The 115343-nt window shown below is 36.3% G+C and carries 111 protein-coding genes, 1 other RNA gene and 1 riboswitch (2 of these 113 running past the window's edge); of the genes, 86 read left to right on the top strand and 26 right to left on the bottom strand.

Annotation, left to right across the window (positions count from 1 at the left end):
- The 8 genes from truB to AC6UDE_RS03615 all read left to right on the top strand — a co-directional run.
- Positions 1–597: the 3' portion of a tRNA pseudouridine(55) synthase TruB gene (truB, locus tag AC6UDE_RS03580; RefSeq protein WP_500695581.1), read on the top strand. 315 nt of this gene lie to the left of the window's left edge; only the last 597 of its 912 coding nucleotides appear in the window; its start codon lies off the left edge, out of view; it ends in the stop codon at positions 595–597.
- Between the two features lie 8 nt (positions 598–605).
- Positions 606–1556 carry a riboflavin biosynthesis protein RibF gene (ribF, locus tag AC6UDE_RS03585; RefSeq protein WP_500696630.1) on the top strand — a complete coding sequence of 317 codons (951 nt, stop codon included), beginning with the start codon at positions 606–608 and terminating at the stop codon, positions 1554–1556.
- 90 nt (positions 1557–1646) lie between these two features.
- Complete coding sequence (gene hrcA, locus AC6UDE_RS03590; RefSeq protein WP_500693835.1) at positions 1647–2690, top strand: heat-inducible transcriptional repressor HrcA; 1044 nt, start codon at positions 1647–1649, stop codon at positions 2688–2690.
- Positions 2687–3268: a nucleotide exchange factor GrpE gene (grpE, locus tag AC6UDE_RS03595; RefSeq protein ID WP_500696779.1), complete on the top strand. Its 582-nt coding sequence runs from the start codon at positions 2687–2689 to the stop codon at positions 3266–3268. Before hrcA ends, grpE begins: the two co-directional genes overlap by 4 nt.
- 39 nt (positions 3269–3307) lie before the next feature.
- Complete coding sequence (dnaK, locus tag AC6UDE_RS03600; protein ID WP_500693834.1) at positions 3308–5167, top strand: molecular chaperone DnaK; 1860 nt, start codon at positions 3308–3310, stop codon at positions 5165–5167.
- Positions 5168–5264: 97 nt separating this feature from the next.
- A complete protein-coding gene (dnaJ, locus tag AC6UDE_RS03605; protein ID WP_500696631.1) occupies positions 5265–6410 on the top strand; it encodes a molecular chaperone DnaJ in 1146 nt (381 codons plus the stop codon).
- A 115-nt stretch (positions 6411–6525) separates the two neighbouring features.
- A complete protein-coding gene (lepA, locus tag AC6UDE_RS03610) occupies positions 6526–8364 on the top strand; it encodes a translation elongation factor 4 (RefSeq protein ID WP_500693832.1) in 1839 nt (612 codons plus the stop codon).
- 29 nt (positions 8365–8393) lie between these two features.
- Positions 8394–8879: a GNAT family N-acetyltransferase gene (locus tag AC6UDE_RS03615; RefSeq protein WP_500695587.1), complete on the top strand. Its 486-nt coding sequence runs from the start codon at positions 8394–8396 to the stop codon at positions 8877–8879.
- Positions 8880–9691: 812 nt separating this feature from the next.
- Here AC6UDE_RS03615 and AC6UDE_RS03620 read toward each other — a convergent pair.
- Entirely contained in the window at positions 9692–9961 is a 270-nt protein-coding gene (locus tag AC6UDE_RS03620) for a hypothetical protein (protein WP_500696632.1), read from the bottom strand.
- Positions 9962–10255: 294 nt separating this feature from the next.
- On the opposite strand from AC6UDE_RS03620, the gene pnuC reads away from it, so the two are divergent.
- A complete protein-coding gene (gene pnuC, locus AC6UDE_RS03625) occupies positions 10256–11020 on the top strand; it encodes a nicotinamide riboside transporter PnuC (protein ID WP_500693829.1) in 765 nt (254 codons plus the stop codon).
- A 45-nt stretch (positions 11021–11065) separates the two neighbouring features.
- Here the strand turns inward: pnuC and AC6UDE_RS03630 are convergent, their stop codons facing one another.
- Positions 11066–11848 carry a DNA/RNA non-specific endonuclease gene (locus AC6UDE_RS03630; protein ID WP_500695589.1) on the bottom strand — a complete coding sequence of 261 codons (783 nt, stop codon included), beginning with the start codon at positions 11846–11848 and terminating at the stop codon, positions 11066–11068.
- A complete protein-coding gene (locus AC6UDE_RS03635; protein WP_500696633.1) occupies positions 11845–12294 on the bottom strand; it encodes a sunset domain-containing protein in 450 nt (149 codons plus the stop codon). Before AC6UDE_RS03635 ends, AC6UDE_RS03630 begins: the two co-directional genes overlap by 4 nt.
- Before the next feature lie 129 nt (positions 12295–12423).
- Between AC6UDE_RS03635 and AC6UDE_RS03640 the strand changes: the two genes are divergently transcribed.
- The 10 genes from AC6UDE_RS03640 to AC6UDE_RS03685 all read left to right on the top strand — a co-directional run bounded on the left by AC6UDE_RS03640 (position 12424) and on the right by AC6UDE_RS03685 (position 20437).
- Positions 12424–13722 carry a Y-family DNA polymerase gene (locus AC6UDE_RS03640; protein ID WP_500696634.1) on the top strand — a complete coding sequence of 433 codons (1299 nt, stop codon included), beginning with the start codon at positions 12424–12426 and terminating at the stop codon, positions 13720–13722.
- On the top strand, positions 13715–14029 hold the full coding sequence (locus AC6UDE_RS03645) for an acetyl-CoA carboxylase (RefSeq protein ID WP_500693825.1): 315 nt from the start codon (positions 13715–13717) through the stop codon (positions 14027–14029). Before AC6UDE_RS03640 ends, AC6UDE_RS03645 begins: the two co-directional genes overlap by 8 nt.
- A 20-nt stretch (positions 14030–14049) precedes the next feature.
- Positions 14050–14412, top strand: a complete 363-nt coding sequence (locus tag AC6UDE_RS03650; RefSeq protein WP_500696635.1) for a hypothetical protein — start codon at positions 14050–14052, stop codon at positions 14410–14412.
- Positions 14413–14509: 97 nt separating this feature from the next.
- Positions 14510–14896 carry a VOC family protein gene (locus tag AC6UDE_RS03655; RefSeq protein WP_500693823.1) on the top strand — a complete coding sequence of 129 codons (387 nt, stop codon included), beginning with the start codon at positions 14510–14512 and terminating at the stop codon, positions 14894–14896.
- Positions 14897–15048: 152 nt separating this feature from the next.
- Positions 15049–15372, top strand: a complete 324-nt coding sequence (locus AC6UDE_RS03660) for a hypothetical protein (protein ID WP_500695594.1) — start codon at positions 15049–15051, stop codon at positions 15370–15372.
- 36 nt (positions 15373–15408) lie between these two features.
- The gene (gene prmA, locus AC6UDE_RS03665; protein WP_500696636.1) at positions 15409–16365 is read left to right on the top strand and encodes a 50S ribosomal protein L11 methyltransferase; all 957 of its coding nucleotides are present in this window, start codon (positions 15409–15411) and stop codon (positions 16363–16365) included.
- Positions 16366–17109 (top strand): RsmE family RNA methyltransferase, encoded by a 744-nt coding sequence (locus AC6UDE_RS03670; protein ID WP_500696637.1) that lies wholly within the window; start codon positions 16366–16368, stop codon positions 17107–17109.
- A 6-nt stretch (positions 17110–17115) separates the two neighbouring features.
- Positions 17116–19341: a RelA/SpoT family protein gene (locus AC6UDE_RS03675; protein WP_500696638.1), complete on the top strand. Its 2226-nt coding sequence runs from the start codon at positions 17116–17118 to the stop codon at positions 19339–19341.
- A gap of 6 nt (positions 19342–19347) precedes the next feature.
- Entirely contained in the window at positions 19348–19803 is a 456-nt protein-coding gene (gene dtd / locus AC6UDE_RS03680; protein WP_500696639.1) for a D-aminoacyl-tRNA deacylase, read from the top strand.
- A 1-nt stretch (position 19804) separates the two neighbouring features.
- A complete protein-coding gene (locus AC6UDE_RS03685; RefSeq protein ID WP_500696640.1) occupies positions 19805–20437 on the top strand; it encodes an HAD-IA family hydrolase in 633 nt (210 codons plus the stop codon).
- On the opposite strand, the gene AC6UDE_RS03690 is transcribed toward AC6UDE_RS03685, so the two are convergent.
- The gene (locus AC6UDE_RS03690; protein WP_500696641.1) at positions 20426–21274 is read right to left on the bottom strand and encodes a fructosamine kinase family protein; all 849 of its coding nucleotides are present in this window, start codon (positions 21272–21274) and stop codon (positions 20426–20428) included. The genes AC6UDE_RS03685 and AC6UDE_RS03690 overlap by 12 nt on opposite strands.
- Positions 21275–21287: 13 nt before the next feature.
- Complete coding sequence (locus tag AC6UDE_RS03695; RefSeq protein WP_500696642.1) at positions 21288–22139, bottom strand: N-acetylmuramoyl-L-alanine amidase family protein; 852 nt, start codon at positions 22137–22139, stop codon at positions 21288–21290.
- 348 nt (positions 22140–22487) lie between these two features.
- Between AC6UDE_RS03695 and aspS the strand changes: the two genes are divergently transcribed.
- From aspS to AC6UDE_RS03725, 6 genes are all read left to right on the top strand, one after another.
- Positions 22488–24266, top strand: a complete 1779-nt coding sequence (gene aspS, locus AC6UDE_RS03700) for an aspartate--tRNA ligase (protein WP_500696643.1) — start codon at positions 22488–22490, stop codon at positions 24264–24266.
- A 101-nt stretch (positions 24267–24367) separates the two neighbouring features.
- Positions 24368–25246, top strand: a complete 879-nt coding sequence (locus AC6UDE_RS03705) for a YitT family protein (protein WP_500696644.1) — start codon at positions 24368–24370, stop codon at positions 25244–25246.
- Positions 25247–25403: 157 nt separating this feature from the next.
- Entirely contained in the window at positions 25404–26471 is a 1068-nt protein-coding gene (locus tag AC6UDE_RS03710; protein WP_500696645.1) for a CDP-glycerol glycerophosphotransferase family protein, read from the top strand.
- A gap of 27 nt (positions 26472–26498) precedes the next feature.
- Positions 26499–27308, top strand: coding sequence for an ABC transporter permease (locus AC6UDE_RS03715; protein WP_500693811.1), 810 nt, complete (start codon positions 26499–26501; stop codon positions 27306–27308).
- Positions 27309–27319: 11 nt separating this feature from the next.
- On the top strand, positions 27320–28543 hold the full coding sequence (locus tag AC6UDE_RS03720; protein WP_500696646.1) for a CDP-glycerol glycerophosphotransferase family protein: 1224 nt from the start codon (positions 27320–27322) through the stop codon (positions 28541–28543).
- Positions 28536–29471, top strand: coding sequence for a deoxyribonuclease IV (locus tag AC6UDE_RS03725; protein WP_500696647.1), 936 nt, complete (start codon positions 28536–28538; stop codon positions 29469–29471). The genes AC6UDE_RS03720 and AC6UDE_RS03725 overlap by 8 nt, the downstream gene beginning before the upstream one ends.
- On the opposite strand, the gene AC6UDE_RS03730 is transcribed toward AC6UDE_RS03725, so the two are convergent.
- Positions 29452–30270, bottom strand: a complete 819-nt coding sequence (locus AC6UDE_RS03730) for a pyruvate, water dikinase regulatory protein (protein ID WP_500696648.1) — start codon at positions 30268–30270, stop codon at positions 29452–29454. The two genes, AC6UDE_RS03725 and AC6UDE_RS03730, sit on opposite strands and share 20 nt — an antisense overlap.
- 143 nt (positions 30271–30413) lie before the next feature.
- On the opposite strand from AC6UDE_RS03730, the gene rpsU reads away from it, so the two are divergent.
- From rpsU to pepT, 14 genes are all read left to right on the top strand, one after another.
- Entirely contained in the window at positions 30414–30611 is a 198-nt protein-coding gene (rpsU, locus tag AC6UDE_RS03735; RefSeq protein ID WP_039142968.1) for a 30S ribosomal protein S21, read from the top strand.
- Between the two features lie 54 nt (positions 30612–30665).
- Entirely contained in the window at positions 30666–31109 is a 444-nt protein-coding gene (locus AC6UDE_RS03740; protein WP_500696649.1) for a GatB/YqeY domain-containing protein, read from the top strand.
- A 116-nt stretch (positions 31110–31225) separates the two neighbouring features.
- A complete protein-coding gene (locus tag AC6UDE_RS03745; protein ID WP_500693806.1) occupies positions 31226–32200 on the top strand; it encodes a PhoH family protein in 975 nt (324 codons plus the stop codon).
- Positions 32201–32202: 2 nt separating this feature from the next.
- On the top strand, positions 32203–32685 hold the full coding sequence (ybeY, locus tag AC6UDE_RS03750) for an rRNA maturation RNase YbeY (RefSeq protein WP_500696650.1): 483 nt from the start codon (positions 32203–32205) through the stop codon (positions 32683–32685).
- Positions 32669–33064, top strand: a complete 396-nt coding sequence (locus AC6UDE_RS03755) for a diacylglycerol kinase family protein (protein WP_500693804.1) — start codon at positions 32669–32671, stop codon at positions 33062–33064. Before ybeY ends, AC6UDE_RS03755 begins: the two co-directional genes overlap by 17 nt.
- A 10-nt stretch (positions 33065–33074) precedes the next feature.
- Complete coding sequence (era, locus tag AC6UDE_RS03760) at positions 33075–33983, top strand: GTPase Era (RefSeq protein ID WP_500693803.1); 909 nt, start codon at positions 33075–33077, stop codon at positions 33981–33983.
- A gap of 8 nt (positions 33984–33991) precedes the next feature.
- On the top strand, positions 33992–34765 hold the full coding sequence (recO, locus tag AC6UDE_RS03765; protein ID WP_500696651.1) for a DNA repair protein RecO: 774 nt from the start codon (positions 33992–33994) through the stop codon (positions 34763–34765).
- Between the two features lie 280 nt (positions 34766–35045).
- Positions 35046–36014 (top strand): glycine--tRNA ligase subunit alpha, encoded by a 969-nt coding sequence (gene glyQ, locus AC6UDE_RS03770; RefSeq protein WP_500696652.1) that lies wholly within the window; start codon positions 35046–35048, stop codon positions 36012–36014.
- Complete coding sequence (glyS, locus tag AC6UDE_RS03775) at positions 36015–38093, top strand: glycine--tRNA ligase subunit beta (protein WP_500696653.1); 2079 nt, start codon at positions 36015–36017, stop codon at positions 38091–38093.
- A 45-nt stretch (positions 38094–38138) separates the two neighbouring features.
- Positions 38139–39959: a DNA primase gene (dnaG, locus tag AC6UDE_RS03780; RefSeq protein WP_500696654.1), complete on the top strand. Its 1821-nt coding sequence runs from the start codon at positions 38139–38141 to the stop codon at positions 39957–39959.
- Between the two features lie 26 nt (positions 39960–39985).
- On the top strand, positions 39986–41251 hold the full coding sequence (rpoD, locus tag AC6UDE_RS03785; RefSeq protein ID WP_500693798.1) for an RNA polymerase sigma factor RpoD: 1266 nt from the start codon (positions 39986–39988) through the stop codon (positions 41249–41251).
- A gap of 57 nt (positions 41252–41308) precedes the next feature.
- A complete protein-coding gene (locus tag AC6UDE_RS03790) occupies positions 41309–42013 on the top strand; it encodes a tRNA (adenine(22)-N(1))-methyltransferase (RefSeq protein WP_500696655.1) in 705 nt (234 codons plus the stop codon).
- Positions 42000–42812 carry a Nif3-like dinuclear metal center hexameric protein gene (locus AC6UDE_RS03795; protein WP_500696656.1) on the top strand — a complete coding sequence of 271 codons (813 nt, stop codon included), beginning with the start codon at positions 42000–42002 and terminating at the stop codon, positions 42810–42812. Before AC6UDE_RS03790 ends, AC6UDE_RS03795 begins: the two co-directional genes overlap by 14 nt.
- Positions 42813–42823: 11 nt before the next feature.
- Positions 42824–44062, top strand: coding sequence for a peptidase T (pepT, locus tag AC6UDE_RS03800; protein ID WP_500696657.1), 1239 nt, complete (start codon positions 42824–42826; stop codon positions 44060–44062).
- A 45-nt stretch (positions 44063–44107) separates the two neighbouring features.
- On the opposite strand, the gene AC6UDE_RS03805 is transcribed toward pepT, so the two are convergent.
- Positions 44108–44284: a YjzD family protein gene (locus AC6UDE_RS03805; RefSeq protein WP_500693794.1), complete on the bottom strand. Its 177-nt coding sequence runs from the start codon at positions 44282–44284 to the stop codon at positions 44108–44110.
- 126 nt (positions 44285–44410) lie between these two features.
- On the opposite strand from AC6UDE_RS03805, the gene dnaE reads away from it, so the two are divergent.
- The 17 genes from dnaE to AC6UDE_RS03890 all read left to right on the top strand — a co-directional run bounded on the left by dnaE (position 44411) and on the right by AC6UDE_RS03890 (position 63076).
- Positions 44411–47761: a DNA polymerase III subunit alpha gene (gene dnaE / locus AC6UDE_RS03810; RefSeq protein ID WP_500696658.1), complete on the top strand. Its 3351-nt coding sequence runs from the start codon at positions 44411–44413 to the stop codon at positions 47759–47761.
- A gap of 115 nt (positions 47762–47876) precedes the next feature.
- Positions 47877–49637, top strand: coding sequence for a pyruvate kinase (gene pyk / locus AC6UDE_RS03815; protein WP_500693792.1), 1761 nt, complete (start codon positions 47877–47879; stop codon positions 49635–49637).
- A gap of 90 nt (positions 49638–49727) precedes the next feature.
- Positions 49728–50597: a CvfB family protein gene (locus tag AC6UDE_RS03820; RefSeq protein WP_500693791.1), complete on the top strand. Its 870-nt coding sequence runs from the start codon at positions 49728–49730 to the stop codon at positions 50595–50597.
- A gap of 6 nt (positions 50598–50603) precedes the next feature.
- Positions 50604–51491, top strand: a complete 888-nt coding sequence (gene xerD / locus AC6UDE_RS03825) for a site-specific tyrosine recombinase XerD (protein ID WP_500693790.1) — start codon at positions 50604–50606, stop codon at positions 51489–51491.
- A gap of 42 nt (positions 51492–51533) precedes the next feature.
- Positions 51534–51914 (top strand): riboflavin biosynthesis protein RibT, encoded by a 381-nt coding sequence (locus AC6UDE_RS03830; RefSeq protein ID WP_500695617.1) that lies wholly within the window; start codon positions 51534–51536, stop codon positions 51912–51914.
- Entirely contained in the window at positions 51883–52605 is a 723-nt protein-coding gene (locus AC6UDE_RS03835) for a segregation and condensation protein A (protein ID WP_500696659.1), read from the top strand. Before AC6UDE_RS03830 ends, AC6UDE_RS03835 begins: the two co-directional genes overlap by 32 nt.
- Entirely contained in the window at positions 52605–53177 is a 573-nt protein-coding gene (scpB, locus tag AC6UDE_RS03840) for an SMC-Scp complex subunit ScpB (protein ID WP_500696661.1), read from the top strand. The genes AC6UDE_RS03835 and scpB overlap by 1 nt, the downstream gene beginning before the upstream one ends.
- Positions 53170–53895 (top strand): pseudouridine synthase, encoded by a 726-nt coding sequence (locus AC6UDE_RS03845; protein WP_500696663.1) that lies wholly within the window; start codon positions 53170–53172, stop codon positions 53893–53895. Before scpB ends, AC6UDE_RS03845 begins: the two co-directional genes overlap by 8 nt.
- A 6-nt stretch (positions 53896–53901) precedes the next feature.
- Positions 53902–54022: riboswitch (FMN riboswitch) on the top strand.
- On the top strand, positions 54017–54661 hold the full coding sequence (locus AC6UDE_RS03850) for an ECF transporter S component (protein WP_500696664.1): 645 nt from the start codon (positions 54017–54019) through the stop codon (positions 54659–54661). (Overlaps the previous riboswitch by 6 nt.)
- A complete protein-coding gene (locus AC6UDE_RS03855) occupies positions 54658–55740 on the top strand; it encodes a helix-turn-helix domain-containing protein (protein ID WP_500696665.1) in 1083 nt (360 codons plus the stop codon). Before AC6UDE_RS03850 ends, AC6UDE_RS03855 begins: the two co-directional genes overlap by 4 nt.
- The gene (locus tag AC6UDE_RS03860; RefSeq protein WP_500696666.1) at positions 55718–57145 is read left to right on the top strand and encodes a RecQ family ATP-dependent DNA helicase; all 1428 of its coding nucleotides are present in this window, start codon (positions 55718–55720) and stop codon (positions 57143–57145) included. Before AC6UDE_RS03855 ends, AC6UDE_RS03860 begins: the two co-directional genes overlap by 23 nt.
- A 58-nt stretch (positions 57146–57203) precedes the next feature.
- Positions 57204–57866, top strand: coding sequence for a LysM peptidoglycan-binding domain-containing protein (locus AC6UDE_RS03865; protein WP_500696667.1), 663 nt, complete (start codon positions 57204–57206; stop codon positions 57864–57866).
- Between the two features lie 30 nt (positions 57867–57896).
- Positions 57897–58598, top strand: coding sequence for a (d)CMP kinase (gene cmk, locus AC6UDE_RS03870; RefSeq protein ID WP_500696668.1), 702 nt, complete (start codon positions 57897–57899; stop codon positions 58596–58598).
- A 64-nt stretch (positions 58599–58662) separates the two neighbouring features.
- Positions 58663–59883 (top strand): 30S ribosomal protein S1, encoded by a 1221-nt coding sequence (gene rpsA, locus AC6UDE_RS03875; protein WP_500696669.1) that lies wholly within the window; start codon positions 58663–58665, stop codon positions 59881–59883.
- A 66-nt stretch (positions 59884–59949) separates the two neighbouring features.
- Positions 59950–61257 carry a ribosome biogenesis GTPase Der gene (gene der / locus AC6UDE_RS03880; protein WP_500696670.1) on the top strand — a complete coding sequence of 436 codons (1308 nt, stop codon included), beginning with the start codon at positions 59950–59952 and terminating at the stop codon, positions 61255–61257.
- A 209-nt stretch (positions 61258–61466) separates the two neighbouring features.
- Positions 61467–61742, top strand: a complete 276-nt coding sequence (gene hbs / locus AC6UDE_RS03885) for a non-specific DNA-binding protein Hbs (protein WP_010021419.1) — start codon at positions 61467–61469, stop codon at positions 61740–61742.
- A gap of 68 nt (positions 61743–61810) precedes the next feature.
- The gene (locus AC6UDE_RS03890) at positions 61811–63076 is read left to right on the top strand and encodes a tetratricopeptide repeat protein (RefSeq protein ID WP_500696671.1); all 1266 of its coding nucleotides are present in this window, start codon (positions 61811–61813) and stop codon (positions 63074–63076) included.
- Positions 63077–63114: 38 nt separating this feature from the next.
- Here the strand turns inward: AC6UDE_RS03890 and AC6UDE_RS03895 are convergent, their stop codons facing one another.
- Positions 63115–63933, bottom strand: coding sequence for a site-specific integrase (locus AC6UDE_RS03895; RefSeq protein ID WP_500693777.1), 819 nt, complete (start codon positions 63931–63933; stop codon positions 63115–63117).
- A gap of 114 nt (positions 63934–64047) precedes the next feature.
- Between AC6UDE_RS03895 and AC6UDE_RS03900 the strand changes: the two genes are divergently transcribed.
- The 13 genes from AC6UDE_RS03900 to AC6UDE_RS03960 all read left to right on the top strand — a co-directional run bounded on the left by AC6UDE_RS03900 (position 64048) and on the right by AC6UDE_RS03960 (position 77659).
- Complete coding sequence (locus AC6UDE_RS03900) at positions 64048–65256, top strand: CCA tRNA nucleotidyltransferase (RefSeq protein WP_500696672.1); 1209 nt, start codon at positions 64048–64050, stop codon at positions 65254–65256.
- A gap of 20 nt (positions 65257–65276) precedes the next feature.
- Complete coding sequence (locus AC6UDE_RS03905; protein ID WP_500696673.1) at positions 65277–67196, top strand: ABC-F family ATP-binding cassette domain-containing protein; 1920 nt, start codon at positions 65277–65279, stop codon at positions 67194–67196.
- A gap of 30 nt (positions 67197–67226) precedes the next feature.
- The gene (locus AC6UDE_RS03910) at positions 67227–68177 is read left to right on the top strand and encodes a thymidylate synthase (protein ID WP_500696674.1); all 951 of its coding nucleotides are present in this window, start codon (positions 67227–67229) and stop codon (positions 68175–68177) included.
- A 9-nt stretch (positions 68178–68186) separates the two neighbouring features.
- Positions 68187–68681: a dihydrofolate reductase gene (locus AC6UDE_RS03915; RefSeq protein ID WP_500693773.1), complete on the top strand. Its 495-nt coding sequence runs from the start codon at positions 68187–68189 to the stop codon at positions 68679–68681.
- An 11-nt stretch (positions 68682–68692) separates the two neighbouring features.
- The gene (locus AC6UDE_RS03920) at positions 68693–68914 is read left to right on the top strand and encodes a YozE family protein (RefSeq protein WP_500693772.1); all 222 of its coding nucleotides are present in this window, start codon (positions 68693–68695) and stop codon (positions 68912–68914) included.
- A 17-nt stretch (positions 68915–68931) separates the two neighbouring features.
- Entirely contained in the window at positions 68932–69807 is an 876-nt protein-coding gene (ylqF, locus tag AC6UDE_RS03925; RefSeq protein ID WP_500696675.1) for a ribosome biogenesis GTPase YlqF, read from the top strand.
- Positions 69797–70561, top strand: coding sequence for a ribonuclease HII (gene rnhB, locus AC6UDE_RS03930; protein ID WP_500696676.1), 765 nt, complete (start codon positions 69797–69799; stop codon positions 70559–70561). The genes ylqF and rnhB overlap by 11 nt, the downstream gene beginning before the upstream one ends.
- A gap of 38 nt (positions 70562–70599) precedes the next feature.
- Positions 70600–71472: a DNA-processing protein DprA gene (dprA, locus tag AC6UDE_RS03935; RefSeq protein ID WP_500696677.1), complete on the top strand. Its 873-nt coding sequence runs from the start codon at positions 70600–70602 to the stop codon at positions 71470–71472.
- 89 nt (positions 71473–71561) lie between these two features.
- Positions 71562–73691, top strand: a complete 2130-nt coding sequence (gene topA, locus AC6UDE_RS03940; protein WP_500695636.1) for a type I DNA topoisomerase — start codon at positions 71562–71564, stop codon at positions 73689–73691.
- Between the two features lie 76 nt (positions 73692–73767).
- Complete coding sequence (gene xerC, locus AC6UDE_RS03945) at positions 73768–74694, top strand: tyrosine recombinase XerC (RefSeq protein WP_500696678.1); 927 nt, start codon at positions 73768–73770, stop codon at positions 74692–74694.
- A 20-nt stretch (positions 74695–74714) separates the two neighbouring features.
- Entirely contained in the window at positions 74715–75257 is a 543-nt protein-coding gene (gene hslV, locus AC6UDE_RS03950; RefSeq protein WP_500696679.1) for an HslVU peptidase proteolytic subunit, read from the top strand.
- 16 nt (positions 75258–75273) lie between these two features.
- Positions 75274–76728 carry an ATP-dependent protease ATPase subunit HslU gene (hslU, locus tag AC6UDE_RS03955; RefSeq protein ID WP_500696680.1) on the top strand — a complete coding sequence of 485 codons (1455 nt, stop codon included), beginning with the start codon at positions 75274–75276 and terminating at the stop codon, positions 76726–76728.
- A 46-nt stretch (positions 76729–76774) separates the two neighbouring features.
- On the top strand, positions 76775–77659 hold the full coding sequence (locus tag AC6UDE_RS03960; RefSeq protein WP_500696681.1) for an aldose 1-epimerase family protein: 885 nt from the start codon (positions 76775–76777) through the stop codon (positions 77657–77659).
- 40 nt (positions 77660–77699) lie between these two features.
- On the opposite strand, the gene plsY is transcribed toward AC6UDE_RS03960, so the two are convergent.
- The gene (plsY, locus tag AC6UDE_RS03965) at positions 77700–78347 is read right to left on the bottom strand and encodes a glycerol-3-phosphate 1-O-acyltransferase PlsY (protein ID WP_500693763.1); all 648 of its coding nucleotides are present in this window, start codon (positions 78345–78347) and stop codon (positions 77700–77702) included.
- A gap of 172 nt (positions 78348–78519) precedes the next feature.
- On the opposite strand from plsY, the gene parE reads away from it, so the two are divergent.
- From parE to AC6UDE_RS04010, 9 genes are all read left to right on the top strand, one after another.
- A complete protein-coding gene (parE, locus tag AC6UDE_RS03970) occupies positions 78520–80481 on the top strand; it encodes a DNA topoisomerase IV subunit B (protein WP_500693762.1) in 1962 nt (653 codons plus the stop codon).
- Positions 80482–80496: 15 nt separating this feature from the next.
- Positions 80497–82959: a DNA topoisomerase IV subunit A gene (gene parC / locus AC6UDE_RS03975; protein ID WP_500696682.1), complete on the top strand. Its 2463-nt coding sequence runs from the start codon at positions 80497–80499 to the stop codon at positions 82957–82959.
- 65 nt (positions 82960–83024) lie between these two features.
- A complete protein-coding gene (locus AC6UDE_RS03980) occupies positions 83025–84056 on the top strand; it encodes a LysR family transcriptional regulator (RefSeq protein ID WP_500695642.1) in 1032 nt (343 codons plus the stop codon).
- Positions 84049–84987: a manganese-dependent inorganic pyrophosphatase gene (locus AC6UDE_RS03985; RefSeq protein ID WP_500696683.1), complete on the top strand. Its 939-nt coding sequence runs from the start codon at positions 84049–84051 to the stop codon at positions 84985–84987. Before AC6UDE_RS03980 ends, AC6UDE_RS03985 begins: the two co-directional genes overlap by 8 nt.
- Positions 84988–85095: 108 nt before the next feature.
- Positions 85096–85533 (top strand): peptide-methionine (R)-S-oxide reductase MsrB, encoded by a 438-nt coding sequence (msrB, locus tag AC6UDE_RS03990; RefSeq protein ID WP_500693758.1) that lies wholly within the window; start codon positions 85096–85098, stop codon positions 85531–85533.
- Between the two features lie 30 nt (positions 85534–85563).
- Positions 85564–86091, top strand: coding sequence for a peptide-methionine (S)-S-oxide reductase MsrA (gene msrA, locus AC6UDE_RS03995; protein WP_500696684.1), 528 nt, complete (start codon positions 85564–85566; stop codon positions 86089–86091).
- Positions 86092–86231: 140 nt separating this feature from the next.
- Complete coding sequence (locus AC6UDE_RS04000) at positions 86232–87185, top strand: Dyp-type peroxidase (protein ID WP_500696685.1); 954 nt, start codon at positions 86232–86234, stop codon at positions 87183–87185.
- A 403-nt stretch (positions 87186–87588) separates the two neighbouring features.
- Positions 87589–88722 carry an N-methyl-L-tryptophan oxidase gene (gene solA / locus AC6UDE_RS04005; protein WP_500696686.1) on the top strand — a complete coding sequence of 378 codons (1134 nt, stop codon included), beginning with the start codon at positions 87589–87591 and terminating at the stop codon, positions 88720–88722.
- A gap of 376 nt (positions 88723–89098) precedes the next feature.
- Entirely contained in the window at positions 89099–89413 is a 315-nt protein-coding gene (locus AC6UDE_RS04010) for a hypothetical protein (RefSeq protein WP_500696687.1), read from the top strand.
- A 308-nt stretch (positions 89414–89721) separates the two neighbouring features.
- Here the strand turns inward: AC6UDE_RS04010 and AC6UDE_RS04015 are convergent, their stop codons facing one another.
- A complete protein-coding gene (locus AC6UDE_RS04015) occupies positions 89722–90585 on the bottom strand; it encodes a DegV family protein (protein ID WP_500695648.1) in 864 nt (287 codons plus the stop codon).
- A gap of 14 nt (positions 90586–90599) precedes the next feature.
- Positions 90600–91019, bottom strand: coding sequence for a MarR family winged helix-turn-helix transcriptional regulator (locus AC6UDE_RS04020; protein WP_500696688.1), 420 nt, complete (start codon positions 91017–91019; stop codon positions 90600–90602).
- Between the two features lie 125 nt (positions 91020–91144).
- Here AC6UDE_RS04020 and AC6UDE_RS04025 point away from each other — a divergent pair, with 125 nt between their 5' ends.
- Positions 91145–92881, top strand: a complete 1737-nt coding sequence (locus AC6UDE_RS04025; RefSeq protein ID WP_500696689.1) for an Rqc2 family fibronectin-binding protein — start codon at positions 91145–91147, stop codon at positions 92879–92881.
- Positions 92882–92893: 12 nt separating this feature from the next.
- Here AC6UDE_RS04025 and AC6UDE_RS04030 read toward each other — a convergent pair whose 3' ends face one another.
- From AC6UDE_RS04030 to AC6UDE_RS04060, 7 genes are read right to left on the bottom strand one after another with little or no spacing between them, the layout of a single operon-like run.
- Positions 92894–95413 carry a carbamoyl phosphate synthase preATP-grasp domain-containing protein gene (locus tag AC6UDE_RS04030; protein ID WP_500696690.1) on the bottom strand — a complete coding sequence of 840 codons (2520 nt, stop codon included), beginning with the start codon at positions 95411–95413 and terminating at the stop codon, positions 92894–92896.
- Positions 95414–95417: 4 nt separating this feature from the next.
- Positions 95418–96491 (bottom strand): carbamoyl phosphate synthase small subunit, encoded by a 1074-nt coding sequence (locus tag AC6UDE_RS04035; RefSeq protein WP_500696691.1) that lies wholly within the window; start codon positions 96489–96491, stop codon positions 95418–95420.
- Between the two features lie 12 nt (positions 96492–96503).
- Positions 96504–97040: a bifunctional pyr operon transcriptional regulator/uracil phosphoribosyltransferase PyrR gene (pyrR, locus tag AC6UDE_RS04040; RefSeq protein WP_500693748.1), complete on the bottom strand. Its 537-nt coding sequence runs from the start codon at positions 97038–97040 to the stop codon at positions 96504–96506.
- A 12-nt stretch (positions 97041–97052) separates the two neighbouring features.
- On the bottom strand, positions 97053–97970 hold the full coding sequence (locus tag AC6UDE_RS04045) for an RluA family pseudouridine synthase (RefSeq protein WP_500696692.1): 918 nt from the start codon (positions 97968–97970) through the stop codon (positions 97053–97055).
- Positions 97960–98463 carry a signal peptidase II gene (gene lspA / locus AC6UDE_RS04050; protein ID WP_500696693.1) on the bottom strand — a complete coding sequence of 168 codons (504 nt, stop codon included), beginning with the start codon at positions 98461–98463 and terminating at the stop codon, positions 97960–97962. Before lspA ends, AC6UDE_RS04045 begins: the two co-directional genes overlap by 11 nt.
- Entirely contained in the window at positions 98438–100096 is a 1659-nt protein-coding gene (locus AC6UDE_RS04055) for a formate--tetrahydrofolate ligase (protein ID WP_500696694.1), read from the bottom strand. The genes lspA and AC6UDE_RS04055 overlap by 26 nt, the downstream gene beginning before the upstream one ends.
- A gap of 11 nt (positions 100097–100107) precedes the next feature.
- Positions 100108–100503 carry an EbsA family protein gene (locus AC6UDE_RS04060; protein ID WP_500696695.1) on the bottom strand — a complete coding sequence of 132 codons (396 nt, stop codon included), beginning with the start codon at positions 100501–100503 and terminating at the stop codon, positions 100108–100110.
- A 40-nt stretch (positions 100504–100543) separates the two neighbouring features.
- On the opposite strand from AC6UDE_RS04060, the gene AC6UDE_RS04065 reads away from it, so the two are divergent.
- Positions 100544–100948 (top strand): reverse transcriptase-like protein, encoded by a 405-nt coding sequence (locus tag AC6UDE_RS04065; protein WP_500696696.1) that lies wholly within the window; start codon positions 100544–100546, stop codon positions 100946–100948.
- Here the strand turns inward: AC6UDE_RS04065 and AC6UDE_RS04070 are convergent.
- From AC6UDE_RS04070 to AC6UDE_RS04090, 5 genes are all read right to left on the bottom strand, one after another.
- Entirely contained in the window at positions 100945–102057 is a 1113-nt protein-coding gene (locus AC6UDE_RS04070; RefSeq protein ID WP_500696697.1) for an NAD(P)/FAD-dependent oxidoreductase, read from the bottom strand. The genes AC6UDE_RS04065 and AC6UDE_RS04070 overlap by 4 nt on opposite strands.
- Positions 102058–103206: a THUMP domain-containing class I SAM-dependent RNA methyltransferase gene (locus tag AC6UDE_RS04075; protein ID WP_500696698.1), complete on the bottom strand. Its 1149-nt coding sequence runs from the start codon at positions 103204–103206 to the stop codon at positions 102058–102060.
- Positions 103207–103274: 68 nt separating this feature from the next.
- Positions 103275–103651: RNase P RNA component class B (rnpB, locus tag AC6UDE_RS04080), an RNA gene on the bottom strand.
- A 12-nt stretch (positions 103652–103663) separates the two neighbouring features.
- Positions 103664–104101, bottom strand: coding sequence for a cell division regulator GpsB (gene gpsB / locus AC6UDE_RS04085; RefSeq protein ID WP_500696699.1), 438 nt, complete (start codon positions 104099–104101; stop codon positions 103664–103666).
- Positions 104102–104155: 54 nt separating this feature from the next.
- Positions 104156–104719 (bottom strand): SLOG family protein, encoded by a 564-nt coding sequence (locus tag AC6UDE_RS04090; RefSeq protein WP_500696700.1) that lies wholly within the window; start codon positions 104717–104719, stop codon positions 104156–104158.
- A gap of 107 nt (positions 104720–104826) precedes the next feature.
- Here AC6UDE_RS04090 and recU point away from each other — a divergent pair, with 107 nt between their 5' ends.
- Positions 104827–105453: a Holliday junction resolvase RecU gene (gene recU / locus AC6UDE_RS04095; RefSeq protein ID WP_500696701.1), complete on the top strand. Its 627-nt coding sequence runs from the start codon at positions 104827–104829 to the stop codon at positions 105451–105453.
- A 12-nt stretch (positions 105454–105465) separates the two neighbouring features.
- Complete coding sequence (locus AC6UDE_RS04100) at positions 105466–107772, top strand: PBP1A family penicillin-binding protein (RefSeq protein ID WP_500696702.1); 2307 nt, start codon at positions 105466–105468, stop codon at positions 107770–107772.
- A 166-nt stretch (positions 107773–107938) separates the two neighbouring features.
- Here the strand turns inward: AC6UDE_RS04100 and AC6UDE_RS04105 are convergent, their stop codons facing one another.
- The 3 genes from AC6UDE_RS04105 to AC6UDE_RS04115 all read right to left on the bottom strand — a co-directional run bounded on the left by AC6UDE_RS04105 (position 107939) and on the right by AC6UDE_RS04115 (position 112054).
- The gene (locus tag AC6UDE_RS04105; protein ID WP_500696703.1) at positions 107939–108643 is read right to left on the bottom strand and encodes a DnaD domain-containing protein; all 705 of its coding nucleotides are present in this window, start codon (positions 108641–108643) and stop codon (positions 107939–107941) included.
- Between the two features lie 26 nt (positions 108644–108669).
- Complete coding sequence (locus tag AC6UDE_RS04110) at positions 108670–109173, bottom strand: cell wall elongation regulator TseB-like domain-containing protein (protein WP_500696704.1); 504 nt, start codon at positions 109171–109173, stop codon at positions 108670–108672.
- A 67-nt stretch (positions 109174–109240) separates the two neighbouring features.
- Positions 109241–112054 (bottom strand): helicase C-terminal domain-containing protein, encoded by a 2814-nt coding sequence (locus tag AC6UDE_RS04115; RefSeq protein ID WP_500696705.1) that lies wholly within the window; start codon positions 112052–112054, stop codon positions 109241–109243.
- 163 nt (positions 112055–112217) lie between these two features.
- Here AC6UDE_RS04115 and mvk point away from each other — a divergent pair, with 163 nt between their 5' ends.
- The 4 genes in view from mvk to fni are tightly spaced (at most 16 nt apart) and all read left to right on the top strand, a layout consistent with a single transcriptional unit that may run on beyond the window.
- Positions 112218–113150: a mevalonate kinase gene (mvk, locus tag AC6UDE_RS04120; RefSeq protein WP_500695665.1), complete on the top strand. Its 933-nt coding sequence runs from the start codon at positions 112218–112220 to the stop codon at positions 113148–113150.
- An 11-nt stretch (positions 113151–113161) separates the two neighbouring features.
- Entirely contained in the window at positions 113162–114157 is a 996-nt protein-coding gene (mvaD, locus tag AC6UDE_RS04125; protein ID WP_500696706.1) for a diphosphomevalonate decarboxylase, read from the top strand.
- A gap of 16 nt (positions 114158–114173) precedes the next feature.
- A complete protein-coding gene (locus AC6UDE_RS04130; protein WP_500696707.1) occupies positions 114174–115241 on the top strand; it encodes a phosphomevalonate kinase in 1068 nt (355 codons plus the stop codon).
- Positions 115242–115250: 9 nt separating this feature from the next.
- Positions 115251–115343, top strand: the beginning of a protein-coding gene (gene fni, locus AC6UDE_RS04135; protein ID WP_500696708.1) for a type 2 isopentenyl-diphosphate Delta-isomerase. It continues 933 nt past the right edge of the window; only the first 93 of its 1026 coding nucleotides appear in the window; it begins with the start codon at positions 115251–115253; its stop codon lies beyond the right edge, outside the window.

A 115343-nucleotide genomic window follows, 5' to 3' on the forward strand; every position in this document is an offset into this window, starting at 1 on the left:
AAATCATTTTTGGGGATTTCGACCCAGATTCCTCCCATGTTTTCCGCTGTTAAAGTGAATGGAAGAAGGTTATATGAGTACGCACGTGCTGGTATGAAAGTTGATCGGCCTAAAAGACAAATTAACGTTAGTCAATTTGTTCGTATCAATGCGAGTTCCTACAATCGTGATACTCACACCCAAACCTTTAATTTTGAGGTGAAGTGTGGAAAGGGAACTTATATCAGAACTTTGGCAACTGATTTTGGAAAAAAAGTTGGCATCCCAGCTGTGATGTCAAGTTTAACTCGGACTAAAAGTGGTGGATTTAATCTTTGCGATACAGTAACTTTTAAAGATATTAAAGAAGCCATGAATTCTAATCAAATCAATAAAGTTGTTTTTCCAATTTCACATGCTCTTAAAGATTTTAAGACTATTGTGATTAATAAAGAGCAGTGGAATCGTGTTCAAAATGGCGGTTTTTTAAGTATTGATGAGATCGCTTGTCAAGATGAAGTGATAGTTTTAAAGTATAATAATATTGATCGAGCTTTGTATTATAGAAATGAACAGGAAAATAATTATAAGCCCAAAAAAATGTTTGATTTAGATTAGAGGAAATTATGGAAGTCAATTATTTATCATACCCACTTGATAAGAACGAAAAAAATCGTCCCCAAGTCATTGCCATGGGGTTTTTTGATGGAGTTCACCTGGGACATCAAAAAGTGATTAATCAAGCTAAACAAATTGCTAAACAAAAAAAACTTCCTTTGGCAATTTTAACTTATGATCATCACCCGTCGTTAGTGTACAAGAAGTTGGATGGAAATGAAAAACGTTATTTAACCCCGCTTAACCGTAAATTACATTTATTTGAGCAACTGGGGGTTGATGTGGTCTATGTCATCAATTACAACTTTGCTTTTCAAAATCAAAATCCCCAAGAATTCGTTGATAATTATTTGATTGGATTGAATGCTGATACGGTTATAGCAGGATTTGATCATACTTATGGGGAACAAAATGCGGGCATGAAGGAGCTCCCTCAATATGCCAGGGAGCGATTTGATGTAGTCAGTGTGGCAGCTGATGAAATGGACGACAAGAAGGTTAGTTCTACTAGGATTCGTCGAAATCTTGAACAGGGACATATTCAAACGGTTAACGATCTTTTGGGATATAAATTCGAAAATGACGGAGTGGTTGTGCATGGATTTGCTCGTGGTTGTGAATTAGGCTTTCCCACTGCTAACGTTGAGTATTCGGCAAAACAGCAGTTACCCAAACTTGGGGTGTATGTGGTCCAGCTTGAAGTTAATGGTACGTGGTACAAAGCGATGGCATCAATTGGAAAAAATGAGACGTTTGGAAACGATAATCCAGTTACTTTAGAAATTAATATTTTGGATTTCGATCAAAATATCTATGGTAATCACGTCAGAGTTAGATGGTTGTCGAAAATGAGAGACGAGGTCAAATATCAGGGGCGGAAACCGTTGGTTGATCAATTAAAAATTGATGAAAGTAACACCCGATCTTATTTTAAGAAATACATTAATTCTCACCAGTAAACTTATTTCTTGACGTTCTTTAATACCTTTGGTAAGGTATAAATGTACGTTAGCACTTGATAATAAAGAGTGCTAAAAGGGGTGGTAAGAATGCTCACAAAGAGACAAGATATGATTCTAAAGTACATTGTTGATGACTATACTAACAATGGTGTTCCAATTGGATCAAAACGCTTGGCTGATCAACTCCCAATGAATGTTAGTTCGGCTACCATTCGTAATGAGATGGCAGTTTTAAGTGGTCAAAATTTGATTCAAAAAGTTCATACTTCGTCTGGAAGAGTTCCTTCAAATGAAGGATATCGATATTACATTGATAATTTGGTTAATCCTGTACTGGTTGGCAATGAAGAAAAAAGTTTGATTCATAATGCTCTGGGAGGAACATTTCAACAAATTGATGATATTGTTAAACAATCTGCTGATATTTTGTCCAGCTTGACCGATTATACCGCGATGACTTTGAGTCCAGAACAGACTAATACCGAAACTTTACAACATTTTCAACTAATTAAGTTAGCCGATCACCAAGTGATGGCAATTATGGTGATGAATGATGGGCAAGTTGAAAGTCAGCCCTTTATAACTAATCACCAAATTGATGAAGATAAGTTACTTCAAGTAACTAATTTAGTTAATGACAAGCTTTTTGGTAAGACAATTCCGGAAGTTTTAGAGGCACTTAAAAGTACAATTCCTGACGAAATTAGACACTATTTAACTTCTTCAGAAAACTTTGTTGGAGCCTTTGAATACGTCATTAATAAATCGCTTAAAGACCATTTCTTTGTTAGTGGAAGAATGAATTTATTGGATACAATGGATGATAAGAACGATCTAAAAAATATTAAGCCACTTTATTCAATGTTTGGAAATAACTCGAATATGGCAAAAATTTTAGATAATGAATCCAAGCCCATTTCAGTTATGATTGGTTCTGAGCTACGAAATGATTTATTGAAAAATTATAGTATTATCTCTGGAACTTATGATGTTGGAATTCATGGTGTTGGTAGGATTGCCGTAATTGGCCCTACCAGAATGTCTTATCCTAAGGTTTTGGGTCTAGTTGATGCGTTTAAAGATGAACTTCAGAAACGAATCAATGGATACTATGATAATTATGATAAATAAAAAGGAGGTTCAAAATGGCGAGCGATAAGGAAAAGCAAAGTAAAGATTTAGATGATAAAACGGAAAAGGTTGATGAATCGAGCAAGTCAGAGCAAGAAGTCAAAACGGACAAGAAAGATGATTCTGCAAAAAAGATTGATGAGCTAAATCAACAACTAGATTCAGTTCAAGACAACTACTTACGAGCAGAAGCTGAGATTCAGAACATTCAAAATCGAAACAAAAAAGAGCGTGCTGATTTAGCAAAGTATGGTGCACAAGATCTTGCTAAAGACGTTGTGCCTGTGATGGATGATTTAAAAAGAGCTCTTGACGTTGACGTTTCTGACGAAAACGGTAAGCAACTCAAAAAGGGGATCGAAATGGTCCAACAACATCTTGAAAAAGCTCTGAAGGATAATGATATTTCGGAAATTAATGCTAATGGAGTGGAATTTGATCCTAGTTTTCATCAAGCTGTTCAAACGGTTGCTCCAAGTGATGAACATCCAAAGGGAACCGTAGTATCGGTACTTCAAAGCGGTTATAAAATTGCTGATCGGGTCTTAAGACCAGCAATGGTAGTAGTGGCACAGTAATTAAATAGTTATTAAATATATAAAAAGAAGGTTTAAGTTATGGCAAGTAATAAAGTTATTGGAATTGATTTAGGAACAACTAATTCAGCTGCAGCCGTTATGGAAGGTAATGAACCAAAAATCATTACCAACCCAGAGGGATCAAGAACGACCCCATCAGTAGTTGCTTTTAAAGATGGCGAGATTCAAGTTGGTGAAGTTGCTAAGCGTCAAGAAATTACTAACCCAGATACTGTTGTATCAATTAAGAGTCACATGGGTGAGCAAGGTTACAAAGTAAAGGCAAACGGAAAAGAATATACTCCACAACAAATTTCAGCTATGATTCTTCAATACATTAAAGGCTATGCGGAAGATTACATTGGTGACACTGTTAGTGAAGCTGTTATTACCGTTCCTGCTTACTTTAATGATGCACAACGTCAAGCTACTAAAGACGCTGGTAAAATTGCTGGGCTTGATGTTAAGAGAATTATTAACGAACCTACGGCTGCTTCACTTGCATATGGTTTAGACAAAAAAGATAAAGATGAAAAAATCTTGGTTTATGATTTAGGTGGAGGTACTTTCGATGTTTCCGTCCTTGAATTAGGTGACGGTGTCTTCCAAGTTCTTTCAACTAATGGTGATACTCACTTAGGTGGGGATGACTTTGATAAGAGAATCATGGACTGGTTAATCGATAACTTCAAGAAGGAAAATGGGGTTGACCTTTCGAAAGATAAGATGGCTTTACAACGTTTGAAAGACGCTGCTGAAAAAGCTAAGAAAGACTTATCAGGTGTAACTCAAACTGAAATTTCACTTCCATTCATTTCTTCTGGTGAAAATGGTCCGCTTCATTTACAAACCACGCTTACACGTGCTAAGTTTAACGAATTAACTTCTGACTTAGTTGAAAAGACTAAGGCTCCTTTAGACAATGCTTTGAAGGATGCTGGACTTTCAGCTAGTGATATTGACCAAGTAATTCTTAATGGTGGTTCAACTAGAATTCCTGCTGTTCAAGAGGAAGTTCAAAAGTGGACTGGTAAAGAACCAAGTCATTCAATCAACCCCGATGAAGCTGTTGCTTTAGGTGCAGCTATTCAGGGTGGAGTAATTACTGGTGACGTTAAGGATGTTGTTTTACTTGATGTTACTCCACTATCACTTGGTATTGAAACGATGGGTGGTGTATTCACTAAGTTAATCGATAGAAATACAACCATCCCAACTTCCAAGTCACAGACTTTCTCAACTGCTGCTGATAATCAAACGGCCGTTGACATTCATGTTTTGCAAGGTGAACGTCCAATGGCTGCTGATGATAAATCATTAGGTCGATTCCAATTAACTGACATTCCTGCAGCACCAAGAGGTGTTCCTCAAATCGAAGTTACCTTTGATATCGATAAAAACGGAATTGTAAATGTTTCTGCTAAAGATAAGGGCACTGGAAAACAACAAAAAATCACCATCAAAGATTCCAATGGTCTATCAGACGACGAAATCGATAAGATGATGAAAGAAGCCGAAGCAAATGAAGATGCCGACAAGGAAAAGAAGAACAAGGTTGATCTAGATAATGAAGTTGATCAATTGATCTTCCAGACTGATAAGACATTGAAAGATGTTAAAGGCAAAGTTTCAGATGATGAGATTAAAGCCGCTCAGGATGCAGAAGACGAACTCAAAAAAGCTAAAGAAGATGGCGATACTGATGCAATGAAGACTAAAAAGGATGCTTTGAACGAAAAAGTTCAAGCATTAGCGGTTAAATTGTATCAACAAAACCAAGGCCAAGCTGATCAAGGACAACAAGGTGGAAATAATGCTAACGGTGGATCATCTAATGGAAATGATGATAATACTGTTAATGGTGACTACCATGAAGTTCATGATGATGACAACAAGTAATTGTTGCAATTGATGCTATTAACAATTGATGAAAAGCTAAAGTCAGTTTGATGGGCTTTGGCTTTTTGTTGTATTATTTGAGCTTGGAGGCGAACTAATGGCTAATAAAGATTATTACAAAGTATTAGGCGTGGACAAAAGCGCCAGTGAAGATGACATTAAGCATGCCTATCGAAAATTATCAAAAAAATACCATCCAGATATTAATAAAGCTCCAGATGCAGAGGCAAAGTTTAAGGAAATAACCGAAGCATATGAAGTTTTAGGTGACAAAAAGAAACGAGCCAATTATGACCAGTATGGTTCAGCTGATGGTCCCCAAGGATTTGGAGGCTTTGGTGGCGGAGCCGGTGCTGGTGCAGGCGGACAAGGTGCCGGATTTGGTGACTTTTCTGATATTTTCAATGATATTTTTGGTGGTGGCGGAAGACGTCGTCAAGCTGACCCAACTGCACCACGTCGTGGACGAGATTTGCAATATCAGATGACACTTACATTTGATGAAGCTGTTTTTGGGACTAAGAAGACCATTAAGTATAATCGTGAAGAAACTTGTCCGACCTGCCATGGCACTGGGGCTAAGCCCGGGACTAAACCAGAGACTTGTTCTAACTGTCATGGAAGTGGTTATGTTACTAAAACGGTTAATACCCCGCTCGGTCAGATGCAGACCCAGGAACCATGTCCCGTTTGTGGCGGCACTGGAAAAGTAATTAAAGAGAAGTGCCCAACCTGCGGCGGTACTGGGAAAGTTGAGAAACAACATTCTCTTGAAGTTACGGTCCCTGCTGGTGTTGAAGAGGGACAGCAAATGCACATGCAGGGTCAAGGTGATGCCGGTGAAAATGGCGGTCTTTATGGTGACTTGTACGTGATCTTTAGAGTTCTTCAAAGCAAATACTTTAGAAGAGACGGATCTACCATCTATTTTGATCAACCAATTTCATTTGCCACTGCTGGTTTAGGTGGAGAAATTAAAGTTAAAACCGTTCATGGTGACGTTGATTTGAAAATTCCTGCAGGCACCCAGACTGGGACGGTCTTCCGTTTAAGAGGAAAGGGTGCGCCTAAACTTCATGGAAATGGTAATGGTGACGAAATGGTAAAAGTTAAGGTTCAGACGCCAAAAAAACTTAACTCTAAACAAAAAGTTGCTTTACAAGCTTTAGCTGAAGCTAGTGGTGATACTAATGTTGAAGAAGGCAAGAATTTCTTTGATAAAATGAAAGATGCTTTTAAATAAACAAATAAAGGAGCGGTTTAATAACCGCTCCTTTATTTGTTTGTTATACATATATCGGGTTGTTATAATAATAGTAACGACTTGGACGAATTAATAATGAAAGTAGGAAAATATCGTGGATTATAAAAAAATGAAGGAAAAGCAACGCCGGACGAGAAATTTTGCTATTGTTGCTCATATTGATCACGGTAAGTCAACTTTAGCCGACCGAATTTTGGAGTTGACTGACACTGTTTCTAAAAGGGACATGCAAGATCAAATTTTGGATAATATGGATTTGGAACGGGAACGTGGAATTACCATCAAGTTAAATGCGGTTGAGTTAACTTATCATGGTAAGGATGGGATTGATTATGTATTTCATTTGATTGATACTCCCGGACACGTAGACTTTTCTTATGAAGTTTCTAGGAGTCTGGCTGCTTGTGAGGGTGCCTTACTGGTTGTTGATGCCACTCAGGGAGTCCAAGCGCAAACCTTAGCTAACGTTTATTTGGCTTTGGATGATGATCTTGAAATTATTCCTGTCATTAATAAAATTGATTTGCCTTCAGCAGAGCCCGAGAAAACTAAAAAAGAGATTGAAGATGTGATTGGATTGGATACCTCTGATGCGGTTGAGATTAGTGCTAAGACTGGACTCGGGGTTGAGAACTTATTAGAGGAAATTGTTAAAAAAATTCCTGCTCCAAAGGGGAATATTGAGGGTCCACTTAAGGCGTTGGTTTTTGATTCAGTTTACGATGATTATCGGGGCGTAGTGTTGAGTGTTCGTTTGTACGATGGAGTCGTAAAACCTGGGGATCAAATTCGCTTGATGAACAGTGGAAGTGAATATGAAGTCACAGAAGTTGGTGTTAACTCGCCGAAGCCACTTCAACGAAAGTACTTAATGGCTGGGGATGTGGGATACATTACTGCCAGCATTAAAGATATCACTAAAACACGAGTTGGCGATACAGTTACTGACGCAAACAATCCAACTGATAAAGCTCTACCAGGATATCGTGAAATGATTCCCATGGTTTATGCTGGATTGTATCCAACTGATAATGCGAAGTTTGGTGATTTAAGGGAAGCACTTGAAAAACTTAAACTAAACGATGCTTCACTTGAATTTGAGCCGGAATCGTCTGAAGCACTGGGTTTTGGATTTCGTTGTGGGTTCCTTGGATTACTTCACATGGACGTGGTTCAGGAACGTCTGGAACGCGAGTTTGGGCTGGATTTAATTACTACGGCTCCATCAGTAACTTATCATGTGGATTTAAATGATGGAAGTACACTTGAAGTTGAAAATCCATCTGAAATGCCAGATGTATCAGCAATTAAGGATATTAAGGAACCATTTGTTAAGGCTAGTATCATGGTGCCAAACGATTATGTTGGTGCTGTGATGGAAATGTGTCAAGATCGACGTGGTCAGTTTGTCACGATGGAGTATCTAGACGATGCCAGAGTGAATGTCATTTATCAAATGCCATTATCGGAAATTATTTTTAATTTTTTCGACAAATTAAAATCAAGTACGCATGGTTATGCATCACTTGACTATGAATTATCTGAGTATCGACAAAGTGATCTAGTTAAAGTGGATATTCTATTGAACGGTGATAAGGTCGATGCTTTAAGTTTTATTTCCCATAAACAGTTTGCTGCCGGCCGAAGTCGCGAAATTGTTAAAAAACTCAAGAGTATTATCCCAAGACAAAATTTTGAAATTCCAATTCAAGCAGCAATTGGCGCTACCATTATTGCTAGGACTAATATTAAAGCTTATCGAAAAGATGTGACATCTAGAATTCATACTGGTGACCCTGATCGAAGAGCGAAGTTACTTGAGAAGCAAAAACGTGGGAAAAAGCGGATGAAAGCGGTTGGAAAGGTTGATATTCCCCAAGAAGCCTTCATGGCTGTCTTACAAACTGATGAAGACCAAAAAAGCGACAAATAGTAGTTGCCGCTTTTTTGATACTAACAATTATGGGTTATAATAAGTTAAATTTGATGATTGGAAGTGAATATATGTGGATGGTAAAGTCATTTGATCAATTAACTTTGAACGAATTATTTGATATTTATCAACTGAGATGCGAGGTGTTTGTAGTAGAACAAAAGATTACTTTGCAGGATATTGATGATAATGACAAGAAGGCATGGCATGTTTTTTTGCTTAACGATCAAAATCACGTTATTGCTTATGGTCGAATATATAAACAAGATTACTATATAACTTTTGGAAGAATTGCTGTTTCTGCCGAACAACGTGGGAAACATTTGGGAACAAAATTAGTTCAGAGAGTGATGAGGGTTATTAAAGAAAAATATCCTCATAAAGAGATTATTATTGAGGCACAAAAATACGTTGAAAATTTATATGCTTCATTTGGCTTTCGACCAGAAGGAGAAGTTTTCATGGAGGGAAATGTTGAACATGTAAATATGGCCCACGAACCGCTTTTTAAATAATAATTATGATATTTTAAAAATTAAAATTTATTATTTTATTTAGTATTAAAAACCACTATTATAGAATAGTGGTTTTTTAGTTTAAATGATATTATTCTTTCCGTTAATTGTTAATAAATTTCATGAAATGCCGGTATTATGATTATGAAAATCATTAGTTAATGTTATGGATTACACAATTGGATTGAGTACACTAATGAAGTGATATGACTAACTCTTCCAACTATCAAACGAAAGGGTTCTTTGTTTTTAATTATGAATTGCCACTATTAATCCCGTTGTCATGGGTGTTAAGATATGTGATATGGGAAACAATATAATTGTAAAAATTTCTTAGAAAAATTTTTTATAAGATAAAAATTGCTTTATGATTAGTCTTTGTGTTCTCTTATAAGGAGTATATTTTGATATTTTTTACTTATATACTTGATTAGTAACAGCTAATATAATATACTGTAAAAGTAAGGTAAAGATTAAAGAATTCACGCCAGGGGATTTGAATGTACAAAAAAAGCACTCAAATAGAGTGCTTTCTACGATTAGAGAGGTTCAAGAACTGTAGCATAGTTATGAGAAGTAACAATCTAATAAGTAAAGATCTATGAAATAAAAGAGCACACGTGTCTAAGACTAATAAGCAGTAGGAGTGGAAAGCCTTAGCTGATGTGAATGTTGAGAATGTGACAGAAATTTATTACCTCTCTAATCTACACTCTATATTTAATCACACTTTACGAAATTTTACCAGGGAATTCTCATAATTATGATGCTTATTTACCAAAGAAGTACTATCTGTTAGGTAGTACTTCTTTTTATTTTGGAATTGCCATGAACACAACCGTATTATTTGATGGGAATGAGTTCTTTTCACCGAATTCATCAAAGGAAATACTTTCACCAGGAGCTCCCAATTCATGTTTAGCGTCTTTTGTAATGGTTAAAAGATGTTCATGATCACGATCAATATCGTCAAGGGTGACGGCGTCTAATTCTACTTTTTCACCAGATGGCATTTTTACGGTAACTTTTCTAAGATCATGAACTCCATCGGCTTTGATTGCAAATGGGACATTTACTAGCATGTTATTTCCTCCTTTATACTTCATTATTCATTATACATATTTTTTGTTTGCATTTACAATATCTTTTATATTTTATAAATGATACATTTATCTTAATTTGTCACACTTTGAATTTTTTTATCAATTTCTCTCTTAGGATCGAATAAAAAATGAAGCTATAAAAATAAAAAAATTTTTTTATGGACCAATGTTGGGCCAATTTATAAAAGTTAGGGTTGTTAGCAAATTTGTTTAGAGATTATAAGTGTGTAATGATGAAAAGTGAATTCAAATTTGTCGAAGGGATGATTATTTATGTCAGAGAAAAACAACATTGCGGCTTATGACATATTAAAGCCTAATTGGTATGTCAATCAGATGAAAGGTTGGAGCTTTAAAAGCTATTTGTTGCTCCTATTTGGTTTGGGAGTCATTGCTGGATCAACTGTCACACAACCACTTTCGTTTATTGCGATTATGACGATGTTAGCGGGGATGCTCGGATTTACTACTACCATTTCAATTACTAATACGAAACCATTAAATGGAATTTTTGGTTTGATTAGTGCTTTGATTTATATCTATGTTGCATTCACTGCTAAGAATTACAATGATATTATTCTCCAAACTACATATATTGTACTTTTGGATATTCCGGTCTTGTTAATTCCTAGTTGGGCTACTAATGTTGATGAACATATTAAGAAATTGACTGTTAAGGGTAACCTTAAAAAAACGTTTATGAATTGGGGGTTGACAGCTCTTTTCTTTGTTGTAGTATTAGGAGCTTTATATGCCTGGGAGCATGGATACAGTGATAGCCCTCGTCCTTTTGTAGATAGTTTTGCGGCCACAATTGGAATTACTGGTGCTTTACTTACGACTTTAAGGTTTCGGGATACTTATTATTTCTGGCTTGCCCAGGGGATTTTCTCGATTATTCTGTGGGGCATTACTGCATATCAGGGTGGTGCCAATTGGACGTTATTCTTAACTTACATTTTGTACTTATGTAATGACTTGTTAAGCTTCTTTGACAAAAACATTGCATGGTTCCATACGAAACCAACCAATCATTAATATTTAAATTGAAAGGACAGTGACTAGATGGTCACTGTCCTTTTTTTATGATTTGGTACTGTATCCAGTTTGATAATTAATATTGTATCCTGGCTCGACGTTAAAAATGTACACGTTAAAGTGAATTTGATTACTTCCGACTGATTGGGCTCTCATTTGGACACCACGACTAAGTAATTCATTATTTCGATAAATCGGAGTGACCTGATATCTAACGTAGTTATTTGGATTTTCTTTTAGATAAGTAGCAATATCATCCTCATGATAAAGCATTAATGGGGAATTTAACGTCCTTGTCCCAGTTATTAAGTTTTTGGGATTATTGTTTTCACCACATAGTTGGTAACCAATCAGATGACTTCGGTTATATAACCAACCACTGTTGGTGTGTTTATTGTGCCATCCAGTGGGATTAAAGGTAAGTGGTTCACGTTTCTTAGTGGGCATTGTTTTAACGTTTAACATACCGTTAGCATCGGTGGCTCGATTAAGATGATCAAGGTTACTAAATCGTAACCAGGGGCGTTCATTACGCAATTCTTCAGTAGAAAAATTAGGATTATTGTGATCAACTTCTACTTCTTGATTTCCGTCGTAATTTAAGTCACTTAATTTTAAATCTGGTGCATGCTTCAATTGGTATTGAAGTTTTTTAAGCTTTGATCTTTTAGTGTCAACTTGCCCTTGAAGTTGATTAATGCTTTTTTCAAGTTGCTGGGTACTTTCATTATCATGGGGGCTTTTATGTTCTTTTGAATTGGTTTGTTGTGAACATCCAGCAAGTAATAAGGATAATACCATGATTGGAAATAGCAGGAACTTTTTCATCGTTTAGCCCTCCGATATCCAGCTGCTTGTGCGTCTGCCTCCGAATTAAAGTAGATGACGTTTTGGCTGTTAATTTTGTAACCCGTTTGGCCAGGGACATGATAAATGTGTGAATTTTTATTTCCAACGATTCGCTGAGCGTTTGAAGTATTGATGTCATTGCTATTACTTTGATCTTGATGCTTTGGTGTAGGTTTTGTTTTTAAGGTATCGGAGTCGTTTGTTTTGACATTTGAGACTGGGTTAATCGATACATATCTACTGTTTAGATCATTTTCCGTATGATTGATTTGTTTTGATAGTTGTTGATTCTGTTCAATGAGTGCTTTTTTCTGGGAAATTAATTCTGATCTACTAGATTTTGAAGCAGACAGAATTACTGCCGGAGTAGTGAATAGTAATGAGGTACAGCCGATTAATATTATTGCTTTCTTGATTCGATGCATGGTTATTATGCTCCGTTTCTACTTAATATAATTAGAATATCATAAAAAATAAAAGCAAAAAATTATATTTACAAAGCAAATGAAAGATAGTAATATTTAATACGAACAGATGTTCGGGTAGGTGATATTTTGAATTATGATGATGAACCTCATGGTGTTTACTTTTTCATTGATAATAAGTCTTTTTATGCAAGTTGTGAGAGTGTTAAACGTGGACTTAATCCACTTCGTTCGATTTTGGTGGTTATGTCGGAACAAGCTAATACAAATGGCGGATTAATACTGGCAGCTTCTCCTATGGCAAAAAAGTTATTTGGGATTAGCAACGTTAGTCGTCAGCGTGATCTTCCTGATGATGAAAGGTTGTTGATTGTTCCTCCACGAATGAACTTATACATTAAAAAGAATCTACAAATTAATGATATTTTTGCTGAATTTACTGATGAACATGACATTTTGCCATACTCAATTGACGAGTCATTATTGGATATGACTCATACTTGGAGATTGTTTGGTAGTAGTTTGAGGGAAGTGGCTCTTAAAATTCAAGAGGAGGTCAGAAGCCGTTTAGGACTGTATACAACGGTTGGGATTGGTGACAATCCCGTTCAAGCTAAGCTAGCGTTAGACGTTTATGCAAAGCATGATTACGACCTGATTGGTGAGATTCATTACGAAGATGTTCCTGATAAGATTTGGAATATCAATAGATTAACGGATGTTTGGGGAATTGGAAAAAGAACAAAAGTCCATCTAAAGCGACTTCATATTAATAATATGTATGAATTGGCGCATGCTAACCCGTATCTGTTGAAAGAAAAAATGGGAGTCATTGGATTACAGCTATTTGCCACTGCATGGGGAATTGATCGAAGTAACTTGAGACAACCCCTGCATACTAAAGAAAAAAGTTACAGTAATTCTCAGGTACTTCCACGTGATTACGTTAAGCGGGATGAGATTGAAGTTGTTATTAGAGAAATTGCGAGTCAGGTTGCTTCACGAATTCGTAATCATGGACTGCAAGCCGGATGTGTGACGTTATGGGTTGGCTTTTCTTTTTCAATAAAACAGCTTATTGGTAGCAATGGTTTTTCTCAGTCAATGAAAGTTGAACCAACAGATGATGATCATGACCTTGGTCGTTATTTAATTGAATTGTTTGAAAGAAACTGGCACGGTGAAGTTGTGCGAAATATTGGAGTTGACTACAGTCATCTCTCAAATAAGGTTGGAGAACAATTAAACCTATTTAAGGATAATCAAAATATGATTAAGCAAAATGTGTTAAATAAAACCGGTGATCAAATTCGAAAACGGTTTGGTAACACGGCTTTATTAAATGCCAATAGTTTGTGTGTCGGTGCTACCGCAATTTCAAGATCTAATTTGGTTGGCGGACACAATGGAGGCAATTCTTATGAGTAATGATGTGATTTTTATTGGGAATCAAGTTTTATCCCATATTAATCATCTATTTTTGCGAATTCCTAAGACCCGCTACTGGATGATGATTGTTAATAACACTTTTGATAAAGAGTACGATTGGTTTTTGAGTTCTAAGAAGAAGTATCAACAGGAGCGATCGCAACCAATCTATGTTATTTCTGATTACGACTTGGAACTTTTAGAAAAGGTAGTTAACTATGTAACTGAATATAACCTGTTAACCATTTATTATCGTAATTTTGATGACATGGTTTGGCCTGATTCACAGAAGAAAATTCAAGATTAACTTAAAGTTAGGAGAACGTTATGAACGAAGAAGCTGTACATGATTTTTTTAAGTTTGATTATCATGATCGTGGGATTAAAAAATGGCAGGGTTATTTTTTATCAGATCATACCAGTAAACTAAATCAAATAAAGAAAGAAAAGGATAATGAGCAAACCAGAAAATTAGATGATCAGATGGATCACTCAAAAATTGATGAAATTCTGCACAAATCGTTTGTCAGTCGACTGAGAGTGGAACTACAGTATGCTTATTATGACAAAAACGAACTAAAAGTGGAACAAATTATCGGTAGGATGAAAGGGTATTATAAGAACTTAGTAATTGTGGGAGACCAAATTCTTAAATGGAATGAAATTGTGAGTGCTAAATTAATAAAATAAACTAGGATGATGGCTTTATTATTTATCATTAATGTCTTACAATGTAGTTGTTAGAGATTTCACATATGGTGAAAAATATATCATAAGGAGAATTATTATGGCACTTAGTAATTACTTTACCGGCATCCAACATGTTGGTATTCCAGCAAAAGATTTAGATGAAACGATTGATTTTTATAAGAAGTTAGGTTTTGATAAAGCTGGTCAATTCATGTATCAAGGAAATCGTTGTGCTTTTATGAAGTATGGCAATTTAATGATTGAGACATGGGAGGGCGATCCAGTTGCTGATAAAGATGGCGCTATTAACCATATCTCATTAAACACTACTGATGCTGACGCAGCGTTTAAAGAAGCTAAGAAAATGGGCTTAGATGTTCAGGAAGATGAAATTGATACTCGTCCATTCTGGGATAAGGGAATTCGTTTCTTTAACATTTATGGGCCTAACCACGAAAAAATTGAATTCTGTCAAATTGTTTAGTTTATAGTTTGAATGTTTATATTAAGACGTGGCGATACACGTCTTTTTGTTTGCTGGAAGTTAGATGCTTGCCAATTAAATATATCTCCATTATGATATAGACTAAAGGTTTTAAGAACGAGTTTTATTAAAAATATGAGAGGAGGATGAATATGTTAGATCAAACTAAAAGATTTTTGCGCGATCAAGGATATCATTACAAAAAAACATATATCAGACCGTTAATTACTCCAGATAACGTCTATGTATTTCGCTTCGGTAAAGATAATTTAAATAATCGGCTCATTATTCGTTATGGCCATGGATGGACAGGGCGACAAAGAATTAAGGAAATTGATCTTCGATTGCATAAACAAAAGCATCCTCGGATTTTTAAGACAGAACGAGGATTGCTTAAGTATTTGGCTGGTCATTTGAAACAACACGAGCAGAAGCTTAAAAAAATTGAGGACAATAAAAATAATGCATCCAATTAACGGGTGCTTTTTTTATAAAAAGAATGAGGGGTAACAATGAACTTAGTCGAGATTTCAGTTGAAACCAGTCACGAAGCAGTTGATGCGGTCGCTAATATTTTAATGGACTTTGGAGCAAATGGAGTTCAGATTAATGATAGAAATGATTATGAGGTTTTAAAACGAGAATCTAATTGGGATCAGTATGAATTGGGAGATTCTAAAGCTGATAACGATCTAGTTAACGCTAAAGTAAGTGCTTATTTTCAGGATGATATTGAGGTAGATGCGACCGTAAAAAAGATTCATGAAAAAGTTGCTGATTTAACGCGGTTCGGTTTGAATCCTGGTAAAAATGTGATAAATGTTCATGATGTAAAAGATGAGGATTGGGCGACATCCTGGGAAAAGTATTATCATCCAGAACGGGTGACACGATTTTTAACCGTTGTCCCAAGTTGGGAAGACTATGATGTCAAAAGCTCTGACGAGTTGATGGTAAAATTAGACCCTGGAATGGCATTTGGAACCGGCACCCATCCTACTACTAAACTTGCCATGCAAGCACTTGAGATTGTTATTAGAGGAAACGAAAGAGTGTTTGACGTTGGAACTGGATCTGGAGTGCTATGTATTGCAGCGAGGAAACTTGGTGCTGGCAATATAAATGCTTATGATGTCGATAAGGTGGCCGTTAAATCAGCTGAAAAAAACATTGAATTAAATTCTGGGATGGAGGGAATCAACGTTAGTGTTAATAATTTGTTAAATGGAATCGATGAAAAAGCAGATATTGTGGTAGCTAATATTTTAGCTGAGATTATCATTCCGTTAATCCCGCAAGCAGAACAATGTTTAAATGAAGGTGGCGTGTTCATTACTTCCGGTATTATTGCCGATAAATTAGAGCTAGTGATTGACGCGCTAAAAAAACATCATTTTAAGGTTGATCAAGTTTTAAGTATGGATGATTGGCGATCAGTAATTGCAAAGAAAGATATTGAGGTTAATTAATTGCAACACTACTTTTTAGATAAGCCACTAAAAGTGGGTCAAATTGTTAAACTTCCAAACGATGTGACACATCATTTTGTTGGGGTTATGAGAGCAAAAGCTGGAACCAAGGCGGAGTTTGTTTCTAGCCAAAATATTATTTATATTGGGGAATTAGTTGATGAAAAGTCCTCAACAATTAAGATTGTTGATGTAACTAGTCAAAATACTGAACTTCCGGTTAAAGTAACGATTATTTGTGGAATCCCGAAGGCGAGCAAAGCCGACCTCATCACGCAAAAGGCAACCGAAATGGGGGTCAGTGAGATTATTTTTGTGCCTACTGAGTGGTCAATTGCTAAATGGGGGAATAAGGCACCTAAGAAGATTAAGAGACTTCAAAAAATCGCTCAAAGTGCTGCCGAACAATCTCACCGAAATGTTATTCCAATGGTGAAGTACACCGATTCAATCACTACGGTAAAAAAACTTAGTAGTGATCAAAAAGTTGTGGCCTATGAGGAATCGGCTAAACAGGGTGAAAACAGTAAATTGTATGAATGTGTGTCGAAAATGAAGCCTGGCAAAAGCTTGACCGCTTTTTTTGGACCTGAAGGTGGAATTTCACTTAAAGAAATCGAACAATTAAAGCAAGATGGTTTTGTTCCCGTCGGATTGGGGCCGAGGATTTTGCGAACTGAATCAGCGCCTTTATATTTTTTATCAGCCGTTTCAACTATATTAGAATTAAAACAAGGTGAGTAGGATATAATGTCGAAAATTAAAGAATGGACACCACAAGAAATCTTTCGTGATGCTTCTGAGTATCTTGATGATAGTGATGTTCAAATGATAAAAAAAGCATATAAATTTGCCAAAATTGCTCATGAGGGGCAAGAACGTGCTTCTGGGCAGCCTTATATTAATCATCCTGTTGAGGTGGCAGGCATTTTAACTGATCTTCATATGGATGCAGAAACGATCACGGCTGGTTTTCTTCATGATGTGGTTGAAGACACCGGTGCAACGATTGAAGATGTTACTGAACTTTTTGGTAAACACGTTTCATTAATCGTTGATGGGGTTTCAAAGCTTAGTAAGATTAAGTATAAATCGAGTAAAGAACAACTTGCTGAAAATCACCGGAAACTATTACTAGCAATGTGCAAAGACATTCGAGTAATGATTGTTAAATTAGCGGATCGATTGCATAACATGGAAACGTTAGATGCTCTTCGCCCAGATAAGCAAAAGCGAATTGCTCAAGAAACTTTAGATATCTATGCCCCTTTAGCCGATCGGCTCGGAATTGGAACGATTAAGTGGGAATTAGAAGATCTTTCTTTGCGTTACTTAAAGCCTGATGATTACTATCAAATTGTTGATTTGATGAATTCCAAGCGGAATGAGCGAGTGGCCTATGTTGATAACGCTGTAAAAAAGGTGCAACAAGCGATAAAAGGACTGGGAATCAAAGGAGAGGTATATGGAAGACCTAAACATATCTACTCCATTTATCGGAAGATGCATGACAAACATAAAGACTTTAAAGAAATCTATGATCTACTGGCTGTTCGGGTGATTGTGAAATCAGTAAAGGATTGTTATGCAGTTTTAGGTGCGATCCACACTGAATGGAAACCGTTTCCAGATCGGTTTAAAGATTACATTGCAATGCCCAAACCTAATATGTATCAATCGTTGCATACTACAGTTGTTGGTCCTGAAGGTAAACCTCTTGAAATTCAAATTCGAACTGAAGAAATGCATCGAATTGCTGAGTATGGTGTTGCTGCTCACTGGGCTTATAAAGAAGGGCAAAAGGACGAAGTTAAAAGTAATAAAAACAATGTTCAACTCAATCTTTTTAAAAAGATTATTGAAATTCAAGAAGAGTCAGAGGACGCCTCTGATTTCATGGATAGTGTCCAAGGGGATTTATTTAGCGACCGAGTTTATGCCTTTACTCCATCAGGTGATGTTATTGAATTACCCAAGGGGTCAATTCCGATTGATATGGCGTACTCAATTCATACTGATGTTGGTAATTCAACGACAGGGGCACGAGTTAATGGCAAATTAGTTCCACTAGATTATGAAATTAAGAATGGTGATATTGTTGATATTATCACTTCAAGTAGTTCTGATGGCCCTGGCAAGAACTGGATGGACATGGTTAAAACGCGTCGTGCTAAGCATAAGATTAAGCAATTTTTCAAACGGAGTAGTCATGATGATGACATTAATTCTGGAAAAGAAATACTTGAAAAAGAAATTGTCGATTCTGGATTTGATCCAACTACCATTCTAACTGATGACAATTTATCCCGTGTTATCAATGAAATGCATTATACAAGTATTGATAATTTATATGCTGCCATTGGATTTGGTGACATTCAACCTAACGGAGTTGTTAATCGTTTACTGGAACCCGAAAAAGATGAAATTGAGAAAAAAAGACAAAAAGATGCCGAGCGTGATGTATTAGAGGGTCATAAAACCATTTCACATGAGAGTGATGACGCAGAACAAGGAAAGAAACCTGAAGATAACATCAAGATTGAAGGCGTTGACAATCTATTAGTTCATATCAGTCGTTGTTGTGATCCGGTTCCAGGAGACGAAATTGAGGGATACATCACCATGGGAAATGGTATTTCAGTTCATAGAAGTAATTGTCCCAACTTAATTCAAGCAAAGAATGGTAATAATCGAATTATTAATCTTAGTTGGCGTAAAATTGATAATAACGTTATTACTTATAGTAGTGATTTAGAGATTCAGGGATACAACCGAAGTGGTCTTTTAAACGATATCTTAAAACGAGTTAATTCTGCTACTAAGAATTTGAATTCAGTTGAAGGAAAGGTCATTCACGAGGACCTTGTTTCTATCCGGGTCTCTGTGGGCGTAAGAAATATTCAACAACTAAATCGCATTATTGATAGTGTGAGTGCTGTTCCTGATGTTTATGAAGTTAAACGAACGGAAGGATGAAGAAGATTGAAATTAGTAATTCAACGAGTTAATCATGCAAGTGTGAGTATTGATGGTAAAATAAACGGGAAAATCGGCAACGGATATATGATCTTAGTTGGGGTTACAGATTCCGATGGACAAGATGAAATTGATCATCTTGTTCATAAGGTTGCTCATCTAAGGATTTTTGAAGATGAGAATGGCAAAATGAATTTAAACATCCAGCAAGTTAACGGCTCAATTCTTTCTGTTTCGCAATTTACATTGCTTGCTGACACCAAAAAGGGAAATCGTCCAGCTTTCACTGGAGCTGGTAATCCTGAGCACGCTAAACTCATTTACGAAAAGTTTAATGACGCACTCAGAGAGATCGGATTGAAAGTTGAAACTGGCGTGTTTGGTGCCGATATGAACGTTGATTTAGAGAACCATGGTCCTGCCACATTTATTTTGAATTATCAGAAAAAAGGAAAGATTTAACATGACAAATGCAGTTTGGGATTTTGATGGGACACTTTTTAATACTTACCCGTACATGGTGACTTCGTTTTGTAAGGCGTTAGCTGAGAATGGAGTGAGTGATGTTGACTTTGATCCTGAGTCAATCTACGAAGATATGCGAGTTCATTCATTGGGCTCGGCTGAGACCAAATATTGCGCTGAATTTAATCTTAATCGAGATCAATTTCTAAAAGACTATAAAAAGTTTGAAGTTGATGAAGTTATGTTAGCAAAGCCATTTAAAGGGGTTCAATCTGTTTTGTTAAAAGTTTTAAAAACGGATGGAAAGAACGGACTTTTAACTCATAGAGATGACCAAGCATTAATTCTACTTGATCATTTTGACTTAAAAAGACTGTTTACTGGTTTTGTTACCAGCAAACAGTCTTTTAAAAGGAAACCTGATCCGGGGTCTTTGAATTATTTAATTGAAAAGATGAATTTAGATCGCTCTGATACTTTTATGATTGGTGATCGACGTTTGGATGTTGATGCAGGTCATAATGCAGGAATTAAAACCATCCTTTTCGATCCTGACTACGTAATTGCTGAATCAGGAGACCCAGATTACGTAGTTCATGATTTTAACGATATGTTAAGTTTAATTAAATGAGCTTAGCACGCCGTCTAATAAGGGTCCAAATGTCTCCCCAAATAATACAACGTGCATTAGTGAGTAATAGAAGCGGTACCAACCGACCCGGTTTTCAAAACCCGGTTCAATTGGATAGGTGTCATTGTAACCGCGGTAGAAATCGCGGTTAAATCCACCAAAGACGGTTGTTACACCAAGGTCGTATTCACGGTCGCCGAAATAAACGTCTGGATCAATTAACATCGGCTCATGATTAGCTGTAAAAATAGCATTTCCAGACCAGAGGTCTCCGTGGAGCAGGCTTGGGGTACTGGGATGTTTTGTGTAGTAGTCAATAATTTGTTGTCTCATAACTTGATAATGTTGGTCTCTGGAATCATTCCAGCGGCCTTTTTCTTTTGCTATTTTTACCAACGGATCAATTCGTTGTTCGACGTAGAATTTTTGCCAAGTGTCTTGCCAGGTGTTATTTTTTGGTATTTTTCCAGCATCAAAGTTTTGGTCTAATCCAAACTGATCGTTATGAATTTTATGAATGTTTGCGACCATTTTGCCAAGATCGTATTGGTTTCCAGAACCAACGTCAATCCAGTCTAGGATTAAAAAGCCGTCACCATCAATTTCACCAGATGCTACTACCGTTGGTACGTTGGCCGCTTTCGATAACAAGTGAATTCCTTCAACTTCATGATCAAAGAATACTTTTCCACGATTAGGCTGGACCTTCATAAAGTAAGTTTTATCTGGAGTTTTAACTTGGTACGAGTCATTGATGTCTCCGCCTGAAACCGGAGTTAACGATTCAACGTTCTTTAATGGTAATTGAGTAATCCAATCTTGATTTAATTTTTTCATAGTAAACTCCCTTCTAATAAGTCTTGTTTACATAATTATTGATTCCATTGGTTACATCATTTGCAACGAGATTTTGGTAACTAGCATTTTTAATCTTACTAAAGTCATGGTCATTATTAATGTATCCCATTTCGAGTAAAACCGATGGGATTGAGACATCCCTAATCACTAAATAGTTACCAACTTGGACACCACGATTATTAAGGGGAACATCATCCATATTGGAATTGATGTCAGATGCCAGTTGTTTTGATTTTCCTGAATGATAGTAGTAGCTGGTAAATCCACTTGCGGTGTTATCGGTACTGGATGAATCAAAATGGAAACTCACGAAGAGGTTGGCATGATTATCAGTTGAAAAATCGGGTCGTTTGTATAGGCTAACCGTCTTATCTGAATCCCTTGTCATGATAACATGCGCACCACGATTACGCAGCTTATTTGCGACTTGTTGGGCTAGTTTAAGGGTGTAGTTTTTTTCTTTTTGCCCGCTGGTTGATAGTGCACCCGAGTCACTTCCTCCATGACCAGGGTCTAAGACGATGGTTGTTTCTGATAGTTTAGTGGCTTTATTAAGCTTACGATTATTGACTAACCAAGTAGGTACCCAACCAATCTTTTGATTTTGATATACAACTCTGTACCAGTTGTCTTTTTCACTTAGAATTTGAAGTCTAGTTCCTCGGTTAATGGTTTTGACCGTACGATATTCAATCCCTGGACCGGATTTTATGTCCAGGTTATTAAAGCCAATACTGACATTATTTTTTATTAACATAACTAAAAGGATAATCAAGGTTACGCCCACAATTATCAAAGTAGTGTAAAAACCGCGTTTATTTTTTATGTATAAATTTATATTCATCTTTTCGACCTCATTAATGATACGATTACTCATAATAGTATAACTTTTTGTCTTTTTGTTTAAGCATATAATAAAAATACTCACTAGAATCTTGACAATTTATGTGGGTTTTATTAGTCTTAAAGTGATTTAAAATACTGTTGACGATGAATAGTAACCGTTTAGTGGTCTGAAGAGAACGTCCAAGTGCTGAGAGGGCGTGTCCTATAAATGGTAAAGACGCATCGAGGTAAAATGAATAAACAAAAGAAACTAAAAAAGGTGGTACCGTGCTAATTGCGCCCTTGTGATTACATGGTGCGCTTTTTTTATGCTTTTGACTCAACTAAATGAGAGGAAGATTAGTACATGAAGCGAACAACGTATGCTGGAAACGTTAACGAGGATTATTTAGATCAAGAAGTAGTCTTAGATGGATGGGTTGCTAAAAAGCGTAACTTGGGAAGTCTTATTTTTATTGACTTACGTGATCGTGCTGGGATCGTTCAGTTGGTTTTTAATGAAAAAAATGGCAAAGAAGCCTTTAAAGTAGCCGAATCAGTTAAAAATGAGTATGTTATCCAGATTAAAGGAAGAGTGGTTGCTAGAGCAGAAAAAGAAATTAATCCGGATATCCATACCGGAAAAGTTGAAGTTGATGTTTCTGACGCTAAGGTTTTAAGCACCTCCAAGCAAACCCCATTTGAAATCAAAAATGATATCAATGCGTCTGATGACTTAAGATTAAAGTATCGTTATCTTGATCTTAGACGTCCAGTGATGCAAAAGGGATTATTGATCCGGAATCGGATCTTACAGTCTACTCACAAGTATTTTGACGAAAATGGATTTATCGATATTGAAACCCCAGATCTAACGGTTTCAACTCCAGAGGGAGCAAGAGACTACCTAGTCCCATCAAGAGTATATCCGGGATCATTTTATGCATTACCTCAGTCTCCGCAGCAGTTTAAACAGTTACTGATGGGAGCTGGATTTGATCGCTATTATCAAATTGCACGGTGCTTCAGAGATGAAGACTTACGGGGTGATCGTCAACCAGAATTTACCCAGATTGATATGGAGACTTCATTTCTTTCTGCTGAAGAAATTCAGGAAATCACAGAAGGATTAATTAAAAAAGTCATGAAAGATACGGTTGACGTTGATGTTAATTTGCCCTTTGAGAGGATTACTTGGCAGGAATCAATGGACCGATTTGGTACAGATCAACCGGATACTCGCTTTGGGATGGAATTAAAGGATCTTTCGGACGTAGTTACTGGGTCCGACTTTAAGGTATTTGATTCAGCAATTAAAGATGGTGGTCAGGTTAAAGCCATTGCTATTCCTGGTGGTGCAGCAAAATTTTCAAGAAAAGATATTGATAAGTACGGTGAATACGTAAAGCGTTTTGGCGCTAAGGGACTTGCATGGATGAAAGTCACTGATGATGGATTCTCTGGCCCAATCGCTAAATTCTTTAAAGATCCAGAAATGGTAAGTAAAATTAAAAAAGCCACTGGGGCAAAAGACGGTGACTTGTTATTATTTGCTGCTGATCGGAGTAAGGTAGTGGCTGATACTTTAGGATACCTCCGGGTTGCCATTGCCAATGAGTTAAATATGATTCCAGAAGACAAGTATAATTTCCTTTGGATTGTTGATTGGCCACTATTTGAATATGATGAGGGTGCTGGGCGTTGGGTTGCTGCTCACCATCCATTTACGATGCCAAATGTAGGTGACGAACATTACCTAAATGATGGAGAAGATCCCCACAAAGCGCATGCTCAAAGTTATGATATTATTCTGAATGGACTGGAGCTTGGTGGAGGATCAATTCGTATTCATACCCGTGATCTTCAAGAAAAGATGTTTAAAGCCCTCGGATTTACTAAGGAAAGTGCGGAGAATCAATTTGGGTATTTCCTTAGAGCATTAGATTATGGTTTTCCACCACATGGTGGTTTGGCAATTGGATTAGATCGTTTTGCTAGGTTATTAGCACATCGTGGTAATATTCGAGATGTAATTGCCTTCCCTAAGAATTCAAAGGCAGTTGAACCATTGACTGGTGCTCCTACACCTGTTTCTGACAAACAGTTAGATGAATTAGGCATTTCAGTTGATAAAAGGGATAATTAAATATTAGCTAAAAGTTGTGGTAACCCCACAACTTTTTATTTTTTTTAAATTTTGGAATGGTATACTAGTTATGAATTTCTAAATGATCAGGGGTTACTTAAATGGACGACGTACAGAAAATTTTAAAGCGACATCAGTACATATCTAAGTTCTCGACCGCCTTCGTGTACGGAATCATGGTTTCAATTGCGATGAATTTCTTTTGGACTCCCGGACACATTTATTCTTCAGGAGTTACCGGTTTTGCACAGCTATTGGATACTCTTACAGAACGGTATTTTCCATTTACAATTTCAGCTGCTTTGGGACTTTTCTTACTGAACATTCCAATGTTTATTTTGTCTTGGAAACAAATTGGTCATCAGTTTACCATGTTTACGTTCGTTTCCGTTGTGGTTGCCAGTGTTATGATCAAAATATTACAGCCACTGACTCTGACAACGGATCCATTGATTTGTGCTATCTTTGGTGGTGCCATTAACGGATTTGGAGTGGGTCTGTCGCTTAAAAATGGGATTTCTACTGGTGGGTTAGATATCTTAGGAATTGTTATCCAACGTAAAACCGGTAAATCAATTGGGACAATTAATCTGATATTCAATACTTTTATCATCTTATCAGCGGGATTCTTTTATGGTTGGCCCTATGCCTTTTATTCAGCAATTGGAGTCCTAGTTAACGCGAAAGCGATGGATCTGGCATATACAAGGCAACAAATCGTGCAAGTAATGGTAGTTACTGATCGTCCTAAGACGGTGGTTGATAGTATTCAAAATCACCTTAGGAGAGGTATTACGATTATTCATAATGCTGAGGGAGCCTATAACCATAAAAAAAAGTCGGTTTTGTTCACCTCAATTTCACGATATGAAATGACCGAATTTGAAGCGGCTTTAAATGAATCTGATCCAGATTCATTTGGAGTGGTTGTGGATGTTGATAAGGTACTAGGGAATTTCTATGAAAAGAAGCGAAAATAGCTTATTAAGTTAGAGTGTCCCGGTTTTTTCTTTATGATATAATGTCTCATTGTAATTATTGAAAATGGTGGTTTAAGTGAAAGTCATGTATACATGGTTAATTAAAATAGTTTCCGCAATTTTTTATTTTCGACCAAAGAAAAATATATATTATGTTATGAGTTTCGATAATAACCTTAGGTTGATTAAACAGATTGCCACTAACACGCCCATTGGACAAGAATTAGTCGTATTATACGAACCCGAAATTGAAGCTGCAGCAACTGATTTGAGTGCATTTGGAATCAAGACGATTCCCTTTAATGAAAACGCTAAATTTGCGTTATTTACCGTTCCTCAATTAATGTCAGCTCGAGTTTTGTTCTGTGATAATTACTTCCCATTTTTGGCTGGTTTAGTACGACCAAAGAGTAAGATGAGAATTGTTCAATTGTGGCATGCTGATGGTGCCATTAAATGTTTTGGATGGGAAGATCCCACGACCAAGAAAAGATCGTTTTTCGATAGACTTAGATTTCAAAGTGTATACAATCATTTTGATGACTTTGTGGTAGCTTCAAAAGCGATGGGAAAGATCTTTGAACGCAGTTATCATGAAGTTCCTAGTAAAATGAAATATTTAGGCTATCCACGTTCGGATCGATTGTTTAAGGAACGCTGGAGAAGAGTTGCCAGACATCGTGTTTATCAGGTTGCTCCAGAATTAAAGGGTAAAAGGGTCATTTTGTATGCTCCAACATATCGGGATGGTCTAGAGTTTGAACCTCCAAAAAGTATTGGCGAAGCATTGACCGCTGATCCAAATGCGATTACAGTGGTTAAACTTCATCCCTTACTCAGGGATCAGGAAGCACGTATTAGAAAGTTTTCAAACGGAAATATTCGTTTTTATAATCAACTTTCAACGTCTGATTTACTTTCAGTTTGTGACACACTCGTAACGGACTATTCTTCAGTTGCCTTTGATTTTAGCTTATTGCCACAAGCGCGATCAATGATTTTCTTTATGTTTGATTTAGAACAATACGAAAAAGACCCAGGAATTCAAAAGGATTTCTTACAGTGGTTACCATCTAAACCAATCACTAAGGTTGATCAGTTGAATAAAGCCATTGTGAATAATCAAAAAATTGATTTTACTAATTTTAATAAACACTGGAACACTTATAATGATGGGTATGCAACCGAACGGGTTATTAAAAAGTATGTTTTACAAAATAATTAGATAAACAGAAAAGGGAGAGTGCTGAGCTTGAAGGAAGTTTGGGCCTTACTTAAGGAACAATTTGAAAATTTGGGCATTATTTTTCGAATTTCAAAGTATGAAGATAAGGCTACGTATCAAAGTCATTATTTGGGCTTAGTCTGGGAGTATCTTTATCCGCTGATTCAAATTGCAATTTACTGGTTAGTCTTTGGTGTTGGATTAAAGGGTAGTACCGGACACAACGGCAGTTATCTCCCATGGATGGTCATTGGGATTACTCCTTGGTTTTTTATGAACCGAGTTACACTAGACGCCTCTAAGAGTATTTATCAACGAGCGGGATTAGTTTCAAAGATGAAGTTTCCAATTAGCATTTTACCTTCGATTAAGTTAGTCAGTAACTTGAGTTCTTTTTGGACAATGTTGGCGTTTTCAATTGTAATTGGTTATCTTTATGGAGTTCGACCGAGTTTGTTCTGGTTCCAGTGGATTTATTACTTTATTGCCATGATTGCTTGGTTAATTGCTTTTGGCATTTTTAATTCAACCATTACCGTCTTGGTACGAGATTATCATGTCATGTTGCAATCGTTTATGAGAATGCTATTCTACATTTCAGGAGTTCTATTTAACTTTGAATCGTCTGCGTCATTCCCACCATTTTTAATCAGAATTTTGGAGTTGAATCCGTTTTTTTACATTGTTCAAGGATTCAGGGATTCAATGTTATCGAGTAGCTGGTTTTGGGAGAAGCCACTGTTAACCGTGATTTTTTGGTTGATGACGTTATTTTTCTTTTTAATTGGATCTCATCTTCACTTTAAATTTAGATCGCATTTTGTTGATTTAGTATAGGTAAAAATAACATGAATGGAAAACAAATTAAAAACAAGTTAATTAATGGGATTAAGTTGACTATTCGCACTGGGCTCATCGTTTTAAACGATGGGTTTATTTGTTTACCAACTAAAAAAAATGAAGTAATGTTTGAAAGTTTTAATGGTAGGGATATAAACGATAATCCAGCCGCCATTTACCTTGCGTGGGTGAAGCAACATCCTCATGATGCTAAAAAGGCCTATTTTGGTGTCAAAGCTTCCAAATACAAACAATTACACGAAAAGTATCCCAACATAAAGATTTTACGGCGTTTTTTTCCAAGGTGGGTTTGGCACATTGCTAGGGCAGACTTTTGGGTTTTTAATTCCCGATTTCCGAAGTGGTGGAAAAAGAATAAGCGGACCACCTATATCCAAACATGGCATGGAACCCCGTTAAAAAAATTAGGAATTGATATCAAACACGTTGCAATTCCAGGTATTTCCACTAATCAATACCATAATGATTTTGTCAAAGAAGCTAAGCGGTGGGACTATTTAATTATGCCTAATCAGTATTCAGAACGAATCTTTGATCACGCCTTTGATTTTAGAAATATTCCGTTACGAATTGGTTATCCCAGAAATGATGTCTTATATCATAAAAATACTTCAGGTGAGATTAAAAAATTAAAAGAAAAAATTATTGGTGACTCGACTTCTAAAGTTATTTTGTATGCACCAACTTGGCGTGATGATGATTATCAAAAGAAGGGCAGTTATAACTTTGAGTTACCGTTTTCTTTAAAAGGTTTCTTTAAGCATGTATCTAGTGACACTGTTTTAATTATTCGTCCGCATTACTTAGTCAAGGACCGAATTGATATTTCTGGGTATGAAAAGCGAGTTTACATTGAAGCTGATCGTGATATTAATGAGTTATACTTAATTTCAGATTTACTCATTACTGACTATTCTTCAGTAATGTTTGATTATGCCAATCTAAAACGGCCAATGTTGTTTTATACTTACGACTTAAAGCATTATAAGGATGAACTACGTGGGTTTTATTTTGATTTTCTAAGCGATGCTCCTGGTCCAATTGTTCAAAATCAAAATTCTTTTTATGAAGAGTTGTCTAATTTTAATGAAAATGGTAAGTTTGCTGGGTATCATCAAAAAATGAAGAAATTTTATGGTAAGTTTTGTAGTTGGGAGCATGGAGATGCTTCTAATCAAGTTGTTAAAGTAATGGGGGATAAACATGAGTAATGATGAATTTTTGATTGGTTCACATGTTGCAATGAAAAAGCCAGAGATGATGTTAGGATCCGCAAAAGAAGCCGAACGCGATGGTGAGAATGTCTTTATGTTATACACTGGTGCTCCTCAGAGCTCAAAAAGGACCCCGATTGCAAATCTTAAAATTGATCAAGCACACGACTACATGGCTGATCATGATTTACGTGAGGTGGTAGTTCATGCACCTTACATCATTAACTTAGGTAACACAAAAAAGCCACAAAGTTTCCACTTTGCGGTTGATTTTCTTAAACAAGAGATTGATCGATCTGAAGCAATGGGAGCTGATCAAATTGTTTTGCATCCCGGTGCACATGTTGGTGCTGGCGTTGAAGCGGGAATTAAGCAGATCATTAAAGGGTTAAATGAAGTAATCACCCCAGAACAAAAGATTCAAATTGCACTTGAAACAATGGCAGGAAAAGGGACTGAAATCGGGTCGACTTTTGAACAACTTGCTGAGATTATTGACGGTGTTAATTTGAATGATAAGTTATCGGTTACCTTTGATACCTGTCATACTAGCGACGCTGGTTATGACATTAAAAATGATTTTGATGGGGTTATGGAAGAGTTCGATCAAGTTATTGGTATTAATCGAATCAAAGTGATTCATTTAAATGATTCTAAAAATCCAATGGGATCCCATAAAGACCGTCATACTAACATTGGTTTCGGGACCATTGGATTTGATGCTTTAAATTATGTAGCCCGGTATCCCAAGTTTGATCAAGTTCCTAAGATTTTAGAGACGCCGGTTGTTAAGATTGGGGATGTTAAAATTAATCCTCATCAATATGAAATTAAAATGTTAAAAGAACAAAAGTTTAATCCTGATATGATTGAGGACATTAAAAGAGATTATCAAATTAAAAAGATTAATGATCTTGTTCGTTAATATTAAGACTTTGAGTTATGATGGTGGCCGTTTCTTCAATTGACTTGTTATACACGTTAATTTGAAGACAATTTAGTTTTCGATAAAGTTGCTTGGCATAGTCAAGCTCTTTTTTTATTTGATTTGAGTCCGAGTATGGAGTGTTTGGGTCTAACCCATAAGCAATCATTCTTTCCTGCCGAATCTTTTTTAGATTGGTAACTGAATTGGTTAAACCAAATATTTTATTGTGGTCGATCTGATAAACCTCTTCTGGTAATTGGATGGTAGGACCGATTGGGACGTTTGCTACCAAGAAGTTTTGATTGGCAAGGTATAGCGATAATGGCGTTTTAGATGTTCTTGATATTCCTAAAAGAACGATATCAGCTTTTTTGAGGTCATTAGGTCGTTTTCCGTCATCATTAGCTACCGCAAATTCGATTGCTGAGATCCGTTTGAAGTAGTCTTCATTTAAGTTGTGAACTAGGCCAGGTACCTCTGCAGCAGATTCATGAAGTTTTTTAGAAATGATTTGAATGGGTTTTTGAATGCAGTCAAAACTATAAAGGTTATTTTCTAGTGCAAATTGAGATACCATTTTACTCAGGCTTGGATCAACTAAAGTGTGAAAAATGATGGCGTCCTGTTTTTTAGCAAGTTTGAGTATTCCATCGAGCATGGATTGCGTTTGAGTAAATGGGTATCGTTTAAAATTAGCGTTTGCTTCTGGAAATTGAGAAGCAGCGGTTCGGGCGATCGAAGTTGCCGTGGCACCACTTGAATCAGAAATGATAAATGCATTAAAATTAGTTGCCATAATATTTACCTCCTACTTTGTTAACATTTTATCATATTTCTTGTTCAGACTCGTTGACGGGCTCCGTGCCATAATGTATAATTAATATTGACCGTTAAGGATTACAGACGGTATCATTTAAGCTCGGAGGGAGGGATTTTATCATGTCAAAAACTGTCGTTCGTAAAAACGAATCTCTTGATGATGCTCTTCGACGCTTTAAGCGCACGGTTTCAAAAAGCGGTACCCTTCAGGAATTCCGTAAACGTGAATTTTACGAAAAACCTAGCGTAAAACGTAAATTAAAATCAGAAGCAGCTCGTAAACGTAACAATAAGAAAAAGAAGCGTCGCAGCTTCTAATAGTAAACGCCCCTGATCAGGAGCGTTTTTTATATTGACGAAAAGAGGTCCAATATGACTTTATCAAATGAATTAAATAATGATTTAAAAGATGCAATGAAGAATCATGATAAGACTAAGCTGACAATTATCAGAATGCTTAAGTCGAACTTAATGAATGAAAAGATTAAATTAGGTCATGATCTTTCTGATAGTGAAGAAGCGGCTGTTGTTAATCGAGAAGTTAAACAACACAAAGATTCGATTGCTGAGTTTAAAGATGGTGGCAGGGATGATTTGGTGAAGGAGCAAGAAGATGAGCTAAAGATTCTTGAAAATTATGCCCCAAAGCAAATGTCAGAAGCTGATCTTGAAAAAATTGTTAACGAAACGGTTAAGCAACTTGGTGCGTCAAACAAGAGCGATTTTGGCAAAGTAATGGGTGCTGTCATGGGTAAAGTTAAAGGACAAGCCGATGGCAACACTATTAATAAACTTGTTAATAAAGCGCTTAGTTAAGAAGGGAACTCATTGAATGGTCAATGGGTTCTTTTTGTTCTTTTACTTTGTAAGTGGCAAATTATATGCTAGTATTTTAAGTAAAAGTTGAGTTGATATGAAAGGAACCTGTTTGATTGACAGATAATTTTGAATTTAAAAAAGAATTAACGTTAAAGAATCCAAATGATGAATCAGCTTTATTTGGAGCTCAAGATGCCTTTTTAGATATTCTAGAACAGGGGATGGAAACTTCTATTCGCCATTCTGGTGGTAAGATTACGGTTGAAGGTGACACTCAGAAAGCGGTTCAAAATACCATTGATATTTTAAATGGAATGCTTGAACTTGTTCATTCTGGGATCACTTTGAATGGTAGTGATTTTGTTTCGGCAATGAAGATGGCTGAGAAAGGAACTCTAGGTTTTCTCCCAGAATTATATAATCAAGTCCTTTTAAAGGATAATAAGGGGAAGCCAGTTCGAGTTAAGAATTTTGGGCAGCGTCAGTACGTTCAGTCCATCAAGCATAATGATGTCACCTTTGGAATCGGACCTGCTGGGACGGGAAAGACTTATCTAGCAGTTGTAATGGCAGTTGCCGCTTTAAAAAAGGGTGACGTTGATAAGATTGTTTTAACCAGACCAGCTGTTGAAGCGGGTGAGAGTTTAGGCTTTTTACCTGGCGACCTAAAAGAAAAAGTTGATCCATATTTACGACCACTGTACGATGCACTGAATTCGACCCTTGGATCTGATCACACTGAAAGACTAATGGATCGTGGCGTTATCGAAATTGCGCCATTAGCTTATATGCGTGGTCGGACCCTCGATAATTCTTTTGTTATTTTAGACGAAGCTCAAAACACTACTAATGCTCAGATGAAAATGTTTCTAACCCGGTTGGGTTTTGGTTCTAAAATGATTGTTAATGGTGATATTTCTCAAATTGATTTAAACGGAAGAATCCGGAGTGGATTAGTCACCGCTCCTAAAATCCTGAGAAATATTGATGATATTAATTTTGTAAACTTTAGTGCTGATGATGTAGTTAGACATCCAGTTGTGGCTAAAATCATTAATGCCTACGAAAAAAATGATAATGGGGAATAGATATGGATCTGGAAATATATGATCAAACTAAGGATGGGGTCGACCCCCAAAAAATTGATTTGATTAGAGATATTCTAAATTATGCCGCTAAGTATATTGATTTAAAAAATAATACCGAAATGTCGGTTACTTTGGTCAACAATGATCGCATCAAGGAAATTAACCGGGACTACCGTGGTGTAGATCGGGCCACTGATGTGATTAGTTTTGCGATTGAAGATCAGAGTGATGATGATTTTCCCGTAATCATGAATGATGAAATGAAAAAAGATATTCCTGAAAATATTGGGGATATTTTTGTGTGTGTTGATAAAGTTGCTGAACAGGCTGATTTTTTAAATCATTCAAATGATCGAGAACTTGGTTTTTTAGTTGTACATGGATTTTTGCATCTAAATGGTTATGACCATATGAAGCCTGAGGATGAAGCCATCATGTTCCCACTTCAAAGAAAGATTATGGACTCTTATGGACTCACAAAATAATAAACAGACTGGGAAAAATAAAAATATATTTCAGGCTTTTGGACATGCGTTTGATGGCATTAAATGGGTTTTTGTTCATGAACGAAACTTTAAGTTTGATATAACTAGTGCCATTATTACCCTAATAATTGGTTTTCTTTTGAAAATTAGTTTGGAACAATTTATGTGGCTGTTTACCGCAATTATTTTAGTTCTTGTCGGTGAGATTCTTAACACCGTTGTTGAGAGGATCATGGATTTTATGGCGGACCATCATTACGACGAACGAGTTAAGGTAATTAAAGACGTTGCGGCTGGTGGCGTTGTTTTAACGGCAATTTTTGCGATCATTGTAGGTTTAATTGTTTTCGTTCCAAAAATTATTGATTTAATGAGCTAAAGGGGAAAATATGGCAGAAAAGGCACAGTATAAGTCAGGATTTGTAGCAATTGTAGGACGTCCAAATGTTGGGAAATCAACCTTTTTAAATCGAGTGATTGGGCAAAAGGTTGCGATTATGTCTGACAAGGCACAAACCACTCGTAACAAAATTCAGGGAATTTATACCACTGATGATGCACAAATTGTTTTCATTGATACTCCCGGAATTCATAAACCAAAAAACAAGTTGGATGATTATATGGACGACGCTGCTCTCTCTTCTTTAAAGGAGGTCGATGCAGTCCTTTTTATGGTTAGTGCTACTGAAACTCGTGGTGCTGGTGATAATTACATCATTGATCAATTAAAAAAAGTGGATTGTCCGGTTTACTTAGTTATCAATAAGATTGATGAGGTCAATCCGAACAGTTTATTACCAATCATGGACACGTACAAACGAGCTTATAAATGGGCTGATGTGTTTCCTATTTCTGCTCTTCAAGGGAACAATGTTGATGAATTACTGACTACTTTGGTTTCTAAGTTGCCAGAAGGACCGCAGTATTATCCTGACGATGAAATTACCGATCATCCCGAACGTTTCATCGTTTCCGAATTAATTCGCGAAAAAGTTTTAGAACTAACGAGGCAAGAAATTCCACATTCTGTTGCAGTTGAAGTTGAAAAAATGAAGACCCAAGATAATGGAAACGTTCATATTGACGCTAATATTATTGTTGAACGAAAGGGCCAACGCGGGATCTTGATTGGGAAGAATGGTGGAATGCTGAAAAAGATTGGGACATTGGCCAGAAAAGAGATTGAAACTCTACTTGGAAGCAAAGTTTATCTTGAATTGTGGGTAAAAATTCAACCAAGTTGGCGTGAAAAAGAATCAGCTTTAAGACAATTAGGATATCGAAAAGATAGTTACTAGGTGATATTTTGTCAGTAAATCCAAGGAGTCAAACTTTTCATGGAATTTTATTGTATCGTAAGAACTATCGCGAGCACGATATGTTGGTGAAATTTTTGACGGCAGAAGCTGGGCTCAAAATGTTTTTTATTAGAGGAGCCAATAAAGCGAACTTTAAAATGGCAGGTGATATTTTGCCATTTAGCTTTGGTACGTACGAGGGCACGCTCAAATCAGAAGGATTGTCGTACATTAGTAGTGGTAATGAGGTTAAGCATTTTGAACAGATTGCAAATGATATTTATTTAGATGCATATGCTACTTACATTATGACGTTAGTGGATGCGGCATTTCCTGAGGGAGTTAAGATAAACGATTGGTTTAATCGTTTATACTATGCTTTAAATATGATTAACAGTGGTTTTGATGCTGAAGTAATTACCAATATCATTGAGATTCAACTTCTTCCTGCTTTTGGGGTAGCACCTGAATTTAAATCCTGTGTTATTTGTCATCAAACCAATAAAAAGTTTGATTATTCAGAAGAGTATGGAGGAATTATTTGTGAGGATCATTTTCATCTTGATCCTCATCGAATGCATCTCGATCAAAAAACAATTTACTATCTTCGCTTATTTTCTGCGGTTAACTTAAAAAAGATTGGTAACATTCAGGTTAATAGCAAAACTAAAAAGAAAATTCGCAGTGTGATTGATAAAATTTACGATAGTTCTGTTGGACTAAATTTAAAGAGTAAAAAATTTTTAGATCAGATGAACAATTGGAAAATCAACCTTAATTGATGGTTAACCGTTGACTGTTTTGTGTGATAATTTTATAATTATAGCAGTTAAATAATTGGTGTTGATGAAGGAAGTTTTATGCTTATCACATTTCAGTGAAACCATGTTAGTGGGAAATGGTTAATGTGGGTATAAATTGGCACTTTCGGAGCCATTTAATCTCGAGTTGCTGATTAAGTTCAGAAGTAGGGTGGAACCGCGAATAAATCGTCCCTATGTGAAAGTCATTGTACTTTTGCATAGGTTTTTTTATTTGCTTATTGATTAGGAGGAGAAGTTAATGACAGAAAAACTATCAGTCCAAGATATTATCAGTACTCTAGAGTCATATTGGAGTTCGCTTGGTTGCATGCGGATGCAATCATATGATACTGAGAAAGGTGCGGGAACAATGAGTCCGTACACTTTTTTGCGTGCGATTGGACCAGAGCCATGGAATGTTTGTTACGTTGAACCATCAAGACGTCCAGCTGATGGTAGGTATGGAGAAAATCCTAATCGGCTTTATCAGCATCATCAGTTTCAGGTATTAATGAAGCCATCTCCGGACAACATCCAAGAATTGTACATTAATTCGCTTGAACAACTAGGAATTAATCCACTTGAACATGATATTCGGTTTGTTGAGGATAACTGGGAAAATCCATCAATGGGATGTGCCGGTGTTGGATGGGAAGTATGGCTCGATGGCATGGAAGTAACTCAGTTTACTTATTTTCAGGTTGTCGGTGGATTAACTATGGATCCAGTTGCGGTTGAAATCACCTATGGATTGGAACGGCTTTCTTCGTACATTCAAGACGTCAACAATGTTTTTGACCTGGAATGGGGTAACGGAGTTAAGTATGGTGACATCTTTAAAGAGCCCGAATATGAGCATTCTAAGTATAGTTTTGAAGAATCAGACCAAAAAATGTTGCACGAAATGTTTGATGCTTACGAGAAAGAGGCCAAACGATTAATATCACTTGGACTAGTTCACCCAGCCTATGATTATATTTTGAAATGTAGTCATACTTTTAATCTACTAGATGCAAGAGGAGCCGTATCTGTCACTGAACGTGCTGGTTACCTTTCACGAATTCGAAAAATGGCACACGCGATCGCCAAAGCATTTGTTGCTGAGCGTAAAAAGCGTGGTTTTCCACTTATTAAGGATGAGCAAAAACGACAAGAGCTTTTAAAAGATGATTCAAAAAATAGTAAGAAGAAAAACAAAAAGCATCATGATGGCAAGGGGGATAAGTAGATGGCTAAGACATTTTTGTTGGAGATTGGATTAGAAGAAATGCCCGCTCATGTCGTGACGCCAAGTGTTAATCAATTGGCAGAAAAAGCGGCTCAGTATTTAAAAGATCAAAGAATTTCTTATGACCAAATTAAAAAATTCTCTACTCCTAGAAGACTGGCAATTCAAATTACTGGCTTAGTTAACAAACAACCAGATGTTGATAAAGAGGTTCGAGGTCCGGCCGAAAAGATTGCAAAGGACAAAGATGGCAATTGGAGTAAGGCGGCAATTGGTTTTACTAAAGGACAAGGATTAACGCCTGATGATATCGTCTTTAAGGATGTTAAGGGAACTAAGTATGCTTTTGTTGAAAAACACGTAGCGGGAAAACCAGTTCAAGAAGTATTAAGTGGTCTTAATGATGTTGTAAAATCAATGACTTTTCCAACGTTAATGAAGTGGGGAACCAACAAGTTTGAATTTATTCGCCCCATTAAATGGATTGTGGCTTTACTGGACGATGAAGTGATCCCAATGCAGATTGTTGATGTTCATTCTGGACGGACCACCTGGGGACACCGCTTTCTTGGAAAAGACGTCGAGTTAAAAAATGCCGATGATTATGAAGAAGCTTTAACCAGCCAACACGTGATTGCCGATGCTAACAAGCGAAAAGATTTAATTCGTAAACAGATTGAAGCAATTGCTAAAAAGAACAATTGGAAGGTCAATATTGATAATGATCTTCTTGAAGAGGTTAATAATTTAGTGGAATGGCCAACTAGTTTTGCTGGAAAATTTGACGACCGTTTCTTAAAAATTCCACGTGAAGTATTGATTACTTCAATGAGAAACCACCAACGATTCTTCTACGTTGAAGATCAGGATGGTAATCTTTTACCTTATTTTGTCTCCGTTAGAAATGGGGATGAGAATCATCTTGATAACGTGGTTGCCGGAAACGAGAAAGTTTTGACTGCTAGACTTGATGATGCTGATTTCTTCTATAATGAGGATCAACAGCAATCAATTGACGATTATGTTAATAAGCTCAAAACAGTTAGTTTTCACGATAAGATTTCTTCTGAATACGATAAGATGCAGCGGGTTCAAGTTATTTCCCAGATAATTGGGGAAGATGTTGGATTAGATGAAACTCAATTAAAACAATTACAACGTGCTTCAGAAATTTATAAATTTGATTTAGTTACCGGGATGGTTGGAGAGTTTGCTGAATTACAAGGAGTAATGGGTGAAAAATACGCATTGCTTGCGGGTGAAGATCCGGAAGTTGCTACTGCAATTCGTGAACATTATCTTCCCATTTCATCCGACGGGGAACTTCCCAAAACTAAAGTAGGTGCTGTTTTGTCAGTGGCAGATAAACTTGACAGTGTGATGACCTTCTTTGCTGCAGATATGATTCCTAGTGGTTCAAATGATCCGTATGCATTAAGAAGGCAGGCAGCTGGAATTGTTAGAATTGTTGTTAGTGAAAAGTGGCGAGTACCACTTATGCCATTAATGAATCAAGTGATTGCTGAAGAGAAAGCTAAAGCGGTCTTACCAAAAGTAGATCAAACTAAGATTGTTTCTGACGTGGTTGCGTTTATTAAAGAAAGAATTAAACGACAACTCAAGTCGAAAGATATTCGCTATGATCTAATTGATGCGGCGGTGGGATCAACTGACAGTGATATTTACTTTAACGTTGAAACCGCAATGACATTAAATGATCATAAAGATGATCCTAATTTTAAAGAATCAATTGAAGCACTGACACGAGTGGTTCGGATTGCTCAAAAAGGTCATTTTCCAGCTGGTAGTGTTAAAGTTGATGAAAAGTTGTTTGAAAATGATTCAGAGAAAGTCCTTAATGATAAAATCAAACTTATCAGTCCAAACTTTAATGAATTGAATGCTAACCAAGCTTTTAATGAATTAACTTCTTTAAAGCCACTCATTGATGAGTATTTTGATAAAACCATGGTAATGGCAGACGACACGAAAGTTCGCAATAATCGTCTGGCAGAATTGACTAATTTAGCAAGAATGATTGATCACTTTGCTGATGTCGACGAAATAATTGTTAAATAAAAAAATTAATATTAGAATAGATTTCCGAGAAAGGATGGTGATCTTATGGCAAAAATTCCTGAAACGGTAATTGATGATGTCTTAAGTAAGACCAACATTACTGACGTTGTTAATAAGTATGTCAATCTAAAGAAGTCAGGAAATAATTTATTCGGTTTGTGTCCGTTCCATGAGGAAAGAACACCATCCTTTTCTGTGTCAGAAAGTAAACAGATTTTTCATTGTTTTAGTTGTGGACGCGGTGGAAATGTTTTTAAATTCCTCATGGATTTGCAAGGAATTTCCTTTCCAGAAGCTGTTATTGCTGTGGCAGAAGATGAGGGAATTACTCTTCCTGACTCAGTTCAAAATGATAATAGTAAATCTCCAGTAAATTCAGAAAAGAACAGCCTCATTAATCTTCATGAGGAAGCCAGTAAACTCTATCATCATGTATTGGTTAACACTGAGCTTGGAGTTCCCGCATTAAAATATCTGCATGAACGAAAAATAACGGATGAAATGATTGAAACCTTTAACTTAGGATTTGCCCCTAGCCAAAGACTCTTAAAACCGTTCTTTAAGAACAAAAAAACTGATTTTCAACTTTTACGAAAATCGGGATTGTTTGTTGAAAATTCGAGTGGTGAATTGAATGATCGATTTTCGAATCGGATCATGTATCCTATCAGGGATCCTAATTCTAAGACCATTGGATTTTCCGGTAGAATCTTACATCGAGATCCTGATCTTCCAAAATATTTAAATAGTCCTGAAACTAGCATCTTTAATAAACGAAGGATTATTTATAATCTCGATCTTGCCAAGTCTAGTATTCGAAATGAGCAAAATTTAATTCTGTTTGAGGGTTTTATGGACGTTATTTCTGCTTTTCAGGCCGGGGTTAAAAACGGCGTTGCTTCAATGGGAACGAGTTTGACGAACGAACAAATTTATCAGTTCAATCAGTTAACGAATCAGATATACGTTTGTTATGATGGCGATGAACCTGGACAGAAGGCTACTAAGCGAGCGATTAGCCTTTTAAGTAGTGAAGGTAAGTTTAAAGTTGGCGTGATTCAAATGCCCAACGGGGTTGATCCTGATGAGTATCGACGAAAAAATGGAAATGACAAGTTTAAAGATGCTATCAAAAGTGCTCGAGAAACCACAACTTCCTTTGAATTGCATTTTCTTAAAACGCAGTATGATTTAAGTAATGATGAAGAAAAACTAAATTATGTAGATGAAGCCGTTAATGTGATTGCAAAAATTGACAAACCCGTTGAACGTAGTGTTTATTTAAAACATTTAGCTGATGAGTTTGACTTGGATATCAATGCTTTGTCGGTTCAATGTAAACAAATTCGTTCGACCTTCATCAATAAACAGCAAAGAAAACAAATTCGTAGGTTGAAGACTGACTCATCTCCTGAAGTTTTGAATCGAAATCCAAAGAAGATTACTAAAGTTGAAAGTGCGGAGCGGTTACTTTTGTCACGAATGTTGAATAATCATGATGTTTGGCTAAAGGTGACCGATGATCCTGATTTTAGTTTTGTTCATGATGGGTATCAAACGATTTATTTACTTGCACAACATTATTTTCAGTCGCATGACGAGTACGTTCCTGCTGAATTTAGTGACTTTTTGAAGGAATCTGATTTGCAATCAACTTTCGCTAATATTGAAATGGCTGCTTTATCTAATGAGCCAAGTGAAAAAGAAGTTGACGATTGTGTTAAAATAATAAAGCAGGCTTTAACTGGTGGGGTATCCCTTAAATCAAAGTATCAAGAAATGTTAGATGCAGTTAAACTTGGTGATACTGATAAGGCTGCCCAATTGGGTAAAGAATACCAGGACCTGCAAAAGAAGTATCAATAAGAATACAGTAATGGGAGGCAATTTTTATGGCAGAAAAAGACATTAAGAAAAATGAAGTAAATTCCACAAATAAGACTGCGAAAGCAGCTCCCAAAAAGAGCGGTGCTCCTAAAAATAAGAGCACTAAAAAGACTACTGCAAAGAAAACGACTAAAACTAAGGCAACTAGAGCAAAGAAGACAACGAGTAAAGAAAAATTTGATAAAACTGGATATAAGAAGGTTTTTGACGCCGTTGTAAAGAAGCACAAGAAGGTTGGTCACATCACCTATGGGGTCTTAGAGGAAGAACTCCAGGTTCCATTTAGTTTGAATAAAAAACAAATGAACGAATTGATGGAAAAGGTTGAAGACTCAGGAATAAGTATTGTTGATGAAAGTGGCGAACCAGATCCCAGAGCTTTAAAAGCAGCTAAAAAAGTTACTCAAAAAGAACTAAAAAATGCTTCCAGTTCAAAGGGAGTTAAAATTAATGATCCGGTCAGAATGTACCTAAAGGAAATTGGTCGAGTTCCATTACTTACCGCTGATCAAGAGGTACAATTAGCTCTCAGAATCGAGCAGGGTGATGAAACAGCTAAACAAGAATTAGCTGAAGCAAACTTGCGATTAGTTGTTTCAATTGCCAAGCGTTACGTTGGCCGTGGCATGCAATTTCTTGATTTGATTCAAGAAGGGAACATGGGTTTAATGAAGGCCGTTGAGAAGTTTGATTACCGTAAAGGATTTAAGTTTTCAACGTACGCTACGTGGTGGATTAGACAAGCAATTACTCGAGCCATTGCGGATCAGGCTCGAACCATTCGAATTCCCGTTCATATGGTTGAAACCATCAATAAACTGATTCGAATTCAGCGTCAATTACTCCAAGACCTTGGCAGAGAACCGTTACCATCTGAGATTGGTGCTGAGATGGATATGCCAACTTCAAAGGTTAGAGAGATCCTTAAGATTGCTCAGGAACCAGTTTCACTTGAAACTCCAATTGGTGAAGAAGATGACTCCCACTTAGGTGACTTTATTGAAGATGAAGATGCCACTAGTCCTGCTGATCATGCTGCTTATGAGCTTTTAAAAGAACAACTTGAAAGTGTCCTAGATACGTTAACTGACCGTGAAGAGAACGTTTTACGACTTAGGTTTGGGTTAGATGATGGAAGAACTCGAACCTTAGAAGAGGTTGGAAAAGTCTTTGGTGTCACTAGAGAACGAATTCGACAGATTGAAGCTAAAGCATTAAGAAAACTGAGACATCCATCACGCAGTAAACAATTAAAAGATTTCTTAGATTAAAGATGTGGCAGAGATCCAACTGGATCGCTGCTTTTTTATTGGATTAGGAGGGAAACGATGACGGCAAAAAAGTTATCGCCACGTTTACAAGCAGTTTCTGATTTAGTTCCTAATGGGGCAACAATAGCTGATATCGGTTCGGATCACGCTTATGTTCCGGCTTATTTGTTAAAACGGAATTTGATTAAGTTTGCGATTGCCGGTGAGGTTGCTCCTGGACCACTGCATAACGCAACATCGGAAATGGAAGAACAACACTTAGGTGATAAAATGGTGACCCGGTTGGGAGATGGGCTTAATGTGATTAAATCAAGTGACCACGTGAATGCAATTGTGATTGCTGGGATGGGTGGTGAATTAATCACTCAGATCCTTGAACGTGGCAAAGAGAAACTTTCTAAACAAACGGCCCTAATTCTGCAACCAAACGTTGATGAAATTCGGGTAAGAAGTTGGTTAGTTACAAATCAGTATAAGATTGATATTGAAAACATTGTTTTTGATGCTGGTCATTTTTATGAAATGATCTTGGCAACTCCATCAACGAATCCAGTTAAGTATTCTAATCAGGAACTAAGGTTTGGACCGATTCTTTTAAAACAACAAAAACAAGCATTTCTTGCAAAATGGACTGATCGGATGCGGAAAAATAAGATTGTTTTGGATAATCTGCATAATGCTACTAATCCACCTCTTGAAAAAATTCAACGCATCCAAAAGATTAACGAAGAATTAGAGGAGATTTTAGATGACAACAGTTAATGACTTAATCACTAGATTTGAACGATTCGCACCACTTTCACTTGCTGACCCAAAAGACCCAACTGGATTTCAAATTGGTTCTAAAAAGCGAAGTATTAAAAACGTCATGACCACTTTAGACGTTAGACCTGAAGTGGTTGATGAAGCGATCAACAAGAACGTTGATTTTATTTTTGCCCATCATCCCGTGATGTTTCATCCTGCAAAGAATTTAGATTTAGCTGATCCCCAAAATCAAATGTACGCTAATATTTTGAAACATAATATTACCGTTTATGCGGCTCATACGAACTTGGATAATGCAAATGGTGGAATGAATGACTGGCTAGCAGATGCGATCGGTCTTCAAAATACCGTTGGACTGGTACCCCATTTGGATACTAATGGTTTTCCTACTAATTATTCGATGGGACGCGTTGGCAACTTGAAACAATCAATGAAAATCATTGATTTAGGTCGACTATGTAAACAAGTGTTTGGAATTAGTGGTTTACGAATAGTAACAAATGATGATCAGCAGCGTGTTAAGCGGATTGCTATCTTAGGTGGAGACGGTGGCAAGTTCTATCGACAAGCGATTGAACAAGGCGTTCAAGTTTATATTACTGGCGATTTGTATTATCATACTTCTCAAGAGATGCTTTCAAGTGGTCTGTCTGCGATTGATCCCGGGCACCATATTGAAAGTATATGTAAAAATAAGTTAGCTGAAATGTTTACGCGCTGGTCTGATGAAAATCGTTGGGATATCAATGTATTTGCATCGCAACTAAACACGGATCCGTTTGAGTTTATATAGGAGGAATAGTTATGGCTGATAGCAAGCAGTTACTGGATCGCTTTTTGAAATATGTGAAGGTGAATACGAGATCTAATCCGAATTCTGACACAATTCCGTCTGATCCTAAAGAAGTTGATTTTTTAAACGAACTTTCTTATGAATTAAAGGATATTGGGATGGAAAACGTACGAACCAATGAAAAAAGTGGTTATGTTTTTGCTGATTTACCAAGTAATGTTAAGCAAAAAGTTCCTAAGATTGGATTTATCTCTCATATAGACACTGCAGACTTTAATTCAGAACACGTCAATCCACAAGTAGTTAAAAATTACGATGGAAAATCGATTATTAAACTTGATAAAGATGGCAAATACCAGCTGGATCCGAGCGTATTCCCAACCCTTAAAAAGTATGCTGGTCAAACTTTAATTACTACCGATGGTTCAACTCTCTTAGGAGCTGACGATAAGGCGGGAGTGGCTGAAATTATGACGGCAATGAAATACTTAGTTGATCATCCCGAAATTAAGCATGGCGATATCGTAGTTGGGTTTGGACCAGATGAGGAGATTGGTACCGGAGCCGATCAATTTGACGTTACTGATTTTGGTGCTGATTTTGCATACACGGTTGATGGTGGTCCACTTGGAGACTTAGAGTACGAAACGTTTAATGCGGCGTCTGCCACAATAAAATTCAACGGAACTGATGTTCATCCTGGTGACGCCTATGGTGTGATGGTAAATGCCTCTCAGCTTGCAATTGATTTTCATAATCAATTACCAAAGGACCAACGACCGGAAAATACCAAAGATCGTCAGGGCTTTTATTATCTGCTTGCGATTGATGGGGTAACTGATCATGCTAAATTAGATTACATCATTCGTGATCATGATAAGAGTAAGTTCAACGAACGCAAGCAATTCATTCAAAACTTAGTTAATAAGTTTAATGATAAATATGGTGATGGGAGAGTTGAACTTGAGATGCATGATGAATATTACAACATGGCGGAAATCATTAAGAAAGATATGACACCCGTCGACATTGCTAAGGATGCCATGAATGAAGTTAACATTAAGCCAAATATTTATCCGGTTCGTGGTGGTACTGATGGTTCTAAGATTTCTTTTCTTGGGATTCCAACTCCCAATCTATTTGCTGGACCAGAAAACATGCATGGCCGCTTTGAATATGTGTCGCTTCAAACGATGGAAAAGGCTGTCGATTTAATTATTAAGATTTCAGAGGATGTTTCAAAAGACTAAAAAAATAACCTGCAGGTTCAACCTGCAGGTTATTTTTATTTCTAATTAACGACTAATTAGTTTAATTCCGTTGAAGGCAATAAGGGCAACAACAGCGCCGATTACTCCAACTTGAATCCAATTATAAGGTGCGCCAACCAAGGCCGATCCAATATAACCAATAATTTCGCCATATACAAATCCCCAGAAAGCACCAGTTAAGTTAGCAGCAAACGTCTTCATAATTAACACCTCTCAATACCAGTAGTTTATCACTACAGTAGAAAAAATCAATTACAAACTTCGAATAAAATTTAGCGGGTCCATTTGCTATAATGAATATGAAATTAGGAAAGGAGATGACAAATTTTGGGATACAATCCGTTACAAAACATTACATCGTATAGTTTGCTTCAAAGTACCAATACGGTTCCTAAGTTAATTGAAAAAGCTCGTGCGCGTGGTTATCAAAGTGTGGCACTAACTGATCGGAATGTGATGTATGGGTCGGTAGCTTTTTATAATGAGGCAAAAAAGCAGGGTATTAAGCCAATTATTGGTTTAACGGCAGTTTTGGACGGGATGTTTTTTAAAGAAAACAAGTCCGAATTGATTTTGATTGCTAAAGATCAGGATGGGTACAAGAATTTGATGAAAATTTCATCACTTTTGATGAGTAATGATCAAACTAATGTTATTGAAAAAATCAAGGATAAACTCCACCATCTATTTGTCATTTTTCCAGAGAATAGTGAGTTAAATAAACTAATTGAAGTAGGAAGAATGAGCGAGGTTAAAACCTTAATTGCTAAAGTAAAGAGCGTTAGCGATTCAAATGCAGTAAAAGTTGGAATTAGCTTAAATCGAACTAAGATAATTATAAATGAGCTTAAGAACCTAGGGGTCCAAGCTGATGTTGATTTAGTGGCGCTTAATTCGGTTGAATATCTTGATGCAGATGATTATTTTTCAAATGAAGTTTTAAAGTCGATTGGAACTGGTGACGTGATCAAAAATCCAATGGAAGAACGGCACCAGGTTGGAACAAAATGGTTGAAGGATCGTCATAATATTGAGACTCAGTATCACAATCTAGGGCTTGATCAAGCGGTTTTAAATAACCAGAAAATGGTTGATGAAGTTGACGTAGCGATTCCCAAAGAGCAACCTAAACTACCGACGTTTAAAGCTCCAGATAATCTTTCTTCAATGGACTATTTACGTCAATTATGTGAACTTGGTTTAAAGGAAAGATTGAAGGATGAATCGCATCTTAATCGTAATGAGTATCAGGACCGGTTAGATTCTGAACTAAAAGTTATTAATCGGATGGGATTTGATGATTATTTCTTGATTGTATGGGATGTTTTAAATTTTGCTCATCACCAAGGAATTATAACTGGACCTGGTCGGGGATCTTCAGCGGGATCATTAGTTGCGTACACTTTAAAAATTACCGATGTAGATCCGATTAAGTATAATTTGCTATTTGAACGATTTTTAAACGAAGAACGAGCACAGATGCCGGATATTGATTTAGATATTCCCGATAATCGGCGTGATGATATTTTACAGTATGTTCATCAAAAATATGGAAATGAACATGTTGCTCAAATTGTGACTTTTGGAACGTTAGCTGCCAAACAAGCTCTTCGAGATGTTGGCAGGGTATTTGGAATGACTCCAACTCAAATGGCAAAGTGGTCATCTGCAATTCCAAATCAGCTTCATGAATCCCTGGCTAAGGCCGAATCAGAATCACAGAAATTAAGAAATTTATTAGCTGATAGTAAAACCAATCGGTTGCTATTTGATATTGCTGAAAAACTAGAGGGACTACCACGCCATTTTTCCACTCACGCTGCTGGTTTAATTTTAAGTGAAGATCCCATCGTTGATCGTGCTCCACTTCAATCCGGAAATGATGGATTGTTGATGACCCAGTACTCCAAGTATTATGTTGAAAGCGTGGGGCTCTTAAAGATTGATTTTTTGGGTTTGAGAAACCTCTCTACAATGGCTAACATTTTAGAAATTATTCATTCAAAAGTTGATCGTAATTTTGAAATAACTGACATCAATTTAAATGATCAGGATACTTTGAAGCTTTTTCAATCTGGTAAGACTAATGGGGTTTTTCAATTTGAATCATCTGGGATTCAAAACGTGTTACGTAAATTAAAACCAAATGATTTTGATATGGTGGCAGCCGTGAATGCTTTGTATCGACCCGGTCCCATTAAGAATATTGATATGTTTATTGCCAGAAAGAATGGGACTCAGACGGTTAACTATCCAAATGAAACCATTAAAAACATTTTGGGTTCAACCTTTGGCATTATTGTTTATCAGGAACAGGTTATGCAACTTGCATCGGCAATGGGTGGTTTTACACTGGGACAAGCTGATATTTTGCGCCGTGCGATGAGCAAAAAGCATAAAAAAGAAATGGATAACATGAAGATCCAGTTCATTGATGGCGCTAGTAAAAAAGGATATTCTAAAGACGTTTCAAAGACAACGTTTGACTATATGGAACGATTTGCCGACTATGGATTTAATAAGTCTCACGCAGTTGCATATAGCAAAATGGCGTTTCAGTTGGCCTATTTAAAAGTTCATTTTCCTGGTCCATTTTTTACATCGTTGCTAAATTCGGTGATCGGTAATTCACGTAAGACCAAGAATTACGTTCAAGAAGCCAAAGAATCAGATATTCAAGTTGAGCGTCCTGATATCAATGAGAGTAAAGATGTTTATACTTATCAGGATGGTAAAATCAGGTTTGGACTTCGTACCATCAAAGGATTACGAACCGATTTTATTAAGAATGTTGAGGAAGAACGAAAACAAAATGGTAATTTTCATGATTTACAGGAATTAATCAGTCGAATCGATCCCAGGTTTAGAAAAATTGATCTTTTAAATGCACTTGCTTATTCAGGGGCGCTTGATGGTTTTGGGTATAACCGAAAAGAATTAATTAATGCAATTCCAGAATTTATTAGTTCTACTGAATTAAGTGGAAACTCAATTGAATTAATTCAAGCGTTGGCTCCCAAAATTAAAAGAACTGATGATTTTTCTGATTGGGAGAAACTAAACAAGGAAAATGAGTACCTGGGAACTTACCTAACCGGACATCCAGTTGGTCACTATACTGATTTACAAGAACAAGTGCATGCTTTAACTACTAATGATATTCATGATCCCAGTAAAAACGTGAAAATGATTTTGTTTGTATCTCATGTAAAGACGATCCGAACGAAAAAAGGGCAACTTATGGCTTTCATAGATGGTAATGATCAGTTTGGTGATATTGATGTGACCATTTTTCCTAATCTTTACGCTAAAATTAGTGGATGGATAAAAAGTGGAATAGTGGTTTTGGTGTCTGGAAACATTGAGGTTCAACGAGGACTTCAATTAGTGGCAAATTCAATTGAACCAGCTGCTAATGTCGTTCATCAGTCTTTAAAAAAAGTTGATCATCAAAAAAAGCTTTATTTAAAGATTGCGTTAGATCATGATCGAGATTCAATCTATCAAGATCTAATCCGGATAATAAAAAGATATCCTGGTTCAACACCAATTTTGCTTTATCGAGCTTCCGATGATCGAAAGCAACTATTAGATAAAGCATATAACGTGGCCATTAATTCTGATTTAATGCATGATTTACGTGACATTTTAGGAGTGGGAAACGTTGTTACACAATGATAAATTTTGCCTGTGAAACTAACGACAATCCTTATAAAAAGTGATACAATACACTTGAAATCAAATAATGCTTGGTACGCGGATGTGTGCCATACAAAAAGGAGAGGCTTTACTTATGAAGAGAACAAAGATCGTAAGTACACTTGGTCCTGCAAGTACTGATGTTGATACCATCACTAAGCTTATTGAAGCAGGAGCAAACGTTTTTCGTTTCAATTTTTCACACGGAGACCATGCGGAACATTTAGACCGTATGAATAAAGTGAAAGAAGCGGAAAAGAAAACTGGTAAGGTTGTTGGAATTGTCTTAGATACTAAGGGTGCTGAAATCAGAACCACGGTACAAAAAGACGGAAAGATTGAATACCACACTGGTGATCAATTTAGAATTTCAATGGATGGGAACCTTGAGGGAACCAAAGACAAGATTGCTGTTTCTTACCCAGGCTTGTATGACGACGTTAAAGTTGGCGGACATGTTCTTTTTGATGACGGTCTTTTGGATACCAAGATTGACAAAAAAGATGATGCCAACAAAGAGTTAGTGGTTACTGCCCAAAATAACGGGGTCTTGGGCTCACGTAAGGGTGTTAATGCTCCAGGAGTTTCAATTAACTTACCTGGTATTACTGAAAAAGATACTGATGATATCCTTTTCGGATGTGACCATGGTATTAACTATATCTCTGCTTCATTTGTTAGAAAGCCACAAGATGTCCTAGATATCCGTGCCTTACTTGAAAGCAAGAATATGGAAGACGTTCAAATTTTTCCTAAGATTGAATCACAAGAAGGAATCGACAACTTTAACGAAATCATCAAAGTATCTGATGGTTTGATGGTTGCCAGAGGTGACATGGGAGTTGAAATTCCACCAGAAAATGTCCCAACCGTTCAAAAACATTTAATCAAGATCTGTAATGATTTAGGTAAACCAGTTATCACTGCTACTCAAATGCTTGATTCCATGCAAGAAGAACCAAGACCTACTCGTGCCGAAGTATCTGATGTTGCTAATGCTGTTTATGATGGTACTGATGCAACTATGCTTTCAGGTGAAAGTGCTAACGGTGATTACCCAGTTAAGTCAGTTGCAATGATGAGCAAGATTGATATCGAAGCTGACAAACACTTCTTTGAATTTGGTACTCCACGTCCTAAGTTCGGTACTGGTGACGTCACTGAGTCACTTGGTGAAGCAGTTGCACGGATTGCTAAGGATATGGGAATTCACACGATTGTAGCTGCAACTGGTTCAGGTTACACTGCAAGAATGATTTCAAAATATCATCCAGACGCTGATATTCTTGCTTTAACGTTTAACGATCGTGTTCGTCGTGGATTGACGGTTAACTATGGTGTTCAACCCATCTTAGTTGATAAACCATCAAATCCAGATGAAATGTTCGAATTGGCTGCTAAAAAGTCAGTTGAAACTGGACTCGCTAAGGAAGGCGACATGATCTTGATTACTTCAGGTGTACCATTAGGTGATCAAGGGACTACTAACACAATTCGTGTTAAGTTGATTGGTACTAAATTAGCTCAAGGTCAAGGTGTTGGTGGTGAAACTGTCATTGGCAAGACAGTAGTTGCTAAAGATGCTAAGGAAGCTAACGATAAAGCCGTTGATGGTGGCGTTCTAGTTGTTAAGGATACAAACAAGGACTACTTACCAGCAATGAAGAAGTCAAGTGCAATCGTGGTTGAAAACGGTGGTTTGACCTCATACGCTGCTGTCGTTGGTATATCACTTAATATTCCAGTAATTGTTGGTGCTACTGATGCAGTTGAAAACATCAAAGATGGTCAATTAGTTACTGTTGATGGTCGTCGCGGTGTTGTTTACGCTGGTAACCAATCAAAAGCTAAATAATAATTATTAAGAATGAAGCACCCGATTATTATCGGATGCTTTTTTTATTTGGTATAATATTCATTAAAAGCACTGGGATGGAGAATTAATATGAATGAAGATTTGGGAACCGTAATTACGGGAAAAGTCACTGATGAAAACGATAAGGAGTATTTCATTCAAAATAACGGAATTACCTATTCTTTAAACAAGGGCGAGTTAAAAAAGCCAATTAAATTAGGTGGAAATTTTAAAGGATTTGTCTACGAAAATGAAAAGCATCAAATGAAAATCACGCGAAACGTTCCGGATGTTGGAATTGACAGCTATGCATGGGGAAAAGTGGTTGGAATTAAATTTGGATTGGGAATCTTTGTTGACATCGGTTTACCAGATAAGGATGTTGCTGTTTCTCTTGATGATTTGCCGGATATTAAGTCATTATGGCCAGAAGTTGGTGACCAACTTTTAATTGCTTTAAAAAAGGATAGTAAGAATCGAATCTGGGGTAAATTAGCTGACCCCCAGATATATAAAGCAATTTCTCAGCCAGTTAATGATCCAAAATTGAAAAATCGGGATGTTAACGCTTGGGTCATTAACCCTAAACTGATGGGAACGCAAGTAATAACGGATCACTATAATTTAGGGTTCATTGACAAATCAGAAGAGGAAGAACAACCACGACTAGGAGAGAAAGTAAACGCTAGGATTATTGGAATCCGACCCAATAAAACGCTTTATTTATCACTTAGACCACGATCTTATGAAGTGATTGGTGAGGACGCCAAGATGATTCAGACAATTCTTGAGCATAAGCCTAATAATGAATTACCTTATAACGATAAAAGTGACCCTCAAGTAATTAAGGATTACTTTGGAATCAGCAAATCTCAGTTTAAACGAGCCCTGGGGCATTTATTAAAGGCTCATGTTATTTCCGAAACCCCAGATGGAATTAAATTAACTGAAACGAGATGAAAGTAAGTGAATGATCAAATTGAAGATTATCTCCACTATTTACTAGTAGAAAGAGGATTATCTGACAATACCATTAAAAGTTATCGACAAGATTTAAGGGAATTTGAGTTGGATTTAAAAAAAAATCACATCAGTTCGTTTAAAGATGTCGACCAGTATGCAATTTTAAATTACATGGAAACAATGAAAAATAGTGGTAAGTCTCGTAATACAATCATTCGATTTGTATCAACGCTTCGTAAATTTTTTCAATATTTAATGGAATTTAAGGTGATTAAAAAGAACCCCATGAACAAGATTGATACTCCTAAAAAGGGCAAGCACTTACCCGATGTTTTATCCGTTAATGAAGTTGATCGATTACTTAAAATGCCGGATGTGAACACCAAGTATGGGGTAAGAGATCGAACCATTTTAGAAGTGATGTATGCTACTGGGCTTCGAGTATCTGAATTGATTAATTTAAAGTTATCTGATCTTCATTTAGAAATGAATCTGATTCAGACCATCGGAAAGGGAGATAAGGAACGAATTGTTCCAATTGGAGAAGTTGCTCAGAATTGGCTATTTAAGTATTTAAATGATAGTCGATTACAGTTACTTAAGCACCGGACATCTCCGTACGTTTTTTTGAATGCGCATGGTGGACGAATTAGTCGACAAAGCATTTGGGAAAAGATTAAACGTTACGTTAGTTTAGCTGGCATTAAAAAGAACGTTACTCCACATACATTACGACATTCTTTTGCAACGCACATTTTAGAAAATGGAGCCGATCTTAGAACTGTGCAGGAATTACTTGGACATTCTGATATTTCCACGACGCAAATTTACACTCATATTTCCCACGAGCGGTTAAGTCAGGTGTATGATAAATATCATCCAAGAGCATAAAATGAGATGGAGTAATGACAGCAAGTAATTGAGGTGATGTCGATGCTATTCAGGTATCGAAATGATTATGAAAAGATTGTGATGGGGATGTTGTCACTTTCTAAAAGTAACGATAAAACGAAACATCTTGTGGAAGAAATGAATTGGTATCGAAATGCTGACAATCGTGACATTTTTCTTTGGAAGGATCGATTTGGAAATTGGGCTGGAATTGTAGGAGTTGAAACCAACCCGAAAAACGTGGTTGTTAGAAGGATTACCCTTACGCCAGATGCTAACAATATTTTTAATGAATTTCGAATTCTTGATAGTGTTGAAAATGAATATCCCGACAAAAAAATCATGGGAACGTTTAATACGCAAGATGTCATTAGTAAATGGGAGTTAGGTCATGAACAGAGACAATCTACAGATTCACGTTAATGACTTTGATGGTCCACTAGAGCTTTTACTGCATCTAATCAAACAAGCAAAGATGGATATTTATGATATTGACATTAAGGATATTACTGAGCAATATTTTAAATATTTAAATAAAATGAAACGTTTAAATTTTGATATTGCTGGTGATTTCTTTGTAATGGCGGCTAATTTGATGCGAATTAAATCTAAAATGTTGTTAGCTAAAGAAACTGATGATGAATTAGATGATGATCCACGGGATGATCTGGTTGATCAGTTGGTTGAATATAATCGGTATAAAAAAGCGTCGAAAAAGTTGCAAAAAAAAGAAGTAGAACGAAATCATTATCATTCTAGGATTCGTTCTTTTAATAAGTCGGAGATTGCAATTGGTGAAAATGAGTTTGAAATTAGCTTGTTGGAACAAGCATGGAATAAGATCATTAAACGATATCAGTTAACTTCTAAACCGCCAGTTCAACAAGTTTCAGAATGGAATTTTAGTGTTAATGAGCAAAGTGAAGTAATTATGAGACGAATAAATAGAGCTAGTAGTCATGAAATCTATTTTTCCAAGTTATTTGAGGCCAATTCTCCTTTAGAAGAATTAGTGACCGATTTTTTGGCACTTTTGGAAATGGTTAAACATCATCGTATTATGGTTGTGCAAACCAGTAATGACGGAGAAATCTTATTAAGGAAATCTAATTAATGAATTTAATGGCAGAAATTGAAGCTCTCTTGTATGTTTCGGGAGAGTCTGGAATGACAATTGAACGGTTGAAAAAATTAACTTCCGCAAATGATTCCACCATTCGGAGCTGTATTGCTTCGTTGAGTGAGCGTTATTCAAGTGATCGATTTGGCATCTGCATTTTACAAAATGGTGACATTATCCATATGACAACTAAAAAGGATTATTCAAAAGTAATTCAAAAGTTTGTTAAATCCGATGAAGAGTTGTTAACGCAGTCGGCACTTGAGACGCTTACGATTATTGCGTATAAACAGCCAATAACGCGCGTTGAGGTTGATGAAGTGAGGGGCGTAAATAGTTTGATTTCAATTAGAAATCTTTTGGCACAAAATTTAATTACCATCAAGGGTGAGCGTGATGAACCAGGCAAACCTAAGCTATATGTTACTACCGACCTTTTTTTAAACGCTTTTAACCTTAAAAGCATTAATGATTTACCAGCTTTAGACGCAGAAAGAGATCCAAAAGATTATGGTCAGATGTTTGATGATAAAATGAAACCATTGGAGGATCAGCGAAATGAGTGAAAGATTACAAAAAGTTATGGCGCATGATGGGGTGGCTTCGAGACGAAAGTCTGAGGAACTTATTAGTACTGGACATGTGAAGGTTAATGGTAAGATTGTTAATCAGTTAGGGATAAAAGTTGAACCCACTGACAAGATTGAGGTGGATGGAACATCGTTAAGAAAAGAAGATCTAGTATATTTTGCCCTGTATAAGCCACGTGGGGTAATTTCTTCTGTGAGGGATGAAAGGGATCGAAAGACCGTTTTGAACTTTTTTAAAAAGGTTCCTGAACGAATATACCCGGTTGGACGATTAGATTATGATACGAGTGGGATAATTATTTTAACTAACGACGGAACGCTTGATTTCCAGTTAACTCATCCTAAATATGAAGTAAAAAAGACGTACTTAGTTAAGGTGATTGGGAAACTCGATCACAATGAGTTGAATAAAATTCGAAAGGGTGTTTTAATTAATGGCAAGTATAAGAGTGCACCCGCGGAAGTTGAGGTGATTTATAAGGCTGGTAATTCAAAGAATAATTCGGTGCTACGTTTGACGATTCACGAGGGTAAGAATCATGAAGTTAAAGATATGCTGAAAGCAGTTGGTCATCCTGTTGAAAAATTAAAACGGGAAGAGTTTGCTGGGATCGGTTTAGAAAACTTACAACCTGGTGAGTTTCGTAGGCTCCGAAAAAGAGAAATACGAGATTTGTATGCTTTAACTAAATAATTAATAAAACGTCTTCAAGGTCGGGTGAAATTCCCAATCGGTGGTTACAGCCCACTACCCAATGAAAATTGGTTGAGATGGTGAAATCCCATTGCCGACAGTAAAGTCTGGTATAAAGAAGATGAGTTTTTTTATGGCGCAATTTACCCTAATTGACTTTGAAGAACGTTTAATTGGAGGAATTGTGATGATAGCTAAAAACGATCGAATTAAAAGAATTACTATAACTGCCGTGATTGGTGCGATCTCATTTTTGTTAATGTTGATTTCATTTCCAATCATCCCATACATGAGTTATTTGAAATTGGATTTTTCGGATATTCCAATTTTGATTTGTTTGTTATTATTGGGACCGGGTGCAGCCATTGAAGCTGTGATACTTAAACTATTTATTTACTGGATGGTGATGGGTTTTTCACCACTTGAGTTAATTGGGTTGACCACCTCTCTTTTAGCCTCATTAACAATGATTTTGGTGTTTTACTTTTTGAGAAAATATTTATTTAAAAGTCACTGGATTGACTTTTTGATTGTTTTGGTTGAAACGCTGGCGTTAACAATTGTCATGAGTATTACCAATTTGTTCATTAGTACTCCACTGTATGTGAAACTAACAAATTTAAAGTTAGATTTTTCGCTTGCCAAAACGATTCTTTACGGAGTAGTTCCCTTTAACTTAATCAAGGGTATTGTGATTGGATTGATTTTTGTGATTATTGCAAAACAAATGCAGAAATGGATTAATAAGCGATCTTATCAAAAATGATTAATAATACAAATGAAGCTCTTGGTCTTTTCGTTTTTAGTGCAACCCAAAAACGGAGGGCTCGATTAATTGAAAACTTACTGTTAGGCAAGAAAACGGTAGCCACCTTATACTGGGCGATGAGATATGGTCTTTTAGACCTTCTTGGAGTTGGACGATATTTTAATAAAAACGAATTAGATGTTAAGTCTCTGATTAGTGCGAACTTGCTGGAAGAAGTTGAACATGGTCAGTTTAAATTAACGTCTGAAGGAGAAAAAGAAAGAGCAGAATTAGTTAAAATGATTGATGATTCTAATCTTTCTTTTTCATTACATACTTTTCAAAGGATTGATTTAGTTAGTTTTAAGCAACGATTGCAGTTGTTTGTTCAGATTATCTCAGAGCATGTCCATAACGTTAGACACTATTATCCAGTCAATGTTGATGGAGTGAATAAAGATTTTATTAAAAAATATTATCGACTGATTGATCGCAAGCAAGTTGGCACAGATTTAAAGAAAGAGTTGAAACGATTTTTATCCTTACTCGATCTAAATGACGCTGATTTATTTGCTCAAGGATTAGTTGGATTTAGTACTAATGGATTCACAATCCAGCAGATTGCACATAATTTAAACCAATCGTTAGTCAAAAGTTATATTGCTGATTTTATCAATTATGCAAAATTGGCGAACTTTGTTGAGCAAAGTGATCAATCTGTAATGGTTCCATTACTTAATGGTCTTTTCAAAAATCCAATTTCTGGTAGTGCTAAAAGGACTTTTGATGAATATGAACGATTGGGTAATATAAAAAAGGTTGAACAACTGCGAAATCTACGAGAGTCAACTGTCCTAGAACATCTTCTGGAAGTTGCAATTTACGTTGATTATGACAAGTTTCCTTATCGAAATTTCATTTCCCTTCAAATGGAAAGAAAAGTTAGGCGTATTCTACTTGGAACGGACGTCGATGACTGGGACTATCATCAATTACCAACTGATGTTTTAGAGCAGTTTAGTTTTTTTCAATTTAGATTACTTGAAATCAAACGGACAAAACAGGGAATTAATAATGAACAAGATGAAACTTGCTAAACAAATATTAAAAAACAAGTTTGGCTTTAGTGATTTTAAGCCTGGTCAAGATAAGACCATTTCTGCACTATTAAATGGCGCAAATGTTCTTTCAGTCATGCCAACTGGGGCAGGTAAATCATTAATATACCAGTTATATGGGTATTTAGTTAAGCGGCCGGTTGTGATTGTTTCGCCACTTATTTCTCTTATGGAAGATCAGGTTGGTCGAATGAACTTTATGGGAGAAAAGCGGGTGTGTGCTTTAAATTCAATGAACGATTGGTCGAAGCGACACCGGCTATTGAATCATCTTGATCAGTTTCGTTATATTTTTGTTTCTCCAGAACTATTATCTAATTCTGATGTGCTTAACCGCATTAAGCAATTGAAAATTGGCTTATTGGTGATTGATGAAGCACATTGTATCTCTAAGTGGGGGCTTGATTTTCGTCCTGATTACCTGTCATTAAGACAGGTGATTCGTACGTTAGGACATCCGCAAACGCTAATGCTAACGGCAACTGCTTCAAAAAAAGTTCAAAGAGATATCATTAATTATTTGAAGTTAACTGACGTTCAAGAAATAATTGAAAATGTGGATCGGCCTAACGTTTTCCTTGCGGTTCATAAAAGTTCAAGTGAAAAAGATAAGCAAGCCTATCTTTTTAATTTAATTGAGAAACTCAAGTATCCCGGTATAATTTATTTCTCTAGCCGAGATAAGGCTTCGAAAGTTGCTTTTAAACTTAGAGAACAAACTGATATCAAAGTGGCAGCTTATCATGCCGGTCTTAGTAACGATGATCGGTATCGGATTCAGCATCAATTTATGGATAATGAGCTTCAGGTCATCTGTGCAACCAGCGCCTTTGGAATGGGGATTGACAAATCAGACATCCGATTTGTAGTCCATTATCATATGCCGACTGATATGGAAAGTTATGTTCAAGAAATTGGCAGAGCTGGAAGAGACGGTAAACAGAGTATCGCAGTGTTACTTTACTCTAATGGTGATGAACAAATTGCACAGAGCTTAATTGTTAGGTCCATTCCTAATGATCAACAGATTGATAATTTCTTTTCAAATCCCAAAGCTAAAATGAGCGAGCAGAATAAGAGACTCCTTCAGTTCTATTTAAATCATGGGTATGGTAATGATGACGTCAAACAGATTTTTTCTGAGGTCACCCTTAAAAAGGATCAAAGTTTAAAGCAAGTTGTCCGGTACATTAATCATACTGGCTGTCGGCGAAAACTTCTGCTTTCTTTATTTGATGTGAACTTTGATGACCACACTGATGATTGTTGTGACTTTGGAAGTGAAAAGTTTGATTTAATGAGTCTTGGTTTGTTAAAAGACGTTAATAGTGAAAAGTCCAATTTAGCTGGTACTTGGTATGAGATTTTGGACAAACTTTTTTAATAATAATTAGGCGCAAAAAATGATATAATCACCATAGAAGTTTTGGAGGGATGTATTTATGAGGGACGACAAACATAAAGATAACAAAAAAAATGATCCATGGGATGATTCATTTTCAGATGATACCGATCCAGATGGAAATCTTTCAAGAACCGAGTATCGTAAGCACCATCGTAGTAATTCATTAGTCGTGATTATGCTGGTTTCTGTTATTGTAATTATTGCCCTTGTTGCACTTGTTTTTGGGCTTTCTAAGGAACGTGCGGTTGGAAATGGGAGTGCCAGTCAAAAGACACAGAGTAGTAAGATGCACCACGAAAAACCCAAAAAGAATAAAGATCAGAAATCAAAGAAACCGAAAGCAAACTCAAGTAGTGTTCAAAGTGAGGATACTACAAATGATAATACTGTTTCATCTGGTGCTGGATCTGAAGAGGCTTCATCTTCATCCGTTCAAAACGAAATGGGAAGTAACCAAAGTAGTACGACTCCAAGTAGGGATTCATCATCTACTGCTAATAACTCGCAGCAACAAAAACCAGCCCAAACAACGAATGGCACTGATAATGCTGGTAGTAATGATTACGTTAAGGTTCAAAAAGGTCAGGGAGTTTATCGCGTAGCTACTAATGCGGGTATTAGTATGCAACAGTTATTAAAATTAAATGGACTTAGTTCATCCAGCCAGATTCATCCAGGACAAAGTTTAAGGGTTAAATAATTACAAATAAATGATAAGGATTGATTACATTTGGGTAAGAACGGCTTACAAGTTGCAATCGATGGGCCTGCTTCAGCGGGTAAAAGCACGGTAGCTAAACTAGTTGCAAAAAAATTTCATTACATATATTGTGATACCGGTGCAATGTATCGATCAATTACGTTAAAAGCAATTAGACTAGGATTAGATTTAAATGATGAGAAGACCCTTCTTGATCTTTTAAAAAAAACCACGATTACTTTTGAACCGGGTGATCCAGTTCAAAAGGTCTTTGTTGACGGTAAAGAAGTTACAAATGATATTCGCAGTCCTCAGGTAACTAGCAATGTTTCAGCAGTTTCAGCACTTGGATCAATTCGTTTCGAATTAGTTAAAAGACAACAGGATTTGGCAAAAGATGGTGGAATCGTTATGGATGGTAGAGACATTGGCACGACGGTTCTACCAAAGGCAGATGTAAAGGTCTTTTTAATTGCCAGTGTTACGGAGCGAGCTGAGCGGAGATATAAAGAGGATCAAGCAAAGGGAATTTCGGTTAGTCTCAATAAACTTAAAAAAGATATTGAGGAACGGGATTATAAGGATTCCCATCGAAAGATATCCCCATTAAAAAAAGCATCTGATGCTTTTGAAATTGATACCACTTCAATGTCGATTGATGACGTGGTTGCGGCAATTTCGCAATTAATCGAAAATAAAATTCAACAACTTTCAAATAATAAAGCCGATTAACTGGTATTTTATTTCCAACTAAGATAAAATAGCAATTAGAGTTGTTGCAAGGAGGAAATGTTTGATGAGTGAAAACGATACTAATGCAAACAAAGATTTATTAGCCGCTCTCGATAATATTAAGCAGGTAAACGTTGGTGATGTTGTTAATGGTGAAATTTTGGCCATTGATGATGACCAGCAATTAGTCGTGGGAATCGAAGGCGCTGGTGTTGAAGGAGTTATTCCAAGGAAAGAAATTTCCGCACAAAGGGAAGATAACCCAACTTCAAACTACAAAGTTGGAGACAAAGTTAAGGTTGTTGTTGTATCTCGAATTGGTGATGATAAGGAAGGTGGAAGTTACCTTCTTTCAATCAGAAGACTTGAGGCTCTCAAGGTTTGGGATGACATCAAGGAAAAATCTGATAAGGGTGACACCATCAAAGTTACTGTTACTCGTGCGGTAAAAGGTGGTTTAGTGGTAAATGCTGACGGAGTTCGTGGATTTATTCCAGCTTCCATGATTACTGATCACTTTGTTGATGATTTAAATCAATTTAAAGGTCAAGAACTCGAAGTTAAGATTATTGAAGTTGTCCCTGAAGAGAATCGTTTGATTTTATCACATAGAGCGATTGCTGAAGCAGAACGTAAAGAAGCTCGTGATAGAATTATGAGCACACTAAAACCCGGAGATGTTGTTGAAGGGAAAGTTGCTCGTTTGACTAACTTTGGTGCCTTTGTCGATCTTGGTGGGATTGATGGACTTGTTCACGTTTCAGAAATTTCTTATGAACATGTTAACAAACCAAGTGATGTTTTGAAGGTTGGCGAAGAGGTTAAGGTTAAAGTTCTTTCAGTTGATCCTGATCGTAATCGTATTTCATTATCAATTAAACAAACTCAACCAGGTCCTTGGAGTGACATTGAAGAAAAAGCTCCTAAGGGAAGTGTCCTTGATGGAAAAGTTAAGCGCTTAGTTGATTTTGGTGCTTTTGTTGAAGTTTTCCCTGGTGTTGAAGGATTAGTTCACATTTCACAAATTTCACATAAGCATATTGACAAGCCGAGTGATGTTTTGAAGTCTGGCGAAGACGTTAAAGTTAAAGTCCTTGACGTTCAACCTGAAGAACATCGATTAGCATTGTCAATGAAAGCTCTCGAAAAAGACCCCAGAGATGATCAAAAAACTCCAAAGAAAAATGTGAGTGATAATTCAACTAATAATGCTCCTGAAGAAGAGAATGGTTTTACGTTAGGTGACATTGTTGGAAATGAATTAAATGATGATGACAATGAGTAATTAGAAAATTATCCTTCATATTTATGAAGGATTTTTTTTATTCTCAAAAATAAGAGGTGATATAAAATGGCAAAACCTACTGTAGCAATTGTTGGAAGACCAAACGTTGGTAAATCAACAATTTTTAATCGAATTGCTGGTGAACGAATTTCAATTGTTGAAGATACTCCTGGAGTGACCCGTGATCGTATTTATGCTCATGGGAGTTGGCTTGGTCACAATTTTAATTTGATCGACACTGGTGGAATTGAAGTTGCTGATGAACCATTTATTAAGCAAATTACTGATCAAGCAGAAATTGCGATTGATGAAGCTGATGTAATTATATTTATGGTAAATGGTAAGCAAGGAATGACTGACGCTGATGAAAGAGTGGCCCAATTATTGTATCGATCTGATACGCCAGTTGTATTGGCGGTTAATAAAATTGACAATCCCGAAAGTCGGGCCGACATTTATGATTTCTATGCTTTGGGGTTTGGTGACCCATATCCCATTTCGGGCTCTCACGGACTTGGTTTGGGGGATTTGTTAGATGCTGTTGTTAAGAATTTCCCAGAAAATGCTAACGAAACTGACGATGATAGTATTAAATTTAGTGTGATTGGCCGACCAAATGTTGGCAAGTCATCACTTGTCAATGCTATTTTAGGAGAGAATCGGGTGATCGTATCAAATGTAGCTGGCACTACTCGCGATGCGATTGACACTAAGTTTGAAAATGATGGTCAAGAGTACACCATTGTTGATACCGCAGGAATTCGGAAACGTGGTAAGGTTTATGAAAAGACCGAGAAATACAGCGTAATGCGAGCTATGAGAGCAATTGATGGAAGTGATGTGACATTGATGGTTCTCAATGCAGAAGAAGGCATTAGAGAGCAAGACAAGCGGGTTGCTGGATATGCGCACGAGGCTGGCAAGGGTGTCATCATTGTCGTTAATAAATGGGACGCTTTAAAAAAGGATAATCACTCGCAACAACAATTTGAAGCTGATATTCGTGAGCAATTTCAGTATTTGGCTTACGCACCCATTATTTTTGTATCCGCAACGACCAAACAACATGTTAGTCAGTTACCATCCTTGATTAAACGAGTTAACGAAAACCATCAACGTCGAATCCAGTCGTCAACCTTAAATGATGTTATCATGGATTCAATCGCAATTACTCCAACACCAACCAGAAATGGGAAGCGACTTCGGATTTACTATGCTACCCAGGTTGCTGTTGGACCTCCAACGATTGTCTTGTTTGTAAATGATCCAGAACTACTTCATTTTTCGTACAAACGTTATTTGGAAAATCAAATTAGAAAAAATTTTGACTTTGCTGGGACACCAATTCACTTGATAGCAAGGCGTCGAAAGTAATGAGTAATGGTAACAACCTTCTAATCATAATTATATTAAAATTTTTTTAGTAAATGTTAATTATACTTCCATTATTTGTTGCAATGACACCATTCTTATGCTAAATTAAGACTAGAAATGATGTAGTAGTACATCATTTCCCCTGGCTTAATCTTTAACTTATTGGGTGTTTTTTACATAAAAAACATCTATTCAGGAGGTGAATACACATGGCCAACAAAGCAGAATTAGTTAATGATGTCGCAAAGGCAACTGGTTTAACTAAGAAAGATGCCACCGCAGCTTTGGATGCAGTTTTTGACTCAATCCAAGACAAGTTGACTCACGGTGAAAAGGTACAATTGATCGGTTTTGGTAATTTCGAAGTACGTAATCGTGCCGCTCGTAAGGGACGTAACCCCCAAACTGGTGCAGAAATTCAAATCCCTGCAAGTAAAGTACCTGCCTTTAAACCCGGTAAGGCTTTAAAGGAAGCTGTTAAATAGTTTTATTTAATGGTTTAACCAGTGCGCTTATGCGTACTGGTTTTTTTATTAGTAGGAGGACATGTGTAATGACTTATTCAGAGCAAGCCTTAGACGCCCTAAAAAAGGGTGATATGAGTCAATTTAACGATGACATCAAAAAAGCCAAGGTAAATGATAGTGATGATATGATTTATTCGTTAGCAGAAGAACTTTATTCATTAGGTTTTTTAAACGAATCGATTGATATATATAAAGATCTTTTAAAAAAATATCCTGAGGAAGACGAGTTAAGAACAAGTATTGCAGATATTTTGATTTCTGAAGGCAAGATTGATAAAGCGCTTAATTATTTAAGTGAGATTAAACCTGATTCCCCAAATTATGTTAATGCTTTGATGGTTGAAGCTGATCTTTATCAAACTCAGGAAATGTATAACGTTAGTGAACAAAAGTTACTTGAAGCTGAGAAAATTGATCCAGACGAAAACGTAATTAAATTTGCCCTGGCTGAATTGTATTTTTCTACCGGACAATTTGATAAAGCCATTCCTATATACTTGGGAATAATTAAACAAGGTGTTTTGAACATTTCTTCAGTCAATTTGGTTGAAAGGTTAGGGGTGGCATACGCTAATGCAGGTCATTTTGAGCAGGCTATTGGATACCTTGAACAGATTAAGCCCATTGATATGACGCCAGACGTCAAATTTGAAACGGGTTTTACTTACTTACAGTTGAAAAACTACGCTAAAGCGATTGAGATGTTCAAGCAGTTGCGAGAAGAGGATCCTCAGTATGCCTCACTGTATCCTTACTTAGGGGAAGCATACATTCAAATGAATGAACCTGAAAATGCTTTAAAGGTTTATCAGGAGGGTATGAGTGTTGATCAGTATAATGTCAATATGTACATTAAAGCCGCAGACGTTGCTGCTAAACTTTCAAAAGAAGACCTAGCCCTGAAGTATCTTAATAAGGGACATCAGGTTGATCCGGATAACATGGAATTAATTCTTAAGTTATCTAATTTGTACGTTAAGCAGGGCGAATATCAAAAAAATGTTGATTTTTTGAGCCCATACGTAAAAGAAGAAGAAACCGATCCACAAATTTACTGGAATTTGGCGGTGTCTTATGCTCATCTTGAAAAGTATGATGATGCTCAAAAGTACTATGAGCGAGCTCTTCCGTACTTTGATGATAATCCTGATTTTTTACGTGAGGCGATTTTATTGTTCAGAGAGAATGGTCAAATTAAGGAAACCATTAAACTGTTAAAACATTATGTGAAACTTGTCCCGACTGATGATGAAATGGCATACATGCTTGAAGATTTAGAAGATTACGAGTAACAAAATAAGGATCAGAGTTGGATTTGATACTCTGATCCTTATTTTTGTGCTAATTTTTGATAATAGATTAGTGACGCTGGATCCATTCTTAAATCCTGTGCAAGAGTTTTGTCACTATCATTTGGATGTTGATTGAGGTAGTTAACGACGAATGCTTGGTATAGTGATTTGGGATTAAGATTCATTGCTAGGTATTCACTATCTGGCTTTAAGTATTTGTGAAGACCTGCAGATGTAATATGGCAGTTGGAAGCGATTCTTTGCTTTAAAAAGAGGTCCTTTGAATGATGACGAATTTGAAGCGGGGTAACAAATTTTTGAAAATTAGATAAAAAGGATTTTTCTTCAGGTGAAAAGTCAACGTGGTTTAATTCATGATAAAAGCCAGGTAAGAGAAACTCTGAAGATTGGTATCCCTTACTGATAAGTAACAGCGTCATTCTAGTGTAGTAGTGAACCTCAGGATCTTCGAGGATAGTTGGTAAAGAATAGATCCACTTGGTAATGTATGAATTATGTTCGTTTTTTTCCTTACTTTTAATGTTAATTGTAGGAAGATGGGTATTAAGGTGGTTGTTAAATAAGAATTTAAAATAGACGTTGATCTGAGATAAAACCTTGTTATAGGTATTGTTTCCGTTATTACGCTTAGAAATGATCATATCTAGATATTGCTCGATGTCTCGATCAAAGATTTGACTAACTCGGTGATCCGCTTGGTATCCCACGTTAAAATTAGATAAATAATTAAAAAGATCCGATAAAGTTTTGGAATACTCGCGAATGGTTACATTTGAGAGTTCTTTTTTTCTTAGATAACGTTCAAAATGATCTTGATATGGATAATTGTTACTCATGATTTGTCTCCTGTAATAAGTTACTTTAACTTAATCATAACACAAGAACCAGACACAAGCCTAACTTTTATATGATAATTTTGGTAGAATGAAATCAGTGAAGGTGTGTGGATCATGAAAATAGACAACTTACCAAGTGAATTTGATGATGCTAGAAGGGTTCTTCAGACAATTGAAGAAGCGGGATTTCAAGCTTATTTTGTTGGCGGATCAGTCCGTGACACTATTTTGCATGCACCAATTCATGACGTTGATATCGCAAGTAGTGCGTATCCTGAAGAAATTAAAACCATTTTCAAGAAGACAATTGATACTGGGATTGAACACGGAACCGTCACGGTGGTGCACGATGGTCGATCTTATGAAATCACGACGTTTCGGACTGAATCAGGATACCAAGATTATCGGCGTCCCGATCAAGTTACCTTTGTTCGATCACTTGAAGATGATTTAAAGCGTCGTGATTTTACTATCAATGCGCTTGCCATGAAAGAAAATGGTGAAATCATTGACTTGTTTGGTGGCTTAAATGATTTAAGAAATCATCTAATTAAGGCTGTTGGAGATCCAGAACAACGTTTTAATGAGGATGCTTTACGAATGATGCGTGCTGTTCGATTTGCTAGTAAACTGGATTTTGCAATTGAAAAGAACACTTTTAACGCGATTAGTAAACATAGTTATCTATTAAAAAAGATTGCTGTGGAACGAATTAACGTGGAATTTGTAAAGATGATGCTAGGGATGGCTCCTGGCAAGGGGCTTAAACAGATGATCCAAACGAATTTAATTAAGTATGTTCCCGTCTTGGGTGATTATGTTTCTGAAATAGCTAGGTTAGGGTCACGTCCCATTTCAGAATACATTAATAACGAAGTTCAGGTCTGGTCCTTAATTGCATGTCAGTGCGAATTAAATAGTGAACAGATTGGACATCTGATGAAGAGTTGGAAGGGATCAAATAGGTTAACCGAGAACGTTAAACTAACGGTTAAAGCAACTTACAAGATTGTAAGTGATGTTTTAGATCCAGTAACGTCGTATAAAGTTGGTCGCATCAATCTTGATAACGCATGTCAAGTAGCCATGACCTTAGGTAAGGTAGTCAATATTGGCCAAATAGAAAATGAATATGATCGCCTTCCGATTAAAAGTAAAAGTGAACTAAAAATTAACGGTAAAATGTTGATTGATAGAGGTTTTAAACCAGGTCCATTATTAGGAAATGTTCTTAATCAACTGGAACGTTCCGTTATAAGTGGCCAAATTAAAAATGATTCAGATTCACTACTTTCTGCATCGAAGCAAATAAATAATGATTAAAAATAATTGGAGCAGATATTGTGCAAACATTAAAAGCAGAAAACTTGACGAAGACGTATGGTGAAAAGACTTTATTTAAAAATCTTGACTTTATTATCAATGAACATGACCGAATTGGATTAATTGGAACGAATGGAAGTGGTAAATCGTCCCTTTTAAACACTATTTCTGGAATTGATCATGATGTTAATGGGACAATTACCACTTCTAAGTCGTACACAATTGGATACCTAAAGCAGGTTCCAGATTTAGATGAAAACCTAACCGTTATTGACGCTGTTTTTGCTGGTGATCAAAAGATTTTTAAAATCATCAGATCCTATGAACATGCACTTAAAAATTACTCTAAGCATTCAGAAAATTCAGATTTTGAAAAAAAGTTTGAGAATGCAGAAGCAAAAATGAATGAAGAGGATGCCTGGACGGCGGAAGTGAACGTTAAAAACATCCTTAATCAACTGAAAATTACCGATTTAGATCAAAAGGTGGGTAGCATGTCGGGTGGCCAGCAGAAACGAGTTGGATTAGCTCAGGTTTTAATTCAGTCACCTGATTTACTTTTATTAGATGAACCTACCAATCACTTGGATTTTGACTCGATTGACTGGTTGGAACGGTTTTTGAGTAAATACAAGGGAGCTTTAGTATTTGTTACCCATGATCGTTATTTTTTGGATCAAATTGCTAATCAAATATGGGAATTATCATTTGGTAAACTTTATAAGTATCCCGGTAATTATCAAGATTATGTCCAGAGGAAGGCTGAACTTGATGAAGAGCAAGAGGCTGCCTCTCATAAGCAGCAACGGCTTTACAAACAAGAGTTAAAGTGGATGAAAAAAGGCGCTAAAGCTCGTTCCACTAAGCAACAAGCACGAATTAATCGATTTAACGATTTAAAAGCTGATGTTGATCAGGGCAATCCAATCGATGAAGATGTCGATATTACAATTGGTCAAAAACGGCTTGGTAAAAAAGTGATTGACATTAAACACGCTAACTTAACAATTGCTCATAAGCCAATTCTAAGAGATTTCAGCATGTTAATTCAAAATGGTGCACGAATCGGAATTAGTGGTGAAAATGGTGCCGGGAAATCAAGCTTTTTAAATGTAATTGCTGGAAAGCTTCCACTTCAGTCCGGTACCATTGATATTGGTGAAACCGTTAAAATGGCATATTATACACAAAAAATGGAGAAAATCCCGGAAGACAAACGTGTTATTAGTTATTTAACCGATATCGGTGAAAATGTGGTTGATAAGGATGGAAATAAGGTCAGCGTTACTAATTTATTAGAACAGTTCCTTTTTCCTAAATTTATGCATGGAACTTTGATCCGCAAGCTTTCAGGTGGAGAAAAAAGGCGCCTTTATTTACTGAAATTATTGATGGAGCAACCAAATGTGCTTCTTCTTGATGAGCCAACTAATAATCTCGATATTGGGACCTTAACGGTTCTAGAGGATTACATCAAGCACTTTAATGGGACAACGATTACAGTATCTCATGATCGTTACTTTCTTGATAAAGTAGCTGATCGATTATTGATTTTTGATGGGAATGCTAAAATTGAGCGTTATACTGGTCAATTTACTGATTATCTACAAAAAATGAAAATGCAAAGGAAACAGGTTCATCATGATAGTAAGAACCAAACCAATAGCCGATTAGATGAAGCTAAAGATAGCACTTCCGAGAAAAAAAGCACGAAATCGAAAACCAAGTTAACGTATGCTGAAAGAATTGAGTGGGATAAGATCGATGGTAAGATTAATTCTTTAGATCGCCAGACTAAAGATGTAAAAAAACAGATGCAAGAAAATAGTTCGGATTATGATAAGTTAGCAGAGTTACAACGAAATCTTGATGAATTAAATCAGAAATCGGATCAATTAATGAACCGATGGGAATATTTGAGCCAGTACATTGATGAGTAGTTGTTTTTATTAAAAAAGGAAGAGATTAAAATGTTAGAGGATGCATATTTAAATCTAGAACGTTACGTTTTAGATAATGGTCACAAAAAATCAGATCGAACTGGTACCGGAACCATTAGTACCTTTGGTTATCAAATGCGTTTTAACTTACAGGACGGCTTTCCACTTTTAACCACTAAGGCAGTTCCCTTTCGGTTGATTAAATCAGAATTACTCTGGTTTTTGCGAGGTGATACTAACATTCGTTATTTACTTAAACATAATAATCACATTTGGGATGAATGGGCGTTTGAAAAATGGATTAATTCTGATGAATATCATGGACCAAATATGACTAATTTTGGTTTGCGTTCACAAAGTGATCCCGAATTTAATGAAGAATACCAAAAGCAGAAGAAAATATTTTGTGAACGAGTTTTAAATGACGATGATTTTGCCAAAAAATATGGCGATCTAGGCTTGGTTTATGGGAGTCAATGGCGTAACTGGAAAACGAGCAATGGTAAGGCCATTGACCAGATTAAAAATGTTATTAATACCATTAAAACTAATCCTGATTCTAGAAGAATGATTGTGAGTGCTTGGAATCCAGAAGATATTTCTAGTATGGCTCTTCCACCTTGTCATGTAATGTTTCAGTTTTACGTAAACGATGGCAAGTTAAGTTGTCAACTGTATCAGCGTAGTGGTGATATTTTTTTAGGAGTTCCATTTAATATCGCAAGTTATGCTTTACTTACTAGTTTAATTGCCAAAGAGGTCGGATTAATTCCTGGTGACTTTGTCCATACGTTAGGTGATGCTCATATTTACAGTAATCACATTGATCAAGTCAAAGAGCAGTTAAAGAGAAAGCCACACCCAGCTCCACATCTATGGCTAAATCCCGATAAGGAAAGTATTTTTGATTATGATATGGATGATATTAAGGTGGTTGATTATCACCACGACAAGCCAATTAAAGCGTCAGTGGCAGTATAGGAGATTATTATGTTAGCTTATATTTGGGCAGAATCAAATGGACATGTCATTGGAAAAGATGGTAAATTACCCTGGCACTTGCCGGATGACATGCAATTTTTTAAACGTAATACGATCGATCATCAAATTCTAGCTGGTAGAACCACGTATGACAGTTTTAAAAGACCATTACCAAGACGCAAAAATTTGGTTTTGACTCACCGCCCGCAGAGTGATTTTCCGAGTGGGGTTGTGACCTTTAAAACGGTTGATGAATTTTTGAAGTATGCAAAAAGATACCCTAATGAAATGATTTTTGTGGTTGGTGGAACATCTGTATTTGAAGATTTGTTGCCGTTTGTTGATTATCTGTATCGCACTAGTATCAATCATGATTTTGATGGGGATGTTAAAATGATTGATATTGATTATTCTCAATTTGAATTAGAAAAGAAGATTTCTGGAAAAGTTGATGAACATAATGTTTATCCGCATACTTTTGAGATATTTAAGCGTAAGAAATAAGAGGTAAGAAATTGAGAAAAAGTTTTTATGAATTTTTAATGACTAGAAGACATCCAGGGAGTTCCGATCCGATTGCGGAGTTTGCTAATAATGCGTTCTTTGATCAATTATTTCCAAAGCAAGAGGATAATTTTGAAAGGCTTTCTAAGTACTTGGAGGAAAATGCTGGTTATTTACCATCCATGACAATTTTTGATGATGCATGGAAAGAGTATCTTGCCTACCTCGATTAACGATAAAGGAGCAGTAAATGGGAAGTAATATACAATGGTTTCCTGGACACATGGCGAAAGCTATTCGTCAGTTTGAGGAAAATGTCCACGTTGTTGATATTATTTTTGAATTGGTTGATGCAAGGATTCCGTATTCATCGATTAATCCAGAGATTAAGCGAGTATCAGGTAGTAAACCACGCTTGTTTATTTTAACTAAATCTGATTTAGCTGATCCAAAGATGACTAAAGAATGGTTAGATTACTTTAATAGTATGGGATTATCGGCCATCTCAATCGATTCAAAATCACGTGGAGTAAGAAATAAGATTGAGACTGCTGCTCGGAAAGTTCTGAAGGATAAGTTAGAACAATCGCAAGCAAAGGGATTAAAAAAAGACATCATTAAGGCTGTCTGTGTTGGGGTTCCGAACGTTGGCAAGTCAACTTTGTTGAACCAGTTAGTTAGTAAGAGATCAGCAGCGGTTGGCAATCGTCCGGGAGTAACTAAGGGTCAACAATGGTTAACCTCCAGTAAAACGATGGAATTATTGGATACTCCCGGAATATTGTGGCCAAAGTTTCAAAATCAGGAGATTGCTGATAAATTAGCGTTAACGGGAGCAATTAAGGAGAGTATTTATCATCCTGATGATATTGCTTTATTTGCACTTCATTTTTTTCGTAGTCACCATAGCGACGAGATCTTGAGACGTTATCATTTGGGTCCGTCCGATTTAAATCTAAGTGATGTTGAATTATTACTTAAAATTACTGAAAAGATTGGAATGAAAGACGATTACGACCGAGCCAGCGTCAGGATTATTAATGATGTTCAAAGGGGAAAATTAGGACGTTTTACGTTAGATTCCCTTGAACTGGTGGAAAGAAATGAGCATGGCAATGACGATTAGAGAAATTTCTGAGCGGTTTGCTAACGTTGATAATGTTAGTGATCCGCTTTTTGTCCGCTTTGGGGATGATCCACGAATTGGAGTTCAAAGAATTATTAAGAGAACGTTGAAGCGAATTAATACCCAGACCGAGAAAAAACGTGATTTTTTAATCAGATTTAAATATGAAAAAGAAATATGGCAACGCGGGGTGAAGTATATTGCTGGCGTTGATGAAGTGGGCAGAGGGCCGCTTGCTGGTCCAGTAGTCGCTGGTGCGGCAATTTTACCAGTTGACTTTGATCTTATTGACGTCAATGATTCCAAAAAATTAAGTGATGAAAAAAGACGAGAACTAGTTCCAAAAATCAAAAAGGAAGCGATTGCTTACAACTGTTTTGCGGTTTCAAGTCAGATAATTGATCAAGTCAATATTTATGAAGCAACTAGAATTGCCATGAAAAACGTAATTAGTATGTTAGATCCACAGCCAAATCATATTATTGTGGACTCCATGGCAATTGATGACAGTATTCCGCAGACTAGGTTGATTAAGGGAGACTCAAAATCAGTTAGTGTTTCTGCTGCTAGTATCCTTGCTAAGGTTTTTCGAGACGATTTAATGAACGAATACGCTCGTAAGTATCCTGGATATGGATTCGAACGAAATGCGGGTTATGGAACCAAAGAACATTTACGGGCTTTAGATAAACTTGGTCCGACCCCAATTCATCGCAAGACTTTTTCACCAGTATTAAAAACAATCAATCATTAATTTACGTATTTATCCATAGACAAACCAGGAGGTAGAAAATGGATAAACGGAAATTATTGCTTAGAATCAAGTTATGTCGTGGGATTGGGATTAAAGGCGAAGCAATTCTTGCACGGTGGGTTAAGGGGACTTCAGTTGAAAACATGTCTTTATCTGATGTTGAAGGTGAATTAATCAATCTATTAAAACGTCATCATTTGCAGACAACGAAGTTTAAGAATTCATTTTTAAGTAGTGAGTTAGAGCGATCTTTTCGTTTGAACCAAAAATATCATTGGATGACCATTCTTGATGATGGTTATCCTGAACAACTTGCTGATATTTATTGCGCGCCAATTGTGCTCTTTTATGTGGGTGACGTGTCGTTACTTACAACACGTTCGATTTCTGTGGTAGGTGCACGACAGTGTACAAGTTATTCAATCGCAGCAATTAAGGAAATTATTACACGTCAGGTACTTAAAAAGTTTACGATTGTGTCTGGTCTGGCTAAGGGAGTTGATTGTTTAAGTCATCAGTGTGCTTTAGCACATGATGGCCGTACAATTGCGGTGATTGGAACAGGCCTCGACCGTTTTTATCCCGCTGAATGTACGCAGCTTCAGGATAATTTGATGAGAACCAACCTGGTTATCAGTGAGTATCCATTAGGAAGTAAACCCTTAAAATACCATTTTGTGGAACGAAATCGCATCATTGCTGGTCTTTGCGAAAAATTAATTGTTGTTGAGGCAAAGCAAAGGTCAGGAAGTTTAATTACTGCTAGTTTGGCTTTGACCGAAAATCGGGATGTCCTTGCCATACCAGGTAATATTACTTCTCCACTTTCTAAGGGTTGTAATCTACTAATTGCTTCTGGAGCACGTCCTTGTTTGAGTGATAATGATGTTTTGGAAGATTCTTTAGTTTGACAGGTCTTTAAAACTGCAATATGATATGGAAGAAATTTAAACGGAAATTATCATGTATTAATGAAGAAAAAATAACGAGGATAATTTTAATGGCCACAACTTCTGTAGCAAAGACAAAGAAAACAACTAAAACAAAAAAACGTAAAGCAAGTTCAAGAAAGAAAAAATTAGTGATTGTCGAATCGCCAGCTAAGGCAAAGACGATTCAAAAGTATCTAGGAAGTACCTATAAGGTCGTAGCAAGTAAAGGACACGTTCGTGATCTCCCTAAGAGTAGGATGGGCGTGGACATTGAAGACGATTTTAAACCTGATTACATTTCAATTAGGGGGAAGGGTGACGTAATTAAAATGCTAAAGTCTGAGGCTAAGAAGTCGAAGATGATTTATTTAGCATCTGACCCTGACCGTGAGGGTGAGGCAATTGCCTGGCATGTTTCTCACGTATTGAATCTTGACGTTAATGATCAAAATCGGGTGGTCTTTAACGAAATTACCAAGGATACCGTTAAGGATGCTTTCAAACATCCAAGAACGATTGATATGAATCTCGTGGATGCTCAACAAGCACGTCGGGTTTTGGATCGATTAGTGGGATATTCAATTTCTCCACTGCTTTGGAAAAAAGTAAAAAAAGGATTAAGTGCCGGACGGGTGCAGTCAGTGGCATTGTGGTTAGTGATTGATCGGGAACGTCAAATTAGAAAATTTGAGCCAGAAGAATACTGGACAATTGATTCTGAATTTAAGTCTGGACGTTCAAAGTTTAAAGCTAGTTTCTACGGTCTTAATGGCAAGAAAGCGAAACTTGCGAATAATGATGATGTGCAAAAAGTTTTAAAACAAATTGATCCAAAAGCTGATTTTGATATTACAAAAGTCACTAAAAAAGAACGACGGAGACAACCAAACGCACCATTCACAACCAGTACTCTTCAACAAGACGCCAACCGGAAATTAAATTTTAAGACTGGACGAACAATGATGGCTGCCCAGCAACTTTATGAGGGAATTAATATTGGCAAAGAAGGAAGCCAGGGTCTCATTACTTATATGAGAACTGATTCAACAAGAATCTCATCAATTGCTAAGCATGAGGCAGCTACCTTTCTTCATGAAAAGTATGGGGCAGAATACTCTGCTAATAAACCAATTAAGGGGAAAATGCCAGAAGGCGCTCAGGATGCGCACGAAGCAGTCCGACCTACATCTGTTTATCGGACTCCTGCAAACATTAAACAATATCTTACTAAGGATCAATATAAACTTTACAATTTAATTTGGTCACGATTTGTAGCTAGTCAAATGACTCCAGCAATTATGGATACTGAAACAGTAACCATTGAACAAAATGGTGTAACGTATCGTGCTAACGGCTCAAAGATGAAATTTGAAGGTTTTTTGAAAGTCTATTCAAATGGGAAAGAGAAAGATAATATCTTGCCTGATTTAAATAGTGGTGACACCGTTAAATTATCTAAAAATAATCCAGACCAACACTTTACTCAACCACCAGCTCGATACACTGAAGCCAATCTGATTAAAACTTTAGAAGAGAATGGAGTGGGACGTCCATCTACCTATTCGCCAACATTAGGTACAATTCAAAAACGTTATTACGTTAAACTAGTTGGAAAACGGTTTGAACCAACCGAACTCGGCGAGATTGTGAATAAAATTATTGAAGAGTACTTTCCTGACATTGTCAACGTTGATTTTACGGCTGATGTCGAAGGAAAATTGGATGAGATCGAAGAAGCTAAAGAAAAATGGGTTGAAGTTGTAGATCACTTCTATCAACCATTTTCAAAAGAAGTGGACCATGCGGAACAACTTATGGAAGATGTTCAAATTAAGGATGAATTAGCCGGGTTTAACTGTGAGATATGTGGTGCACCGATGGTCGTAAAGATGGGGAAGTATGGTAAATTTTACGCTTGTTCACGCTTTCCAGATTGTCGCAATACTCAAGCAATTGTCAAAGAAATTGGGGTAACTTGTCCGAAGTGTAAGAAGGGCCAAGTTATTGAACGTAAAACAAAAAAGAATCGGTTGTTTTATGGGTGTTCACGTTATCCTGAATGTGACTTTGTTTCATGGGATAAGCCAATTGGACGAGATTGTCCAAAGTGTGGTCATTTCTTGGTTGAAAAAAAGGTTCGTGGTGGCATGCAAGTTATTTGTCCAAACGGCGATTATAAAGAAGATATTCAGAAATAATTAAAATAGCTGTTCCTCGGAACGGTCTTATTTATAAGGTAAAATGTAAAAAGTTACTTTAACTTAGGAAAAACAAATGCAAAACAAAAAACTAATCGAACTATTCGTAAAATTTATTGTAAACGAACGTCAATATTCAAAAGACACGGCTAAAGCTTACGAAGACGATCTTGAGGAATTTAATGTATTTCTACAGACGTCAGGAAATGCTAAAAGCTTTAAAAATATCGACAATTTTGACGTTGAAGTTTTCTTAGGTACTTTGCACGATAGAGGAGATGAGAATAGCACCATCGCTCGTAAAATTTCTTCATTAAGGTCTTTTTTTAATTTTTTGCTAAACAATGAACTAATTTCGGACAATCCGTTTGAATATGTTCACATAAAAAAGCATAATAAGCATTTACCAAGATTCTTTTATCAAAAAGAATTAGACATTCTTTTTAAAACAGCCGCAAGTAATCAAGACAAACGAATTGCTACTCGTGACAGTGCCATTCTCGAGGTTCTATACGGGACGGGAATGAGAGTCAGTGAGTGCTCCAATCTTGATATTAACGACATTGATTTTGATAATCGAATCATGCTTGTTTTAGGTAAGGGAAACAAGGAACGTTATCTGCCATTTGGAAGGTATGCTAAAAGTGCTATTTTACGATATATGGAGAAATGCCGAACGCCAATTATGCGTAAATATCATAAAGACCATCTTTACTTATTTATCAATCAGCATGGTGATAAACTGTCAAGCCGCGGTATTGAATACATTTTAGATGGAATTATGAAAAGAAGTGGTCTTAATAGTTCAATTCATCCTCACATGCTTCGTCATACATTTGCCACTCAAATGTTGAATAATGGAGCTGATCTTAGAACTGTTCAGGAATTACTTGGTCATTCTGATTTATCTACAACCCAAATTTATACTCATGTTACTAAAGAAGGACTACTTAAGAACTACCAGAAGTTCTTTAAGCGTCCTGATGAAGATAATCCAAACTAACTTTTGAAGGGAATTTAATTATGACAGTAAAATTTGAAGCTACCACAATTTGCGCCATCAGACATAATGGTCACGTTGCACTAGCTGGTGACGGTCAAGTTACTATGGGAGAAAAAGTTATCATGAAGGGAACCGCACATAAAATCCGTCGGATCTTTGATGGGAAAGTTGGAGTCGGTTTTGCTGGAAGTGTTTCTGATGCATTTAACCTAGAAGAAAAGTTTGAAAAAAAGTTGAAAGAATATAGCGGCAACTTAAAAAGAGCTTCAGTAAAATTAGCTCAAGAATGGCGCGGCGATCAACAGTTACAAAAACTTGAGGCCATGCTAATTGTTGCCGATCATGATAATTTGCTTTTAGTATCTGGTTCAGGAGAAGTAATTGAGCCAGACGATGATATTTTAGCAATTGGATCTGGTGGTAATTTTGCATTAGCAGCAGCCACTGCAATGAAACATAAGGCGCCTGAAATGTCAGCTGAAGAAATTGCCAAAGATGCTATTAACATCGCTGCTGACATTGATATTTTTACTAATCACAATGTAATTTCTGAAGAACTATAAACCGAGGTATTAATTAATGACAAAAGAAGAACAAATGACACCAAAAGAAATTGTTTCCCAATTAGATAATTATATTGTTGGACAGGACGATGCTAAGAAGTCTGTAGCAATCGCGTTGCGTAATCGTTACCGTCGTCTTCAATTAAGCCCACAGATGCAAGAGGACATTACTCCTAAAAACTTATTGATGATCGGTCCCACTGGAGTTGGTAAGACAGAAATTGCACGTCGTTTGGCTAAGATTGTAGACGCTCCATTTGTCAAAGTAGAAGCAACCAAATTCACTGAAGTTGGATACGTTGGTGGAGATGTTAATTCAATGGTTCGTGATTTAGTTGAGAGCTCAGTTCAAATGGAAAAGAAAATTGAGTTTAAAAACGTTAGACGTGAAGCTGAAAAGAAAGCGAATAAGGACTTGGCTGAAATCATTTCACGCGAAGAAAACCACGTAGATGATCCAGAAGCAATCGCAAATAATGATAAAAAATTAGAAGATACGGTTAAAGAACTTAATAAAGCATTTAAGAAAGGGAAACCAATAGATCTATCTTGGTTAACTCAAAAAGATCCCTTCATGGATAATGACGAAAAGAATAAAATTAAAAATGATGCCGATCAAATTTTAAATCAAATTGAAAATGGCGAGTTAGAGGACCATGAAGTTAAAATCTCCATTGATGACCCAGCGACTTCACTAAACGCGGACAACAGCAAAATGGAACAAATGGGAATTAACTTGCAGGGATTAGAGAGTATGCTGCCAAAGAAGCAAGTTGAAAGAGTCCTTCCGTTAAAAGAAGCTCGTGAAGCATTAATCAATCAAGAATCAGAAACACTAATTGACGATGCCAAAGTGAATGGCTCAGCAATTAAACGTGCCGAAAATACCGGGATTATTTTTATAGATGAAATTGATAAATTGACTGGTGGAAACAAACAAACTCGTGGAGAAGTGTCAAGAGAAGGTGTTCAACGAGACATTTTACCAATCGTTGAAGGTGTAAATGTAAATACTAAGTATGGAGTCATAAATACCAATCACATCTTGTTTATCGGTTCCGGTGCTTTTGCTGATAGTAAGCCTTCAGATTTAATTCCTGAACTGCAAGGTCGATTCCCAATTCGAGTAGAATTAAATGATCTAAGTAAGAATGACTTTGTTAAAATTTTAACTGAACCGAGTGATGCATTAATTAAGCAATATGTAGCATTAATTGGGACGGATAATATTAAAGTAACTTTTACTAAGGAAGCAATTGAAAAAATTGCTGATATTGCATATTCTGTTAACCATGATACTGATAATATCGGGGCTAGACGGCTTCACACAATTCTAGAAAAATTACTTGAAGATATTTTGTATGAAGGACCAGATATGCATATGGGTGATATTACGATTAACCAACAATACGTTGAAGACAAAGTTGGTAATCTTGCGGCTGATGAAAATATAGCACGATATATTTTATAGTTTCTACATTTTGTGAAATAATATATAAAGAAAGGGAGGGATTAAATTGCCAGTTACACTAAAAAATGATTACTTAACGGTTCGAATTAATCAAAAAGGTGCTGAGATTGTTTCGGTTAAGGATCAAAGCGGTACTGAATATATTTGGGGTGCTAATAAAAAGTACTGGAAGCGTCATGCACCGATCTTGTTTCCAATCGTTGGTCGACTTCAAGATGATGATTATATTTACGATGGAAACAGTTATCATATGTATCAGCATGGTTTTGCTAGAGATAGTGAGTTTGAGATCGAATCTCACAACCAAACCGAAGTCAATTTTATGTTGCATTCGAGTGCGGCTACTAGAAAGATTTATCCCTTTAACTTTAATTTATCCATTCACTATGAGCTAGATGAACACACCATTGCGGTTGAAATGGTAGTAGAAAATATCAATCCAGATCCAATGTATTTCTCATTAGGAGCTCATCCAGGATTCAACGTCCCATTGTTTCCTAAGAAAGAAACATTTGATGATTATTCGGTCTCGATTGCTCCAAAGCATGACTATAAAACTGTTAGAATTGATCAGAATGGATACAGTAATATTAAACATCCAATTGAAAAAACGCTGAACAATCCACTACAGTTAAATCGTGACCTATTTATTCATGATGCAAAGGTGCTTGATGTATCTGATAATGAGCAAACTACCGTTATGCTCCAATCAGATGTCACCGAGCATGGAGTCGCTTTGACTGCTTACGACTGTAAGTACATTGGTATCTGGTCAACTTATCCTAAAAATGCTCCCTTTGTGTGTTTAGAACCATGGTGGGGAATTGCTGATGAGGAAGGCAGTACTGGATTTTTAAAAGATAAGGCCGATATAAGTAAACTTGATCCGAACGAAAGCTTAAATGCTAATTTTGATATTACTTTCTTCTAAATAAGATTAAATTAAATAAGGGACACTCAACGAGTGTCCCTTATTTATGCTGTTTTTTTGAAGGAATGGATTTCTTTACGTATTTTAAGTACCAGTAATAAAGACCAAACGGAACGAGATTTTCATCTCCATGAATAATCTTAATGATGTTGTTACGGTGGCGATAGAAAGTAAAGATTGTTAAACAAATTGCTAGAATTGTCAGTGCTGGATCGTTTTCAAATAATGATGCAATAACAATAATGGTAAAGCCTAGCATACTAGCAAGACTTACCATACTAGTAACAAAGATACAGATAATCCAAGTTCCAGCTGCAATGCAGAAAAAGACGAAGTTATATGCCCAAAGCATCCCAGCACTAGTTGCAACTGCCTTACCACCACGAAAATGATCAAAAATCGAATAAGTATGGCCTAAGATCGCTGCCAGTCCAAAAATGAGCGGGTACCATGAATGGATTCCAAACTGCATTGGTAACCAAGTAGCAATGGCGCCCTTAGCAATATCAAGAATCATCACAATGGTTCCTGCAAACCATCCTAGTACCCGATAAGTGTTGGTAGCGCCAATATTTTTGGAGCCATGTCGTCTAATGTCGATATGAAAAAATACTTTGCCAATCCAAATTCCGTTGGGAATTGATCCCAATAAATAAGCAAAGATTAGGAGAATAATAAATTTAACCATATCTTCCTCCGTATTATTAATGTAATATATAAGTCCCAAAAGTTTATTTTATCATTAAAAAGATGATTTTAAAATTTAGTTTGGGAAAATGAGCTAACTTTAAAACGTCTTTGCAATCAAGTTTAAATAGGTTATTATTAAAAACGATGACTAAAAGAAGGAGTCTTTCCTAATGACACAGGCAAAAAAGCAAGAGTATGATGACTCTTCAATTCAAGTTTTACATGGTTTAGAAGCAGTTCGAAAACGACCTGGTATGTACATAGGTTCTACTGATTCAAAGGGATTGCACCATTTAGTTTACGAAATTGTTGACAATGCAGTCGATGAAGCGTTAGCTGGCTATGGTGATGAAATCAACGTTACCATTCACGAAGATGATAGTATCACAGTGGTTGATCATGGGCGTGGTATGCCAACTGGAATGCATTCTTCTGGAAAACCAACTCCTGAAGTAATTTTAACGGTTCTTCATGCTGGTGGTAAATTTGGCCAAGGAGGATATAAAACTTCGGGGGGATTGCACGGAGTTGGGTCAAGTGTTGTTAATGCACTTTCAACTCATTTAACGGTTCAAATTGTCCGTAATGGTACTCTTTATCAAGAAGATTTTAAAAATGGTGGGCATCCTGTTGGAACCCTAAAAAAAATTGGAAAAACCAATAAACATACCGGAACGACTGTCACATTCAAACCTGATCCGGACATCTTTACTACTACAACTTATAATTATGATATCTTGGCAGAACGGCTTCGTGAGTCTGCCTTTTTGCTGAAGGGCGTTAAAATAACGCTTAAAGATGAAAGACCCGGAAAGATTCGTGAAGATGAATTTCAGTTCAAAGATGGGATTAAGGAATTTGTTGACTATCTGAACGAAGGCAAAAGTACACTTGGAAAAGTTATGTATTTCGATGGGAAAAAAGATGGCATTGAAGTTGAAGTTGCTGCTCAATACAATGACGGCTATACCGAAAATATGCTTTCATTTGTTAATAATGTTAGAACTAAAGATGGTGGAAGTCATGAAGCCGGCTTTAGAAGTGCATGGACAAAGTCTTTTAATGAGTATGCCCGTAAAGTCGATTTATTAAAGGACAAGGACAAAAATCTGGAGGGAAACGATGTTCGTGAGGGGTTAACTGCTGTCGTAGCGTTAAAAGTACCTGAAGAACTGCTCCAATTTGAGGGTCAAACTAAAGAAAAATTGGGAACCCCGATTGCAAGGTCAGTTGTTGATAGTGTTGTTTCAGAACAATTACTCTACTACCTCATGGAAAACAGTGATTTTGCTAAAACTTTAATTAAAAAGGCCACTAATGCGCGCACAGCGCGTGAGGCCGCTAAAAAGGCTCGGGAAGAGAGTCGACATGGTAAAAAGAAAAAGAAACGCGAACGACTCCTTTCTGGAAAACTGACTCCTGCTCAGTCAAAAGATACGAGTGAAAACGAATTATTTCTAGTTGAAGGAGATTCGGCCGGAGGCTCTGCTAAGCAAGGACGAGATCGAAAACATCAAGCAATTTTACCGTTACGTGGTAAGGTTCTAAACACTGAACGTGCTAAACTTCCCGATATTATGAAAAATGAGGAAATTAGTACGATTATCTACACAGTAGGAGCGGGTGTAGGAACTGATTTTAAGATCGAGGAATCAAATTATGACAAAATTATTATCATGACAGATGCGGACGATGATGGTGCCCACATTCAGATCCTCCTTTTAACTTTCTTCTATAAATATATGCGGCCAATGATTGAAGCAGGTAAGGTATATATTGCGTTACCGCCACTTTATAAATTGCAACATGGTAAAGGGAAGAGATCCAAAGTAGAATATGCTTGGACCAATGAAGAACGTGATCAAGACATTAAAGATTTTAAATCAGGATATTCGTTACAGCGTTTCAAAGGTTTGGGGGAGATGAACGCGGATCAATTATGGGAAACTACGATGGATCCTGCCAAAAGGACTTTAATTCGAGTTCGAATCGATGATGCAGCTGATGCAGAACGACAAGTATCAACTTTAATGGGTAATAAAGTAGAACCACGTCGAAAATGGATTGAAAATAACGTTCAATTTAATCTCGAAGAAGACGGAAGTATTTTAGATAATACTGAGAAAAATTAGCTTGGAGGTGATGAAATGGCACATAGATCTAAAATTAAAGATTTAACTCTTTCAGAAGTTATGGACGAACGGTTTAGTCGTTATTCTAAATCAATTATTCAAGAGCGAGCATTACCAGACGTCCGTGATGGGCTTAAACCCGTTCAAAGACGGATTTTGTATGCCATGAATAAGGATGGCAATACTTCTTCTAAGGGATTTAGAAAAGCAGCTAAATCAGTTGGTAACGTCATGGGTAATTTTCACCCTCATGGCGATAGTTCAATCTATGAAGCTATGGTTCGTATGAGTCAAGACTGGAAACTACGGGAACCGTTGATTGAGATGCACGGAAACAATGGTTCAATGGATGGTGACCCTCCAGCAGCCATGCGTTACACAGAAGCTCGCTTAAGTAAAATATCAGATGAAATGTTGCGGGATATCGATAAGGATACCGTTAATTGGGTTTTAAACTTTGATGATACGGAGTATGAACCTGTCGTTCTTCCTTCTAGATTTCCTAACTTACTAGTAAATGGTGCTACTGGAATTTCAGCGGGATATGCCACCGAAATTCCACCACACAATCTCGGTGAAGTGATTGATGCGTTAATTTATCTACAAAAGCATCCAAATGCCACACTTGATAGTCTAATGAAGTACGTTAAAGGACCAGATTTTCCAACTGGCGGAATCATTCAGGGACTTGACGGAATTAAACAGGCCTACGAAACTGGTAAGGGACGCATCATGATCCGTTCTAAAACTTCAATCGAAGCATTACGTGGAAATAAACAGATGATCAAGATAACCGAAATTCCTTATGAAGTTAATAAGGCTCAATTAGTCAAACAAATTGACGAAGTTAGGATCAACAAAAAAATCGATGGAATTGCCGAAGTAAGAGACGAATCAGATCGCGAAGGATTGACGATTGCAATTGAGTTAAAGCGGGACGTTGATAGTACTAGTATCTTAAATTACTTGTTCAAAAATACTGACCTGCAAATTTCGTATAATTTTAATGTGGTTGCTATTAGCAATATGGCACCAAAAAGGCTTTCTCTAAAAGAAATCTTAGTTGCTTACTTGGATTATCAACGCGATGTTATATCTAAAAGAACTAAATTTAATTTAGATAAAGCCAACGCACGACAACACATTGTCTTGGGTTTGATTAAGGCATTATCAATCCTAGACCAGGTGATTAAAACCATTCGTGCTAGTAAAGATAAACAAGATGCGCGAAATAATTTAATTTCTGAATACGACTTTTCCGAAAAACAAGCGGATGCGATTGTTGCCTTACAATTGTATCGTTTAACTAATACAGATGTTACTGAATTAAAAAAAGAAAACGCTGATTTGGCAGCTAAAATTGCTGAATATGAGACTATTTTAGCAAGTCCAGATGAACTTGACTCTGTTTTAAGAAGCGAACTTAGAGATATTGCAAAACGTTACCGTAATCCACGTCGTACTAAAATTGAAGACAAAATTCAAAATCTGGAAGTTAGTGAGGAAGTTACGCTTCCAGACGAAAATGTAATGGTACTGGTAAGTAATGATGGTTATCTAAAACGCAGTAGTCTTCGCTCATTTAATGCGTCTGAGATCACTGATAACGGCTTAAAAGACGATGACCATGCCGTTTACCTAAATGAATTAAACACTCGTGATTCGCTGTTTATGTTCACTGACAAGGGTAATATGATTTATCGCCGTGTTTATGAAGTCGAAGACGTTAAGTGGAAAGACACGGGAGAACATATCTCAAGAATGAATGGGCTTGATGCCAATGAAAAAATCATTGCTGTTTATGACTTTTCTGATCTAAGTAAACAAGATGGTGAATTTGTAATTACAACTAGTGCTGGCCATATTAAGCGCACTGAATTTAGTAAATTACTTCCCAGTCGTACCTATAAAAGTCGCGCTGCAATGTATGAAAAATTGAAGGGACCGCTATCAAAAGTAGTCAATGTCTCATACAATCGGGTTGAAGATCCTGGTAGTGTCTTATTGATGACAGAAAAAGGAATGGCACTTAGATATGACTTACAGGAAATTTCATTGAATGGTCCGAGGACTACAGGAGTGAAGGCAATTAGTTTGGCTGATGATGATCACGTCATTAACATGCAATTTGTAAATGATGAGTCTGAAATTGGAGTTGTTTTCCAAAATGGGAACTTTAAAAAGATGAGAGTAAGAGACATTCCAGTGACTAGCCGCGCACGAAAAGGAATTAAAGTCTTAAAGGAATTTAAAACCAAAAGTAATCTGTTAGCTGATTTTATCAAAATTGATTCTAGTGATGAAACGCTTAAAATTTATACTGATCACGCGACTTCACACGAAGTGGTCTTGGGTGACTACGGAACATCTGGTCGTTTGTCAAACGGATCGTCCGTAATGAATACGAAGATGATTGGAACTCCAATTTTGATTGCTCATGACACTTTAAAACAATCTCAAGTTGATAATTTGCTATAGTAAATATAGTGATTTCGTGATAATATACACAATATAATAATAAATGTTAGTGCGAGGTATTAGTTTTGAGAGAATCTAAGAGGGAATCATTATTTTCATCCAAGGCTTTGGTATATTTCTTACAATTATCTGAATCGCTGAACTATACAAAAGCTGCGGGTATTTTAGGAATTACACAGCCTGCACTATCCCAACAAATTAAAAAATTAGAAAATAAGCTCCATGCTAACTTATTTTATTCTGTTGGTAAACAAATTCATTTAACTGATGCGGGTTATACTTTAAAAAATGCTACCGAGGAAGTATATGGAATCCTTGATAATGCTACTGATGAAATTGAATCATATTCAAGCTCAATCCGTGGAACAATTAAGGTTGGAATTCTTTCTGCAATTGAAGATGAAATATTTGAAAATTTTGCCCTATATTTCTATGAAAAGAATCCAGATTTGCGAATTGAAATGTACATGTTGACTCAACAAACATTAATCTCTGATCTTGAAAGTGGAAGAATTGATTTAGCCATTATGTACCTACCAAACGAGAAATTGCATAATTGGAAGGGAATGGCCATTAAACCGATTACTCACGATACTTTGTGCTATGTTCATCATGATAAAAGTAAAATTGGAAGTAAAATCAATCTTAAAAAAGTTGTTGGACCAATGGTAGGTTTCCCCAATGGTTATTACTTTAATCAATTTTTAAAGAACATTTACAGCGCCAAGCGCTATGAAATGCCAAAAATGGAAGCATGTTTTACAAGACCAGTGCAAATCATAGAATTTGCTTTATCATCTGGGTTAAATACCATTCTGCCGAAGACCTTTATGATGACACGTGATCGAACTAAAATGGCTCAAAAGAATACTTATTATACTGATATTATTCCTGATTTTTCTCTTCAAGCCGTTGCCGTCTATCGTGATACTAAAGATGGTATTCCGCGGTTAAATAAATTATTTGACGAATTTAGTGGTTTTGTAGGAGAATATGAGCAGGCTAAAGATGTATACTTAAGTAGTATTAATATAGAAGTTAGAGATCGTCAGAGACTCTTGGAAATATGGAAAAAGAGGAGAGAGAATCATGAGTAAAGAACTAGTTTTTGGACATAAAGTACCGGATACGGATGCAATTGTGGCTGCAATGGCACTCGCATATTTGAAGAAACAAGACGGGTATGATGTAGAAGCAGTCGCTTTAGGCAATCCCAATGCTGAAACTAAGTATGTGCTTGATTACTTTGATACTAAGGCACCACGTGTGATTGAACGTGCAAAGCCTGAAGTTGATAAAGTAATGCTAGTCGACCACAACGAACCTCAACAAAGTGTAAGTGATATTGATCAATTAACCGTAACTGATGTTGTTGATCATCACCGAATTAATGGCTTTAACACTGCTGCACCTTTGTATTATCGTGCTGCACCTTATGGATGCTGCAGTACAATTATTACTAAGATGTTTTCAGAAGAGGGTATTAAAATTCCCAAGAAATTAGCCGGTTTAATGTTGTCAGCCATTATCTCTGACACTTTATTGTTAAAATCACCGACTACTACTGATTTTGATCGCGATGCACTCAAAGCTTTAGCTGACATTGCCGGAATCGATGATTACGAAGATTATGGTGTTAAAATGCTTAAGGCCGGGACTAACGTTGACGCAAAAACTGATCAACAACTTATTGACGGAGATGCTAAGTCATTTACGTTAGGTGGTAAGAATGTCAGGATCGACCAAATTAACGTTGTCGATTTAGACGATATTACCAAACGTGCTGATGATATTAAGAAAGCTATGAAGGCTGAATCTAAGGATAAGGGCTATGATTTATTCTTAGTGCTTGTAACCAATATTCTTGATAGTAATTCAGAACTAATTGTAGTTGGGAAACCAAAGAGAGTGGTCGAACAAGCTTTTGATAACAAATTCAATGATGATGACATTATGAATTTGCCTGGAGTCGTTTCTAGAAAAAAGCAAGTTGTCCCCCCATTAACTGATGCATTAGAAAAAGAATAGTTATAAAAAATCCACTTAATTGTGGATTTTTTGGTTTAAAACAAATTGTTTGCTATTTAATTGGATAAGATATAAATTAAATATAGAAACAAATAGGAGGTTTATATTATGGCTGAAAATAATAAAGATGATTTGAGAAACCGCTTAACACCTGAGCAATACAACGTAACTCAAAATGCTGGAACTGAACCTGCATTTACTGGCAAATATGATGATTTTTATAAAAAAGGAATCTATGTTGATGTTGTAAATGGTAAGCCATTATTTAGTTCTGCTGATAAGTATGACGCTGGTTGTGGCTGGCCATCATTTACTAAACCAATTAGTGAAGACGAATTAAAGAATGATACTGATACTTCTTTTGGTATGATTAGACAAGAAGTTCGTGGTGCAGACTCTAAGTCCCATCTAGGACACGTCTTTCCAGATGGACCGCAAGACAAGGGTGGTTTACGTTACTGTATTAACTCTGCCGCTCTTAAGTTCATCCCTTATGATAAGATGGACGAAGAAGGGTATGGCAAATACAAAAAGTTTGTTGAATAATACAAATAACTGAAATAGAGGTCTTTATTAATGAGTGATAAAAAAGAAACAGCAATTTTTGCCGGTGGTTGTTTCTGGTGCATGGTCCAACCATTTGATCAGATGCCAGGAATTATCTCCGTTGTATCTGGATACACAGGTGGTCATGTCCCAAATCCAACTTATGAGCAAGTTGCTTCAGGTACTACCGGTCACACAGAAGCAGTTAAAATTACTTTTGATCCGAGCATCATTTCATATAAAAAATTAGTTGAAATCTATTGGCATCAAACTGACCCAACCGACGCAATGGGGCAATTCCAAGATCGTGGTGATTCTTATCGTCCCGTAATTTACGTGAATAGTCCCGAACAACGTAAAATTGCTGAAGAATCTAAGAAAGAATTAGAAAATAGTGGCGAGTTTGATGAACCAATTGTAACGAAAATTGAAGACGCTCAACCGTTTTATCCAGCTGAGGATTACCATCAAGACTTCTACAAGAAGAATCCACTTCGATACGCCATCGAAGAAAGTGGCGGACGGAAAAAATTCATTGATGATCATTGGAAGAAGTAAATAAGTTAACAAAAAGAATGCCAATTTGACATTCTTTTTTAATGACTAGTTATATGTAGTAAAATAAAAGTGGTATGAGATTAGTAATAAAGTGATTCTAATCTCATATTAATACTGAGTATATTCTGGGAGGTATTATAATGACTGAAGAAAAGATAAGACCAAATAAATCGCAAGACGTTTGGAAAGATACTGGTGAAAACGTTGAATTTGCCACTTTAGAGCTAACTAGAAAAGATCAAAAGGCGGCTCAAGAAGGAATCCAAGATTTTGCTGATCGTTCACAATCCATTATTAGATCAATGAGAATTAGAGAACCTGAAGCAAACCTTCGAGTTTCCATTGGCTTTAGTAGCAAAGCTTGGGACTACTTGTTTCCGAAGGCTAATAAACCTAAAGAATTAGAAGATTTTACTGGTGTTAAGGGTCCAAACTATTCGATGCCATCGTCTGAAGGAGACATCTTTCTTCATATTCGTGCTAATACTGAAGCCGTTGTATACGAAGTTACTACTCAATTCATGCTCTTTTTAAGAGATTTTACTAAAGTAGTGAACGAAACTCATGGTTTTAGATATTTAGAGGGAAGAGCTATTATCGGTTTCATTGATGGGACTGAAGTTCCACAAGTTGAAGATGTTGCTCCATACGCGCTTATTGGTGATGAAGATCCTGAATTTATCAATGGTTCATATGCTTTTGCACAAAAATGGCACCATAACATGGACTATTGGAATCACCTAGATACTACTACTCAAGATAAAGCCATTGGGAGAGAAAAATTTTCTGACTTAGAATTACCAGATGAAGAAAAATTTAAAAATGCCCATAATGTAACTTCAAACACATCCGTTGACGGAGTTGAACAAAAAATTGTCAGAATGAATGTTCCTTATTCTGATCCTGCTAACAATGATACAGGAACTTACTTTATTGCGTATTCACGATACTGGCACGTTATTAAGGGCATGCTTCAACAGATGGTTGATGAAGATGATTTCTTGTTAACGTTCTCAACCTTATTAACTGGTCAAACTTTTTTCATCCCTTCAAGACCAATGCTTGAAAAAATTGCTGATGGGGATTTAAATTAGTCATCAGTAAATTTTTAAAAATTATTGATTAATTATCATTGACAAAAACGTTGGTTAAGCATAATGTACTGTCTAAAGAAAATGCTAAGAAAAGATGAGTACTGAACCAACCATGATACAGAAAGCAAGCGACGCTGAGATGCTTGCATATTGGCATTTAGGAAAATGGTCTTGGAGCATATATAGACAAGTTATTTACAAGTCATATTTGGATGGCGTCCATTAGAGCGCTATACACTGCTTAATTTATTCTAGATATAATTAGCAATGTTACTGAGGATTGGCAGAAAACTGACAATCAAGGCTCGGTGGTACCGCGTTTATTCGTCCAAGCTCTTGAAACTTTTGTTTCAAGAGCTTTTTTGTATTTTCTTTTAATATAATAAAACAACGGAGGCATAATATGTCTGATAATATTTTTGATTTAGCAATCATTGGAACAGGATCAGTTGGTTCGGCGGCAGGATATTACGCCAGTCAAAATAATAGCAATATTTTAGAGCTGGATATTGCTAAACCCCCACATACACTAGGATCACATCACGGGCAGACTAGAATTATCCGGCATGCCTATGGTGAGGGAGAGAAGTATATCCCGCTACTACTAGAAGCTCAAAGATTATGGGATAAACTCCAGAAACAGACGGGCAAACGTCTTTTCCATAAAACTGGCGTTCTGACCGTTGGGCCAAAAGATTCAGCATTTTTAAATAATATCAAAGCGTCTGCCAATGACTACGATATTGATATTGTTCCTTATACTTCAACTGAAATTCACGATCAATGGCATAACTGGAATTTTAACGATCAATACGAAGGGATTTTAGAGCCAGGTGCAGGGTATTTAGAATCAGAGGAAATTATTAAAACATATATCGAAGGTGCTAAAAATAATGGCGTTACCCAAAGCTTTGATAGTTTTGTTAGAAAGATTGATCAGCAAGACAATGGAATTGTTGAGATTAAAACACAAGATCATACTTTTTATGCCAAAAATGTCATTTTATCAGCAGGAACCTGGGTCAAACAACTATTGCCAAATTTACCAATCACGCCAACAAGAAAGGTATTTGCATGGTTTAACGTCGCCGATAACGGTTTAAATGAAAATGAAGGGTTCCCAGCTTTTACGGTAGAATTTGCAAATGCTATTCAGTATTACGGTTTCCCAGGAAGTAATGGCACCATTAAAATTGGACGTCACCAGGGTGGTCAAAAGATTAAAAATAGAAAAGAAAGGGGCAATTTTGGCGATTATTCTGAAGATTTAGATGAAATCGATCCATTACTAAAGCATCATTTGACAGGGACTGATGGTATTGACCATGGTGGTACATGTTCGTATGATCTTTCTCCTGACGGTGATTTTATTATTGACCGGATTCCATCCATGAATAAGATTCAAATTGTAACTGGATTAAGTGGACACGGATTCAAATTTTCCAGTGTACTTGGTAAACTATTAAGTGATCAAGCTCTTGGAAAATCAAATCCTTATAACTTAGAACCATTTAGATTAGACCGTTTTAACCACTGAAAATAATCAAAAATTTAATCGATGAAATAACAACAAATGCTGTTGTTATTTTTTTGAAAGCAAGCCAATAATGAAGGTTATTTAAAAGCACTCATTATTAGCGTATCATTGAGTATAGAAACTATTTAAATAAGACTTTGATGTTGACCGAACGTTGAGCTTTAATGGTGTTGAAATAAATTCAGAAATTGTAAATGCAATTAAACAACTAGCAAAACGTAATGAAATTATCTTTGATTAAACCAGGCCAATCAGATATCTAATTTCAAGCGTACCAACATTTAAAAATAAGACATTAGTAGGTGCAAACGGGGCGCTTGTATCAAGAAATGGTCATACTTATTCAATAAAACCCATTAGTAATTGTGATATACAATTGACTAAAAATATCATTAAAAAATACGATTTAAATTACATAATTGATGATAATTGGAATTACAGTGATAAAGTAAGCGCTTTAAATCCAATATTTAAGCAACTAGACTCAAATCAATTAGCTGAAAATGTAGCTATCTCATCAATCAAAAAAGCCGTTAAAATCATTTTATTGGACATAAATAGTGACTTAATTGATAAAATACAGTATTCATTAAACAAAATACGTCATTTTGGCGAAAAGAATATTGATCTGACAGCTCAAAATATTAACAAATTCAGTACGTTAAGAATTATAACCGATAGCAACTATTAGAAACTAGATTGCGTTTGGAAACGATAGTAACGATCAAGAATTACTCGCGAAAACTTTTAAAAGTAGATGAATCTACAGTCAGATCAAATTATTTTGAATCCAAATGATGAAGTTGCAAAATCAATTTAAAGTTATACAAATGATGATAATCTAAAATAAGTATGAATTGCTCTTTTATTAATATTAAGTCTACTTCGTATAATATATATTATGTAAACTAGAAAAAGAATAAATAATTAAGTGTTTCCCTCTATAAATATATATTAAAAAGAACACCATTTTTGGTGTTCTTTAATTTCCAACTTATTTTATCTATTAATATCTTTGATCCATCCTAATGCAAGAGCTCCGCTACCTAAATGGGTTCCAATTGCTGGTCCGAATGATCCGCGGGTAACTTTCATATTTGGATATTTTTCTTGAATGGATTTCTGCCAAACATCAGCTTCTTTGGGGTTATTGGCATCAATTACAGCAACTTCAATTGGATAATTGGCTTTTGATACTGCTTGAGAAAATAAATCTTCAACACGTTTAAGTGCCTTTTTCTTAGAACGAACCTTATCAAATGCTACGATCTCATCAGTTTGGTTATCAAAAGTTAAAATGGGCTTTATGTTTAATAGTCCACCTACAAACGCTGTTGCATTTGATAAACGCCCGCCCTTCACTAGGTTATCTAAATCATCGACAACAATTAACTCATCAATGGTTGACCGAAGAAGTTTAAGTTTTTGAATAATTTCTTCTGGAGGAACATTATTTTGTGCTAAATTAGCTGCATATTTCACTAAAGCAGCCATTGGATCAACAGTAATTCCAGAATTAAAAGGATAAATTTTGATGTTATCCATCATTTTGGCTACATTACAAACTGCTTGATACATGCCAGAAATGGTTGAAGCTAAATGAATACTAATCACTGCATCATAACCATCGTCAGCTAATTTATTATATTCTTCAATTAGTGCTCCAATTGGCGGCTGTGAAGTCGTCGGTAATTTGGGTGACTCTTTAAGCTTTTGGTAGAATTCCTTATTTGTAATGTCAATTCCTTCGCGGTAACTTTTACCGTTGAAGATTACGGAGATTGGAATAATATGAACATTATATTTTTTGATATCTTCCTTAGATAAATACGATGTACTATCAGTAACAATCGCTGTCTTCATTTCTTTCACCTAACCTATTTACGGATTTTCTTCATACTTGTTTCTAATCGATTGAGGAGAATCTTTAAAAGATTCTTTTCTTCATCAGTCCACTGATTAAAAATTTGTGTGGAAAGATCTTCGTAGTCATTACTAATTTGATGACATGCCTTCTTACCCTTATTAGTAATACTGTATATTAACTGGCGTTTATCCTGCCCAATGGCTTTCTTTTGAATCATTTCTTTTACAACTAATCGTTTCAATTGTCGCGATAAAGTTGATGTATCTAATTTCATTGACTTAGAAAGCGATTCTTGGGTCGTATAGCCATCATCAATGGCAATTAACAATTGCCATTCTGAAATAGTAAGATTTGATTTTTTGGTAAGAGCTTGGAGCTGTTGTTGATGCATTTTTCCAACAACTCTAAGAGCAGTTAAACTATTTTTCATTGATATTCCTCCGTAAAATATTATACCATTAATTGCCTAATACAAGATTATGGATTTAATATTTATGTGCTACCACTCAACAATATAAGTTATACTGGACAATGAAGCCAAAAGGAGTGTTATATATGTCATTTGACGGATCATTTACACATGCAATGAGTCATGAATTAAATAACAAATTACTAAACGGACGTGTTTCAAAAATAAACGAGCCCTACCCTAATGAAATTATTTTAACTATTCGTTCTAATCATAATAATTATCAGTTATTATTATCAGCGAATCCCTCATACGCTCGAGTACAAATTACAAACGTCCCTTTTACAAATCCGAAAGTTCCAACTAACTTTGCAATGACGTTAAGAAAACATTTAAGTGGAAGTTTTATTAGCAAAATTCATCAAGTAAACAATGATCGGATTATTCACATTCATTTTAATACAAGGAATGAATTAGGTGATATTGAGGAATTAGTCCTTGTCATTGAAGTAATGGCACGTCATAGTAACATCATTTTAGTTCAAGCTAAAGATTCATCAATAATTGATTCAGTTAGAAGAATTTCATCTGCTCAAAATCGATACCGAACCATTCTTCCAGGATCTAAATATATTCAACCCCCAAAACAAGATCTGATTGATCCATTTCAAGTTAACGAAAAAGAATTTACACAAATTGAAAAAATCAATCGTGAGTTTCCAAATGTAGATGTATTTGCTACTCAATTACGTAAATATCTTCAAGGACTTGGGACTGATACGTCCTATGCGCTCGCAAGTGCCCTTCATGTATCTGGATCAACTTTAAAACAAAAATATTGGAAATTTTTTAATCATTTCGAAAATCCAGAACCTATTATTGGAGATGATATGAAGGGAAAATTACAATTTTCAGCATTTCAGTATAACGGCATTCAGCCGGATAAAAGATTTAAAACTTTAAGCGAAATGTTAGATGAATATTACCAAACTAAGGTTCAACGTGAGCGAGTTCGAGAACAAGGGTCACAATTAATTCGAATTACCAAAAATGAATTAAAAAAGAATCGGAAAAAGCTTAAAAAATTACAAAATACCTTAGAAGAATCTGAGCATGCAAATGACCTACGGGTTAAAGGTGAGATTTTAACGACTTATTTAAATCAAGTTAAAGTTGGAGCCAAAGAGATTAAACTACCCAATTTTTACAATAATAATGAAGAGATCATCATCTCACTAGATCCTTCCCTCTCAGCTTCTGAAAATGCTCAAAAATACTTTAAAAAATACGATAAAAAGCGAAATGCAAAGGAATATGTAGTTAAGCAAATCAAGGAATGTCAGGATGAAATTGATTATTTTGAGAGTATTGAATCCCAAATTGAAATTGCGGATCCACGTGATTTAGATGACATTAAGACAGAATTAAAAAATGGTGGATACATTAGGAAGCCAAAAAAAGGTAACAGTAAACATCATAAAACTAAAGTTAGCAAACCTGAAAAGTTTGTCTCAGATGATGGTGAGATAATTTTGGTTGGTAAAAATAATTTACAAAATGATCAACTTACCCTTCGGACAGCAGATAAACGTGATACTTGGCTTCATGTCCAAAATATCCACGGATCTCATGTAATAATTAGATCTTTCAATCCAACTGAACAGACAATTCTTCAAGCTGCTGAACTGGCTGCTTATTTTTCCAAAGCACGAGCATCTGCCAACGTGCCAGTTGATTACGTTAAAGTAAAAGCTGTAAAAAAGCCCAATGGAGGGAAACCCGGTTTTGTTACCTATCGGGGGCAAAATACGATTTACGTAACGCCAACGGAAGCAATTGTTAAACATTTAAGAGAGAATAGTAAAAAACAAGATACTAATTAGTATCTTGTTTTTTTACTTCAATAACTTGTTGGTTGCTTCGTTAATAGTATGACCTATTGATAATTTAGCCCCTGACTCGAGTGATCGGTCTTTTTGATAATCGTACACTCCAAGTTGCTTAAATGGGAAAGAAGCCTGCATCACCGTAAAGTGTGTTGAAGAATCAATTTTGGGAACGGTATTTACAATTTTATCAATATTTAAATGTCCGGTTGCCATCCTGACCAGCACCCCAATCCAGTTAATTCCAGTGGACATATTTAAAAGAACGGTCTCGGTAATTCGAAGTGGTCTCACACCAGTAATTTTAATCTTGTCTTGATCCCTGTAAAAAAGAACCTGAACTAGTCCATGAAGACTTTGATTTTTCACCGCTACCTTAGCTCGTTCAACTAGCCCTTCCACATTCAAAACATCTTTACCATAAGGAACATAATAATCTGTTTGAAGACTGATATCGTCATCGTTTCCATCACCGGATTTAAAACCCACGGTTGAAATTGGAACTATTTTGTTCTCCGTTACTAATAAATCAAACGCAAAATCAACATGAGATCCATACCAAACTGCATCTTTTTGATTTGGTGGTAAAACCACCAACTTGAAATCATGATACTTGCTAAGTTCACGAATTAGGAAGTGACGATTACCCGGCAGAAAGACGTATTGGGGTTTCTCAGTTTGAATGACGTCTAAAATTTCTCCCAGTTGAATTGGTTCAATGTACTGCTTGTCACTCATCATTGGCGCTAAGGAGGCAGAATTAGGATTATTATTTAAAATTACAGTGTCAAATCCAATCTTTTTAAGTTGAATTAATATTTCACTAGTATAGAAATCAGAAGCAATATTGGGGCCAATTTTATTTCTACCCTTTCCAATTATTAGTGCGGTGTTATTCCCGATTTGATTAGATTCGTTGTCAATTTCATAACTAGCATAAAAGGAATTAATTTTTTCGGGAAATTCTCCAGCCGTTGGTTCGATCATTTTATAGGTTTTATAAGAATCCTTTTGACGAAGTTGATTGATATCTGTATGCCAAATGGACGACAACATTCCATCACCAAATCCCATTTCATGAGCTAACCTGAAAGCTTTAGCGTCATTTTGGTGTTTAAAAATATACGATCGACTCTTATCAATATTTGCCATGATCACAAAGAAAAATTGATCAATTTTGGTCAATTCTTGTAAATCTTCAATACTATAATGACGTGAGAGGGCTTCAAATAGAATTGGGAGTTGGATATCGGTTGGATGAATTAACTGTGAAATTAGTTCATCTTCGGAAAGTTCTGAATAACTTGGCAAAACATCTTTTGGACTTGATTGCGAACTTCTAATGGCCTTTAACAAAGCGGCTTCGCAACTACGACCTACCCCAATTACTGATCCAATGGATTTGGTTTTAGTTCCAAGCCGTGAATCAGCATCAGGTAATTGCTCAAACGGCCAGATGGGGATTTTTACCGTGATATGATCACTGATTGGTTGAAGCACCGTCGTAAATTTATGAAAACGTGCTGGTAACTTAATTTTAGTAATTGGATGATTTAATAATAATTGTGAGGTAACTAAGGCAATCGGATATCCCGTTGATCTTGCTGCTAAGGTAGTACTCATGTTAAAACTAGGATTTACCTTTAGAACAAAACAATCATTTGTTTCAGTATTCAGAGCAAATTGTACATGACAAACGCCCTTGATTCCCAAAACGTCCATGACCTGAAATGAAATTGATCGCATCATTTGAATCTGGGTATCACTTAAAGTTTGTGCCGGGGTATAAACGACCGAATCATTTGAGTTCACTCCGACTGGATTCATATCTTCTAAAGAAGATACCATCAATTTTGTCCCCATTGTATCACGCAGTGAAACCGTTCCAACTTCTTTGTAGCCGACAATTTCCCGTTCAATTAGGCATTTACTAGACTTTGACTCCTCAAAGATGGTATCAGCATCGTTAGTTATTTGTTCCATGTTTTGAAAAATCAACCGTTGTTGTCGAACTTTAGGATCTAACGGTCTAACAGAAATTGGAAATGAAATTTTATCAATTACATTCCTTAAATCATCAAAATTATCAACAATATAATAATCAGGGGTGGGAATCCCATATTCTTTTAATCTTTGATTCAATCGATTTTCATTGTTAAACAGATCAATGTTATCATCATTTAAACCAATAATTTTTACATTATTTTCTTTTAATATTCCATTTTTATTTAAGCGTTGAATAACCTTTAGTGCATTAACTCCGCCGAAAACTGAGGTAACTGCATCAATGTTCTCTGTTTCAATAACATGTTTAGCATTTTCAGTATTAACAGGTTTAATGGAAATATTATCAGGATTCATTTCCTGTAATATTACTGAGTATGGATTATTATCCAAAAGAAAAGTAGTGATCCCAATTTTCTTCCAAACCTTTAGTGCTTGAAATGCAGCGGAATCAAGCTCACATTCTTGACCAATTCCAGACGGTCCTGCTCCGATTATTAAGATTTTTTTGATATCGTCTTTCATTAGGCTATCTCCCATGAGCTGTGATACTTTCTAGAAATTCATCAAATAAGTCAATACTGTCAGTTGGACCACTAGACCCATCCGGAGAAAATTGAACTGAGAAACTTGGATAGTCACGGTGCCTAATTCCCTGAACTGTTCCATTGATTAAGTCTATGTATGTCACAATTAGTTTTGATGTGTCGATAGAATTTGGATCTACGGCATAATCCTGAGCTTGATTAGCATAAATAATTTGATTAGTAATAATTTTTTGAATGGGATGATTGCTTCCATGGTGTCCAAGTCTCATTCGATAAACACTGGCTCCATTAGCCATAGCTAACAATTCATGCCCTAATCCCATACCAAAAACTGGAAGTGCCTGTTCTAATTTAGCAATCGTCTTTAAAACACTTTCATCAATTTCGTGCGGAGATCCAGGCCCTGTTGATAAAATAATTCCTTCTGGGTCAAGATCAATGATTTTTTGGTATGAAGTGTCAAAGGGAAGCACAATTACATTGCAATTCCTTTGAGATAATTGACGAATAATACCCTCTTTTAAGCCAAAATCAAGTACCGCAACGGTTTTGCCATTCCCAGGGACCAAATAAGGTTTGGGTGTGGCAACCTGTTGAATCTGCTGATTACTTAAAACGGCTGCATTTAACTGATCAAATGCATGTTCATCATTAACATCAACGAGACTCGCTTTTGAAATATCATGTGCCATAATGTATTTCAAAAGATAACGAGTATCAATTGCAGTTATCCCCGGAATATTACGTTGCTTAAGAAATGTATCTAAAGATATATTTTTTAAGTAACTAGTTGAAATATCTTCACTATGATGAACAACCACACCCTTAGCTGATGTCAAAATAGACTCATAGTTTTTTCGATTGATTCCGATATTTCCAACTGAAGGCTGTGTGAATGCCACGATTTGATTGTGATAAATTGGATCTGTGATTGATTCCTGGTAGCCATTAAGATTCGTATTCATAACAATCTCGCCCGTTACGGTTGATTCAGCCCCCATCGATTTTCCCACAAATGAAGTGCCATCATTTAGGATTAAATATCTTTTAGTCATAATGAAGATCCCTTACTTGTTAGAAACGATTTCGACAGAATCACGATCATCAATTTCTGAAACCAAGACATTAACTTTTTCGTCCTTTGAACTAGGAATATTTTTCCCAACAAAATCAGCCCGAATTGGTAGTTCACGATGACCACGATCAACTAATACAGCTAAACCAATTCTCTTCGGTCTTCCCATTTCATTGATTGCTCCTAATGCTGCCCGGACAGTCCGGCCAGTGTATAACACATCATCAACTAGGATTACATTTTTATTATTAATGTCTACCCCATCATTATTAGTTGGATTAGGCTTTGTCTTTCGATTCTTTAAGTCATCACGATATTTGGTTACATCTAGTTCCACAACCGGAATTTTAGCATTTTCAAGTTTTTCCAAGCGTTTAGCAATTCTTCTTGCCAAATAAACTCCCCGAGTCTTAATACCAACTAAAACTAAGTCGTTGATACCTTTATTTTTCTCAATAATTTCATAAGTGATTCGTGTCAAAGCACGTTGCATGGCCATGCCATCAACTACAACTTTCTCTTTTGCCATAAATGTCACTCCTTAACTGATATCAGAATACTGTTTTCTTAATTGATCGATTGTTTTTTGAAAAATTGGTGGTGCTGGAACTTTAAAATTGAGTTCTTCATGTGTAACTGGATGTTTAAATCCCAGTTCAGCAGCATGTAAAAACTGTCCTTTCCCTTTAATGGTATTTTTAGGTCCATAAAGTAGATCGCCAACGAGTGGATGACCAATATACTTCATATGGACTCTAATTTGATGAGTTCTTCCGGTTTCTAACTGACATTCCACTAAAGTATATTTCCCACCAAACCGTTCAAGAACGTGGAAATGAGTGATGGCATTCCTTCCGCCAGGAATTACTGCCTGTTTCTTGCGGTCTTTAAAAGATCTACCAATCGGAGCATCAATGGTACCGCGTTCTTCATTAATATTACCATGAACCAACGCTAAATACTTTCTGCGATTAGTTTTTTCCCTTAGTTGTTTGGACAATGATCTATGAGCAATATCTGTCTTAGCTACCATCAACAATCCAGAAGTATCCTTATCGATGCGATGAACAATTCCTGGTCTGACTGTTCCATTAATAGAAGATAATTTTGTATGATATAACAGCGCGTTAACTAACGTATGATCAGGATGACCGGGAGCTGGATGGACTACCATACCTTGTGGTTTGTTGACCACAATTACCTGATCATCTTCATAAATAATATCCAGCTTAATGTTTTCTGGTACTAAATTCATTTGTTTAGGCTCAGGGATAGAAATTTGAATGAGGTCATTATTTTGGGATTTGTATTTTGGCTTTTTAGTATCACCATTAACTAAAATTAAATGATCCTTAATCAATTCATTTGCACGACTACGACTTAAATCTTCATAGTGATCCGAAACCAATTTATCAAGTCTCTCGTTTTCATTATCAGCTCTAAATTCTCTATTTTGCATTTTTCTCACTCTCAGGTTTTGCTAATACGATAACTAAGAACAGGACGATCACACCAATCGTTACACAGGAGTCAGCTATATTAAAAATTGGAAAATTTATAAAATCTAATTGAATCATATCGGTAACTGCTCCTAGAAACAACCGATCTAGCAAATTACCAATCGTTCCAACCAACATCAATATTAAACCAAACAAGTATCCGATATGATATCTTTCGATGTAAATAAATATCATAAAAACCAAAACAGCTCCAGTGGCGATGAATTCAAAGATGACAGATTTCCCAGCAAGAAAACTCCAAGCAGCACCTGTGTTATTAATATTAGTCAATGATATAACTCCAGGAACGAATGGAATTTCTTTTCCAAGTGGAATGTTAATCCGAATCCACCATTTCGAAATTTGATCAAAAATCAGGAGAATAAAAAACATTAGTGCAAAACATATCCATGCCAAGATTTGTTTTTTAGAATAATCCGGTGATTTTTTCATTTTTATCAATATCCATTTCTGCTGCAGCTGGATGCTTAGGCAATCCCGGCATAGTGATTACTTTTCCAGCCATCGCCACAATGTATCCTGCTCCTAGTTTCGGCAATAATTCAGTAATATGCAAAGTAAACCCACTTGGATCGCCTAATTTTTTGGGGTTATCTGATAAAGAATATTGAGTTTTAGAAATACAGATCGGTAGTTTATCCCATCCATTTTTTTCAATGCCCTTTAATTGCTTCATGGCTTTCCCAGAAAGGACAACGTCCTTTGCTCCATAAATCTTTTTAGCGACCTTATTAATTTTATCAATCAAGGAATCTTCATCATTGTAAATTCGCTTAATGGATGCATTATTCTCAACAAGTTTGATTAATTTTCGAGCAAGGTCAATTGAACCCTTACCACCCTCAAGAAATGACTTACTAATACCAAATTCAACGTCTTGTTTTCTTAAATGATCACTTAACCACTTAATTTCTTCAGGGGAATCATCAGTAAACTGATTAATGGCGACAATAATTGGTTTGTTAAAGGATTTCATTGCCTTAATATGATGATCAAGATTTTTTACTCCAGATTTTAATGCTTTAACGTTTGGTATAGCTAAGTTTTCTTTACTAATCCCACCATTGAACTTTAGAGCACGAATTGATGCAACCATAACGACTGCACTCGGATCTGCATTTAAGTGTGGTGATACCAAATCCATGAATTTCTCACCACCTAGATCAGAACCAAATCCTGCTTCAGTTAACGTATAATCAGCAACTTTAAGAGCCACATTAGTAGCTTGAACACTGTTACACCCCATAGCTAAATTAGCAAACGGCCCCCCATGAACAAACGCTGGGGTATGTTCTAATGTTTGAACTAGATTAGGATTAATCGCATCTTTTAAAATAATTGTTAAAGCACTTTCAACCCCCAGATTTGAAACAAAAACTGGTTCATTATCATAAGTGTATCCAATTAAAATATTCTTAATACGTTCTTTTAAATCATTTAAATCAGTTGATAGACACAAAATGGCCATTAATTCACTTGCAGCTGTGATTTCGAAATGCTCTTCTCTAGGAACGCCGGACTTAGATCCACCTAGTCCAATGACCATATTTCTTAGTTCACGATCATTAACATCCATTGCTCGGTGCCACTGAATTTTACGTGGATCTAAATGCAAAGGATTTCCCTGTTGAATCGAATTGTCGATCAGTGCCGCTAGAGTATTATTAGCTGAAGTTAAAGCATGAATATCTCCCGTAAAATTAAGATTAATGTTCACCATTGGTTCAACTTGAGCAAATCCTCCCCCAGCTGCTCCACCTTTCATTCCCATCACAGGACCCATAGAAGGTTCCCGCAAAGCAATGGCAACTTTTTTATTTAGTTGATTTAACGCATCGCCAAGACCAATTAATACAGTGGATTTCCCTTCTCCAGCCGGAGTGGGATTAATAGCAGTTACTAAAATCAGTTTCTTTTTAGTATGTCGATCACGAGTATTACCTGATATTTTTGCCATGTACTTTCCATATGGATCAACTTCGTTTTTGGGAATCGAAAGTTTACTTGCGATATCTTGAATCGGATCCAATTGACTTTCCTGTGATATTTCAATGTCAGTTTTCATTCATACACCCTCTATTTTTTTACTTCAGTGCTAAAAGCTTCTTTTAATTCGATGATAGAATTGTTGGGAAGTATAAAATTATAGTTTTTATTCTTATAGTTGAAAGATAATTGAAATTTTTTGGAATGAATATCAATAATGTCCTTAATATTCATTTGAATCCCCTTGGGATGAAACACGCTCCGCACTGTTAATGTCTTATTTGATAAGATTAACTTTCTAAAATGAATTTGAATCCATGATAGTAGGATAAAAACAATAAAAAAACCTAATGTAATTTCTTGAAAGTGAGTTATTTCTAACCAAATGATCACCCCAATTAGAAAAACAATAAACGTCCAACTCCAGCAGATAATACTAGTAGTGATATTTGGTTGATACAAAAATTTTCTCTTTTGAGTTATCATAGTCTAAACCTCTTTATTAAACGAATGGAGTAATTTATTAATGTATAAATTATATTCTGATGCAGCCATTAAACCTAAAAGTAATCAATGTGGAATTGGAATTTTAATTCTTCATCAAAGACAACAAATTCAAATTAAAAAGCAATGCAAAGCAAAGAATAATCATATTGGTGAATTCAAAGCATGCCTCACTGCCCTAAGAGAGCTTTGTGATCATTTAAATAGTATTAACAAGCATCCAAGTGATATTACTGTCCTGTACTATACTGACAGTTCCATTTTAAGCGACAGTCTTAATAAACAATACGCTAAACATTATCAAAAATACGTTGATGAAATCGTTAAATTACAAAATCATTTCGCAATGGTGTTAACTAAATGGATTCCAGACACTCAAAATCTAGGTGCTCACGAATTAGCTTTTCAAGCTCTTCATTCTAATTAATTAACGTAGTTAGAGATTGGTTTTTCGTACATATCCCAGTCTTTAGTAGTGCCAAAAACGATATAATCCGATAATAATTTTCCAATCATTGGTCCAGTAGTTAGACCCGACGATCCAAGACCACTACCGATCAACAATTTTTTGTAATTGGGGACTGAACCAAAGAAGGGAGCAAAGTCATCTGTATAAGCTCTCGTTCCCACTCTACTACCAATAATATCAGAATAATCCAAGGTAGGAATTAGTTTTTTGGCTGAATTAAGTAATTCATCATTAACCTTTGGTTCCTCTTTTAAATCAAAGCCGTTTTCATCGTCGTGAGTAGCTCCAATAATCAATTTTCCGTGTCCAAGCGGAATAAAGTCATATTCTCCTTCTGGCATCATCACCGGCATGTTCTCATGGGCTGGAATATCAGATACTTTTAATTCTACCAGTTGTCCCTTTTGAGGTCTGACTTTTACTTTAATGTTAAGAGGAGCAAGTGTTTCTTTTACCCAAGCACCGGTAGCTATGACAATTTGATCGAAACTTAATAGTTGATCTTTAAAACTAATGGTATGGTCACTAGTAAGTATCACTCTGCCCTTATAAAGAGTCAAATTTCGTTTTTGGGCGATTGCAACTAAATGCTTGCAGAAGAGATTCCCATTAATCCGACTACCTCCGGAAACAAAAATTCCTGGGTGAGTAATCGTAAGAATGGGAATTTTATTTTGCACTTCTTTTTTATCTAACCTCATTATGTTTCCCATCTCAGGAGTTGTTTGAGCCCTTCTTTTAGCTAAAGCATATAGGTCATCTAAATCGTTATTATCTTGTCTTGTAATGATGGTCCCACTACTATTAAAAGTTGCTGAATTCATTTGAGTTTGATCAGCAATTTTAGGAATCAACTTAGCTCCAGCCTTTGCTAAGTTATACCATTGTTTATTTCTACGTTTCGACAACCATGGTGATATGATTCCTGAAGCAGCTTTGGTTGCTTGCCCATAACTATCGTCAAACATCGTTACCTCTCGTTCATCAGCATTTGGAAGTTGACTTAGGTAATATGCAAGGGTGGAACCAACTATTCCACCACCAATAATCGCGATTTTCTTTTTCAATTACTTATCCTTCTTGTTAAAAGTTTGCTCAGCCCAGTATTGGAAATAATCCGTTCTGATTCGCCCATTATACAATTTACGTCGTTTAGTGGCTTTTTTGCCATATTCTTTTTCAAAATTTAAGTCACTGGTTAAGTAATACTTAGACCAAGTTTTCATAGGAATAAATACCTTCCCCATGTCATGATAAAGCTGGGCTGCTTCTTTAGTATCACCCATTCTTTGACCATACGGCGGATTGGTAACTAAAACCCCGTCTTGTTTATCGGTATGAAAATCTTGAACGGCCACTTGTTTGAACTGAATATCATGAAGTAAACCAGCTTCCTCAGCGTTTACTTTGGCGTAATTAATCATTTTTTCATTAACATCAGAGGCCATGATATCAAACTCAGTGTCATAATCAGCTTTTGAATCTGCATCGGCACGCACTTTCTTTACAAGTTCTGGATCCACCCAATCCCAGTGTTCGAATACGAACTCACGATTATAACCCGGGGCAATATTTCTAGCAATTAAAGCCGCCTCAATGGGGATGGTTCCAGACCCACACATTGGATCAAGAAATGGCATTTGTTCTGGATGCCAATTTGTTAAAAGAATTAGAGCAGCTGCCATGTTTTCTTTTAGGGGTGCTTCACCCTTTGCGACCCGATATCCACGTTTAAACAAACTGGGACCGGTAGTGTCTAATGTATCCATAACTTCGTCTTTATTAACCCGAACTTCAAGTGGATAGAGTGCACCTGATTCAGGTAATCTGGTGCGACGATGATAAAATTTACTTATCTTTTCAACGATTGCTTTTTTAGTAATGGCTTGAATGTCCGGAACACTATGAAGAACTGATTTTTGTGAACGTCCCTCAACTGGAAACTTTCCGTCCATCGGGATAAGGTCTTCCCAATCCAACCTCTTAGTATTCTCAAACAACTCGTCGAAAGTTGTCGCTTTAAAACGACCCACAATAATTTTAATTCGATCTGCAGTTCTTAACCATAAATTAGCCTTAATAATGTCAGTAATCGTTCCATTAAAAAGAACCATTCCGTTCTTAACTTCTGGATCGTATCCCAATTCCCGCAACTCATCTCCTACTAAGCCTTCTAAACCAGCAGAACAAGTTGCCATTAAATTAAATTTTTTCATTTTATCCATTCCCTTTTATATAAAAAAAGAGTGGGAAGATCCCACTCAACCTGAAAAATGGTGCAGGCCCCTATAAGCCATGTTTTGTGCTTAACCACAACTTCAGGAAAAAGTGGTTAAGTAGTAATCATCTATCTCAAGAACAAATTGTTCTTCCCCCACACTTGGTTCAATTTCCGTGTGTGAAGCTCCCCTACCAAAGTTTGGGTTTCCCGCTCGCGGGGTTTACTGCGTTCCAATAATTTGATTTCTCAAATTAGTCGTTTCTGTGGCACTTTATGAAATACTAGAGCATAGCAATTGCCTTAGTTCTTTCTTTCGCCGTAATCAAATCAATGATCCCTCGGCTTATTTTTTCACCGAGCACGAACACTACAAGCATCTCAGCTTGTGCGAGAGTGGACTTTCCTCAGCCAACAATTGCTGACCGCGATTACTCAGGACCTGCACCAAATCTTTAAAACCTATTAGATTTATCTGAATCCTCGCCGTATACACGACGCTCTAAGCTGGATAACCGTTTTAAGATATCCATGTCAGTAGGATTCTGACCTTGAGCTGGCTGACTTGGGGAAGTATTTTTTGGTGCTTCCTCAGGTTTAGTCTGCTCAGCAGTTGTCTCTTCTGGTGCCCGTTGAGGAGCACTTGAACGTTCGATAGGACGTTGAGTACTTTGTGTGCTCGATCCCATTGATACTTGACGAGATAATTCGTCAACTTTTAACTTGAGATCCTGATTCTCCTGATCTAACTGATCAATCTCACGTTGAAAAGTCTCGTAGTCTTTAATGATACTATCCAAGAAAGTATCAACTTCAGCAGGATCGTAGCCCCGCATTTTTTGCTTAAATTCTTTTTGTAGAATTTGTTTTGGAGTAAAATTAATATTTTCCATTAATGCACACCTCACCAATCATTTCCGCATATTTCTATTCTATCAGAAATAAAACTAAAAGTCATCATTTAACTGTCTTTGATAATCATCAGCAAGATCTTGTAACTGATCAAAATCGATCAATTGCATCGGATATGCATGATTTTTTTGAAACTGTTGAATAGCTTGATAGTCATATTTAGTTTTACCTTCATTTTCTGGATCATACACTAATAACGACTGGTCTGTATGCGTTAGCATAAATCGTTGATAATTTTTTAATTGTTTAGGTGAATCATACGGATGGTCACTTACTGAACTTGCAAAATCAGCTTGCGAAATTGCTCGATTTAATTTTGCTTGATTATCTTCATTCCAGTTTGACCCAAATTTTTTAAATGGTAACATTACTGCTAATTGAAATTCATGTGGATACTTTTTTTGAAGTTCTTTAGAAACATCAACCGTCCATTGCTCAATCCCGAGCTGTCCGCCGGTGATAATCCAGTCACATCCATTTTCAATTAACTGTGAAAGTTGATCAAACAAAGCTTGCTTAATAATTTTTAACTTAGGATCATCATTTTGAAAGATTCCTAATTCATAACTCCGGTACCCTGATACCCAAACGCGGCTCATTTCTATCCACCTTTCAATAATTATTTCTCCAAGTTACCTACAATTGCTATAATATACTACGTATATGATAACATGATCATTTTTAATAAATGGATTGAGGTTATACAATGAATTTCCATTATCCTAACGGTAATTCCTATCGAAGTACCAGTAAATCAAGTAAACTTATCATTAAAAAAAATAAATCTACCATTAAGTACGGTGATCGGGGGATGTCCCTTGAAGCTGAATTAAATGAAAGCAACCAATATTATTTGGAAAGGGATATTGCAGTGGTTCATAAAAAACCTACCCCAATTCAAATTGTAAATGTTGACTACCCCAAACGTAGTGCAGCCGTTATTAGGGAGGCATATTTCCAGCATGCTTCTACAACCGACTATAACGGTATTTATCGGGGCAAATATATTGATTTTGATGCTAAAGAAACTACTAGTACCACTTCTTTTCCTCTTAGCAACTTTCATAAACATCAAATTGAACACATGAAAAAATGCACCAAATTAGGTGGGATCACCTTTGCAATGATAAAATTTGTTAAAAGTAATGAACTTTTTGTGCTTGAAGGACCGAATCTATTCTATTATTGGGACCGACAAAATCAGGGCGGAAGAAAGTCAATTTCAAAAATAGAGCTTCAGGAGAATGCGTACCAAATTAAGTACCATCTTCAACCCTTGATTCCATACCTCAGAGCGGTTGATCAAATTATCGATAATAAGAACAATATGTAAAGGAGAAGTCTAATGGCTGATTCAGATGAAAATATTTCTAGGGTACAAAGGTTTAAGCACCATCAGCAACCACGAAAGAAAAAGATGAAGCTTTGGAAAAAAATCATTTTATGGATTTTGGCAGTAATCGTTGCCATACTTATTTGTGGAGCAGGTCTTTTTACTTATTATGCAGCCAGTGCTCCAAAGATATCTTATAATACCCTCTCTAGTGATAATTCAACTACGATTTATGATTCAAGTGGTAAGATAATTTCACGTTTAGGTGCTCAAAATCGGGACTACGTGAAACAAGATCAGATTCCTGATAACCTAAAAAATGCGATTATTTCAATTGAAGATCGTCATTTTTATAAGGATCATGGGGTTGATCCTGCCAGAATTGTTGAAGCAGCCTTTTCAAATCTTCGTGGCCAAGGTGGTTTACAAGGTGGCAGTACCCTTACCCAACAATTAGTCAAATTATCAGTCTTTTCGACTAAGGCCTCGGACCAAACGCTAAAACGCAAGGCTCAAGAAGCCTGGTTAGCGGTCAAGGTCGACCATGATTATAGTAAACAACAAATTTTAGAGTTTTACATCAACAAGGTTTACATGGGTAATAATGCTTACGGAATGCAAACTGCTTCCGATTATTATTTCAATAAACCATTAAATAAGATTAACCTCCCACAAACGGCTTTTTTGGCTGGTTTACCTCAAGCTCCTGTTCAATATAATCCTTATACAAATCCTAAGTTAGCAACTGAACGAAGAAATCAAGTTCTAGAAGCAATGGCTAACAATAAAGTGATTTCTAAGGAGCAAGCTAGTGAAGCTGAAAAGACCAGTATTCAAGATGGTCTGGTTAAACAACACAATTCAAATTCATCTCCATACGCAAAAAATGAGAAGTATGCCGATGCCTATATCCAACAAGTTGTTCAAGAGCTAGACCAAAAGGGATACAAATTAAATGCTGGAAATAAGGTTTATACAAATTTGAATATGGACACTCAAAAACAAATGTACAAACTGGCCAACGATCCCAACTCACCCATTCAATTTCCTAACAATAACTTCCAAATTGGTGCCACGATGGTAAATTCCAATAACGGTAAAGTGGTTTCGATGCTTGGATCAAGAAAACAAAAAATTGCCTTTGGATTAAATCGTGCAATTCAAACCGATCGTTCAAGTGGATCAACTATGAAACCACTAATGGACTATGGACCAGCAATTGAATACTTGAAATGGCCAACTTATCAAGCCGTTCAAGACACGCCCTTCACGTATCCCGGAACAAATAAAGAACTTCAAGACTTTGACAATAAGCATGAAGGTACCATCACGATGCGAAAAGCACTTGTTGAATCACGTAATATTCCTGCAATCAGGACCCTTCAACAGGTTGGAATCCAACGATCACAAGACTTTTTGGCTGGATTAGGAATGACATTTAATAAACCACTTGAACTACAAAACGGAATTGGTGCCTATATCTCATCAGAGCAAGAAGCAGCTGCGTATGCTGCATTTGCAAATGGTGGGACGTATTACAAACCATATTTAATCAATAAAGTAGTTAATGTCAACGGAGCTGAAAAGCAATACAGTCCTAAGGGGCATCGAGCCATGTCACCAGATACTGCCTTTATGATAAATGACATGCTCAAAGGCGTCATGACTTCCCCTAATGGTTCTGGAACTGCTGCTAAGATCCCTGGACTTTATCAAGCTGGTAAAACTGGTACTACCCAATATCCAGACGATTGGATTAAGAAAGTGCCTGACCAATCATCAATGGATTCATGGTTTAGTGGGTACACGAAGAATTTCTCACTTTCTATTTGGACCGGATATGACCACCAGTTCAAACCTGGAAACTATATTTCCGAGCCACAAACACGAATTGCTCAAACCTACTACAAAGAAGTAATGTCACAGGCATCTGCTAATAAACCTAATATTGATTGGCAGAAGCCGGATAATGTGATTGAAACCAAACGAGATGGCGTAAACGAATACTATATCGAAGGCCACATGGGAACCGCTGTTTCAGCTAATAATGCTAGTCAATCTGGACAAGCATCCAAGAATCGTTCAGTTGTCTCAAATTCATCAAGTTCAAAAGACTCCAACAGTTCATCATCTGACGATAATTCTAGTTCAAGTCAGACGTCATCGGGGTCTAGTTCTAAGGTTGAAGAGCCATCTGAATCAAGCAAACCTAATGATCAATCATCTTCTGAATCATCAAATAATCAAGATAACAATAATCAGAGCACTCCTGCTTCTAATAATAGTCAATCATCAAGCACTTCTACTCCAAATCAATAAATTGAATATTTTCTTTAAGACTCATCCACTTTATGATTTATGTGGCTTGGGTCTTTTTTGTTGTTGTTTTGTTTTTTTTAATTAAGTTAAAGTAACTTTTAACTTTTTCACCTGAATTTTAATCATCTAACCACAAAAAAATGCATAGATCTTTTACATCCATGCATCATTGATTAATTTTAAAAATCGGAATATTTTGTTTTGGTTTTCTTGGTTGATCACTGTTTAAATTTCTCTGTCGCTGTTCATTGGCTTCCTGAACTTGTGCAGCGGTTTTAATGTTGCGATGCTGCCAATTCAAAAGAATTCGATCCATATACTTCAAACTATAAACTTGACTTAGGACCGCCTCTTTGAGGGCTAATTCAATAATCTTTGGTGAGTAATGATCTTGTTCAAGCCATTGATTGATTGTTTCCAACTCGATTGAAGATAATGGCCGACCAAATTCCTCTTGAATTTTTTTAAATAATCCTTTTCGTTCCTTAATATCATTACTTTGTTTGTTACGCTCTTTTTGAGCATGATTATTAGTGTTTACTAACGATGTAGAATCAAGCAACTTTTCCATTTTATGATTTAAAAGATCAAACTTATATTCGTCCTTCCCAGACTTCGTACTAGAAATGTTGATAATCTTTTTAGTAACTAATTGATGTAATAAATTATAAATATCGTCTTCTTTTAAACCAGTCGCTTTCGACAACTCAGTAGCACTTGGAAACAAATCCCCTTTAGAACGAGCTAGTACTAACTCCAAGAAGACCACTAATTCAGTTGGGTTCATCCCCAACTCAGAGAAATGCTGCAATAAAAAACCAGAAACGCTAATTGAACCACTTTCTAAATAGCGCTCTAAATTTTCACTCATTTTATTCCTCCTTCAATAATTCATCATTACAAATTCTTAATGGTTTGCACAATCTTGCCCGTCTTATAATTTACCGTGACGTAGTTCATTCGATTGTTCTGATTTAAATAGGAAACCACCCAGGCTGGCTGATCCTGATAAATCCCAAGCCCGGTGTTAATAATCTTAGAGGCTTTCCCAATTTTTTGAGCCGTCTTTTCTGCTTCCTGTTGTGTAATCCCACTCTTTTGGGTAACGACCTGCATACTTTTCCCGTTCTTAGGTAAGATGGCATACGCATACTGATTTTGTTTATTATAACCACCAACTGAATAGTATGTCTTATTTAAATTAGATGAGTAGAAATGATTAATATCATGAAATCCAGCACTATTTTCTGCTACCGTAGTGACATGAGAACGAGCGCGTAATTGGGGTGCTTTAGCAACATGAAAGAAAATAATAACACCCAGAATGATTAGAACGATCACCGCAACAATTATCCATCGAATCCGATGAGTCCTTTTTCGTTTTAATTGTTCTCTGTACATGAAAATTCCTCTTTTATTTAGCTTTTACATGCATCATTATAGCAAACTTTCCTTGTTTAATAATTAATTAATCCCTCTTATTAAAGAAATCTTGACCATCTTTAACAATCTTAGCGATCGACCCCGTTTTAATTGGTAAATCAGAGGGAAGCGCATCGATGATTTGCTTACCATACCGTTTGTCAATCAAACGACTGTCCAAAAAGTTAATGATACCATAATCAGTTGAGCTTCTAATCAATCTTCCCACACCTTGTTTAGTTTTGATAATAGCTTCTGGTAAGTCAAAATTATAAAATGGATTCTTGTTTTGTTCCCTTAAAAACTTAGCCCGACTTGAAACAACCGGATTATTGGGAGATTCAAACGGTATCCGGGTAATAATGAGTTGCTTGAGTAAATTATCCGGAAAATCAACACCCTCAAAATAACCATTAGCTCCAAGTATTACCGGAACTGCATCCTTGGTTGACTCAAACCTTTTGATCATTTTTTCTTGACTCCCAGAAACACCGGCGGCTTGAATCATAAAATTACCGTTATTGTTCTGATCTAATTTTTCGTACACTTTTTTTAAAATATCCAATGAGTTAAACAGTACTAGCGTTGGTACTGCATTAGCGTTGATAAGTTTCCAAATTGAGTTAGCCAGATAAGAGATATATTCATCATTATCTACACTAGGCGGCATCGGCGTCGTTTCAGAAATCATCATTTCAGTTTGCTTGGAATAATCAAAAGAAGATTTTAGCCGTTTCATTCTCGTATCACTCCGACTTAAATCAAGCTGATCAAAAATATACTGTGACTTTTTTGATGTAAACAACGTCGAACCGGTAAAAATTGCTGGCTTAAAATAGTGATAGATATTTTCCTTTAACTTATTTTTGGAAGCAAAATCGCCAGTCATGAGGATGACATGATTAGGATCTAGATCCTCTGTATAATAGATCCAGTAAAAAGAGGATCGCTCACTAACCCTTTGCTTAACTTGATCCACGTTAACACTATCAATGTAATCAGTAATTGTAAGTAAATGACGTTCAAACTTTTCAATCAAAGCTTCATCAGAAATCGTCCAACGATTCTTTTCCTTCTTAACTAACTTTTTGAAAGTATTTATAAATTCTTCTAATTTTACGTTAATATGAGTCAAATGGTTTATTTGACCCTGATGGTCTTTCACAAATTGAAGTAGTTCTTTTGCACTAATCGAAGACTCAGAACGCCGAGTAGTAACGGGTTTCATGAATTTTACCCTAAAATCCTGTAAAATCAACTGATTTGTATCAAAAATAGCATCTAGCTGGGAATCTAACCCATTAAGTCGATTTAACTCATCAATATCGTCAGAAAAGATTTCATTTAAATTTAATCCGTGGGTTTGAAATAAATCATTCTTAACCCTTCCAATATTTTTCTTTAAAGTATTGAATTTAATGACTTTTTCTTGCGATGAAAACGCAACGTCAGCAAGCTTATGAGCTTCGTCAACCACTAAGTATGGCTTTGAAGTCATGTAATTACTTAATTGACGACTATTCTCAAAAAGATAATTATGGTTAACGATAACAATATCAGCACGTTCCACCCGCTTCAATTGAGCGAGTAAAAAGTCAACATCCCGAAAAGAGTTCTTCTTATCCGTCTCCACATGAGAATTTTGATAATTAATTTGATCAATAAACGGAACTTCATTGGGAAGATTTAATTCGTCAAGATCACCCGTGCTTGTCTCAGTGAGCCAGACCAAGATTCGTGCTTTCATGAATTGTGACTGTTTAGATTTATCGTGAAATTGAAGTGTTTTGCTAAACCGTTCTAGATTAATATAATGATTGACACCCTTTAACATGGCAACATCAAAACTAGTATTAAGTAACGGTTCTAGTTGACTCTTAATTGTAGAATACAACTGTTCCTGAAGTCCATTGGTAGAAGTACTGACCACTAGCTGTTCACCTTCATTAACCAAATAAGCCATTGGAACCAGGTATCCCAGGGTTTTCCCACTCCCGGTTGGTGCTTCAATTAATAAATTATAGGTAGGTTTTTCTTTATCATGATAATTATTATAAATTAAATTCATCATTTTACTTTGTGAACTTCGCCAATTTAACTTACCCATAAATTGGCGTTCCTTCTGCTTCTTAGTCCTAGGATACTTTATCAAATTGTGCTCTGAGATTGAATAGGATGGTACTTGGTTTTTTAGCGCAATCCCATTTACAACCACATATTGCGAATTCAAATTCTTTAAATGTTCCCGCTTAATCTCTTCGCGATCTTCAATAAATTGAACCGTATCTCTAGGGAGATCAGGATGAACCTTAAGAATAGACTGAATTGTCACTAAGGGTAATTTTTCAATCTTCTTCATGATTGTTAACAGTAAATGAGCAGTTGCGTCAGCATCACTTTTAGAGGAATGCGGATGGGTGTGTGAAATCCCAAAATGATGACTTAAGTCCTTTAATCGATATCCCGTTAATTCCGGAAAAAAGATTTGACTCAACGTGACCGTATCAATGGCTTTAATATCTAACTCAGGATAACCCACTCTTTCTAATTCCGCATTTAAAAACGGAAAGTCAAAATTAACGTTATGGGCAACGAAGACAGTACCACTCAGTATCTTATAAATATGGGGAGCAACCTGATCAAACGTTGGTGCTCCTTTAATTGTCTGGGCGTTAATGCCAGTTAAGTGGGTGATATCTTTAGGAATCGCTTCACCATTATTAACATATGTTGAGTAGGAATCGACCACTTGACCACCTTGAACAAAAGTACAACTAAATTGAATAATTTGGTCACCATTAGAGACATCCGTTCCAGTTGTCTCCATGTCAACGACTGCATATTTTGTATTCTTGGGCACCTGTCTCACCTACCTTTAAAACTAATTCCACTACAATATTACTACATTTATCTTAATATTTATATAAACCAACATTTAATCATTAGTAAAGTATTCTAAAATATATTGGTCATGTTCTAAATTATGATAAAATAGGTATGTTTGGAAAGTGAGCGATTGAAATATGAACACGACTGCAACCGGGTTGAGTCATGCAAAAATAATTTTTTTAGGTGAGCACAGTGCCGTCTACCAAAAGCCTGCGATTGTTTTTCCTGTGCCACAAATTAAAGTGAAAACCACCATTACTTCTGATGGTAACAATCAACTATTCAGTAAATACTACCATGGTCCAATTAGTGCTCTCCCTTCTTCAATGAATGGATTACAGACACTTATTAATCGTCTTAACCAATCATTAAATCCTAATAACATCCCAATTAATATCAAAATTGATAGTGCAATTCCGTTGGGGAGAGGGATGGGTTCATCCGCTGCAACAGCTAGTGCAGTTACCAAAGCCTTTTTTCATTTCTTTAATCACCAGTTGAACGCCGACCAGCTTAAGAAATTTACCGATGTAGAAGAAAAGATAACTCATGGTAATCCAAGTGGAATTGACGCTAAAACCGTCAGTGCGCTTAATCCAATCTTATTTGAAAAGGGTCAGTTTTACGATTTTCCTGTTTCAAACGCAGGAAATCTCATCATTGCTGATACCGGCATTTCAAGTAATACTTCCACGGCGGTTTCAATGGTAAGAGATGAAATGGACCATAACTTTCAAAATACGAATGATTTAATTAACGACCTCGGGGATTTAGCTGAAGCAGCTAAACATTCTCTGACATACAATAAACTCAAACAAACCGGCAAATTAATGAATCTGGCCCAAAATGATCTTTCAAAATTGGGAGTTAGTTCAACAGAAATTAATACCCTGGTAAATGCTGCTAATCAGGCGGGTGCCCTCGGTGCTAAACTAACGGGAAGCGGACTCGGTGGATGCATTATTGCTCTGTCAGATTCTAAAACCACCACGCAAAAAATCAAGACAACCCTTAAACAAAGTGGAGCACAAGGAGTTTGGGTCCAATCATTAAATGAAATGAAGTAAGGAGATTTATTATGTCCGACAATACTAATATCTATAGAACCCAGAAGGCTCGTGCTCATACTAATATTGCACTAATCAAATATTGGGGAAAGGCCAATAGTCAACTCATTATTCCAGAAGACAGTAGCCTGTCTTTAACTTTAAATGACTTCTATACCGATACTGAAGTTCGCTTTGACCCATCTCTAAGTTCTGATCAAATCACTTTTAACAATCATCTAATTAATGATTCGGAAGAAAAAAAGATTGTCAGCTTTCTTGACATCGTTCGAAAAAAAGCCAATGTTGATATTCACGCCCACGTTAAGACAAATAACAATATCCCTACTGCTGCTGGGCTTGCTTCATCTGCTTCAGGTTTTGCTGCTCTCGCTGCCGCTTCTAGTAAAGCCATTGGAATGAATCTTTCTAAAAAAGATCTTTCTAGGCTCGCTAGACGAGGATCAGGTTCAGCAACGCGCTCTATTTTTGGCGGTTTCGTCAAATGGGAAAAGGGTCATAGTGACGAAACTTCCTTTGCCATTCCAATTGAAGAAGACATTGATTGGGACATTAACCTAGTAGCTGTTATTATTAATCGAAACGAAAAAAAGATTTCTAGTAGAGAGGGTATGAAAATTTCTAAGTCCACCTCCCCTTACTATCAAGCATGGAAAAAAGTTACTAGTCATGACATGACCACGATGAGAAAAGCAATTCGTACTCATAACTTCGACTTAATGGGCCACACTGCTGAGGAAAATGCCATGAAAATGCACGCCCTCACGTTCAGTTCCGATCCAGCTTTTACATATTTTAATGGAGATACACTTAAAGCAATTCAAATTGTTCACGAATTAAGAGACAATGGCATCAGTTGCTATTTTACAATTGACGCTGGTCCAAATGTAAAAGTGTTGGTCCAACATGATAATTTAAACCAAGTTGTAAATCGATTTAAAAGCACTTTTGGATCATCAAACGTGGTTGCTACCACTCCAGGTCCTGGAATCGAATATTTAAATTAAGGGAGTAATTAATTACATGATTTCCGCAAAAGCACCGGGTAAATTGTACGTAGCTGGTGAATATGCAGTAGTTGAGACCGGCTACCCTGCTATCATCGCTGCATGTGATCGCTTTGTTCGGGTTGGCATTAAAGCAAGTTCAGATTTTGGAAGCATCTATTCGAAACAGTACGATGAGAATATGCTCCATTGGAAGAGATTAGGCCATCGCATGGTCTTCGATAATCGTGATAATCCTTTTCAGTACATCATTTCAGCGATTAAAGTAACTGAAGAATACGTTGAAACTCTCGATAAAAGTTTAAAAACATACGATATCATCGTAAATAGTGAACTCGATAGTGCCGATGGACGTAAGTACGGATTAGGTTCTTCAGCTGCCGTCACGGTTGCAACCGTTAAAGCCTTATGCGAATTCTACGACATTAACCTTTCAACGATGCAACTCTTCAAGCTAGCCGCAATTGCTCATTTTGAAGTTCAAGGAAATGGTTCATTAGGCGATGTAGCTGCTAGCGTATTCGGTGGTTGGATTGCTTACCATTCATTTGACCGACAGTGGTTAGCCAATGCCCGTAAAGATGTGGATTTAGTGGAACTGTTAGATTTAAAGTGGCCTAGTTTAAAAATTATGCCGCTAACAGCACCAAAGAATTTACAATTATTAATTGGATGGTCAGGTTCACCCGCTTCAACTTCAAATCTAGTTGATCGAGTGGAGCTAAAAAAAGCCAGAAATTCTGAACTTTATCAAGACTTTCTTCACTTCAGTCAGGAGTGTGTCTTAAATATTGTTAATGGCTTTAAAAGTTCTAATCTGGAAATGATCCAAAAGAACATTGAAAACAACCGCAAGCTCCTTTTAAAACTCGGTGAATTTGCCAACGTTGAAATTGAAACCCCAAAGCTAAAAGAATTAATTGACATTGCCGATCATTTTGGTGGTGCAGCCAAAACTTCGGGAGCTGGTGGCGGTGATTGTGGGATCGTCATTATTAATAAGGATGATAATATCGATGATCTTGTTAGCGATTGGAACCGCCATGGAATTGAGCTACTAGACCTTAAGATTCATAATAATTAGGAGAAACAAATGACTAACCAACAGTCACATCGAAAAGATGAACACGTCTCGCTTGCTAAAAAATTTCACCATACGGAATCTGAAGCTGGATTCGATCAGGTT

It is taken from the genome of Fructilactobacillus sp. X2R5C3 (assembly GCF_059901325.1).

Excerpts from the sequence above, each read along its gene's own strand:
- ribF (WP_500696630.1), top strand. The coding sequence starts at position 606 with ATGGAAGTCAATTATTTATCATACCCACTTGATAAGAACGAAAAAAAT.
- hrcA (WP_500693835.1), top strand. The coding sequence starts at position 1,647 with ATGCTCACAAAGAGACAAGATATGATTCTAAAGTACATTGTTGATGAC.
- dnaK (WP_500693834.1), top strand. The coding sequence starts at position 3,308 with ATGGCAAGTAATAAAGTTATTGGAATTGATTTAGGAACAACTAATTCA.
- dnaJ (WP_500696631.1), top strand. The coding sequence starts at position 5,265 with ATGGCTAATAAAGATTATTACAAAGTATTAGGCGTGGACAAAAGCGCC.
- AC6UDE_RS03615 (WP_500695587.1), top strand. The coding sequence starts at position 8,394 with ATGGGTTATAATAAGTTAAATTTGATGATTGGAAGTGAATATATGTGG.
- AC6UDE_RS03620 (WP_500696632.1), bottom strand. The coding sequence starts at position 9,961 with ATGCTAGTAAATGTCCCATTTGCAATCAAAGCCGATGGAGTTCATGAT.
- pnuC (WP_500693829.1), top strand. The coding sequence starts at position 10,256 with ATGTCAGAGAAAAACAACATTGCGGCTTATGACATATTAAAGCCTAAT.
- AC6UDE_RS03630 (WP_500695589.1), bottom strand. The coding sequence starts at position 11,848 with ATGAAAAAGTTCCTGCTATTTCCAATCATGGTATTATCCTTATTACTT.
- AC6UDE_RS03635 (WP_500696633.1), bottom strand. The coding sequence starts at position 12,294 with ATGCATCGAATCAAGAAAGCAATAATATTAATCGGCTGTACCTCATTA.
- AC6UDE_RS03645 (WP_500693825.1), top strand. The coding sequence starts at position 13,715 with ATGAGTAATGATGTGATTTTTATTGGGAATCAAGTTTTATCCCATATT.
- AC6UDE_RS03650 (WP_500696635.1), top strand. The coding sequence starts at position 14,050 with ATGAACGAAGAAGCTGTACATGATTTTTTTAAGTTTGATTATCATGAT.
- AC6UDE_RS03655 (WP_500693823.1), top strand. The coding sequence starts at position 14,510 with ATGGCACTTAGTAATTACTTTACCGGCATCCAACATGTTGGTATTCCA.
- AC6UDE_RS03660 (WP_500695594.1), top strand. The coding sequence starts at position 15,049 with ATGTTAGATCAAACTAAAAGATTTTTGCGCGATCAAGGATATCATTAC.
- prmA (WP_500696636.1), top strand. The coding sequence starts at position 15,409 with ATGAACTTAGTCGAGATTTCAGTTGAAACCAGTCACGAAGCAGTTGAT.
- AC6UDE_RS03675 (WP_500696638.1), top strand. The coding sequence starts at position 17,116 with ATGTCGAAAATTAAAGAATGGACACCACAAGAAATCTTTCGTGATGCT.
- AC6UDE_RS03685 (WP_500696640.1), top strand. The coding sequence starts at position 19,805 with ATGACAAATGCAGTTTGGGATTTTGATGGGACACTTTTTAATACTTAC.
- AC6UDE_RS03690 (WP_500696641.1), bottom strand. The coding sequence starts at position 21,274 with ATGAAAAAATTAAATCAAGATTGGATTACTCAATTACCATTAAAGAAC.
- AC6UDE_RS03695 (WP_500696642.1), bottom strand. The coding sequence starts at position 22,139 with ATGAATATAAATTTATACATAAAAAATAAACGCGGTTTTTACACTACT.
- aspS (WP_500696643.1), top strand. The coding sequence starts at position 22,488 with ATGAAGCGAACAACGTATGCTGGAAACGTTAACGAGGATTATTTAGAT.
- AC6UDE_RS03705 (WP_500696644.1), top strand. The coding sequence starts at position 24,368 with ATGGACGACGTACAGAAAATTTTAAAGCGACATCAGTACATATCTAAG.
- AC6UDE_RS03710 (WP_500696645.1), top strand. The coding sequence starts at position 25,404 with ATGAGTTTCGATAATAACCTTAGGTTGATTAAACAGATTGCCACTAAC.
- AC6UDE_RS03720 (WP_500696646.1), top strand. The coding sequence starts at position 27,320 with ATGAATGGAAAACAAATTAAAAACAAGTTAATTAATGGGATTAAGTTG.
- AC6UDE_RS03725 (WP_500696647.1), top strand. The coding sequence starts at position 28,536 with ATGAGTAATGATGAATTTTTGATTGGTTCACATGTTGCAATGAAAAAG.
- AC6UDE_RS03730 (WP_500696648.1), bottom strand. The coding sequence starts at position 30,270 with ATGGCAACTAATTTTAATGCATTTATCATTTCTGATTCAAGTGGTGCC.
- rpsU (WP_039142968.1), top strand. The coding sequence starts at position 30,414 with ATGTCAAAAACTGTCGTTCGTAAAAACGAATCTCTTGATGATGCTCTT.
- AC6UDE_RS03740 (WP_500696649.1), top strand. The coding sequence starts at position 30,666 with ATGACTTTATCAAATGAATTAAATAATGATTTAAAAGATGCAATGAAG.
- ybeY (WP_500696650.1), top strand. The coding sequence starts at position 32,203 with ATGGATCTGGAAATATATGATCAAACTAAGGATGGGGTCGACCCCCAA.
- AC6UDE_RS03755 (WP_500693804.1), top strand. The coding sequence starts at position 32,669 with ATGGACTCACAAAATAATAAACAGACTGGGAAAAATAAAAATATATTT.
- era (WP_500693803.1), top strand. The coding sequence starts at position 33,075 with ATGGCAGAAAAGGCACAGTATAAGTCAGGATTTGTAGCAATTGTAGGA.
- glyQ (WP_500696652.1), top strand. The coding sequence starts at position 35,046 with ATGACAGAAAAACTATCAGTCCAAGATATTATCAGTACTCTAGAGTCA.
- glyS (WP_500696653.1), top strand. The coding sequence starts at position 36,015 with ATGGCTAAGACATTTTTGTTGGAGATTGGATTAGAAGAAATGCCCGCT.
- dnaG (WP_500696654.1), top strand. The coding sequence starts at position 38,139 with ATGGCAAAAATTCCTGAAACGGTAATTGATGATGTCTTAAGTAAGACC.
- rpoD (WP_500693798.1), top strand. The coding sequence starts at position 39,986 with ATGGCAGAAAAAGACATTAAGAAAAATGAAGTAAATTCCACAAATAAG.
- AC6UDE_RS03790 (WP_500696655.1), top strand. The coding sequence starts at position 41,309 with ATGACGGCAAAAAAGTTATCGCCACGTTTACAAGCAGTTTCTGATTTA.
- AC6UDE_RS03795 (WP_500696656.1), top strand. The coding sequence starts at position 42,000 with ATGACAACAGTTAATGACTTAATCACTAGATTTGAACGATTCGCACCA.
- pepT (WP_500696657.1), top strand. The coding sequence starts at position 42,824 with ATGGCTGATAGCAAGCAGTTACTGGATCGCTTTTTGAAATATGTGAAG.
- AC6UDE_RS03805 (WP_500693794.1), bottom strand. The coding sequence starts at position 44,284 with ATGAAGACGTTTGCTGCTAACTTAACTGGTGCTTTCTGGGGATTTGTA.
- pyk (WP_500693792.1), top strand. The coding sequence starts at position 47,877 with ATGAAGAGAACAAAGATCGTAAGTACACTTGGTCCTGCAAGTACTGAT.
- AC6UDE_RS03820 (WP_500693791.1), top strand. The coding sequence starts at position 49,728 with ATGAATGAAGATTTGGGAACCGTAATTACGGGAAAAGTCACTGATGAA.
- AC6UDE_RS03830 (WP_500695617.1), top strand. The coding sequence starts at position 51,534 with ATGCTATTCAGGTATCGAAATGATTATGAAAAGATTGTGATGGGGATG.
- AC6UDE_RS03835 (WP_500696659.1), top strand. The coding sequence starts at position 51,883 with ATGAACAGAGACAATCTACAGATTCACGTTAATGACTTTGATGGTCCA.
- scpB (WP_500696661.1), top strand. The coding sequence starts at position 52,605 with ATGAATTTAATGGCAGAAATTGAAGCTCTCTTGTATGTTTCGGGAGAG.
- AC6UDE_RS03845 (WP_500696663.1), top strand. The coding sequence starts at position 53,170 with ATGAGTGAAAGATTACAAAAAGTTATGGCGCATGATGGGGTGGCTTCG.
- AC6UDE_RS03850 (WP_500696664.1), top strand. The coding sequence starts at position 54,017 with ATGAGTTTTTTTATGGCGCAATTTACCCTAATTGACTTTGAAGAACGT.
- AC6UDE_RS03855 (WP_500696665.1), top strand. The coding sequence starts at position 54,658 with ATGATTAATAATACAAATGAAGCTCTTGGTCTTTTCGTTTTTAGTGCA.
- AC6UDE_RS03860 (WP_500696666.1), top strand. The coding sequence starts at position 55,718 with ATGAACAAGATGAAACTTGCTAAACAAATATTAAAAAACAAGTTTGGC.
- AC6UDE_RS03865 (WP_500696667.1), top strand. The coding sequence starts at position 57,204 with ATGAGGGACGACAAACATAAAGATAACAAAAAAAATGATCCATGGGAT.
- rpsA (WP_500696669.1), top strand. The coding sequence starts at position 58,663 with ATGAGTGAAAACGATACTAATGCAAACAAAGATTTATTAGCCGCTCTC.
- der (WP_500696670.1), top strand. The coding sequence starts at position 59,950 with ATGGCAAAACCTACTGTAGCAATTGTTGGAAGACCAAACGTTGGTAAA.
- hbs (WP_010021419.1), top strand. The coding sequence starts at position 61,467 with ATGGCCAACAAAGCAGAATTAGTTAATGATGTCGCAAAGGCAACTGGT.
- AC6UDE_RS03890 (WP_500696671.1), top strand. The coding sequence starts at position 61,811 with ATGACTTATTCAGAGCAAGCCTTAGACGCCCTAAAAAAGGGTGATATG.
- AC6UDE_RS03895 (WP_500693777.1), bottom strand. The coding sequence starts at position 63,933 with ATGAGTAACAATTATCCATATCAAGATCATTTTGAACGTTATCTAAGA.
- AC6UDE_RS03900 (WP_500696672.1), top strand. The coding sequence starts at position 64,048 with ATGAAAATAGACAACTTACCAAGTGAATTTGATGATGCTAGAAGGGTT.
- AC6UDE_RS03910 (WP_500696674.1), top strand. The coding sequence starts at position 67,227 with ATGTTAGAGGATGCATATTTAAATCTAGAACGTTACGTTTTAGATAAT.
- AC6UDE_RS03915 (WP_500693773.1), top strand. The coding sequence starts at position 68,187 with ATGTTAGCTTATATTTGGGCAGAATCAAATGGACATGTCATTGGAAAA.
- ylqF (WP_500696675.1), top strand. The coding sequence starts at position 68,932 with ATGGGAAGTAATATACAATGGTTTCCTGGACACATGGCGAAAGCTATT.
- rnhB (WP_500696676.1), top strand. The coding sequence starts at position 69,797 with ATGACGATTAGAGAAATTTCTGAGCGGTTTGCTAACGTTGATAATGTT.
- dprA (WP_500696677.1), top strand. The coding sequence starts at position 70,600 with ATGGATAAACGGAAATTATTGCTTAGAATCAAGTTATGTCGTGGGATT.
- topA (WP_500695636.1), top strand. The coding sequence starts at position 71,562 with ATGGCCACAACTTCTGTAGCAAAGACAAAGAAAACAACTAAAACAAAA.
- xerC (WP_500696678.1), top strand. The coding sequence starts at position 73,768 with ATGCAAAACAAAAAACTAATCGAACTATTCGTAAAATTTATTGTAAAC.
- hslV (WP_500696679.1), top strand. The coding sequence starts at position 74,715 with ATGACAGTAAAATTTGAAGCTACCACAATTTGCGCCATCAGACATAAT.
- hslU (WP_500696680.1), top strand. The coding sequence starts at position 75,274 with ATGACAAAAGAAGAACAAATGACACCAAAAGAAATTGTTTCCCAATTA.
- plsY (WP_500693763.1), bottom strand. The coding sequence starts at position 78,347 with ATGGTTAAATTTATTATTCTCCTAATCTTTGCTTATTTATTGGGATCA.
- parE (WP_500693762.1), top strand. The coding sequence starts at position 78,520 with ATGACACAGGCAAAAAAGCAAGAGTATGATGACTCTTCAATTCAAGTT.
- parC (WP_500696682.1), top strand. The coding sequence starts at position 80,497 with ATGGCACATAGATCTAAAATTAAAGATTTAACTCTTTCAGAAGTTATG.
- AC6UDE_RS03985 (WP_500696683.1), top strand. The coding sequence starts at position 84,049 with ATGAGTAAAGAACTAGTTTTTGGACATAAAGTACCGGATACGGATGCA.
- msrB (WP_500693758.1), top strand. The coding sequence starts at position 85,096 with ATGGCTGAAAATAATAAAGATGATTTGAGAAACCGCTTAACACCTGAG.
- msrA (WP_500696684.1), top strand. The coding sequence starts at position 85,564 with ATGAGTGATAAAAAAGAAACAGCAATTTTTGCCGGTGGTTGTTTCTGG.
- AC6UDE_RS04000 (WP_500696685.1), top strand. The coding sequence starts at position 86,232 with ATGACTGAAGAAAAGATAAGACCAAATAAATCGCAAGACGTTTGGAAA.
- solA (WP_500696686.1), top strand. The coding sequence starts at position 87,589 with ATGTCTGATAATATTTTTGATTTAGCAATCATTGGAACAGGATCAGTT.
- AC6UDE_RS04015 (WP_500695648.1), bottom strand. The coding sequence starts at position 90,585 with ATGAAGACAGCGATTGTTACTGATAGTACATCGTATTTATCTAAGGAA.
- AC6UDE_RS04020 (WP_500696688.1), bottom strand. The coding sequence starts at position 91,019 with ATGAAAAATAGTTTAACTGCTCTTAGAGTTGTTGGAAAAATGCATCAA.
- AC6UDE_RS04025 (WP_500696689.1), top strand. The coding sequence starts at position 91,145 with ATGTCATTTGACGGATCATTTACACATGCAATGAGTCATGAATTAAAT.
- AC6UDE_RS04030 (WP_500696690.1), bottom strand. The coding sequence starts at position 95,413 with ATGAAAGACGATATCAAAAAAATCTTAATAATCGGAGCAGGACCGTCT.
- AC6UDE_RS04035 (WP_500696691.1), bottom strand. The coding sequence starts at position 96,491 with ATGACTAAAAGATATTTAATCCTAAATGATGGCACTTCATTTGTGGGA.
- pyrR (WP_500693748.1), bottom strand. The coding sequence starts at position 97,040 with ATGGCAAAAGAGAAAGTTGTAGTTGATGGCATGGCCATGCAACGTGCT.
- AC6UDE_RS04045 (WP_500696692.1), bottom strand. The coding sequence starts at position 97,970 with ATGCAAAATAGAGAATTTAGAGCTGATAATGAAAACGAGAGACTTGAT.
- lspA (WP_500696693.1), bottom strand. The coding sequence starts at position 98,463 with ATGAAAAAATCACCGGATTATTCTAAAAAACAAATCTTGGCATGGATA.
- AC6UDE_RS04055 (WP_500696694.1), bottom strand. The coding sequence starts at position 100,096 with ATGAAAACTGACATTGAAATATCACAGGAAAGTCAATTGGATCCGATT.
- AC6UDE_RS04060 (WP_500696695.1), bottom strand. The coding sequence starts at position 100,503 with ATGATAACTCAAAAGAGAAAATTTTTGTATCAACCAAATATCACTACT.
- AC6UDE_RS04065 (WP_500696696.1), top strand. The coding sequence starts at position 100,544 with ATGTATAAATTATATTCTGATGCAGCCATTAAACCTAAAAGTAATCAA.
- AC6UDE_RS04075 (WP_500696698.1), bottom strand. The coding sequence starts at position 103,206 with ATGAAAAAATTTAATTTAATGGCAACTTGTTCTGCTGGTTTAGAAGGC.
- gpsB (WP_500696699.1), bottom strand. The coding sequence starts at position 104,101 with ATGGAAAATATTAATTTTACTCCAAAACAAATTCTACAAAAAGAATTT.
- AC6UDE_RS04090 (WP_500696700.1), bottom strand. The coding sequence starts at position 104,719 with ATGAGCCGCGTTTGGGTATCAGGGTACCGGAGTTATGAATTAGGAATC.
- recU (WP_500696701.1), top strand. The coding sequence starts at position 104,827 with ATGAATTTCCATTATCCTAACGGTAATTCCTATCGAAGTACCAGTAAA.
- AC6UDE_RS04100 (WP_500696702.1), top strand. The coding sequence starts at position 105,466 with ATGGCTGATTCAGATGAAAATATTTCTAGGGTACAAAGGTTTAAGCAC.
- AC6UDE_RS04105 (WP_500696703.1), bottom strand. The coding sequence starts at position 108,643 with ATGAGTGAAAATTTAGAGCGCTATTTAGAAAGTGGTTCAATTAGCGTT.
- AC6UDE_RS04110 (WP_500696704.1), bottom strand. The coding sequence starts at position 109,173 with ATGTACAGAGAACAATTAAAACGAAAAAGGACTCATCGGATTCGATGG.
- mvk (WP_500695665.1), top strand. The coding sequence starts at position 112,218 with ATGAACACGACTGCAACCGGGTTGAGTCATGCAAAAATAATTTTTTTA.
- mvaD (WP_500696706.1), top strand. The coding sequence starts at position 113,162 with ATGTCCGACAATACTAATATCTATAGAACCCAGAAGGCTCGTGCTCAT.
- AC6UDE_RS04130 (WP_500696707.1), top strand. The coding sequence starts at position 114,174 with ATGATTTCCGCAAAAGCACCGGGTAAATTGTACGTAGCTGGTGAATAT.